Annotated in this window: 108 protein-coding genes, 4 tRNA genes, 1 rRNA gene and 5 pseudogenes (2 of these 118 only partly in view); 67 read left to right on the forward strand and 51 right to left on the reverse strand. The window is 69.2% G+C overall.

The window, feature by feature from the left end; translation table 11 throughout:
- The 3 genes in view from J7656_RS06935 to J7656_RS06945 are tightly spaced (at most 54 nt apart) and all read right to left on the reverse strand, a layout consistent with a single transcriptional unit that may run on beyond the window.
- On the reverse strand, positions 1-585 hold the 5' portion of the coding sequence (locus tag J7656_RS06935) for a helix-turn-helix domain-containing protein (RefSeq protein ID WP_017344567.1). 117 nt of this gene lie to the left of the window's left edge; the window shows 585 of its 702 coding nt (coding positions 1-585); it begins with the start codon at positions 583-585; its stop codon lies beyond the left edge, outside the window.
- Positions 586-639: 54 nt separating this feature from the next.
- The gene (locus J7656_RS06940) at positions 640-2,244 is read right to left on the reverse strand and encodes a class I adenylate-forming enzyme family protein (protein WP_017344568.1); all 1,605 of its coding nucleotides are present in this window, start codon (positions 2,242-2,244) and stop codon (positions 640-642) included.
- A gap of 1 nt (position 2,245) precedes the next feature.
- A complete protein-coding gene (locus J7656_RS06945) occupies positions 2,246-3,052 on the reverse strand; it encodes an alpha/beta fold hydrolase (protein ID WP_249191503.1) in 807 nt (268 codons plus the stop codon).
- A 167-nt stretch (positions 3,053-3,219) separates the two neighbouring features.
- On the opposite strand from J7656_RS06945, the gene J7656_RS06950 reads away from it, so the two are divergent.
- From J7656_RS06950 to J7656_RS06965, 4 genes are all read left to right on the forward strand, one after another.
- Positions 3,220-4,530, forward strand: a complete 1,311-nt coding sequence (locus J7656_RS06950) for a phosphoribosylamine--glycine ligase (protein ID WP_211554477.1) — start codon at positions 3,220-3,222, stop codon at positions 4,528-4,530.
- Positions 4,531-5,063: 533 nt separating this feature from the next.
- Complete coding sequence (locus J7656_RS06955; protein ID WP_211554478.1) at positions 5,064-6,365, forward strand: RNA-guided endonuclease InsQ/TnpB family protein; 1,302 nt, start codon at positions 5,064-5,066, stop codon at positions 6,363-6,365.
- A 50-nt stretch (positions 6,366-6,415) separates the two neighbouring features.
- On the forward strand, positions 6,416-6,979 hold the full coding sequence (locus J7656_RS06960; RefSeq protein WP_017344572.1) for a helix-turn-helix domain-containing protein: 564 nt from the start codon (positions 6,416-6,418) through the stop codon (positions 6,977-6,979).
- Between the two features lie 82 nt (positions 6,980-7,061).
- Positions 7,062-8,264 (forward strand): HD domain-containing protein, encoded by a 1,203-nt coding sequence (locus J7656_RS06965; RefSeq protein ID WP_211554479.1) that lies wholly within the window; start codon positions 7,062-7,064, stop codon positions 8,262-8,264.
- 47 nt (positions 8,265-8,311) lie between these two features.
- Here J7656_RS06965 and J7656_RS06970 read toward each other — a convergent pair whose 3' ends face one another.
- Positions 8,312-8,716 (reverse strand): universal stress protein, encoded by a 405-nt coding sequence (locus J7656_RS06970; RefSeq protein WP_017344574.1) that lies wholly within the window; start codon positions 8,714-8,716, stop codon positions 8,312-8,314.
- A gap of 196 nt (positions 8,717-8,912) precedes the next feature.
- Here J7656_RS06970 and J7656_RS06975 point away from each other — a divergent pair, with 196 nt between their 5' ends.
- From J7656_RS06975 to J7656_RS06995, 5 genes are all read left to right on the forward strand, one after another.
- Positions 8,913-10,193, forward strand: coding sequence for an HD domain-containing protein (locus J7656_RS06975; RefSeq protein WP_211554480.1), 1,281 nt, complete (start codon positions 8,913-8,915; stop codon positions 10,191-10,193).
- A 31-nt stretch (positions 10,194-10,224) separates the two neighbouring features.
- Positions 10,225-11,046: a class I SAM-dependent methyltransferase gene (locus J7656_RS06980; RefSeq protein WP_211554481.1), complete on the forward strand. Its 822-nt coding sequence runs from the start codon at positions 10,225-10,227 to the stop codon at positions 11,044-11,046.
- 59 nt (positions 11,047-11,105) lie between these two features.
- The gene (locus J7656_RS06985; RefSeq protein ID WP_017344577.1) at positions 11,106-12,170 is read left to right on the forward strand and encodes an amidohydrolase family protein; all 1,065 of its coding nucleotides are present in this window, start codon (positions 11,106-11,108) and stop codon (positions 12,168-12,170) included.
- 128 nt (positions 12,171-12,298) lie between these two features.
- Positions 12,299-12,754 carry a hypothetical protein gene (locus tag J7656_RS06990; RefSeq protein WP_017344578.1) on the forward strand — a complete coding sequence of 152 codons (456 nt, stop codon included), beginning with the start codon at positions 12,299-12,301 and terminating at the stop codon, positions 12,752-12,754.
- 101 nt (positions 12,755-12,855) lie between these two features.
- On the forward strand, positions 12,856-13,497 hold the full coding sequence (locus tag J7656_RS06995; protein ID WP_017344579.1) for a thymidine kinase: 642 nt from the start codon (positions 12,856-12,858) through the stop codon (positions 13,495-13,497).
- Positions 13,498-13,535: 38 nt separating this feature from the next.
- Here the strand turns inward: J7656_RS06995 and J7656_RS07000 are convergent, their stop codons facing one another.
- The 4 genes from J7656_RS07000 to J7656_RS07015 all read right to left on the reverse strand — a co-directional run bounded on the left by J7656_RS07000 (position 13,536) and on the right by J7656_RS07015 (position 16,490).
- Entirely contained in the window at positions 13,536-14,717 is a 1,182-nt protein-coding gene (locus tag J7656_RS07000; protein ID WP_017344580.1) for a PAS domain-containing response regulator, read from the reverse strand.
- A 72-nt stretch (positions 14,718-14,789) separates the two neighbouring features.
- On the reverse strand, positions 14,790-15,077 hold the full coding sequence (locus tag J7656_RS07005) for a hypothetical protein (protein ID WP_017344581.1): 288 nt from the start codon (positions 15,075-15,077) through the stop codon (positions 14,790-14,792).
- A 100-nt stretch (positions 15,078-15,177) separates the two neighbouring features.
- Positions 15,178-15,822, reverse strand: coding sequence for a transcriptional regulator FilR1 domain-containing protein (locus J7656_RS07010; protein ID WP_017344582.1), 645 nt, complete (start codon positions 15,820-15,822; stop codon positions 15,178-15,180).
- Positions 15,819-16,490: a class I SAM-dependent methyltransferase gene (locus tag J7656_RS07015; protein WP_211554482.1), complete on the reverse strand. Its 672-nt coding sequence runs from the start codon at positions 16,488-16,490 to the stop codon at positions 15,819-15,821. Before J7656_RS07015 ends, J7656_RS07010 begins: the two co-directional genes overlap by 4 nt.
- A 59-nt stretch (positions 16,491-16,549) precedes the next feature.
- Here J7656_RS07015 and J7656_RS07020 point away from each other — a divergent pair, with 59 nt between their 5' ends.
- Together J7656_RS07020 and J7656_RS07025 are read left to right on the forward strand one after the other, a co-directional pair.
- Positions 16,550-17,062 carry a CinA family protein gene (locus tag J7656_RS07020; protein ID WP_211554483.1) on the forward strand — a complete coding sequence of 171 codons (513 nt, stop codon included), beginning with the start codon at positions 16,550-16,552 and terminating at the stop codon, positions 17,060-17,062.
- A gap of 71 nt (positions 17,063-17,133) precedes the next feature.
- On the forward strand, positions 17,134-17,553 hold the full coding sequence (locus J7656_RS07025; protein WP_017344585.1) for a universal stress protein: 420 nt from the start codon (positions 17,134-17,136) through the stop codon (positions 17,551-17,553).
- A 37-nt stretch (positions 17,554-17,590) separates the two neighbouring features.
- On the opposite strand, the gene J7656_RS07030 is transcribed toward J7656_RS07025, so the two are convergent.
- The 4 genes from J7656_RS07030 to J7656_RS07045 form a co-directional block, all read right to left on the reverse strand.
- Positions 17,591-17,794 (reverse strand): hypothetical protein, encoded by a 204-nt coding sequence (locus J7656_RS07030; protein ID WP_211554485.1) that lies wholly within the window; start codon positions 17,792-17,794, stop codon positions 17,591-17,593.
- Between the two features lie 62 nt (positions 17,795-17,856).
- Positions 17,857-17,930: transfer RNA gene (locus J7656_RS07035), tRNA-Thr, on the reverse strand.
- A gap of 61 nt (positions 17,931-17,991) precedes the next feature.
- Positions 17,992-18,552 carry a GNAT family N-acetyltransferase gene (locus J7656_RS07040; protein ID WP_211554486.1) on the reverse strand — a complete coding sequence of 187 codons (561 nt, stop codon included), beginning with the start codon at positions 18,550-18,552 and terminating at the stop codon, positions 17,992-17,994.
- An 87-nt stretch (positions 18,553-18,639) separates the two neighbouring features.
- A complete protein-coding gene (locus tag J7656_RS07045) occupies positions 18,640-19,371 on the reverse strand; it encodes a CBS domain-containing protein (protein WP_017344598.1) in 732 nt (243 codons plus the stop codon).
- Positions 19,372-19,553: 182 nt separating this feature from the next.
- Here J7656_RS07045 and udk point away from each other — a divergent pair, with 182 nt between their 5' ends.
- Positions 19,554-20,252, forward strand: coding sequence for a uridine kinase (udk, locus tag J7656_RS07050; protein WP_211554488.1), 699 nt, complete (start codon positions 19,554-19,556; stop codon positions 20,250-20,252).
- A gap of 162 nt (positions 20,253-20,414) precedes the next feature.
- Here udk and J7656_RS07055 read toward each other — a convergent pair whose 3' ends face one another.
- Positions 20,415-20,792, reverse strand: coding sequence for a hypothetical protein (locus J7656_RS07055; RefSeq protein WP_211554490.1), 378 nt, complete (start codon positions 20,790-20,792; stop codon positions 20,415-20,417).
- A gap of 544 nt (positions 20,793-21,336) precedes the next feature.
- On the reverse strand, positions 21,337-22,719 hold the full coding sequence (locus tag J7656_RS07060; protein ID WP_017344600.1) for a DEAD/DEAH box helicase family protein: 1,383 nt from the start codon (positions 22,717-22,719) through the stop codon (positions 21,337-21,339).
- A 49-nt stretch (positions 22,720-22,768) separates the two neighbouring features.
- Between J7656_RS07060 and J7656_RS07065 the strand changes: the two genes are divergently transcribed.
- The gene (locus tag J7656_RS07065) at positions 22,769-23,716 is read left to right on the forward strand and encodes an alpha/beta hydrolase (RefSeq protein ID WP_211554492.1); all 948 of its coding nucleotides are present in this window, start codon (positions 22,769-22,771) and stop codon (positions 23,714-23,716) included.
- A 14-nt stretch (positions 23,717-23,730) separates the two neighbouring features.
- Here J7656_RS07065 and J7656_RS07070 read toward each other — a convergent pair whose 3' ends face one another.
- Complete coding sequence (locus tag J7656_RS07070) at positions 23,731-24,180, reverse strand: universal stress protein (protein ID WP_017344602.1); 450 nt, start codon at positions 24,178-24,180, stop codon at positions 23,731-23,733.
- 81 nt (positions 24,181-24,261) lie between these two features.
- On the opposite strand from J7656_RS07070, the gene J7656_RS07075 reads away from it, so the two are divergent.
- Together J7656_RS07075 and J7656_RS07080 are read left to right on the forward strand one after the other, a co-directional pair.
- The gene (locus tag J7656_RS07075; protein WP_211554493.1) at positions 24,262-25,911 is read left to right on the forward strand and encodes an amidohydrolase; all 1,650 of its coding nucleotides are present in this window, start codon (positions 24,262-24,264) and stop codon (positions 25,909-25,911) included.
- Between the two features lie 76 nt (positions 25,912-25,987).
- Complete coding sequence (locus tag J7656_RS07080; RefSeq protein WP_017344604.1) at positions 25,988-26,239, forward strand: SelT/SelW/SelH family protein; 252 nt, start codon at positions 25,988-25,990, stop codon at positions 26,237-26,239.
- Between the two features lie 12 nt (positions 26,240-26,251).
- Here the strand turns inward: J7656_RS07080 and speB are convergent, their stop codons facing one another.
- The 4 genes from speB to J7656_RS07100 all read right to left on the reverse strand — a co-directional run bounded on the left by speB (position 26,252) and on the right by J7656_RS07100 (position 29,041).
- A complete protein-coding gene (gene speB / locus J7656_RS07085) occupies positions 26,252-27,094 on the reverse strand; it encodes an agmatinase (protein WP_017344605.1) in 843 nt (280 codons plus the stop codon).
- Positions 27,095-27,099: 5 nt separating this feature from the next.
- Positions 27,100-27,477 (reverse strand): translation initiation factor IF-5A, encoded by a 378-nt coding sequence (locus J7656_RS07090; protein ID WP_017344606.1) that lies wholly within the window; start codon positions 27,475-27,477, stop codon positions 27,100-27,102.
- Between the two features lie 110 nt (positions 27,478-27,587).
- Positions 27,588-27,872, reverse strand: coding sequence for a hypothetical protein (locus J7656_RS07095; protein WP_017344607.1), 285 nt, complete (start codon positions 27,870-27,872; stop codon positions 27,588-27,590).
- A complete protein-coding gene (locus tag J7656_RS07100; protein ID WP_017344608.1) occupies positions 27,872-29,041 on the reverse strand; it encodes an aminotransferase class I/II-fold pyridoxal phosphate-dependent enzyme in 1,170 nt (389 codons plus the stop codon). The genes J7656_RS07095 and J7656_RS07100 overlap by 1 nt, the downstream gene beginning before the upstream one ends.
- 516 nt (positions 29,042-29,557) lie before the next feature.
- Between J7656_RS07100 and J7656_RS07105 the strand changes: the two genes are divergently transcribed.
- Together J7656_RS07105 and J7656_RS07110 are read left to right on the forward strand one after the other, a co-directional pair.
- Positions 29,558-30,577, forward strand: a complete 1,020-nt coding sequence (locus tag J7656_RS07105) for an AI-2E family transporter (RefSeq protein WP_017344609.1) — start codon at positions 29,558-29,560, stop codon at positions 30,575-30,577.
- 67 nt (positions 30,578-30,644) lie between these two features.
- Positions 30,645-32,285, forward strand: a complete 1,641-nt coding sequence (locus tag J7656_RS07110; RefSeq protein WP_017344610.1) for a succinic semialdehyde dehydrogenase — start codon at positions 30,645-30,647, stop codon at positions 32,283-32,285.
- A 45-nt stretch (positions 32,286-32,330) separates the two neighbouring features.
- Here J7656_RS07110 and J7656_RS07115 read toward each other — a convergent pair whose 3' ends face one another.
- On the reverse strand, positions 32,331-32,921 hold the full coding sequence (locus J7656_RS07115; protein ID WP_017344611.1) for an NAD(P)/FAD-dependent oxidoreductase: 591 nt from the start codon (positions 32,919-32,921) through the stop codon (positions 32,331-32,333).
- A 260-nt stretch (positions 32,922-33,181) separates the two neighbouring features.
- Here J7656_RS07115 and J7656_RS07120 point away from each other — a divergent pair, with 260 nt between their 5' ends.
- Positions 33,182-34,816 carry a S8 family serine peptidase gene (locus J7656_RS07120; RefSeq protein ID WP_211554494.1) on the forward strand — a complete coding sequence of 545 codons (1,635 nt, stop codon included), beginning with the start codon at positions 33,182-33,184 and terminating at the stop codon, positions 34,814-34,816.
- Positions 34,817-34,855: 39 nt separating this feature from the next.
- Here the strand turns inward: J7656_RS07120 and J7656_RS07125 are convergent, their stop codons facing one another.
- Positions 34,856-35,746 (reverse strand): hypothetical protein, encoded by an 891-nt coding sequence (locus J7656_RS07125; protein ID WP_211554495.1) that lies wholly within the window; start codon positions 35,744-35,746, stop codon positions 34,856-34,858.
- A gap of 161 nt (positions 35,747-35,907) precedes the next feature.
- Between J7656_RS07125 and J7656_RS07130 the strand changes: the two genes are divergently transcribed.
- The 3 genes from J7656_RS07130 to J7656_RS07140 all read left to right on the forward strand — a co-directional run bounded on the left by J7656_RS07130 (position 35,908) and on the right by J7656_RS07140 (position 36,765).
- Positions 35,908-35,981 (forward strand) — tRNA-Tyr (locus tag J7656_RS07130).
- Between the two features lie 393 nt (positions 35,982-36,374).
- Complete coding sequence (locus J7656_RS07135) at positions 36,375-36,548, forward strand: hypothetical protein (RefSeq protein WP_017344614.1); 174 nt, start codon at positions 36,375-36,377, stop codon at positions 36,546-36,548.
- Complete coding sequence (locus J7656_RS07140; RefSeq protein ID WP_017344615.1) at positions 36,541-36,765, forward strand: hypothetical protein; 225 nt, start codon at positions 36,541-36,543, stop codon at positions 36,763-36,765. Before J7656_RS07135 ends, J7656_RS07140 begins: the two co-directional genes overlap by 8 nt.
- Positions 36,766-37,021: 256 nt before the next feature.
- Here the strand turns inward: J7656_RS07140 and J7656_RS07145 are convergent, their stop codons facing one another.
- Complete coding sequence (locus tag J7656_RS07145; RefSeq protein WP_155118227.1) at positions 37,022-37,492, reverse strand: hypothetical protein; 471 nt, start codon at positions 37,490-37,492, stop codon at positions 37,022-37,024.
- Positions 37,493-37,708: 216 nt separating this feature from the next.
- Between J7656_RS07145 and J7656_RS07150 the strand changes: the two genes are divergently transcribed.
- From J7656_RS07150 to J7656_RS07185, 8 genes are all read left to right on the forward strand, one after another.
- A complete protein-coding gene (locus J7656_RS07150) occupies positions 37,709-38,314 on the forward strand; it encodes a tyrosine-type recombinase/integrase (RefSeq protein ID WP_017344616.1) in 606 nt (201 codons plus the stop codon).
- A 418-nt stretch (positions 38,315-38,732) separates the two neighbouring features.
- Entirely contained in the window at positions 38,733-39,026 is a 294-nt protein-coding gene (locus tag J7656_RS07155; RefSeq protein ID WP_017344617.1) for a hypothetical protein, read from the forward strand.
- The gene (locus J7656_RS07160) at positions 39,013-39,330 is read left to right on the forward strand and encodes a hypothetical protein (RefSeq protein WP_017344618.1); all 318 of its coding nucleotides are present in this window, start codon (positions 39,013-39,015) and stop codon (positions 39,328-39,330) included. The genes J7656_RS07155 and J7656_RS07160 overlap by 14 nt, the downstream gene beginning before the upstream one ends.
- Positions 39,327-39,491: a hypothetical protein gene (locus J7656_RS07165; protein WP_017344619.1), complete on the forward strand. Its 165-nt coding sequence runs from the start codon at positions 39,327-39,329 to the stop codon at positions 39,489-39,491. The genes J7656_RS07160 and J7656_RS07165 overlap by 4 nt, the downstream gene beginning before the upstream one ends.
- Positions 39,488-40,282, forward strand: a complete 795-nt coding sequence (locus J7656_RS07170; RefSeq protein WP_211554496.1) for a thermonuclease family protein — start codon at positions 39,488-39,490, stop codon at positions 40,280-40,282. Before J7656_RS07165 ends, J7656_RS07170 begins: the two co-directional genes overlap by 4 nt.
- 94 nt (positions 40,283-40,376) lie before the next feature.
- Positions 40,377-41,345 (forward strand): aldo/keto reductase, encoded by a 969-nt coding sequence (locus tag J7656_RS07175; protein WP_211554554.1) that lies wholly within the window; start codon positions 40,377-40,379, stop codon positions 41,343-41,345.
- 86 nt (positions 41,346-41,431) lie between these two features.
- The gene (locus J7656_RS07180) at positions 41,432-42,190 is read left to right on the forward strand and encodes a hypothetical protein (protein ID WP_017344622.1); all 759 of its coding nucleotides are present in this window, start codon (positions 41,432-41,434) and stop codon (positions 42,188-42,190) included.
- Between the two features lie 818 nt (positions 42,191-43,008).
- The gene (locus tag J7656_RS07185; protein WP_026046316.1) at positions 43,009-44,265 is read left to right on the forward strand and encodes an RNA-guided endonuclease InsQ/TnpB family protein; all 1,257 of its coding nucleotides are present in this window, start codon (positions 43,009-43,011) and stop codon (positions 44,263-44,265) included.
- Between the two features lie 103 nt (positions 44,266-44,368).
- Here the strand turns inward: J7656_RS07185 and J7656_RS07190 are convergent, their stop codons facing one another.
- Positions 44,369-44,512, reverse strand: coding sequence for a hypothetical protein (locus tag J7656_RS07190; protein ID WP_017344624.1), 144 nt, complete (start codon positions 44,510-44,512; stop codon positions 44,369-44,371).
- A gap of 112 nt (positions 44,513-44,624) precedes the next feature.
- Here J7656_RS07190 and J7656_RS07195 point away from each other — a divergent pair, with 112 nt between their 5' ends.
- Positions 44,625-46,553, forward strand: a complete 1,929-nt coding sequence (locus J7656_RS07195) for a DEAD/DEAH box helicase (RefSeq protein WP_211554497.1) — start codon at positions 44,625-44,627, stop codon at positions 46,551-46,553.
- A gap of 72 nt (positions 46,554-46,625) precedes the next feature.
- Here the strand turns inward: J7656_RS07195 and J7656_RS07200 are convergent, their stop codons facing one another.
- On the reverse strand, positions 46,626-47,180 hold the full coding sequence (locus tag J7656_RS07200) for an adenylate kinase (protein WP_017344627.1): 555 nt from the start codon (positions 47,178-47,180) through the stop codon (positions 46,626-46,628).
- Positions 47,180-47,464: a DUF5789 family protein gene (locus tag J7656_RS07205; RefSeq protein WP_017344628.1), complete on the reverse strand. Its 285-nt coding sequence runs from the start codon at positions 47,462-47,464 to the stop codon at positions 47,180-47,182. The genes J7656_RS07200 and J7656_RS07205 overlap by 1 nt, the downstream gene beginning before the upstream one ends.
- Positions 47,465-47,626: 162 nt before the next feature.
- On the opposite strand from J7656_RS07205, the gene J7656_RS07210 reads away from it, so the two are divergent.
- The 5 genes from J7656_RS07210 (at position 47,627) to J7656_RS07230 (ending at position 53,046) form a co-directional block, all read left to right on the forward strand.
- Positions 47,627-49,357, forward strand: coding sequence for a thiamine pyrophosphate-binding protein (locus J7656_RS07210; protein ID WP_211554499.1), 1,731 nt, complete (start codon positions 47,627-47,629; stop codon positions 49,355-49,357).
- A 72-nt stretch (positions 49,358-49,429) separates the two neighbouring features.
- The gene (locus tag J7656_RS07215) at positions 49,430-49,921 is read left to right on the forward strand and encodes a hypothetical protein (RefSeq protein WP_017344630.1); all 492 of its coding nucleotides are present in this window, start codon (positions 49,430-49,432) and stop codon (positions 49,919-49,921) included.
- An 84-nt stretch (positions 49,922-50,005) separates the two neighbouring features.
- Positions 50,006-51,070 (forward strand): Gfo/Idh/MocA family protein, encoded by a 1,065-nt coding sequence (locus J7656_RS07220; protein ID WP_017344631.1) that lies wholly within the window; start codon positions 50,006-50,008, stop codon positions 51,068-51,070.
- A 448-nt stretch (positions 51,071-51,518) separates the two neighbouring features.
- Entirely contained in the window at positions 51,519-52,721 is a 1,203-nt protein-coding gene (locus J7656_RS07225; RefSeq protein WP_211554501.1) for a DUF418 domain-containing protein, read from the forward strand.
- Between the two features lie 97 nt (positions 52,722-52,818).
- On the forward strand, positions 52,819-53,046 hold the full coding sequence (locus tag J7656_RS07230) for a DUF7385 family protein (protein WP_211554503.1): 228 nt from the start codon (positions 52,819-52,821) through the stop codon (positions 53,044-53,046).
- A 134-nt stretch (positions 53,047-53,180) separates the two neighbouring features.
- Here the strand turns inward: J7656_RS07230 and J7656_RS07235 are convergent, their stop codons facing one another.
- The 4 genes and pseudogenes from J7656_RS07235 to J7656_RS07250 all read right to left on the reverse strand — a co-directional run bounded on the left by J7656_RS07235 (position 53,181) and on the right by J7656_RS07250 (position 57,312).
- Positions 53,181-53,588 (reverse strand): HVO_A0114 family putative DNA-binding protein, encoded by a 408-nt coding sequence (locus tag J7656_RS07235; RefSeq protein WP_211554505.1) that lies wholly within the window; start codon positions 53,586-53,588, stop codon positions 53,181-53,183.
- A 33-nt stretch (positions 53,589-53,621) separates the two neighbouring features.
- Positions 53,622-53,705, reverse strand: a pseudogene (locus tag J7656_RS15265) (toxin-antitoxin system TumE family protein); the annotation flags it as partial.
- Between the two features lie 875 nt (positions 53,706-54,580).
- On the reverse strand, positions 54,581-56,236 hold the full coding sequence (locus J7656_RS07245; protein WP_211554507.1) for an MATE family efflux transporter: 1,656 nt from the start codon (positions 56,234-56,236) through the stop codon (positions 54,581-54,583).
- A gap of 44 nt (positions 56,237-56,280) precedes the next feature.
- Entirely contained in the window at positions 56,281-57,312 is a 1,032-nt protein-coding gene (locus J7656_RS07250) for a mechanosensitive ion channel family protein (protein WP_211554508.1), read from the reverse strand.
- 139 nt (positions 57,313-57,451) lie between these two features.
- Here J7656_RS07250 and J7656_RS07255 point away from each other — a divergent pair, with 139 nt between their 5' ends.
- From J7656_RS07255 to J7656_RS07270, 4 genes are all read left to right on the forward strand, one after another.
- On the forward strand, positions 57,452-58,201 hold the full coding sequence (locus J7656_RS07255) for a proteasome assembly chaperone family protein (protein ID WP_017344636.1): 750 nt from the start codon (positions 57,452-57,454) through the stop codon (positions 58,199-58,201).
- 96 nt (positions 58,202-58,297) lie between these two features.
- A complete protein-coding gene (trmB, locus tag J7656_RS07260) occupies positions 58,298-59,350 on the forward strand; it encodes an HTH-type sugar sensing transcriptional regulator TrmB (RefSeq protein WP_017344637.1) in 1,053 nt (350 codons plus the stop codon).
- 57 nt (positions 59,351-59,407) lie between these two features.
- The gene (locus J7656_RS07265) at positions 59,408-59,776 is read left to right on the forward strand and encodes a DUF8062 family protein (protein WP_211554510.1); all 369 of its coding nucleotides are present in this window, start codon (positions 59,408-59,410) and stop codon (positions 59,774-59,776) included.
- Between the two features lie 100 nt (positions 59,777-59,876).
- The gene (locus J7656_RS07270; protein ID WP_017344640.1) at positions 59,877-60,353 is read left to right on the forward strand and encodes a universal stress protein; all 477 of its coding nucleotides are present in this window, start codon (positions 59,877-59,879) and stop codon (positions 60,351-60,353) included.
- Positions 60,354-60,369: 16 nt separating this feature from the next.
- On the opposite strand, the gene J7656_RS07275 is transcribed toward J7656_RS07270, so the two are convergent.
- From J7656_RS07275 to J7656_RS07290, 4 genes are all read right to left on the reverse strand, one after another.
- Positions 60,370-61,014, reverse strand: a complete 645-nt coding sequence (locus J7656_RS07275) for a DJ-1/PfpI family protein (RefSeq protein WP_017344641.1) — start codon at positions 61,012-61,014, stop codon at positions 60,370-60,372.
- Between the two features lie 81 nt (positions 61,015-61,095).
- Positions 61,096-61,785: an SCO family protein gene (locus tag J7656_RS07280; RefSeq protein WP_017344642.1), complete on the reverse strand. Its 690-nt coding sequence runs from the start codon at positions 61,783-61,785 to the stop codon at positions 61,096-61,098.
- A gap of 110 nt (positions 61,786-61,895) precedes the next feature.
- Entirely contained in the window at positions 61,896-62,753 is an 858-nt protein-coding gene (locus J7656_RS07285) for a sulfite exporter TauE/SafE family protein (RefSeq protein WP_017344643.1), read from the reverse strand.
- 127 nt (positions 62,754-62,880) lie between these two features.
- Positions 62,881-63,393 (reverse strand): winged helix-turn-helix transcriptional regulator, encoded by a 513-nt coding sequence (locus J7656_RS07290; protein WP_017344644.1) that lies wholly within the window; start codon positions 63,391-63,393, stop codon positions 62,881-62,883.
- Positions 63,394-63,504: 111 nt separating this feature from the next.
- Here J7656_RS07290 and J7656_RS07295 point away from each other — a divergent pair, with 111 nt between their 5' ends.
- A complete protein-coding gene (locus tag J7656_RS07295; RefSeq protein WP_017344645.1) occupies positions 63,505-63,858 on the forward strand; it encodes a DUF7471 family protein in 354 nt (117 codons plus the stop codon).
- 49 nt (positions 63,859-63,907) lie between these two features.
- Here the strand turns inward: J7656_RS07295 and J7656_RS07300 are convergent.
- From J7656_RS07300 to J7656_RS07310, 3 genes and pseudogenes are all read right to left on the reverse strand, one after another.
- Positions 63,908-64,770: pseudogene (locus tag J7656_RS07300) on the reverse strand (ABC transporter permease subunit).
- Positions 64,767-65,528, reverse strand: a complete 762-nt coding sequence (locus J7656_RS07305) for an ABC transporter ATP-binding protein (RefSeq protein ID WP_017344647.1) — start codon at positions 65,526-65,528, stop codon at positions 64,767-64,769. The pseudogene J7656_RS07300 and the gene J7656_RS07305 overlap by 4 nt, the downstream one beginning before the upstream one ends.
- Entirely contained in the window at positions 65,525-67,579 is a 2,055-nt protein-coding gene (locus J7656_RS07310; RefSeq protein WP_211554511.1) for a NosD domain-containing protein, read from the reverse strand. Before J7656_RS07310 ends, J7656_RS07305 begins: the two co-directional genes overlap by 4 nt.
- 104 nt (positions 67,580-67,683) lie before the next feature.
- Here J7656_RS07310 and J7656_RS07315 point away from each other — a divergent pair, with 104 nt between their 5' ends.
- Complete coding sequence (locus tag J7656_RS07315) at positions 67,684-68,277, forward strand: nitrous oxide reductase accessory protein NosL (protein WP_211554512.1); 594 nt, start codon at positions 67,684-67,686, stop codon at positions 68,275-68,277.
- Between the two features lie 72 nt (positions 68,278-68,349).
- Here the strand turns inward: J7656_RS07315 and carB are convergent, their stop codons facing one another.
- A complete protein-coding gene (gene carB, locus J7656_RS07320) occupies positions 68,350-71,574 on the reverse strand; it encodes a carbamoyl-phosphate synthase large subunit (RefSeq protein WP_211554513.1) in 3,225 nt (1,074 codons plus the stop codon).
- A 200-nt stretch (positions 71,575-71,774) separates the two neighbouring features.
- Here carB and J7656_RS07325 point away from each other — a divergent pair, with 200 nt between their 5' ends.
- The gene (locus J7656_RS07325) at positions 71,775-72,785 is read left to right on the forward strand and encodes a hypothetical protein (RefSeq protein ID WP_211554514.1); all 1,011 of its coding nucleotides are present in this window, start codon (positions 71,775-71,777) and stop codon (positions 72,783-72,785) included.
- 78 nt (positions 72,786-72,863) lie between these two features.
- Here J7656_RS07325 and J7656_RS07330 read toward each other — a convergent pair whose 3' ends face one another.
- The gene (locus J7656_RS07330) at positions 72,864-73,088 is read right to left on the reverse strand and encodes a hypothetical protein (protein ID WP_017344652.1); all 225 of its coding nucleotides are present in this window, start codon (positions 73,086-73,088) and stop codon (positions 72,864-72,866) included.
- 292 nt (positions 73,089-73,380) lie between these two features.
- Here J7656_RS07330 and J7656_RS07335 point away from each other — a divergent pair, with 292 nt between their 5' ends.
- Positions 73,381-74,628 carry an RNA-guided endonuclease InsQ/TnpB family protein gene (locus J7656_RS07335; protein ID WP_211554515.1) on the forward strand — a complete coding sequence of 416 codons (1,248 nt, stop codon included), beginning with the start codon at positions 73,381-73,383 and terminating at the stop codon, positions 74,626-74,628.
- A 75-nt stretch (positions 74,629-74,703) separates the two neighbouring features.
- Here J7656_RS07335 and J7656_RS07340 read toward each other — a convergent pair.
- The 3 genes and pseudogenes from J7656_RS07340 to J7656_RS07350 all read right to left on the reverse strand — a co-directional run bounded on the left by J7656_RS07340 (position 74,704) and on the right by J7656_RS07350 (position 77,860).
- Positions 74,704-75,236: pseudogene (locus J7656_RS07340) on the reverse strand (DUF5815 family protein).
- A 75-nt stretch (positions 75,237-75,311) separates the two neighbouring features.
- Positions 75,312-75,545: a hypothetical protein gene (locus J7656_RS07345; RefSeq protein ID WP_017344654.1), complete on the reverse strand. Its 234-nt coding sequence runs from the start codon at positions 75,543-75,545 to the stop codon at positions 75,312-75,314.
- 92 nt (positions 75,546-75,637) lie between these two features.
- Positions 75,638-77,860, reverse strand: a complete 2,223-nt coding sequence (locus tag J7656_RS07350; protein ID WP_211554517.1) for a CDC48 family AAA ATPase — start codon at positions 77,858-77,860, stop codon at positions 75,638-75,640.
- Between the two features lie 229 nt (positions 77,861-78,089).
- Here J7656_RS07350 and J7656_RS07355 point away from each other — a divergent pair, with 229 nt between their 5' ends.
- Positions 78,090-78,272 carry a hypothetical protein gene (locus tag J7656_RS07355; protein ID WP_017344656.1) on the forward strand — a complete coding sequence of 61 codons (183 nt, stop codon included), beginning with the start codon at positions 78,090-78,092 and terminating at the stop codon, positions 78,270-78,272.
- A gap of 488 nt (positions 78,273-78,760) precedes the next feature.
- Positions 78,761-80,152 (forward strand): nickel pincer cofactor biosynthesis protein LarC, encoded by a 1,392-nt coding sequence (gene larC / locus J7656_RS07360; protein ID WP_017344657.1) that lies wholly within the window; start codon positions 78,761-78,763, stop codon positions 80,150-80,152.
- 26 nt (positions 80,153-80,178) lie between these two features.
- On the opposite strand, the gene J7656_RS07365 is transcribed toward larC, so the two are convergent.
- Positions 80,179-80,511, reverse strand: a complete 333-nt coding sequence (locus tag J7656_RS07365; protein ID WP_017344658.1) for a hypothetical protein — start codon at positions 80,509-80,511, stop codon at positions 80,179-80,181.
- A 556-nt stretch (positions 80,512-81,067) separates the two neighbouring features.
- Between J7656_RS07365 and aspS the strand changes: the two genes are divergently transcribed.
- The 3 genes from aspS (at position 81,068) to J7656_RS07380 (ending at position 83,671) form a co-directional block, all read left to right on the forward strand.
- Entirely contained in the window at positions 81,068-82,372 is a 1,305-nt protein-coding gene (aspS, locus tag J7656_RS07370) for an aspartate--tRNA(Asn) ligase (protein WP_017344660.1), read from the forward strand.
- Between the two features lie 257 nt (positions 82,373-82,629).
- A complete protein-coding gene (locus J7656_RS07375; RefSeq protein ID WP_017344661.1) occupies positions 82,630-82,932 on the forward strand; it encodes a hypothetical protein in 303 nt (100 codons plus the stop codon).
- A 1-nt stretch (position 82,933) separates the two neighbouring features.
- Positions 82,934-83,671 (forward strand): DUF4382 domain-containing protein, encoded by a 738-nt coding sequence (locus J7656_RS07380; protein WP_017344662.1) that lies wholly within the window; start codon positions 82,934-82,936, stop codon positions 83,669-83,671.
- A gap of 278 nt (positions 83,672-83,949) precedes the next feature.
- On the opposite strand, the gene J7656_RS07385 is transcribed toward J7656_RS07380, so the two are convergent.
- Positions 83,950-84,642, reverse strand: coding sequence for a VTT domain-containing protein (locus J7656_RS07385; RefSeq protein WP_017344663.1), 693 nt, complete (start codon positions 84,640-84,642; stop codon positions 83,950-83,952).
- 76 nt (positions 84,643-84,718) lie between these two features.
- Positions 84,719-85,546, reverse strand: coding sequence for an NAD(+)/NADH kinase (locus J7656_RS07390; RefSeq protein WP_017344664.1), 828 nt, complete (start codon positions 85,544-85,546; stop codon positions 84,719-84,721).
- A gap of 144 nt (positions 85,547-85,690) precedes the next feature.
- On the opposite strand from J7656_RS07390, the gene J7656_RS07395 reads away from it, so the two are divergent.
- Positions 85,691-87,127, forward strand: a complete 1,437-nt coding sequence (locus tag J7656_RS07395; protein WP_017344665.1) for a KaiC domain-containing protein — start codon at positions 85,691-85,693, stop codon at positions 87,125-87,127.
- Between the two features lie 29 nt (positions 87,128-87,156).
- On the opposite strand, the gene J7656_RS07400 is transcribed toward J7656_RS07395, so the two are convergent.
- A complete protein-coding gene (locus J7656_RS07400) occupies positions 87,157-88,245 on the reverse strand; it encodes a hypothetical protein (RefSeq protein ID WP_017344666.1) in 1,089 nt (362 codons plus the stop codon).
- Positions 88,246-88,557: 312 nt separating this feature from the next.
- Positions 88,558-88,628 (reverse strand) — tRNA-Gly (locus tag J7656_RS07405).
- A 114-nt stretch (positions 88,629-88,742) separates the two neighbouring features.
- On the opposite strand from J7656_RS07405, the gene J7656_RS07410 reads away from it, so the two are divergent.
- Complete coding sequence (locus tag J7656_RS07410) at positions 88,743-90,179, forward strand: M28 family metallopeptidase (RefSeq protein ID WP_017344667.1); 1,437 nt, start codon at positions 88,743-88,745, stop codon at positions 90,177-90,179.
- 48 nt (positions 90,180-90,227) lie between these two features.
- Here the strand turns inward: J7656_RS07410 and nadE are convergent, their stop codons facing one another.
- Entirely contained in the window at positions 90,228-91,160 is a 933-nt protein-coding gene (gene nadE, locus J7656_RS07415) for an NAD(+) synthase (RefSeq protein WP_017344668.1), read from the reverse strand.
- A gap of 430 nt (positions 91,161-91,590) precedes the next feature.
- Between nadE and J7656_RS07420 the strand changes: the two are divergent.
- Positions 91,591-92,112 (forward strand): annotated as a pseudogene (locus J7656_RS07420) (Rrf2 family transcriptional regulator); the annotation flags it as partial.
- A 71-nt stretch (positions 92,113-92,183) separates the two neighbouring features.
- Here J7656_RS07420 and truA read toward each other — a convergent pair.
- Both truA and J7656_RS07430 read right to left on the reverse strand, forming a co-directional pair.
- On the reverse strand, positions 92,184-93,101 hold the full coding sequence (gene truA / locus J7656_RS07425; protein WP_017344670.1) for a tRNA pseudouridine(38-40) synthase TruA: 918 nt from the start codon (positions 93,099-93,101) through the stop codon (positions 92,184-92,186).
- Positions 93,098-93,631: a universal stress protein gene (locus tag J7656_RS07430; RefSeq protein ID WP_017344671.1), complete on the reverse strand. Its 534-nt coding sequence runs from the start codon at positions 93,629-93,631 to the stop codon at positions 93,098-93,100. Before J7656_RS07430 ends, truA begins: the two co-directional genes overlap by 4 nt.
- A 213-nt stretch (positions 93,632-93,844) precedes the next feature.
- On the opposite strand from J7656_RS07430, the gene J7656_RS07435 reads away from it, so the two are divergent.
- From J7656_RS07435 to J7656_RS07485, 11 genes are all read left to right on the forward strand, one after another.
- Entirely contained in the window at positions 93,845-94,411 is a 567-nt protein-coding gene (locus tag J7656_RS07435) for a peptidylprolyl isomerase (RefSeq protein ID WP_017344672.1), read from the forward strand.
- 91 nt (positions 94,412-94,502) lie between these two features.
- Positions 94,503-94,611: transfer RNA gene (locus tag J7656_RS07440), tRNA-Glu, on the forward strand.
- A gap of 107 nt (positions 94,612-94,718) precedes the next feature.
- A complete protein-coding gene (locus J7656_RS07445; protein ID WP_211554519.1) occupies positions 94,719-95,948 on the forward strand; it encodes a cystathionine gamma-synthase in 1,230 nt (409 codons plus the stop codon).
- Between the two features lie 79 nt (positions 95,949-96,027).
- Positions 96,028-96,975: a D-2-hydroxyacid dehydrogenase gene (locus J7656_RS07450; RefSeq protein WP_017344674.1), complete on the forward strand. Its 948-nt coding sequence runs from the start codon at positions 96,028-96,030 to the stop codon at positions 96,973-96,975.
- A 191-nt stretch (positions 96,976-97,166) separates the two neighbouring features.
- Positions 97,167-98,165 carry a phosphate signaling complex PhoU family protein gene (locus tag J7656_RS07455; protein ID WP_211554521.1) on the forward strand — a complete coding sequence of 333 codons (999 nt, stop codon included), beginning with the start codon at positions 97,167-97,169 and terminating at the stop codon, positions 98,163-98,165.
- Positions 98,162-99,034, forward strand: a complete 873-nt coding sequence (locus J7656_RS07460; RefSeq protein WP_017344676.1) for an alpha/beta hydrolase — start codon at positions 98,162-98,164, stop codon at positions 99,032-99,034. The genes J7656_RS07455 and J7656_RS07460 overlap by 4 nt, the downstream gene beginning before the upstream one ends.
- Positions 99,035-99,070: 36 nt before the next feature.
- Positions 99,071-99,454: a DUF7971 family protein gene (locus J7656_RS07465; protein WP_017344677.1), complete on the forward strand. Its 384-nt coding sequence runs from the start codon at positions 99,071-99,073 to the stop codon at positions 99,452-99,454.
- Positions 99,455-99,531: 77 nt separating this feature from the next.
- The gene (locus J7656_RS07470) at positions 99,532-99,813 is read left to right on the forward strand and encodes a ubiquitin-like small modifier protein 1 (RefSeq protein ID WP_017344678.1); all 282 of its coding nucleotides are present in this window, start codon (positions 99,532-99,534) and stop codon (positions 99,811-99,813) included.
- Positions 99,810-100,172 carry a MoaD-like domain-containing protein gene (locus J7656_RS07475; protein WP_017344679.1) on the forward strand — a complete coding sequence of 121 codons (363 nt, stop codon included), beginning with the start codon at positions 99,810-99,812 and terminating at the stop codon, positions 100,170-100,172. The genes J7656_RS07470 and J7656_RS07475 overlap by 4 nt, the downstream gene beginning before the upstream one ends.
- Positions 100,172-100,582 carry a DUF8048 family protein gene (locus J7656_RS07480; protein ID WP_017344680.1) on the forward strand — a complete coding sequence of 137 codons (411 nt, stop codon included), beginning with the start codon at positions 100,172-100,174 and terminating at the stop codon, positions 100,580-100,582. The genes J7656_RS07475 and J7656_RS07480 overlap by 1 nt, the downstream gene beginning before the upstream one ends.
- Before the next feature lie 54 nt (positions 100,583-100,636).
- A complete protein-coding gene (locus J7656_RS07485) occupies positions 100,637-101,368 on the forward strand; it encodes a fumarylacetoacetate hydrolase family protein (protein ID WP_211554522.1) in 732 nt (243 codons plus the stop codon).
- Positions 101,369-101,399: 31 nt separating this feature from the next.
- On the opposite strand, the gene J7656_RS07490 is transcribed toward J7656_RS07485, so the two are convergent.
- Positions 101,400-102,287, reverse strand: coding sequence for a DUF7117 family protein (locus tag J7656_RS07490; protein WP_211554524.1), 888 nt, complete (start codon positions 102,285-102,287; stop codon positions 101,400-101,402).
- Positions 102,288-102,400: 113 nt separating this feature from the next.
- On the opposite strand from J7656_RS07490, the gene J7656_RS07495 reads away from it, so the two are divergent.
- The 4 genes and pseudogenes from J7656_RS07495 (at position 102,401) to J7656_RS07510 (ending at position 108,866) form a co-directional block, all read left to right on the forward strand.
- Positions 102,401-103,537 carry a DUF7544 domain-containing protein gene (locus tag J7656_RS07495; RefSeq protein WP_211554526.1) on the forward strand — a complete coding sequence of 379 codons (1,137 nt, stop codon included), beginning with the start codon at positions 102,401-102,403 and terminating at the stop codon, positions 103,535-103,537.
- Between the two features lie 191 nt (positions 103,538-103,728).
- Positions 103,729-105,981: an NADP-dependent malic enzyme gene (locus J7656_RS07500; RefSeq protein ID WP_017344684.1), complete on the forward strand. Its 2,253-nt coding sequence runs from the start codon at positions 103,729-103,731 to the stop codon at positions 105,979-105,981.
- A gap of 66 nt (positions 105,982-106,047) precedes the next feature.
- Positions 106,048-106,862, forward strand: a pseudogene (locus J7656_RS07505) (DUF7839 domain-containing protein).
- A gap of 798 nt (positions 106,863-107,660) precedes the next feature.
- The gene (locus tag J7656_RS07510; RefSeq protein WP_121598415.1) at positions 107,661-108,866 is read left to right on the forward strand and encodes a Cdc6/Cdc18 family protein; all 1,206 of its coding nucleotides are present in this window, start codon (positions 107,661-107,663) and stop codon (positions 108,864-108,866) included.
- 165 nt (positions 108,867-109,031) lie between these two features.
- Here the strand turns inward: J7656_RS07510 and J7656_RS07515 are convergent, their stop codons facing one another.
- The gene (locus J7656_RS07515; protein ID WP_004046033.1) at positions 109,032-109,592 is read right to left on the reverse strand and encodes a TATA-box-binding protein; all 561 of its coding nucleotides are present in this window, start codon (positions 109,590-109,592) and stop codon (positions 109,032-109,034) included.
- A 670-nt stretch (positions 109,593-110,262) separates the two neighbouring features.
- On the opposite strand from J7656_RS07515, the gene J7656_RS07520 reads away from it, so the two are divergent.
- Positions 110,263-111,002, forward strand: a 16S ribosomal RNA gene (locus tag J7656_RS07520); it runs 729 nt beyond the window's last position.

Below are 111,002 nucleotides of genomic sequence, written 5' to 3' on the forward strand. Positions count from 1 at the left end.
CGTCGCCTCGCGCGGCGACTCGAAGTACCCCGCGTCGGCCGCGGACTCGATGGTCTCGCGCTCGACGTCGGTCAGGTCGCGGCACGCGTCCAGCATCGTCGAGGCCGCGTTCGCGTTCCGCATCGTGTCGAACAGCGCCTCCATCGACAGCTCAGAGCGGTCCTCGACGACGAACTCGTTACCCTTCTCGAGGTCGTGGAGCGCCGCCTCGGTCGTCGCCTCGTCGTCGAACCCGACCTGCCAGCGCTCGGAGCCGTCGGCGATCAGGAAGGGGCCGGTGATGTAGCCGCCGTGGTCCGTGATCGTCGACATCGCGTTCGTCTCCTCGATGACTGTCCGGATGATGGCGGTGCCGTCCTCCTTCGAGAACAGGCTGTACTCGGCCATGTTCTCGTGGTTGCGGAGCGCCGAGAGCCCCTCGCCGAGCTCGTACCGGTCCGGCGACTCGACGAGCAGCCGCGTCTCCAGCTGTTCCGCCGCCGTGTCCAACTGCCAGTGCATCGCGGAGAAGGAGACGTCGTGGTCGGCGGAGGTGTCGATGAACGGGCAGTCGAACTGCTCCATATCCATCGTGACGTCGAGCATGCCCCTCCTTATTGTCCGCATATATAATGGTTGTTCCTGTGGAATCCGCGCCGCCTACTCGCCGAAGCGCTCCTTCAGCGCCGCGCGGTCGATCTTCGAGGGGCCCGAGGTCGGCATCTCGTCGACGAACGCCAGCTCCTTCGGGATCGCGTACCGGGCGACGCGCGAGGCGAGGTGCGACTCCACGTCGGCGAGCGTCAGCGACTCGTCGCCGACGAGGATCGCCTTCCCGACCGTCCCCCACCGCTCGCTCGGCACGCCGATCACGACCGCCTCCTCGATGTCTGGGTGGTCGGTGAGCGCGTCCTCGACGCGGGGCGGGTAGACGTTCTCGCCGCCCGAGACGAACATGTTCTTTTTCCGCCCCTCGATGTGGTAGTAGCCGTCCTCGTCGACGCGCGCGAGGTCGCCGGTCGACACCCAGTCGCCGAACGTCGCCGCCGTCTCCTCGGGCTCGTTCCAGTAGCCGTCGGCCGCGGCCGGCCCCGCGAGTTCCAGCTCGCCGACCGTGCCGTCGGGGACCGGGCCGTCCTCGTCGACGACGCGCGCGTCGACCGCGAGCGCCGGGACCCCGACGCTGGCGGTCTTCTCCGGCGGGAAGTCGTCGGGCATCGCGAAGTTGTTCGGCCCGCACTCGGTGAGCCCGTACCCCTGCGATATCTCGACGCCGCGGTCGCGCCACGCCGCGATGACGCTCTCCCGGCAGGGGCCGCCGCCGCTCTTCACGAACCGGAGCGAGGAGAGGTCGGTCTCGCTCCACTCCTCGTGGCGGGCCATCATCCGCAACACGGCGGGCACCGCGACGAGGGTCGTCGCCGACTCGCGCTCGACGTCGCGCAGGACGCGGCCGGGGTCGACCTCCGGGCTCAGCAGGATGCGCCCGCCCATCTGGAAGAAGGGGACCGTGAGCACGTTCCACCCGCCGGTGTGGAACATCGGGAACACCATCGGCGTCACGTCATCCTCGCGGAGCCCCCACGCCGTGATCGTGTTGAACGCGTTCCAGCGGATCGCACCGTGGCTGATCACCGTCTCCTTCGGGGTTCCGGTCGAGCCCCCGGTGTGCAAGAAGAGGTGCGGGTCCGAGAGCGACACCTCGGCGGTCTCGACCGGCGAGCCGTCCACGGGTAGATCCCGCGTGTACGACCGCCACGCGTCGTCGCCGTCGGTCGGGATCGATCGGACGGCGGGCTCGACGTCGGCCCGCTCTAACGCGTCGATGACGTCGCCCCCGAACGGGGCCTCGACGAGGAGCAGCTCGGGGTCGACGGTGCCTAACACCGCGGCGAGGTCGCGCTCGGCGAGCCGGTGCGAGAGCGGCGCCAGCACCGCCCCCGTCTTCGCGGTCGCGAAGAACAGGTCGACGAGCTCGACGCGGTTCCGCGAGACGACGGCGACGCGGTCGCCCGTCTCGACGCCGGCCTCGCGGAGGAAGCGCGCGGTGCGGTTGGCGCGCTCCTCTAACTCCGCGTACGTGTACTCGGCGTTCGCGGCCGTGTCGGTGACCGCGACGCGGTCCGGCGAGAGCCGCGCGCGGCGGGCGGACAGCGATCCGACCCAGTCGTAGCCGCGGTCGCCGTGCGGGTGCGGTCGCGGGTCGGCGTCGGCGGCGCTTCCGTCCCCGCGGTCGTCCGCCTGGGGATCGTTCTCCGTCGCCATCTCAGGCGACCTCGCCGAGGAAGGTCCGGACCCGGTCGTTGACGCGCTCGCGCTCCTCGATGAAGAAGAGGTGCGGCCCGCCCTCGAACAGCTCGGCCTCGGCGTGCGGGAGCAGCTCCGCCAGCAGGTCGGCGTTCTCGACCGGGAGGACTCGGTCCGCGGTCCCGTGGAGTATCAGCGTCGGCACGGAGAGATCGCCGAGCCGGTCGCTCGCGTCGAACGCCGCCACCGCGGCCGCCTGCGCCTCGCGGCCCGCCGGCGTCGCGTCGCCCGCGAGCCGCCAGTCGACGATCCGGTCAACGAGCTCCGGCTCGCGCTCGTAGAAACCGTCGGAGACCGCCGGCTCCATCAGGTACCGGACCCGCTCGCGGGGGTCGGCGTCCTCGGGCGCCGAGAAGATGTGCTCTTGGACCTCTGGCGGCGTCGGGGCCGCGTCGTCGCCGCCCGGAGACGTACATAGCAGCGTCAGCGAGGCGACGCGGTCGTCGGCGAGTGCTAACTCCTGCGCGATCATGCCGCCCATCGACGCGCCGCAGACGTGGGCCGCGTCGACGCCGCGGTCGTCGAGGACCGCGGCCGCGTCGGCCGCCATCTCGGCGACGGTGTACGGTCCCTCCGGCACGTCGGAGTCTCCGGTGCCGCGGTTGTCCGGGCGGAGGACCTCGTAGTCGTCGACCAACGCCTCCGCGAGCCACCGCCACATCCACCGGCCGTACCCGAGCCCTTCGAGCAGCAGCACGGTCGGTCCGTCGGGGTCCCCGTCGACGGCGTAGTCGATCGTCACGCCGTCGCGTGTCACGCTTGGCATACCGTGATCGACCACGCCACGGCCCATCAACCCGCGTGTTAACGTTTCAACCTCCTCGGAGACGACTGGGGGCGCGGGCGTCTTCACGTGGTTCGCCGCCCGCCCCGCGACCGTTCGGCCCCCAGCCCGGCACCCACACTCAAGTCCGTCCCGCGAGAGAACCCCGCATGGACACCGCGAACTTCCTCTTCGTCTCGGCCGACGCGGCGCTCATCACGGACCTGGCGTGGCAGGTCCGCCGCGAGGGCCACGACGTGAAGTACTACATCGAGGCCGAAAGCGACCGGGAGATCGGCGACGGGTTCGTCCCGAAGACGGACGACTGGCGCGCCGAGGTCGACTGGGCCGACGTGATAATCTTCGACGACATCTGGGTCGGGTCGGATATCGGCACGGGTGAACTCGCGCAGGAACTCCGCGCCGAGGGGAAGGCCGTCGTCGGCGGGACGCCGAACACCGACCGCCTCGAAGAGGACCGCGGCTACGCGATGGAGGTGTTAGAGGACCACGGCGTCAACACGGTCGAACACCACGTGTTCCACGAGTTCGACGCGGGGATCAAACACGTTCAGCAGAACCCCGCCCCGTATGTGATCAAGCCGCTCGGGGAGGTTCAGAACGTCAAGCGCCTGCTGTACGTCGGCAACGAGGACGACGGCAGCGACGTGGTCGACGTGCTTCGGGCGTATAAGAAGGCGTGGGGCCACCGGATGAAGGGGTTCCAGCTCCAGCGGAAGGTTGACGGCGTCGAAATCGCCATCTGTGGCTTCTTTGACGGGAACGAGTTCGTCGACCGAGTGAACTTCAACTTCGAACACAAGAAGCTGTTCCCGGGGAACATCGGGCCGTCGACCGGCGAGATGGGGACGTCGATGTTCTGGGCGGGGAAGAACAGGCTGTTCGAGGAGACGTTCGGCAAGATCGAGGGATGGCTCGCCGACGAGGGGTACGTCGGCAGCATCGACATCAACTGTATCGTCAACGAGACGGGCATCTACCCGCTGGAGTTCACCCCGCGGTTCGGGTATCCGACGATCGCCCTCCAGGAGGAGTCGATCGAGTCGTCCACCGCCGAGTTCTTCTACGACCTCGCGCACGGGAACAAGCCCGAGCCCGAGGTCCACGGCGGCTACCAGATCGCCGTCAGGGTCGTCCTGCCGCCGTTCCCGTTCGACGACGAGAAGACGTACGACGAAAACTCGCGGAACGCCGCGGTCGTCTTCCAGACCGACGACCGCGAGGGAATCCATCTGGAGGACACGAAGCAGGTCGACGGGCAGTGGCGCGTCGCCGGCGAGAGCGGGATGCCGATCGTCGTCACCGGGAAGGGAGAGACGATGGGCGCGGCGCGCGAGCAGGCGTACGGCCGGATCGACGACGTCGTGATGCCGAACATGTACTACCGCGACGACATCGGCGAGCGCTGGGTCGACGGCGACGGCGACCGGCTCCAGGCGTGGGGCTACCTCGGGCCGTGATCGAGATCAGGAGTGGGTAAATTGCTGTGGCGGGGTTGCAGTTTATAAGTGGAGGTTAGATGTCGTCATCGGATTTTTATACTGGATCGGGGATCCTGCGGTGAACACCTCCAAAGCCCCAGCCGCTCGCTTATAAATAGCTCATAACGGATCGGCGGTGAACACCTCCAAAGCCCCAGCCGGGAGGCGGGCGCACGCTCGCTGCGGTCCTCAGTCGCTCGCTCCGCTCGCTCCTTGCGGTCCTTGCGTCGCCTGCGCCCGCCTCCCGGCTGCCCCTTTGAGTCCCACCCCGCACAGCAACCGCATCTCACACCTCCCCAGCCTCGTCGCTCGCTTCGCTCGCGACTCCCTCGCGCGTGCTCCTCGCGGCCTGCGGCCGCTCGTCGGCACGCGCCACCGCAATAGTTTCTCAATTCACAGAGGAACGAGGAGGAATCCGACATTACTCGTCAGAACCAACGGGCGATAGCAACTTGACTCCCCACTACCAGCCGCAGGATTTATGAATAAATAGATTGATATGTGAAATACAGATGGGGGATGTGATTCGCACCGTCAAAGTCAAACTTAACGTGCCCGAGGGGCGGTGCGACGACCTCCATCAGACGAAAGAGCAGTTCCTCCACTGTGCGAACACAACCGCAGCATGGGCGTGGCGACACCCGGACGAGCATTGCGTCACGTCGAAACAACAAGCCGAGAACGCGCTCTACGACCGACTCCGGGACGAGACGGAGTTGACTGCGAACCTCGTCCAGAAGGGGATTCGACGCGCTATCGAAGCCACAAAAAGCGGTGTTGCCCGACTCAAAAAGGGCGAAACCACCAGTCAACCGCAGTTCGACGCGTGGAGCGTCGTCTACGACAAGCGCTCCGCGACGTTCCACCGCGACTACGTCTCTCTGTCCACGGTAAACGGGCGTGTCGAGTGTGAGTATATAATCCCCGATGACCCTGAGGGAACACCGATCGGCGAGTACCTGCTGAACGAGGAGTACGAGTTCCGGATGTCCACGCTCCAGTACGACCGCTCGACCGACTCATTCTACCTCCACGCACGAATGCGCTGTACCACAGACGAATACGAGCAGTCCGCGGCTGCGTCTTCTAACGCCGAGCACAGAACAGTCCTCGGCGTTGATCTGAACGTGGACGGCTCGCTCGCCGTGACTTCAACGGGCGCGTTCATCGGGAACGCCGACGAGATGAACCACCGACGCCGCGAGTTCGAGAAGACGCGCGGATCGATGCAACAGACGGGCACGCGGTCGGCGCACCTGTCGATCCAGTCGATGGATGATCGCGAACACTGCTGGATACAGGACGAACTCCATCGTGCTTCGAACCAGATTCTCGACGAAGCTCGCGATCACGGATGTACGCACGTCGCGTTCGAGAACTTGACCGATATCCGGGATCGGATGACTGGTGCGAAGCGATTCCACGCGTGGGCGTTCCGACGCTTGTACGAGTACGTCGAGTACAAAGCCGAGCTGCTCGATGTCGAGGTCGAGCAGGTGAGCCCGGCGTACACGAGTCAGCGGTGTTCGAAGTGCGGCTTTACACACGAGAGGAATCGGGGGTCGAAACACCAGTTCGCGTGTCAGAAGTGCGAGTACGAGCTGAACGCGGACTACAACGCGAGCAAGAACATCGCTCGGAAACTGATGAAACGACTCCATTCGGGGCAGAAGTCTTCGGATGGAGGCGCACCCTGTCAGTGTGCGCTGACGTCAGGGATGGTGAACCTGAAGGGCGGATTCACCGCCAGCGTCGATTCGACGACAGAAGGGGAGTCCACTGACAAGCCCACGACTTCAGTCGTGGGTTACTGACGGACGCTGCCCTCCACGACTTTTTAACGGTCCGGACCACTACACGGGGTATGCCGAAGTATTCGACGGGCGGCGGCGGCGGCGGCGACGACGGCGACGCGTGCGAGCTCTGCGGTCGCGAGACCACGGACCTCCGGAAGGCGACGGTCGCCGGCGCGAAGCTGCTCGTGTGTTCGAACTGCCGCCCCCACGACGACGCCGGCAACGCGCCGAGCGGCGGCGGCGGGTCGCGCGGCGGGAGTTCCGGCGGCAGCCCCGGCGGCGCCGGCGGCGGCGACTCGGGCTCGGGGGCGACCGAGAGCCGGAACAAGGAGCTCGCCCGCAAGCAGGCGAAGATGTACGACTCCGCCACCGGCGACTCGAAGCGCTGGGAGGAGGAGGGGACGAGCTACGAGGCGGACCGTCTCCCGTACCTCGTTTCCGGCTACGGCGACGTCGTCACCGAGGCGCGACAGGACGCCGGGCTGACCGTCGAGGAAGTCGCCGCCGAGCTCGGAGTCGACGAGGACGACCTCCTCGCGGTCGAGGACGGGCGGGCCGCGACCGCCGACGTGGGCGGGTCCGTCGTGCGAGCGCTCGAAGAGCGGTTCGGGATCGACGTCGTCGACGAGTGACCCGCGCCACCACCCCCGTCGCCGGGTCGAGATCGCGGTCGCGCAACGCGTCGCCGACCGCGCGGGACGCGAGGCGACGGCGATGAAGGCGATCAAGGACAGCGTCCACGGCCACGTCCGGCTCGGCGACGTGGCCGCCGAGCTGGTCGACACGCCGGCGTTCCAGCGGCTGCGACACATCAAACAGCTGTCCACGGTCCGGCTCGTCTATCCCTCCGCGAACCACACCCGGTTCGAGCACAGCCTCGGCGTCTACCACCTCGCGCGCAGCGCGATCGACGGGCTCGGCGTCGACGACGACACGGCCGCGCACGTTCGGGCCGCGGCGATGCTACACGACGTCGGGCACGGGCCGTACGGCCACCAGACCGAGGGGATAATCCGGCGCGCGACCGGGCGCGACCACGACGACGTGCGGTGGCTGCTCACCGACGCGGACCGCGAGGTCTGTCAGGTCCTCGAACGCAACGGGCTCGACCCGAAACGCGTCGCCGCCCTGATCGACGGCGAGAGCGCGCTCGGCCCCCTCGTCTCGGGCGAACTCGACGTCGACCGCATGGACTACCTCGTGCGCGACGCCCACCACACCGGCGTCCCGTACGGCACCGTCGACACCGGTCGGCTCGTCACCGAACTCCGGCTGATCGGCGGCGACGGGAGCGGGGCGTCCGCTGACCTCGTCTTGGCCGAGGGGAACGTCGCCACCGCCGAGAGCCTGCTCGTCGCGCGGTCGCTGATGAACGCCGTCGTCTACCGCCACCACGTCTCCCGGGTCGCGGGCGCGATGCTGGAGCGCGCCTCCGAGCGGTACCTCGACCGCACCGGGACGGACGTCGAGGCGTTCCGCGAGATGGCCGACCACGACCTCCTCGTCGCGCTCCGCGACCGCGTCCCGGCGCTCGGCGAGCGCATCGAGCGGCGCGACCTCTACAAGCGCGCCGTCTGGGCCGGGATCGACGAGGTGCCGGCGGGGACGGTCGACGCCGGCCGCGCGGAGGAGCGGGCCGCGGAGCGCGAGATCGCGGACGCCGTCGGCGTCGACCGCGACGCGGTCCTCGTCGACATCCCCTCGCGACCGGCGCTCAAGGAATCCGGCTCCGCGGTCGTCGTCGACGGCGTCCCCCAGCGGCTGGAGGACGCCTCCGAACTCGTGACCGGGCTCCGGGCGGCCGAGCGCCGCCGCTGGACGCTCGGCGTTTACTGCCCGGCCGAACGCGTCGACGCCGTCGCGGCCGCGGCGCGGGACATTCTGGGGCTGCGCGCGACGGGACGACCCTCTGCCTGAGCGCTGCGGGCGAGGGCGGTGCCCGAGCCCGTCGCTTCTGCGTCGACTCAGTCCTTAGCCGACACCGGGACGGTCAACACGGGTCGGTCCGCGTTCAACACGACCGTCTGCGTGGTGCTGCCGAAGACCGCCTTGCCGGCCGGGCTCCGCTTGCGGCCCGACACGCAGATGAGGTCGACGTCGGCGGCGTCGGCAGCCGCGATGAGCTCCTCGCCCGGATCGCCGCTCGCCTCGTGGTGGACGCAGTTCACGCCGGCGTCTTCCAGGATCTCCCGGGCGCGCCGCACGGCCCCGAGCTGGTGGACCGACGCCCCCTCCGGGTTATCCTGAAAGACGTGACAGAGGTGCGCGGTCACCTCGTCGGAGTCGCCCGGCAGGTCGACGACCGCTTCGGCCTGTGCCGTCGCCCGCGATTCGTCGTCAAGCCCGACGCCGATGAGTACGTCGTACATACGCGATCGTTCGCGCGGCCGGGTGATAAATCGTGCCGCAAATTTGCGGGCGACGGAATCGGTCGGGGGCGGAGTCGGATCGCGAGGAAATCGGGCCGCGGCGGAGTCGGCCCGCGAGGACAGCGGCCCGCAGCGGCGCTCCCCCGACCCGGGCGACACTCCCAGCCTTTTATCGCGTGCCGCCGAAGGCGGACGCATGATCACGGTCAAGGACACCGTCCACGACCACATCGAGATCGACGGTGTCGCCGCGGACCTCGTCGACACGCCCGCCGTCCAGCGGCTCCGGCACGTCAAACAGCTCGGCACGGTCCAGCTCGTCTACCCCTCCGCGAACCACACGCGGTTCGAACACAGCCTCGGCGTCTACCACCTCGCGAGCCGCGCGCTCGACCACCTCGGGATCGAGGGGAAACGGGCCGACCGCATCGAGGCGGCGGCGATGCTCCACGACGTCGGCCACGGACCCTTCAGCCACAACCTCGAATCGCTCACCCACCGGCGGACCGGGAAGTACCACGACGACGTCGACGAGCTGCTCGCGACCGGCGCGGTCGGCGAGGTGTTGCGCGGCCACGACCTCGACCCGGACCGGATCGCCGGTATCGTCGCCGGCGAGGGGGCCTACGCCGGGCTCGTCTCGGGCGAGCTCGACGTCGACCGCATGGACTACCTCGTGCGCGACGCCTACCACACGGGGGTCCCGTACGGCACCATCGACACCGAGCGGTTCGTCCGCGAGTTAACGTTCGTCGAGCGCGGCGCGAGCGCGGACGCCGACGGGCCGGCCAGCGCGGGGGGAGCCGATCGCGACGGCCCGGAGCTCGTCTTGGACGAGGGGAACGTCCAGACCGCCGAGAGCCTCCTGCTCGCCCGCGCGCTGATGAACCCGGTCGTCTACACCCACCACGTCGCGCGCATCTCGAAGGCGATGCTGCGCCGGGCCGCGAGCGAGCTCCTCGACGCGACCGCGACGACGGCCGCCGAGCTGCGCCGGATGGACGACCACGACTTCCTCGCCGCGGTCCGCGACTGCCGGGCGACAGCCGAGTTCGCCCGCCGGTACGACGAGCGCGACCTCTACAAGCTGGCGGTGTGGGCCGAGTACGACGACGTCCCCGACCGCGTCCACGACGCGGACCGCGCGGCCGAGACCGCCCTCGAACGCGAGATCGCTGCGGAGGCCGGCGTCGCCCGCGACCACGTGATCCTCGACGTGCCGCCCGAGCCGAAGATGCGCGAGTCGACCGCGCGCGTCACCGTCAACGGCGAGATACGGCGGCTCGAGCGGCAGTCGCCGCTGGTCTCCGCGCTCCGGACCGCGCAGCGCAACCAGTGGCGCCTCGGCGTGTACGCCCCCGAACCGGCGACCGACCGCGTCGGCCGCGCCGCCGCGGACGTGCTCGGCCTCGACCCCGAGGGGCTCGTGACCGAGGTGCGCGGCGCGATGCCGACGACGCTCGACGAGTTCGAGTGAGGTTTATGCCGACCCCGTTCGACGTGCCGGCGTGACCGACGCGCACCGCGAGAACCGCCGCCTCTGGAACGAGTGGAGCGACGCGTTCCAGGCGCTGTGGAACGCCGACACCGACGAGGGAGGAGCGCCGCCGGCGCCGACCCCGTTCGACCCGGACGGCCACGCGGCCACCGGCGCCGAGTATCCGCCGCCGATCGAAGAGGCGGCGGTCGTCGAACTCGGCTGCGGCGGCGGACAGGGGACCGTGGGCACCGCGCTGGCGGGCGCCGGCCGGGCGGTCGGCGTCGACGTCTCGGAGGAGCAGCTCCGACACGCACGGCGCCTTCGGGACCACTACGGCGTCGAGGCCGAGTTCGTTCAGGGGGACGTGACCGGCGTTCCGCTCGCCGAAGACGCCTTCGACGCGGCGTTCTCGGAGGCGGCGTTCCAGCTCGTGGCGGACCTCGACGCCGCCGTGCGGGAGGCGCGCAGCGTCCTCCGGCCGGGCGGCGCGTTCTACTTGGCGGTGATGCACCCGTTCCGGGAGCTGATCGACCCGGACGGCGGCGCGCCCCGGCGCGGCTACCACGCGCCGCCGCGCCGCGAGGTCGAGATCGACGAGTCGTACGACGCGGATCTCGTGGCGTTCGACCGCACCGTCTCCGAGCTCCACCGCGCCCTCGTGGACGCGGGGTTCGTCGTCGAGCGCGTCGTCGAACCGGAGCCCGAGGGCGGCGAAACGACGAGCGAGGGCGGCGAAACGACGAGCGAGGGCGGCGAAACGACGAGCGAGGGCGACGCCGCCGCGGCCGCCGAGCCGCGAGAGCTCCTCCCCGAGACGCTCGGGTTCTGGGCCCGGCTCGACGGGCGCTGAGGCCGCCGAGCGGGGTCGCTTCCCGTGACGTTTTAACCCCGGGCTGGCGAGCCCTCGGTATGCATCTGGAGGGGACGGTACTGGTCGGTCGCGACTTCGAGCCGGTCGAGGGCCGGGTCGTCGTCGCGGACGGCGAGATCGTCCGGATCGAGGAGGCGTCCGTCGAGAGCGACGCGGTGATCCTTCCGGCGTTCGTCAACGCTCACACCCACATCGGCGACTCGATCGCCAAGGAGGCAGGCGAGGGGCTCTCGCTCGACGAGCTCGTCGCGCCGCCGGACGGCCTGAAACACCGGCTCCTCCGGGACGCGGACCACGAGGAGAAGGTGGCCGCGATGGCGCGCACGCTGCGATACATGGAGGCGACCGGCACGGGCACCTTTCTGGAGTTCCGCGAGGGAGGCATTGAGGGCGTGAACGCGCTCCGCGACGCGCTCGCGGGCGAGGGGGTCCCGTTCGGCGAGCGCGCGATCGAGTCGGTCGTCTTCGGCCGCGACGACCCCGACGTGCTCTCGGTCGCGGACGGGTACGGTGCCTCTGGCGCCCGCGACGCCGACTTCGACGCGGTCCGGGCGGCGACGCGCGAGGCCGGCAAGCCCTTCGGGATCCACGCGGGCGAGCGCGACGCCGACGACGTCAACGCCGCGATGGACCTCGATCCGGACTTCCTCGTCCACATGGTCCACGCCGAGCCGATCCACCTCGAACGGCTCGCCGATCGCGGGACCCCCGTCGTCGTCTGCCCGCGGTCGAACCTCGTGACGAACGTCGGCGTGCCGCCGATCCGCGAGCTGAACAAACGGACGACCGTCGCGCTCGGTACCGACAACGTGATGACGGACTCGCCGTCGATGTTCCGCGAGATGGAGTTCGCGGCGAAGCTCTCCGATCTCCCCGCCCGCGAGATCCTGCGGATGGCGACGGTCAACGGGGCCGCGATCGCCGGACTGAACCGCGGCGTGGTCGAGCCCGGGGCGGACGCCGACCTGCTCGTCCTCGACGGCGACTCGGACAACCTCGCCGGGGCCCGTGACCTGGTCCGCGCGGTGGTCAGACGCGCCGGGCAGGCCGACGTCTCCCGAGTCGTCATCGGCGGCGAGCCGGTCGTCCCGCGCGGCGACTGAGCCGGGGGCGGTCCGGCGACGCCGGGACCGACTTTCCCCGCCGATACCGGGACCGGCTTTCCCCGCCGACGCCGGGACCGATTTCCCCCGCCGACGGAGTGAAGCCGCTCCCGCCCCTGTCCCCTTCCATGACGACGCTTTCGCTGCTCGCCGGCCTCGCCCTCGGGCCGGTCGTCGGACTCGTCGCGACGCTCGCGATGGACCCAGTGATGGCGCGGCTCCCCGAGGGAGAGACGGCGCCGAAGGTCGCGGCGAGCGTGCTCACCGACACCCCGGTCGACGACGCGCCGGCGCGGCTGGCGACGTGGGTCCACTACGTCGCCGGGGGCGGCTCGGGACTGCTGTTCGTCGGGCTCGTGTCGGCGGTACAGGCGACGCTCGGCGTCGGGGTCGGCGTCGCGCTGGTCGTCTCGGGCCACGCGATGTTCGCGCTGATGGTCGGCTTCTTCGCGCTCGTCCCGCTGCCCCGCGCGTCCGGGCTCCCGCGCCAGCGGCTCGGCCCGATCCGGCGCGACTGGGCGCTCTCCGCGGCGGCGTACGTCCTCGTCGCCGCCCTGATCGTCGCGGTCGCGACCGGGGTCTGACCCACCGCTGACGGCGCGGCCGCGGCACCTCCGCGGCACCTCCGCGACGACCGCGAGCCGGGAGAGAAACGGTTTAGTCGCTGGCTCCGGCCCGATCGGGTATGCACGCCATCACTCGATCCGGGTGGATCGAGGTCATTTCGGGGTCGATGTTCTCGGGCAAGACGGAGGAGCTGCTCCGCCGGCTCCGGCGCTCCGAGATCGCCGGGCAGTCGGTCGCCGTCTACACGCCCGCGATCGACGACCGCTACGGCGAGACGACGATCGGCAGCCACGCCGGCCGCCAGTGGGAGGCGACCGTCGTCGACAACGAGGGCGACGGGCCGCGAGACATCCTCGACGACGATCCCGCCGAGGTCGTCGCGATCGACGAGGCGAACTTCTTCTCGGACGCGCTCATCGAGGTCTGTAACACCCTCGCCGACCGCGGCAGCCGCGTGATCGTCTCGGGCACCGACCAGACGTTCCGCGGAGAGCCGTTCGAGCCGCTCCCGCAGCTCATGGCGACCGCCGAGTACGTCGACAAGCTGCAGGCCATCTGCTCGGTCTGCGGCGAGCCCGCCTCTCGGAACCAGCGGCTCATCGAGGGCGAGCCCGCCCACGTCGACGACCCGACGATCCTCGTCGGCGCCGAGGAGTCCTACGAGGCGCGGTGTCGCGACTGTCACGTCCTGTTGACCGGCGACCGGCCCGACGGGGAACGACCGTTCGAGAGCGCCGAGGCCGACTCCGCGAACGACTGAGTCAGTCGGCGCTCGCCTGCGGACCGCTGATCGTCACTTCAGTCGGAGTTACGCGCCCGCCGGTATGCCCACAGGTGCCCGTCGCCGTCCGGCAGGTCGATCGGTCGATACGTGCGAACCAGCGTCGTCCCGTCAGCGAGCGCGAGCCGCTCGTCGTTCACCGGACGCCGAGCGTCGACGATCCGCTCGATCCGCTCGACGAACCCCTCGGGATCGGCGAACCGTCCGCTCAGGTCGGCCGCGAACGCCTCGCAGTCGCGCCCGACTGCGGCCTCCGGGTCCCCGTCGATGTCGAACAGATCGTAGAGCCGCTCGTTCACTCGGATCACCTGTCGGTCCGCGTCTTCGACGAGCATCCCCACCGGGAGCGCGTCGAGGGCGGTGGACAACACGGCGTTCGTCCGTTCTATCTCGCGTTTGCGCGCCGTCGCCTCGGTGACGTCCTCGAACTGCGAGAACACGCCGATCACCTCGCCGTCGGCGTCGGTCACCACCTGGTTGTGCCACGCGCAGCGGATCCGCTCGCCGTCGCTGCGGACGTTCTCGTTGACGCTCTGGTAGCCGCCCTTATCCGAGAGGAGGTCGCGTTCGAGCGCCGCCACGTGTCGGTGCTCCGGTTCGGGAACGAACGGAAGCCACGTGCCGCCGAGCAGTTCGGACTCGTCGTAGCCGAGGATCTCCTCCGCGGCGGGGTTCGCCCGGACGATCCGGAACTCGTCGTCGTACTCGATCGTGCCCAGCGGCGACTGGTCGATGAACCGCGAGAGCCGCTCCTCGCTCTCGGCGAGCGCGACCCGCGACCGGTGCTGGTCGACGGCGTTGCGCACCCGGTTGGCCAACACCTCGTACTGGTCGTTGCCGCCGCGCTTCTGAATGTAGTCCGTCGCGCCCGCCGAGATGGCCTCGCTCGCGATCTCCTCGCTTCCCTTTCCGGTAAACAGCACGAACGGGATCTCGATCCCGCAGTCGCGGACCCGCTGGAGGAGCGTCAGCCCGTCCGTCCCGGGCATGTCGTAGTCGGAGACGACGCAGTCGATCGGCTCCGCGTCCAGCCTCTCGATCGCGTCGTCGACGTCGGTTTCGGAACTGACTTCGAACGCCTCGTCGATCCGCTCGAGGTAGGTCGCCGTCAGGTCGAGGTAGGCCGGATCGTCGTCTACGTGGAGGACGCGAACCGTCGACGCGTCCGTCGCCCCGTGGTCCGCGTGAGGGCCCGACATGCGAATCTGTACCGGGACCCGTCGGATATACGTTCGGGTGGGCCGGGTCGACGCCGCGGGCGGGGTGTCGGCTTACGCCCCGTCTGTGCCGGCCGTCACGTCGCGGTCGCGCCCGTCGGCGGTCGCCTCGTCGCCCGCCGCAGCGTCGTCGTCCGCGGTCGCGAGGCGGAACAGCCCCACGAGCGCGGCGGCGGCGACCAGCGCCCCCTCGGCCTTCGCGGCCGTGTACGTCCACTCGCGCGGCTCGGCCTCGCCGGCGTTCCGGTAGAACGCGCGCGTCCAGAGTGCGACGGCGCGCCGCGGCGCGACGGCTTCGAGCAGTCCGCCGATTCCGGCCACCAACAGCAGTAGCGCTTTCATACGACCCCTTCGACGGCGACCCTCAAAAGCGGAGCGGGGGCGGTCGCGGCCGGTCGGACCCGGTCCCGTTCACCTGCCGGCCGGTTGGATTCGGACCCGCTCACCCCTCGGTCACCCGCTTGGCGTCGTCGAGGTAACGCCGGCAGGTCGCGGCCGCCCACTCGCGGACCGCCGGGTCCCCCGTCCACAGCAGGGCTGCGACCCCGTCCCCGTCGATCACCCCGACGACCGCGCGGTCCTCAGCGAGGACCACCGCGACGGGCGATTCGCCCTCGTGGCGGTACGTGTCGACGCCGCGGTCGGCGAGCGCGCGCCGGACGACCGGTCCAGTCGCTCCGGCGAGGCGGTCGCTGGCGGACCCGGTGAACACCACGCGGACCTCGCGCGGCGCGCTCGACTCGGATTCGGCGTCGTTCTCCGCGGCCGCAGCGTCGTCTCCGGCCGCAACGTCGCCTCCGGCCGCAGCGTCGCTCCCCGAGGCCGCCAGCGACGCGTTCAGTCGCCGGGCGAGGTCGGCGTCGAACCGCGGGACGACGGCGACGACGCTGTCGGCCTCGCCGACGAGTTCCGCGAGCCGTCCCGCGGGAGTCGAGGCGTCGGTGCCGGCCGCGTCGTCGGCATCCGGCTCGTCTCCGCGCTCGACGACCTCGACTCGATCGTCGAGGCTCGCCGGGTCGGCGTCGACCGCGCGCGCCACGAGCGACCGGAGGACCGCCGCGGGCGACGCGGTCTCGTCGTCGCTCACGGGTTCCGCCCGCTCTCCGCTTTTGAGTCGCTCTCGCCTCCCGGCCAGCGGTCCGGCGCCTTTGGGCGTTCCGGGTACGACTGCCGACCGCCGGTCGACTTCTGCGCGAGCAGCCGGGCCGTGGCGCGCCGGCGGTCGCCGGGGCGCTCCGTCGTCGTCTCGTCGTAGTAGCGTACGCTCACCCCGAGCCCGGCGCGGAGCAGCTCGTTCGCCGCGAAGCGGTACCGGTCGTCGCTCGGGCCCGACGGCGACGGTTCCGCTGACCGGAGGTGACCCTCCACGAACAGGTACCCGCCCGGCGCGAGCGACTCGACGAGGTCCGCGAATCGGTCGAGCGCGTGGAAGTAGCTCATCGTCACGAGGTCGTACGCCTCGGTCGGGAACCCGTACGTCGAGATGTCCGCCCGAATCGGCTCGATCCGGTCGCCGATCCCGCGTTCCGCGGCGCGCTCGCGGACGATCCGGAGCCCCTCCGCCGAGGCGTCGAGCGCGTCGACATCGTAGCCGCGGTCCGCGAGGAACACCGCGTTTCGGCCGGTGCCGGTCGCGACGTCGAGCGCGCGGCCGCCCGGCAGCGACGGCTCGTAGGCGCGAAGCACGGGGGACGGCTCCGGCGCGCGCGGGTACTCGCCCGACGCGAAGCGCTCGTCCCAGTCGGTGTCGGTCACGGTCGCCCTTCGAGGTGCCCGGGCGTAAACCTCAGGGGCGCCCGCTCGGAGTGACGGGTATGGAAAACGCGACGGACCCCGCCGAGCGGCTGAACGAACTCCTCGTGGACGGCGACGAGACGCTGGCGACCGCGGAGTCGCTCACCGGCGGCCTCGTCGGGTCGCGGGTGACGGACGTGCCGGGCGCGAGCGCCTACTTCGACCGCGGGTTCGTGACGTACACGTACGACGCCAAGCGCGAACTACTCGGCGTCTCCCGCGAGTCGCTCGACGCCCACGGGGCCGTGAGCGAGCCCGTCGTCCGCGAGATGGCGGCGGGCGCGCGCGACCGAGCGGACGCGGACTGGGCGGTCGCGACCACCGGGATCGCGGGGCCGACCGGCGGCACCGACGAGAAGCCGGTCGGGCTCGTCTGGTTCGGCGTCGCGCACGCCGCGCCGTGGGGCACCGAGGAGTCGTTCGTGCGGGCGGAGCGGGCCGTCCTCGACGGCGACCGCGACGCGGTGAAGCGGGGCGCGGCCGAGTACGCGCTCGACGCGCTCGTCCGGACGATCGGGGACGTCGAGGGCTGAGCAAGCGGAGACCTGGGCGCGCGACCCGATCCACCACGTGCGTTTATCAGGTGACGGCGCGTATTACCGGTATGATAGAGCGCGTACTCGTCGCGATGGACGGCTCAGACCTCTCCGAGCGCGCGCTCCGGTACGCGCTCGACGGCCACCCCGACGCCGAGATCACCGTGTTGAACGTCGTCGGCGGCGCGTCGCCGATGATGGGGCAGGCCGCGGGGATCGCCCTGTCGGACGACGAGGAGGGCGGGATCCGCGAGGCCGCGGAGCCGGTGTTCGAGCGGGCCCGCGAGATCGCTGACGAGTACGACACGGCGATCGAGACGATCGTGGAGGCGGGACGGCCGGCGCGCCAGATCATCGACCACGCCGAGGAGTTCGACGTCGTCGTGTTAGGCACCCACAGCGGGTCGCTCGCGGACAGACTCCTCGTCGGCAACGTGGCCAAGACGGTGTTCCAGCGCTCGCCGGTGCCGGTGACGGTCGTGCGGTGAGTCGGATCCCCGCCCGGCGGCGCGGCCGTCCCGGTCGTTACTCGATGTAGGCGTTTCCGACGACCGCGACGACCAGCGCGGCGATCACGATCCACGTGAGCGGTTCGACCGCGAGGAGCCGGAGCGGCCGCGCGACCGACCCGTCGAAGCCGAAGAGGGCACCGCCGGCGAACCCGACCGCGATCACGAGCGCGCCGACGATTCCGGCGACGCCGAGCAGCGCGCGGTCCGACGAGTCCATACCCGACGTGAGCGTCGGGGTTACTTAAGAAATGTCCGGAGGACGGTCGCAAAACGGTCCGAAGCCAGGGCAGGGATTTGAACCCCGGAAGTCTCGATTACAAGTCGAGTGCATGAACCACCCATGCTCCCCTGGCGCGTGCGGCCGTACTCGGTCCTCCTATGTGTGCGTGTCGCTTTCCGCGAACCCGGCCGGGGTCAGTCGCTTTCGTCGCCCGATCCGTCGTCGCTGCGTCCGTCGCCGTTGACGCCGCTCAACGACTTCGTGAGTTCGACGCGGTGTGAGTCGTAGCCGTGTTCAGCGTAGAACGCTCGGGCGCGGTCGTTGTCGGCGAGCGCCTCCAGCGCCACGCGGTCGGCGCCCGACTCGTCGAGCGCGCGCTCGGCCGCGTCGAGCAGCGCCGCGCCGATCCCCTCCCCGCGCCGCTCCGGGACCACGAACAGGTTGCTGACGGTCCCGCGGACGGCGTCGCGCTCGTAGTCGCCGCGTTCGAGCGAGAAGCCGACGAAGCCGACCGGGTCGGCGTCGCGGTCCCCTCCGCCTTCCGTCTCCGCGTCGGGGGCTGGCTCGCGGGCGACGAGCAGTTCCCCCGTCACGACCGACTGCGCGACGCACTCGCTGACCGCGGTGCGGTTCGCCTCGCCGCGGAGCGTGGCGCCGTGCTCGCGCTGACCGGCGGCGAGCGTCACCCACATGTCGACGACGGCGTCGACGTCGTCGGCGGTCGCCGGCTCGATCCGCGCGTCCGTCTCGCCCATGCGATCGCCTTCGGCTCGGGGCGTGTTGAGGCTGCCGGCCGGCGAATCGCTCGCTTCGAGGCCGACTCGGATTTCGCGGCAGTTCGCTCAGATCTCGCGGCAGTTCGGGCAGACGGCCTGCCCGTTCGCGGTGACGAGGTCGGGAACCAGCGCGCCGCAGTTCTCGCAGACGCCCTGCGTTGAGGCGCCGCTCGGCGCGCCCGCGACGGAGTCGGCGCCGCCGTCGGTACCGGCGGGCTCGTCGCGGGACGCGGCCGCGGCGCGCTCCGCCGCTTCCGGGTCCATCGTCGCCTCGGCGCCCCGCTCCGCGTCGGAGTCCGCGGCGGCTGCAGCCGACAGCACCGTTCCGTCCGATCGGGGGCTGCCGGCCGCGGCCTCCTCGCCGAACCCCTCGGCGCCGGCGCCGGTCCGCGGGGCGCCCGCGGCGAGCGCGTCGCCGTCCGTGACGACGCCGACCGCCTCGCCGTCGTCGACCGCGACGACGCGGTCCGCTCCCTCCGAGACGAGCCGCTCTTCGACCGCCGCCAGTGAGTCGTCAGGGGAAACCGTCGGCAGCGGCGGGCCCATTACGTCGCCGACGGTGCGGTCGGCGGGATCGGGAGTATCGTCCGAGTCGTCGGCGACGCCGGTCGCGGAGAGCAGCGCGTCGAGCGCGTCGCGGGACTCCAGGCGCCCGACCGGCTCGCCGCCGCGCACGACGACCAGGCAGTTCGTCTCCTCGTCGACCAGCAGCGCGGCCGCCTCCGGGAGCGAGTCCGACTCGCTGACGCCGAGGAACTCGCGGTGCATCACGTCACGAACCGTGGTGTCTGTTCGCATACGACTCGGATCCGCTCCAACCGGCTAAAAGCTGCCCCCGGTAGCGTTTTATTCGCGCCGGTCCTACTCGTGAGATCGGTTAGCATGCCGCCCGAAGGAGCGACCCGTCCGCAGCCGGGCCCGACGACCACGCGCGAAGCGCGAAAGGGAGCGTTCAAACCCTCCGACGTTCGAACGTCGATATGGCCATTCCCTCGTTCGTGATCGGGATCGCGGGCGGGACGGGCGCCGGGAAGACGACGGTCTCCCGGCTCGTCACCCGCGACCTCGGCGACAGCGTCACCCGGATCCCGCTGGACAACTACTACGAGGACCTCTCGCACCTCGACTTCGAGGAGCGCCAGGAGGTCAACTACGACCACCCGTCGGCGTTCGAGTGGGAACTCCTCCGGGAACACTTGGAGGCCCTCTTGGAGGGGCAGTCCGTCGAGATGCCCCAGTACGACTTCGAGATCCACAACCGCGAGGACGAGCGCGTCACCGTCGAGCCGACGGACGTAATCGTGTTGGAGGGAATCCTGGCGCTGTACGACGAGGAGATAAACGCCATGATGGACCTCCGGCTGTTCGTCGAGACCGACGCCGACGTGCGTATTCTCCGGCGAATTCGGCGGGACGTGATCGAGCGTGGGCGGGACCTCGAAGGCGTCATCGACCAGTACCTCTCGACGGTGAAGCCGATGCACGAGCAGTTCATCGAGCCCTCGAAGAAGCACGCCGACGTGATCATCCCGGAGGGCGCCAACAGCGTCGCGGTGAACCTCTTAGAGGAGAAGCTTCGGGCAGAGGTCGAAGGAGACGCGGTCCGGAGCTGGGAACGCGGCAGCCTCGAAGCGGAGCTCGGCGAGAAGCGCTCGCTCGACATGGACGGCGACGATTAATCGCGACGAGTGGTCGCAGTTGGTGGCACCGTCAGTAGTTCGACGAGGACCGATCCCGAAGCCCCAGCAGGTCGCTTATAAATAACTGGCATTGTTGAAAATCCCTCTTCAGACGTATCTTTGACCGAACCAGCTGGTCGTTAACACGTGCGAATTGACTACCTATCTCGAATTCTGGACGACGTGAACGAGTGCGCCGGTGGCGGCGGCGGCAATGAAACAACCAATCCCGTATATAACTGCGATCGAGAAGAACGGTCCCAACCCCTGCGCCAGTAGCTCCGGATTCCGGGCGTCGACCGCCGCGCGTACACCGCTACCGAATCCGAAAACGGTCGCGAACACGACGGCAGCGAGTACGCCGGCCTTCGAGCTCTCGATTACCGCTCCCGCGAGATCGGTACTTCTCCTGCCGATGGTCCCGCCCGCCACCGCGCCGCCGAGCGCCCAGCCGTCCGGGCCGATGAGCACCCCTGCGATGATACCGACTGCCGAGCCGACGAGTACGCCCGCGACGACGGTTCTGGTGAAAAATCGCATACTGAGATATCTACTTGTTTTTTTAAATGTATGGGGTTGATCCCGTGACAGGATTGGGGAACTATACTAATTGAGGTGTGTTATGTTTCTTCTGTACCGACTGGAATCGAATCGAAGTGTCTCTCGTTTATAAATAATCGACTGTGGATCGACGACCACCTCCAAATCCCCAGCCGCTCGCTTATAAGCTGCTGCTCACAGGTCGACGGTGAACTCCTCCAAAGCCCCAGTCGCGAGGCGGGCGCACGCTCGCTGCGCGCTTCACTCGGTCGCTCACTTCGTTCGCTCCCTCGTTCCAGTGCTTGCGTCGCCTGCGCCCGCCTCGCGACTGCCCCTTTGAGTCCCACCCGACCGCAACCGCACAGCAGCCTCACACCTCCCCAGCCTCGTCAGTCGCCTCCGCTTCGCTCCGGCGACTGACTCCCTCGCGCGGTGCTGCTCGGCCGCGAGGCGGCCTCGCAGGCACGCGCCACCGCACCGCCATTTATAAGCAATCGTCGCAGCCGCTCATGGATATTTAAATATCGCCTCCGGAAGTTCCGGCCTATCGTCGCCGGCTCGCCACCCGCTCCTCCGCGGTCTCGGCGCTAACGAGTTCGTACAACGTCGCCCTGCCGCCGTCCTCCTTCGGGCGGAGCACGCGGCCGAGCCGCTGGGTGAACTCGCGCTCGCTGCCCGACCCAGAGAGCAGGACCGCGACGTTCGCGTCGGGCACGTCGACCCCCTCGTCTAAGACGTTCGCCGCGACGACCCGGCCGTAGGTGCCGTCGCGGAAGCGTTCGAGGATCTCGCGGCGCTCCTTCGCGCCCGTCTCGGCGGTGATCGCGGGGAGCAGGAAGCGCTCGGAGAGCCGGTAGACGAGGTCGGTGTGGGCAGTGAACACGATCACGCGGTCGTCGCGGTGGCGGTCGAGGATCTCCCCGAGCTGCTCGACCTTGCGGTCGGCGTTCATCATGATCTCGCGGGCGTCCTGCTTCGCGAGGAGCGCCTCTCTGGCCGCTGGGTCGTTTCCCGACCGCTTGACGAGCTCTTGGTAGTCGCTCCCGCTGGAGAACGTGATCCCCGCGTCGCGAACGTACTCGACGAACGTCCCCTGCTTCTCGTCGTAGCGCTCGCGTTCCTCGTCGGTCAGTTCGACTTCGATCCGCCGGATGTCGTAGGGGGCGAGGTGATCGCCCGCGAGGTCGTCCACGTCGAGCGCGTAGACGCGGTCGCCGACCAAGTCGGCGACGACCTCGTGGGCGCCGTCCGGGCGCTCGAAGGTGGCAGTGAGCCCGAGCCGCGCGGGCGCGGCGAGGAGGCGCGCGGCGTCGCGGTACCCCTCCCCGCCGAGGTGGTGGACCTCGTCGAAGACGACGAACTCGAAGGCGTCGCCGACGCCGTCCGCCTTCAGGTACGCCGAGTCGTACGTCGACACCGTGACCGCCTCGCGGCGCTGCTCGCCGCCGCCGAACCGCCCGATCGGGACGTCGAACTCGCGCTCCAACTCCCGCTGCCACTGGTCGAGGAGGTCGACCGTGGGGACGACGACGAGCGTCGGGACGCCCAACTCGACCATCGCGCGGATCGCGATCACGGTCTTGCCGGCGCCGGTCGGGAGCTCGATCACGCCGCGGTCGCCCGCCTCGTGCCACGCGTCGAGCGCCTCGCGCTGGTACTCGCGGAGGTCGTAGTCCGTCGCGAGCGCGTCCGGCAGCCCCGCGTCCTCGGCGGCGCGGTCGCTCGCGTCGAGGACCCGGTCGTCGACCGAGACGCCGGCCACCCGGAGCGCCCGCCGGAGTTCGGCGTAGCGGTGCGCCGGCGCGCGGCCGGTTCCGGTCCGCGGGTCGGTCTCGACGCCGGGCAGCGGCGGGAGCGCGTCCGGGCCGAGGTCGGCGTCCGCGTCGACCCGGATCGTCCCGTCCTCGTAGGTCAGCCGGACGTCCATCGCCCGGAGTTGCCGACCGACTTACAAAGGCCCACCGTCTCGGTCCGCCATGCGCGCGGCCGAACTCGACCCGGACCTCGCGGCGGCGATCGACAAGATCGAATCGCTGGGGCCGCCCGCGTGGAGCGATCTCTCCGTTGAGGCGGCCCGCGACCTCGAAGACGATCTGTTCTCCGGGCCGCCCGAGCCGCCCGTGGCCGACGTGCGCGACCTCGCCTTCGACGGCCCGCACGGCGAGGTGCCGGTCCGGGTGTATCGGCCCGAGAGCGCCGTCGATGACTCGGCAGAATCTCGCGCCCTCGTCCACTGCCACGGCGGCGGGTGGACGCTCGGCACGCTCGACTCCGTCGACGGGATCTGCCGCGAGCTCGCGACCCGCGCCGACGCGGTCGTCGTCTCCGTCGACTACCGGCTCGCGCCGGAACACCCGTTCCCGGTCGCGGTCGACGAGGCCGCCGCCGCGGTCGCGTGGGTCGCGGAGACGGCCGACTCGCTTGGCGTCGACTCCGACCGGATCGGCGTCTCGGGGACCAGCGCCGGCGGCGCGCTCGCCGTCGCGGCGTCGCTCCGCGCCCGGGAGTTCGGCGACCTCCCCGAGCCCGCCGGCCAGTTCCTCCTTTATCCGATCGCCGGCTACGACTTCGAGACGGACTCCTACCGAGAGAACGCGGACGGCCCGCTCCTGACGCGCGCGGACATGAAGTGGTTCTACGAGCGGTACCTCCGCAGTCCGGTCGACGCCGCGAACCCCTACGCGGTGCCGCTCCGGGCGCCGGATCTGGGCGACCTCCCGCCCGCGACGGTCGTCACGGCCGGGTTCGACCCCCTGCGCGACGACGGTGTCGCGCTCGCGGAGCGCTTCGAGAGTGACGGAACGCCGGTCGAACACCGCCACTACCCGGCGATGGCGCACGGGTTCTGTAGCCTCGCGGACCGGGTGGACGTCGCGGAGGCGGCGCTGTCGGCGGTCGCGGCGGACGTGCGGGAGCGCTTATAAAATGGCCGCGGCGCTCAGGCCTCCACCGTGGTCTTCACGATGCTCACCGGCGCGGGCGACTGCCGGGAGACGCGCTCGGTGACGGAGCCGAGCATGCGGCGGTAGTCGCCCGAGCGCGTCTTCGATCCCATCACCGTGAGGTCGACGTCCTCCTCGTCGGCGTACCGGAGGATCTCCTCGTGTGGGACGCCGTACCGCAGCGCGGTGACCGCATCCACGCCGGCGTCACGGGCGTGCTCGGCGACGGCGTCGAGCGCCTCGCGGCCGGTCTCTTCGAGCGTCTCCTCGGCGCCCTCGGCGCCGTCGACGAACTCGTCGCCGGAGTAAGCGTTCACCACGTCGCTGTCGACGACGTAGAGGACGTGGAGCGTCGCGTCGTAGCGGTCGGCGGCGTCGATCGCGTGGTCGATCGCGCGGTCGACGCCGACGCTTCCGTCGGTGGGCAGGAGGACGTTGTCGTACATACGCGGCGATTCGTCGGGCGTCCGAATAAATCGGTCGCCGTTTCCCGAACGGTTAACACGCTGTGTGCCCCCCGAATTTCCATGACCGAGGCCGCGGACCGGATCTTCGTGAACGGAGAGGTACACACGCTCGCGGACCCGGAGGACGGCGGCGACGCAGACGACGGCGGCGACGCGGTTCACGAGGCCGTCGCCGTTCGCGACGGCAAAATCATCCGGACCGGGCGGACCCACGACGTGGAACTGCTCGCCGGCGTCGACACCGACGTGGTCGACCTCGACGGTCGCGTTCTCCTCCCCGGATTCGTCGACGCGCACACCCACCTCACCACCGTCGGCCGCTACCTCGTCCACGCGGACCTCTCCGCGGCGGACTCCCCGGACGCGGCCGTTGACCTGCTCGTCGAGCGCGCGGCGGAAGTGGAATCCGAGCCGAGCGGCGGCGAGACGCCGGACGGCGACGGGGAAGCGGAGGACTGGGTGCTGGGATACGGCTACGACGAGTCGACGTGGGACGAGTCGCGCTACCTGACCCGCGCGGACCTCGACCGCGTCTCGACCGAGCGCCCGGTCGCGGCGTTCCGCGAGGACATGCACGTCGCCGCGGTCAACGGCGTCGCGCTCGACCGCTTCGCGGACGACCTCGCCGACGCCCCCGACGAGACGGTGCCGACCGGCGGCGACGGCGAGGTGATCGGCGGCGACGGCGAGCCGACCGGCGTTCTGCTCGAAGCCGCCATCGACCCGATCTACCGGGCGGTCGAGCCGGACCGCGAGGAGACGCGCGAGATCGTCGAGGCCGCGCTGGAGCACTGCGCCGCCCGCGGGATCACCGGCTTCCACGACATGGTCCGGGACTCGCACGCGCCGCGAGTCTACCGCGACCTCGACGCGGCCGGCGAGCTCACCGCCCGCGTCCGGATCAACTACTGGAGCGACCACCTCGACGCGGCCCGCGAGGTCGGCCTCGCGACGAACGCCGGAAGCGAGATGGTCGAGACCGGCGCGATCAAGTCGTACACGGACGGGAGCCTCGGCGGCCGGACGGCCCGGCTCTCGGAGCCGTACGCGGACGCGCCCGACGAGACCGGCCAGTGGGTCGTCGACCCCGAGGAACTGAACGAGACGGTGGCGGAAGCGACCGAGGCTGGCTTCCAGTTCACCGCCCACGCCATCGGCGACGAGGCGGTCGACGCCGTGCTCGACGCCTACGAGGACGCCTCGCGGATTGACGCGGGCGAGGCGCGCCACCGGATCGAACACGTCGAGCTGGCCGACGACGAAGCCATCGAGCGGCTCGCCGAGACGGGCGTCGTCGCGAGCGTCCAGCCGAACTTCCTGAAGTGGGCGCGGGAGGACGGCCTCTACGAGGCGCGACTGGGGCCCGAGCGCACCGCCGAGACGAACCGCTACCGCGACATGCTCGACGCGGGCGTCGAACTCGCGTTCGGCTCCGACGGGATGCCGATGGACCCGCTGTTCGGCGTTCACCACGCAGTCAACGCCCCCGCCGAGTTCCAGCGGCTCACCGTCACCGAGGCGCTGCGTGCGTACACGAGCGGCGCCGCCTACGCCGGCTTCGACGAGGACCGACTCGGGACGGTCGAGCCGGGGAAGCGGGCCGACCTCGTCGCGCTCGACGCGTCGCCGTGGGAGGCCGACAACGCGATCGACGATATCGACGTCGCGCTGACCGTCGTCGACGGCGAGGTCGTGTTCGACGGCCGATAGGAGACGGAGCGACCGGGAAGCCGCAATCGCTGCCAGAAAACAGCAGTTATTAATCGTGTAGTTCTAAACTGGGCGTATGGCAGAGATAGCCATCGAGTACGCCGAGGGCAACCGCCTCCGCTCGGAGGCGGAGACCGCCCGACGGCTCATCGACGCGTACCTCGGCGACCGCCCCGACGTCGACCGCGTCACGCTGTCGCCCTCCGGCGAGTCGGTCTTCTGTGTTAGCGTCGAGGGGGACCGCATCTGGTGTACCGACCCCCGCGAGTGGATCGACGCGATGGAGGCGGTGACCGCCGCACGGCGGCGGCTCTCCGAGGTCTCGTAACGCTCTCGTCCGTCACTCGCCCGGCCCGTTTTCGCCGGCCGCGTGCGCGTAGACGAACTCCCGCAGCAGTTTGCCCGCGAGCGCCGCCGCCTGCCCGTCGTCGCGGTCGTTCACTTCGACGACGTCGAACCCGTCGGCATAGGGGGCGACCGCGCGGACGAAGTCGCGGACCTCGCGGGGCTCCAGTCCGAACGGCTCCATCGTCCCGGTTCCGGGCGCGTAGGCGGGATCGAGGGCGTCGACGTCGACGGAGCAGTAGACGGAGTCGTCTCCGAACGCGTCCTCGCCGTCGAGCGCGTCGAGCCACTCGCGAGCGTCCTCGGGCGGGATGACCTCGACGTCGGCGTCGGCCGCCCGCTCCCACTCCGCCTCGGACCCGGTCCGCGCGCCGACGATCACCGCGCGGTCGACACCGAGGTCGTCGAGGCAGCGGCGCGTGACGCAGGCGTGGTTCCACGGGTTCCCGTCGTACGCCTCGCGGAGGTCGAGATGCGCGTCGGCGACGACTAAGACGTCGGGGTCGACGGCGTCGACGCCCGCGTACGTGACCGTGTGTTCGCCGCCGAGGAGGAGGGGGGTCGCGTCGTCGTAGACGACGCTCCGCAGCTCGGCGGCGAGGTGGTCGAGGTACGCCTCGACGTCGTCCCACGGACGCACGTCGCCGGCGTCGTGGACGCCGAGCGCGGAGAAGCGGCTGTCGGTGCGGCGGTCGTAGTCGTCGTACGTCTCGGCGAATTTCCGGACCCGGTCCGGTCCGAACCGGGTGCCCGGCTGAAAAGTGGTCGTGGCGTCGAGCGGAGCGCCGACGACCACGTAGGAAGCAGCTTCGCGGTCGGTCGTCGCCCCGGGGAACATGCCGACTACCCGATGATCTTCCGTTGGCCCTCGTAGTCGAGGTACTCGATGTTGTCGTCCGAGGTGAAGTCCTCGCCCTCGGGGATCCGCATCGTGAACGTGTCGTAGGTGTCTAAGTCCATCACCTGGACCTCGTCGCCGCTGACGTTGACGACCTGTCCCTGCTTGCGCTCGATGATCGGGACCCACACCTTCGCGTCGACCGGCTGCGAGAGCGAGCGCTTCTTGTCGTCGAAGACGCCCTTCCCCTCGACGCGGGCCTTCGCGCTGCCGTGTTTACCGGGTTTGGCGGTGCTGTAATGGTTGATCTTACAGGGCGCGTCGTCCATCATCACGTAGCTGCCCTCCTGGAGTTCGCGAACCTGCTTCTGCTCTCGCGGCATGAGCGTCAATTCCCGCGTCGCGTGTATAAACTGTTTGGAACGCTGTCGAGCGGGCGTTCGCCGGGTGGCGTCCCCGCCCGTGGTGAGTTCGCCGGACTCGGCTGTGGCGGTCAGGGGTCGAGTTCGTCGACGTACTCCTCTACCCCTTCGTCGTCGTCGACGTTCCCGTCCGGCGGGACGAACTGTCCCGTGTACAGGTAGCTGACGAGGAACATGACGATGAAGCCGACGCCGACGGCGGCCGTCGTCCGCACGACGAACGGGAAGTCGACGAAGTAGAGCGCGCGGTCAGCGATCGCGATGGCGACCGCCGCCGTCACCAGTATCTTCTGCTCGTCGGTCGGGTCGCGGACGAACTCGACCACGTCCTCTTTGAGCTCGCCGAACAGCCCCATCAGGCGTCACCTCCGGTCGTTGCGGCCGAGTCGGAGGGCGCTGCGTGGTCCTCGATCACGCGGCTCACGCGGTCGAGCCCCTCCTCCAGCTCTTCGGTCGGGAGGCCGAACCCGATCCGGAAGCGGTCCGGGAAGCCGAACAGGTTTCCGGGCGCGAGGACGACGCTCGCCTCCTCGACGACCGTCCGGCAGAACGCCTCCGCGTCGTCGAAGCCGTCAGGGACAGTGACGAACGCGTTGACGCCGACCGGGTCGAGCCAGTCGAGGTCGTGCTGGTCGACCCACTCTGCGACCGTCTCGCGGTGATCGGCCGCAAGCTCGCGGTTCTCGGCGAGGATCCGGTCCTCGCGCCGGCCGAGCGCCTGCTTCGCGACGTGCTGGCCGAAGAGGCTCGGCGAGATGGTCGTGTAGTCCTTCCACTGCCACGCGCGCTCGACGACCGGCTCCGGGCCGGCTATCCAGCCGAACCGCAGTCCGGCGAGCCCGTACGCCTTCGTGAGGCTGGTGGTGGAGATACCGTGCGCGCCGTAGCTCGCGACCGGCGGCTGCGGCTCGTCGGCGAGCAGGCGGTACACCTCGTCGCAGAGCAGGTAGGCGTCGCGCTCGACGGCGACGTCGTAGACGGCCCGCATCGCGGCCTCGTCGTGGTACTGCCCGGTCGGGTTGTTCGGATTGTTGACGACGATCACGGCCGTGTCGTCGCGGGCCGCGTCGGCGATCGCGTCGGGATCCAGTTCCCACTCCGGCGGCTCCAGTTCGACGCGGGTGACGTCCCCGAAGGCGTCGGGGACGGCGTGGAGCGCCTGATAGGTGGGGGTGACGACGACGGCGTGGGTGCCGGAGCCGACGCCCGCCGCGTCGGCGTCCGAGGCGTCGCCCTCCCCGTCGACGGCGCCCTCGTCGCCGAGCAGCGAGAGGAACGTTAGGAAGTTCGCCTCTTGCGTGCCGCAGGTGAAGAGGACTTCGTCGGCGGAGCGGTCGTAGCGGTCGCCGACGGACGCCCGGAACTCGGGGTCGCCGTTGGTCGGGATGACGTAGCCGAGCTTCCCGGGGTCGAGGTCGAACCGACTCGCGTCGAGCGACCGGATGCCGCTTTCGGCCAGCATGATGTCGGCCTCGTGTTCGTGCTCCGCGAACCAGCGTTCGAGGCCGAACGGGTCGATGCGCATGGGCGTCCTCGGGCCGGCGCGAGGTTAGGTGCTGTGGTTGCTCACGGCGACCGCGGGGCGGATTGACGTGTTCGTGGTGCCCCTTCGATACGTCGACGAGAAATGCGTCCAAATCTCGGTGGATTGTTTATAAATCGCTGATCGCCGATCGGCGGTGAACTCCTCCAAAGCCCCAGCCGCGAGGCGGCCGCACGCTCGCTGCGCGCTTCGGTCGCTCGCGCTGCTCGCTCCCTCCAGTGCTTGCGTCGCCTGCGGCCGCCTCGCGGCTGCCCCTTTGAGTCCCACCCGACCGCGACCGCACCTCACGCCTCCCCAGCCTCGTCAGTCGCCTCCGCTTCGCTCCGGCGACTGACTCCCTCGCGCGCGCTCCTCACGCCCAAAGGGCGCTCGGAGGCACGCGCCGACCGCATTGTTCTTTATAAGCCATCGTCGCCACCAGTCGCGGGCTTTTAAAAATAGGCTCGCGGTCGCCGCGGCCACCGCAACGACTTTCCTCGCCGATCGTGACTCGCACACATGGTTCTCACCCGGCAACGGCTGCTGGCGGTGCTGCTCGTCGCGCTGGCGACGCTCGCGGCGGCCGTGCTGGCAGAGGTGCTGCGGACGGTCGTGTTCGCGGTCACCGTGGCGTACGTCCTCTACCCCCTCCGCCAGCGGCTCGTCGGCCGCGGCCTCTCGCGGCGGATCGCGTGCGCCGTCGCCACCGCCGTTGCGTTCGTCGGCGCCACGCTCCTCGTGGCGCCGCTGCTGTACGCGCTGTACCGGCGCCGGTCGGAGCTGATCGCGATCCTCGAGGGGATCCCGGACGTCGTCCCGATCAGCGTCGGCGGGTTCGAGACGGTCGTCGAGATCGCGCCCTTCGTCGCGGCCGCCGAGGCGTGGCTCCGGGAGGTCGCGCTGGCGGTCGCGGCCGCCGCGCCGGTGCTCGTCCTGGAGCTCGTCGTGTTCACCTTCCTCGTCTACGGGATCCTCTACCGACCGAACGCGGTCGGAACGGCCGTCTTCGGCGTCGTCCCGGCCGAGTACCACGACATCCCGGCTCGGCTCCACGAGCGGACGCGGCGGACGCTGTACTCGATCTACGTGCTTCAGGCCGCGACCGCGGCCGGGACCTTCGTCCTCGCGCTCGCGGTGTTCCGGCTCCTCGGCTACGGCTCGCCGGTCCTGTTGGCCGTCATCGCGGGGGTCCTCCAGTTCGTCCCCGTCGTCGGCCCGAGCGTGCTGATCGTCGCGCTCGGGGTCGGCGACCTGCTCGTGGGTGAGACCGGGCGAGCGGTCGCCGTGCTGGTGGTCGGCCTCGTCGTCGTCGCCTTCGTCCCGGACGCGGTGATCCGGACCCAGCTCGCCGACTGGACCGGGAAGATCTCTCCCGGGCTGTATTTCGTCGGCTTCGTCGGCGGCATTCTCACGCTCGGCGCAGTCGGGGTCATCGTCGGCCCCCTCGTCGTGTCGCTGCTCCTCGAAACCGTCGACATGCTCTCCGAGACCGGCGCCTCGGCCGACGCCACCGCCGAGCGCCGCGATTCGACGGACTGACCGGCTCCCGCACTTGCCCCCGTCGCCGGTACGGCTTTCCCTCCGCCGCCCGTCGACACGGTATCCGATGTCCTCGACGGACCCCCCGACCGCGGTCGGCAACGCCCCGACGCTCGCGGCGCGACGGCTCGACGGACTCGCCGACCGCGTGGCGCGCTCGCGGCCGGCGGACGACGACGCGAGCGACCACGGCGACCGCATCGACGTGTTCGCCCCGGCGACCGACGAGCGGATCGGGAGCGTGCCGGCCTGCGACGCCGACGACGTCGAGGCCGCGGTCGAGCGCGCCCGGGACGCGCAGGAGCGGTGGGCTGAGAAGCCCGCGGAGGAGCGCGCCCGCGTCGTCGAGCGGTTCGGCGAGCTCGTCGCGGACCACCGGGAAGAGCTGCTCGACCTCCTCCAACTGGAGACCGGGAAGTCCCGCCGCACCGCGGTCGAGGAGCTGTTCGACGTGCCGACCGGCTGCGCGTACGTCGCGAGCGAGGCGCCCGACGCGCTCGCCGACGAGCGGCGGCGGGGCGTCGCGCCCGGGATCACGACCGCGACGGTCACGCGCGAGCCGGTCGGCGTCGTCGGCGTGATCTCGCCGTGGAACTACCCGCTCACGCTGTCGATGGCCGACGCGATCCCCGCGCTGGCCGCGGGCAACGCGGTCGTCCTCAAACCGGACGAGAAGACGCCGTACGGGGCCCTGTTGCTCTCAGAGCTGCTGGAGCTCGCCGGCCTCCCGGACGACCTCTTCCAGGTCGTCACGGGCGAGGGGCCCGAGATCGGCCCGCCGCTGATCGACGCGGTCGACTACGTCGCGTTCACCGGAAGCACGGCGACGGGCCGGACGATCGCCGAGCGCGCTGGCCGGAACCTGATCGGCTGCTCGCTGGAGCTCGGCGGCAACAACCCGCTCGTCGTACTCGGGGACGCCGACGTCGAGGAGGTCGCCCGCGGCGCGGTTCAGGCCTGCTTCTCGAACGCGGGCCAGCTCTGCCTCTCCGCCGAGCGGATCTACGTCGTCGAGTCCGCGTATCAGGACTTCCTCGACGCGTTCGTCCGCGAGACGGAGGCGCTGACGCTCGGGACCGGCTACGACTACGGCGCCGACCTCGGCTCGCTCGTCGACGCCGACCAGCTGGCCCGCGTCGAGTCGCACGTCTCGGACGCCCGCGAGCGCGGCGCGACCGTCGAGACCGGCGGCCGCGCCCGGCCAGACGTGGCGCCGTACTGCTACGAGCCGACGATACTGACCGGCGTCGACCCGGACGCGACGGTCGCGTGCGAGGAGACGTTCGGCCCAGTGGTCGCGGTGACGCTGGTCCCCGATGCGGCGGCCGCGGTCGACGCCGCCAACGACTCCCCGTACGGACTCAACGCGAGCGTCTGGACCGCGGACCGCGAGCGCGGCGCCGAGATCGCCCGCGAGATCGACTGCGGCACGGTGAACGTCAACGACGCCTTCCTCGCGACGTGGGGCGCGAACGACGCACCGATGGGCGGGTTCGGCGACTCCGGGCTCGGCCGCCGGCACGGCAGGGAGGGGATTCAGCGGTACACGGAGGCCCGAACGGTCGGCGTCTCGCGGGTCGGCCCGCTGACGTTCCCCGAGCGGATCCCGACGGACTGGTTCGTCCGCGGCGCGTTCGCCGCGATGCGGGTCGGGTCGGGGATCCGACGCAGCGTCGACGCGGTACGGCGGCGCCTGTCGCGTCGCTGAAGGGACGGATAACGGATCGGCGCGGAAGGGCGCGCCGAAAAGGGGTTACTCCTCGTCGTCGATCAGGTCGCCGAACACCGACGCCGCGGTGTCGGGGACGTCGAAGTCGTGGTAGTGCTCGCCCTTCTCGTTCGAGAGGATGTTGAGCGCGGCGGCGGCGCCGTCGCCCGCGGAGATGACCGCCTGCCACTCCTCGGCGCGGGCCATCGCGCCGGTCGCGTAGGCGCCCTCGACGCTGGTCTCCATCGAGACGCCGACGCTGACGGTGTCGTCGTCGTCGAACTCGCAGCCAAGCTCCTCCGCGAGGTCGCGGTTTGCGCCCGTCGCGAGGACGACGTAGTCGGCGTCGTACTCGCCGTCCTCGGTCGAGACCGTGAAGCCGTCTCCGGTCGCCTCGACGCCGGTGACCTCCTCGCCCTGGTGACGGTCGACGCCGAAGTCGTCCACCTGCTGGCGCGCGGTCGCCATGAACTCGCTGCCGCCGACGGAGCCCACGCCGAGGTAGTTGAACAGGTGCGCCTTGTGCATCCACGTCCCGTCCGTGTCGAACAGGGTGGTGTCGAGGCCGTTCTTGCTCGCGAACAGTCCTGCGCTCAGGCCGGCGGGTCCGCCGCCGACGATTACGACGTTCGTCATGTGCGCGTCTACGCCGGCCGGCGCATAAGGGTTGGCGGAAGCGGGGATCGGTAAGCGCCGAGCGCGTCTCGCTGTCGGCCTGCCCCGGCCGACGCGCGACCGGTTGGCCCCACCTCGACCGAGCAGAAGGTATTTGCGCCGACCCTCGAAGGGTGGCGTGTAATGAACGGCCGGTCGCGGAACGGGTCGACGCGGGGGTCGCTCGGGAGGGACGGGCTCGGTCTCGCGATCCGCGCGTCCGCGTCGCAGTCGCGCTCGCGATGGCGGCCGGCGTCGTCCTCGTCGCGGTCGCGGCCGGGGCCGCCGGCGTCGCGGCCGCCGACCCCGCCGCGGGGTCGGTCCACGACGGATCTCCCTCGACGACCGATCGGAGCGGGTCACCGCTGGACGGGGAGAACGGAACGGTCGAACTCGTGGTGCGGTTCGACTCGGTCGAGGACCCCGCGGCGCTCGGCGCGACGGAGGGCGTTCCCGCGACGGGCGCGAACGCGAGCGCGACCGTCGCCGACCTGCGCGACCACGCCGCCGCCGAGCAGGCGGCCTTCGAGTCGTTCGCGGCCTCGCGGCCCGGCGTCACGGTGGAACGTGAGTTCTGGCTGGCGAACGCGCTGCTCGTCACCGTCGACGCGGGGCGCGTGACGGCGGCCGATCTGCGCGCGGTCGAGAACGTCGCCCGGATCCACGAGAACGTCGTTATCGAGCCGATCGAGGCCGACGCCGAGTCGGGGGGCGATGCGACTGCGAACCCACAGCTCGGCGCCGACCCGAGCGGTCGGGCCGTGGCCGGTGTGCGGCGGATCGGCGCGCCGACCGCGTGGAGTGAGTTCGACACGCGGGGCGCGGGTGCGACCGTCGCGGTCGTCGACACTGGGGTCGACCCGGACCACCGAGACATCGACCTCGCGGGGTGGGCGTCGTTCGACGAGAACGGGACGCTCGTGAGCGACGACGTCGCGGACGCGAGCGACCCGGACGGCCACGGGACCCACGTCGCGGGGACGGCGACGGGCGGGAACGCCTCCGGGACGTACATCGGCGTCGCGCCCGAGGCGAGCCTCTACGGGCTCGACGCGTTCGACGAGAACGGGACGGCGACGTTCGCGGCGGTCGTCGCGTCGATGGAACACGCGACGACCGCGGCCGACGCCGACGTGCTCCAGCTGAGCCTCGGCGCGAACGGCACGTTCCGCGGGTTCGTCGGGCCGGTCAGGAACGCCCGCGCGACGGGGACGGTCGTCGTCGCCGCCGTCGGCAACGAGGGCCCGAACGCCTCCTCGTCGCCCGCCAACGCGTACGACGCGGTCGCCGTCGGCGCGGTCGACGAGGAGCGACGGGTCCCGCCGTTCTCGGGCGGCCAGCGGATAAACGCAAGCGACGCCTTCGGCGAGCATCCGGCAGACTGGCCGGCGACGTACGTCGTCCCCGACGTGACCGCACCGGGTGTCCGGATCGCCAGCGCCGCCGCCGGCACGCGTGAGAGCTACGTATTCCGACAGGGGACGAGCATGGCCGCACCGCACGTGAGCGGGGTCGCGGCGCTCGCGGTGGCAGCGACCGACGGTCGCGTCGCGGCCCCCGCGATCGAGTCGGCGCTCGTCGACACCGCGGTCCACCCCGAGAACGCGACGGCGCCCGACGCCCGGTACGGCCACGGGGTCGTCGACGCGCCGGCCGCCGTGGGGGCCGCCGTCGAGGCGGCGCCGCCGGAGTCGGTCGCGAGCGACGCGAACGGGACCGAGACGAACGAGACCGAACCGAACGACTCCGAGACGGAGGAGACCGACAGATCGAGCGACGGCACCGACGACGGGGCGCCCGGATTCGGCGCCGTCGCCGCGGTCGTCGCCGTCGCGTTCGCGAGCCTGACCGCGGTCGCTCGCGCCGGGAGAGAGTGAGGCCGAGGTCGTCGACGGCCTCGACGAACTCGGGAGCGGTCACTCCGCGAAGTCGCTGAGCGAACCGCTCCCGTCGTCGTCGCCGTCGTCGCCCGTGTCCTCGTCGTCGCCGTCGCTCGCGCTCGTTCCGGTGGCGTCCTTCTCGCTCGGACCCTCGCCGTCCGACTCCGACTCACCCCACGGGTCGTCTGGGTCGACCGGTTCGACAGCGCGGTCGAGCTCGTCGGCGTCGTACTCGGTCTCCTCGTCGAGTATCATCGCGAGGCGCTGCCAGCGCGCGCTCTGCTCGTCTTCGCCCTCCGGTCCGACGCGGGCCCCGTGCGTCTTGAAGAATCGGGTGCCGCGCCCGCGCTTCGACCCCTCACCGGTGTGGCCGTCAAAGACGGCGTCGAACTTTCCGTCCGGTTCGAGGTCGCCGACGGGGAAGTCGTGTGCCGGCTCCTCGCCGCGCTCGCGGGCCTCGGCCCGGATTTCGGCCACCGCGGAGAAGTAGGCGTCCGCGTTCGACGCCTCGCGGGTCGAGCGGGCGCGGGCGGCCGCGAGCGCGGCGTGGATCGCGCAGAGGCGGCCCTTCCATTCGGCCGGCTCCCAGCGCTCGGTGGCGAGCTCCTCGTAGCGCTCGATCAGGAGCGCGACCTCGTCGCCCGCGCGGAGGTCCTCGACGACGTAGAGGTTGAGCCGGTCCCAGAGGTTCCAGGCGTACCCGGAGCGGGCCAGCTCCCACGCAGCCCACGCCGCGACCTCCTCGTCGGAGCGCCGGACCGCCTTCTGGAGGAGGCTGGAGACGACGTAGCGGCTGTACCCGCCGTCGGTCTCGTTGGCCTCCTTCTCCTCGCCAAAGTCGTTCTCGCCCGTCGCGTCCGGCGTCGTCTCGGTCTCGAGGCTCCCGTCCGACCCGAACGTCGCCTGTCTGTCGTCGCCGTCGGCCATGTCCCCGCTCCCGCCGCGAGCGACTTAACTGCCGCGCGGCGAGGCGGTCCGGTCGCGACGCGAGCGGCGTTCGAGTCCGGCGATCGGGGCCGCGGTACGGCGGATCACACCGGTTCTGAAAGGGAACCCTTAAGTCGAATCCGGCGGCTATGTTTTGGTAACCGCCCTTAGCTCAGCTTGGTAGAGCAGTCGACTGTAGATCGACTTGTCCCCCGTTCAATTCGGGGAGGGCGGACTGAACCTCAGCAACCGTGAGCGACAGCGAGCGGTTGCTGACCGAGAGGGACGACCGACCCGAATTGAGCAGACGAGTCACAGCCCGGAACGGCGAGCGAAGCGAGCCGCACGCCCGGACTGTCTCGGCGAGTTCAATTCGGGGAGGGCAGATGGCAGCTTCTTGCCGATTCCGGGTAGAACCCAGAACCGGCTATTTCAGTCCGTAGAAGATGTGAGCCGTTAGGCCACGTTTTCAGAAGATGCCCCGAAAAATCGGAGTTCAACAAGGTTCGTAACGCCCCCGACGCGGTCGTGCGAATTTCGAAGTGGACGGGGTGAATCATGAGCACTCGTCGCGACAGCGACGAGACGGTCGACATCGAGATCGACGTCGAAGCCGCGGAGAGCAGAGGTGACCGCGATACGTGACCTCCGCTGCCGGCTGTTCGGCCACGACTGGGTCCGGACGCTCGTCGAGACGACCGACGACGTTCAGCGGAGGCGGACCACGACCTGCCCGCGGTGCGGGACTGCGACCGCGTTCGTCGACGGCGACCGCGACGGCGACGGGGTGGCCGATGCGTAACGACGCGACGGTCCAGGGCGCGGCGCCGAACGTCGACCTCCGCGGGAAGCGCGACGTCGAGGACGCGGCTGACCGCCGTCGACACCGCATCTATGAGGTGACGTGCCTGTCGTGCGACCATAGCGAGCGGATCCACGTCGAGCCGGGCGAGACGCGGTTCGTCGGCCATGACGAGCAGAACGCGGCACACGTCGTCGAGTACGTGAGGAAAGAATGAACCAGTCTGTTATTTATTTACGAGACTATTCGCTTGAGGAGAGGAGAACCAACGTAGAGCAAATAGCCAAAGAAGAATGCAGACAGCCCGACCGATGCGATCTGTGCGGCCGGATGGCTAATTGCTGTAGAGAAGACTACCGACCCCAAGGCGATCACAAGGAAAAGGAAAAGCCGCCGAAGACGGGAAGCAGTATTCCGAATCTCGGACCGGCTCATTCCAGTGGTTGTCATTGGTGTAGGGGAACGGCTCTGTATCAGTTCTCTGTGTCGGGCTCAACCGTCTGTACCTCATCGTCATTTTCCTGTGAACCTAAATCTTGCCCAGAGTCTCTGTCTGTTTCATCTTGTGTGTTACCCGATTGTGATTCTGCGTGGTCCTCAAGCTCAGTCTGTTCCTCGTCGTCGAAATCCAATGAGTCGAACATAACTAATGCTGGAATAGCTGTTGCTGAGATCACGAGTCCGCCGATCCCACTCGCTAGGAAAAACAGAGTGATTAGTTCAAAAATACTGGTGAGGGATCTAGATGCGACAGCTGTTGCCCCGAATATCGCTCCAATAAGGAGTAGCCCAGTGATGAACAAACCGGTAGAAAGCTCAAGAATCCAGTTATCGGGTATAGCAGAACGTAGCTCCTCATTCCTCACTATCTGGATGATGAGAATTGCTACCAGCGGAGCTATGAGTCCAATAATCTCGAAGACAGAGAGAGCAAAACCATACATTTTGAATATTATATCAGTTTAAATATTGTAATACGAACTTGTCACCTCAATGTACAAGCACCATTGACAAAAAGGTTAACTTTGGTATCGTCTCTGACCTCACTGACATTTGGTGTGCGTACCCATCAGACCAGTTTGGGATTCTCTATACAGAAACCCAAACTCGCACCTCCCCTGAACCGTTTATAAACCAGCTACCTCGAAACACCCCGAACAATGGAAACCCAAACTCAGGACAAAGCGACCGTCTGGCTCAAGCCGGAGCAGGTTGACCAGATGCGTTCCGCGACCGTCGAAGCGAGCGCGCCGTACCTCGCCGCTCGCAACGACGCGCTGATCGCGACGCTCTACGACTCCGGGCTCCGCGTCGCGGAGGCCGTCGCGCTCGACGTGGCCGACCACATCGACCTCGACGACGGCGTTCTCGCGCTCCCGGCAGACATCCAGAAGGACTACCCGACCGACCGCACGCCGAACTACACCGAAATTGAGCTGGCCGACGAGACCGTCCGGACGCTTCGGACGTATCTCGCCGGTCGCTGGAAGGAGGCTGCGGCTATGTGGCCGTCACGGCAGTCTGATCGGATGACGACCGAGTCGGTCCGCAACGTCGTCCGGGAGGCCGCCGTCGGCGCCGACGTGCGACCGATGACGGTCACTGGGCGAGGTGACCCGAAGGACGTGACGCCGCACACGCTCCGCCACAGCATCGCCTACCGGATGCTCAACGTTGAGGAGGGTCACAACGACGTGCGGAACCGGCTCAGGCATGCGACGATCCAGACCACCGAGAGAGTCTACGACCACATCGATCGGGTGTAGTTACTAATCGGCACGGAAGCCGCGTTCTATTTGAAAAACAGTTCAGCCCGCCTGAACCAATAAAACACTATCCTAAGATTGTGTTACAAGAGGGACAGACGCGAAGTGATGTTGTTGAACTACTCGTCATACCCCCATTATAGCCCTCCGTGTTAGACGATCCAGTTCCCATCAATATATCTATATTTTCACCCTCGATTGTTGAACCACAGTGAGGACACTTCGCACCAGCGACTATATTAGCCATATTGGGAACTGATTATCGTTTCATATAAATCTAATTCAAGCATGTATCCAACTGATGATACCTGTAATTCTGTGTCTCAGCAAATCAACGAAGTGATCGTCTCCCTTTCACAATTTATTCAGTTATCAATTAATCAATAATAACTATACTGCGGGCGTGTGACGTGTCGGTATGGTCACCACTGACCTACCGACGACCGAGGAGTTTGAGGACGCAAAAGAAGCGATCGAAAACGACGAGCCGGAGCTGGCGCCGCACTTCGCCTACTGGCACCACGTCGACGAGTTCGGCGAGTACAGCACCTTCATGGCCTACGTCGCGGCGAATAAAGCGAGCCGGAGCGCGCAATCGGCCTCCGCCGCTGAGTCGGCGTTCGACGGCTACGAGCGCGCGGCGAAGGGGCTGCTGCTCGGTATCGGTGCCGCGGCCCTCATCGAGGCGGTGATCGGTGATGCGCGCCTCTGAAGCTGGCGCCGCCCTCGCGCTCCAGCCGGAGAACGAGGGCGAGCGAACCGCGCTGTCACGGCTCCGCGAGATCTACCGTCGGGCGACCGCGTACCGTCTCCCCTGTCCGTTCTGGGACGACGAGCCGGGCCGGTACTGCGACCTCAACCCGACCGGCGCGGACGCCCTGGTGCTTCGTGACGAGATGGGCTCCGACGCCGTCGACGGCGAGGCCGCCGAAGGGGCGCGCGTCGACGATGGGGAACCCTGCCCGGCGCTCGCGTTCGACCCGACCGGCGCGGACATCGCGGAGAACTGTGTGTGACGGGGATCGTCGAATTCGGCACGCGAGCCGACGCCAACGTGGTGCGCAACGACTACGCCGACCACCTCACTGGCCGGTTCGACCGACGGTTCACAAAGTTCAATTTCGCCGACACCGCCACCACCCGACTTTTCACCACTCCGGCCGACGAGCGGGTATGAGCGTTCTCTGGCGGTCGATCGCCGTCGTCCTCCTCGTCGTGCTGGCCGGCTGCGCCGGCGCGCCGGTCCCGGACGTCGGCTCCGACTCGCCGCCTGCCGACCTCGACTCGCCCCCGGCCGACCCGGACGGCGTCGACCCGAACGATCCGGACGACACCGCCTGGACCGGCACCGTCGTGCGCGTCGTCGACGGCGACACGATGGAGGTCGAGTTCCCGAACGGCGAGGTCGACACCGTCAGGCTCCTCGGCGTCGACACGCCCGAGACGAGCGTCGGGTCGACGTCGCCCGGCGAGTTCGAGGGGATCCCCGAGACGGACGCCGGCCGGGCGCACCTCCGGGCGTGGGGCGACGAGGCGTCGGCGTTCGCGGAGTCGGCGCTCGCCGGCGAGGAGGTCACGGTCGTCACGGGCGGCGACCGCCGCGGGGGCTACGGGCGCCTCCTCGCGGTGCTGTACGTCGACGGCGAGGATTTCAACGAACGCCTGCTGACGGAGGGGTACGCGCGGCTGTACGACACCGAGTTCGCGCTGCGCGACGCGTACGCGGCGGCCGAGGCGGACGCGATGGAGCGCGGGGTGGGGCTCTGGAACTTCGACGAGTCCGACTACCCGACCGACGCGAGCGAGGTCGACGACGCCGACCTCCCGCCGCTGCCGCCCGACGGCGACTACGACTGCGACGACTTCGACACGCGGGCGGAGGCGAACGCGGTCCTCGACCGATCGTCGGGCGACCCGCACGATCTCGACGCGGACGGCGACGGCGAGGCCTGCGAGTCGCTCCCGTGACGACCCTCCGGCCGGCGATTCGCCGGACCGGCCGGTCCCGAAGGCGACTGCCGGGGCGCGACGTTTTATGGCCCCCGCGGCCGGCGGCTTCCACATGGAGTACACGACGCTGGGCGGCACGGGAGCGACCGTGAGCGGACTCGCGCTCGGGTGTATGAGCTTCGGGAGCGGGCACGACTGGATGCTCGACGAAGAGGAGGGCCGCGAGCTGGTCGAGCGCGCGATCGAGCTTGGGATCACGTTCTTCGACACCGCGAACGTCTACTCGAACGGCGAGAGCGAGGAGATCCTCGGCGACGTCCTCGGCGAGTACGACCGCGACGAGTTCGTCGTCGCCACGAAGGTGTACGGCGAGATGGACGAGTCGAACCCGAACTCGAGCGGCCTTTCGCGCAAGGCGATCGAGCAGGAGCTCGAGAACTCGCTCGACCGGCTCGGGATGGACACGGTCGACCTGTATCAGATCCACCGCTGGGATTACGACACGCCGATCGAGGAGACGCTCGCGACGCTCGACGACGCGGTGCGGCGCGGCGACGTGCGGTACCTCGGCGCCTCCTCGATGTGGGCCCACCAGTTCGCCGAGTCGCTCCGCGTCAGCGAACGGCGAGGGTACGAGCGGTTCGTCACGATGCAGAACCTCTACAACCTCGCGTATCGCGAGGAGGAGCGCGAGATGGCCCCGCTGTGCGAGAAGAAGGACGTGGGGATGATCCCGTGGAGCCCCGTCGGCGCGGGGTACCTCGCACGGCCGTACGAACAGGACGACGCGACGACCCGGGGGGAACACGAGACCGATCTCGGCAGGCCCTACCGCGAGGGCGGCGGCGAGGAGATCAACCGTCGCGTCGAGGAGCTCGCCGAGGAGAAGGGCGTGAAGATGGCGCAGATCGCGCTCCGGTGGGTGGCCGGCAAGGATGTCGTCGACGCGCCCATCGTCGGCACTTCCAGCGTCGAACACCTCGAAGACGCCGTCGAGGCGCTGGACGTCGACCTCTCCGACTCCGACGTCGAGTGGCTCGAAGAGCCGTACGAGCCGGTCCGCGTCTCCGGTCACGAGTAGGACCCCGAGCCGCCGGGCGCGGACCGGACGGTCGAGTCCCTGTGTCGCCGTAACACACTTAAGAGCGCGCTCGATACGGTGTCGTAGTGGCATCCCGACAGGGCGGGTCGGGGGACGCGGAGCCCCTCGGGCCCGGATCGACGGAGCGTCGGACCGCTTCCACGACCGCCGCCGCGAGCCGAGAGGACGACGTACGGCCTCGGTCGCCGCCGGAGTCGCCCGCGCGGCGCCGCGCTCGCGCCGGCCGAACCGACCGGACCGGCCGAAACCGGGAGTATCGGTCGGTCGACTCGCCGCACGGCGGGGAGGCGACCGCCCGGACGCCGGAGGATCCGCCCGTGCGCGACCCGTCCCTGTACGCGCTCACCGACCACTTCCGCGAGCGGCTCGAACAGCCCGGTCGGTACGTCTCGACGCGCACCGTGAGCGACGCGATCCGTGAGGGGCAGCTCCGGTGGAACAACACCGACGGCTGGCGGTTCGCGCTGGTCGAGGGTGGCGTCCGCTTCGTCGTGGTCGTGAGCGACACGGAGACGAACTCCCCGGTCGTCGTCACCGGCTGGACCGAGGTCGCGGACCGCGACGCCGCTCTCGAAGCCTCGCGGTGGGACGGCGTCGACGTCGACACCATCGCCGTGCGAGCCGCGCTGAGCGAGTCCGCGTCGACGGCGATCCCGGACCAGATCCGCCCCAGAACGGTTACCCGCCCGTTCGAGGTGGGCGAGCACCGCCTCGAAACCGAGCCGGGCGAGCCGTTCGTGCGCTGTACCGACTGCGGCTGCCGGTTCCGCTCGAAGGAGGGGATCACCTCGCGGCGGTGTCGGCAGCGGTCACCGGGTCGGTAGCCGGCGACGCGATTTATAAACGACTCCCGAGTAGTCACGCTCTTTGCCAGTGGCTACGCGGTGCGGTGGCGCGTGCCTGCGAGCGGCCGCTAGGCCGCGAGCCAGCACGCGCGAGGGAGTCGCTGGCGGCGCCAGCCGCCAGCGACGAGGCTGGGGAGGTGTGAGGCTGCGGTGCGGGGTGGTCGGGTGGGACTCAAAGGGGCAGCCGCGAGGGCGAAGGCGCGCGACGCAAGGACCGCAGGAGTGAGCGAAGCGAACGACGAGGACCGCAGCGAGCGCACCGAGCCCTCGCGGCTGGGGCTTTGGGGTCGTTCACCGTCGCTCCGTCAGTAGCTATTTATAAGCGAGCGGCTGGGGCTTTGGGGTCGTTCACCGTCGCTCCGTCAGTAGCTATTTATAAGCGAGCGGCTGGGGCTTTGGGGTCGTTCACCGTCGCTCCGTCAGTAGCCATTTATAAGCGAGCGGCTGGGGCTTTGGGGTCGTTCACCGTCGCTCCGTCAGTAGCCATTTATAAGCGAGCGGCTGGGGCTTTGGAGTGCTCTCCGCGGCGAGAGCGGCTACTTATAAACAGCAACTGAACTATCGGAGTCGATCCCGCCAGATCGGTGACGACGCGGCTACTCGGGCCGCTGTCGGACGAGCGAACCCGCGCTGTCCCAGCTGCTTATAAAGAACAAGGAGAATACCCGCGCCTTTAGCCGCGGGATGAATCCGACACTCTGACCGACACCCCACTGAAGCCACCCCAATCGGATATTCAACGTCCGGTCATTAATTTTAATATACACTCTCTCATAATGTATTATGAGGACAGTTCGATGCTGGAGACAACCCGCACCTACGTCGCACGCATCACGAACCACAGTCAGGTTCGTGACGACCTCGACCAGTGCGGGTTCTCTGCATCCAAACTGTGGAATGTCGGACGCTACTACATCCAAGAACGGTGGGACGAAGGCGGTGAGATACCCGACGAAGCCGAACTCAAATCGGAGTTGAAAGACCACGAACGCTACAGTGATCTCCATTCTCAGTCAAGTCAGCGAGTTCTCGAAGAACTTGCTGAAGCGTTCACCGGCTGGTACAACTCCGACGACGGCAACAACCCACCGGGCTACCGGAAACGTGGCGACATCCATCCGCGATCCACCGTGACGTGGAAGAAGCGAGCGATCAAGCACGACGACAAGCACGGCCAGCTCCGCCTCTCGAAAGGCTTCAATCTGAAAGAGTCACGGTCTGACTTCATCCTCGTGGAGTACGAAACTCGCCCCGACGTAGAAGTCGAGAACATCCAGCAAGTGCGTGCCGTCTGGAACGGCGACGAGTGGGAACTCCACCTCGTCTGTAAGAAAGAAATCCCAGTCGAAGACGCACCGGGTGACAACACGGCGGGGATCGACCTCGGTATCAGCAACTATCTCGCCATCGACTACGAGGACGGCGAGAGTGAACTGTATCCGGGGAACACGCTGAAAGAAGACAAGCATTACTTCACCCGTGAGGAGTACCAGACCGAAGGCGAGAACGGGCCGTCAAAGCGTGCGCGGAAGGCTCGCCGGAAACTCTCCCGGCGCAAAGACCATTTCCTCCACACGCTCTCGAAACACATTGTTGAGCGGTGTATCGAAGAAAGTGTGGAGATGATCTCGGTTGGCGACCTCAGTGACATCCGCGAGGATGAGAACGGCGACTCGCGGAATTGGGGTCAGTCGGGGAACAAGAAACTCCACGGATGGGAGTTCGACAGATTTGTTCGCCTGCTCGAATACAAGGCCGAGGAACACGGCATCCTCGTTGACCGAGTGGACGAGGAGAACACCTCAAAGACGTGTTCGTGTTGCGGACAGATTCGTGGCTCGAATCGTGTGGAGCGCGGTCTGTACGTCTGTGAGTCGTGCGAGACGACGATGAACGCAGACGTGAACGGTGCGGTGAACATTCGCAGAAAGATAACTCAGAGTCCCCCGACGGGGGATATGAATAACGGCTGGTTGGCACAGCCCGGAGTCTTCCTGTTCGACCGCGAGAGCGGACGGTTCACACCGAGAGAACAGGGAGTCTGCAAACCCTAATATCCCAACGCTCGGGATTCCTCCGCCTTCAGGCGGAGGAGGATGTCAAAAATGATTCACCTCACTGCCCTCTCGGAGGCGGCGCCAACTCGGCCGGGCCCGTCTACAACCCGATGATGTCGTCGAGTTCGACGTCGCTCACGCGGCCGCCGCACACCGCGCACTCCGATACGTCACGGGGACCGGCCCCGCCTTCCATGTGAAGGTTGCCGCACTCGGTACACACTTCGAATTCAGCGTCGAGCATGGGGCCGGACGTTTTTCGAATTCGCCGTATATGTTTTGTGCCGAGTACCGGCCGACCGGACCGCCCACCCGGTGACGCTACCCCTTTCCGCGTCGCGGTCGAAGCGTCGGTGATGACCGACGACACCGGCGATGACGCCGGCGAAGACTCCGGAGGCGACGCTCCCGACGACGACGCGACTCCCGACCCCGACAGCTCTGACGCCGACAATATCTCCGTAGATCGCTTCCACGAGGCGCTCGAAGCCGAGGAGCGCCCGGTCGCGACCGCGAGCGAGGTGGCCCGCCGACTCGGCACCACGCAGGCCGCGGCCCGCGACGCCCTCGCAGCGCTCGTCGACCGCGGCGACGTGGACCGGCTCGACGTTGAGGCCGATCCCGTCGTCTTCTACCCGCGCGACTGGGGCGCGTTGGCGAGCCGCGAGCGCGTCGTCGCCTTCCCGAAGCGCCGCGAGATTGTCGTCGACCGCCCCACCCAGTACACCCGGGCGCGGCTCTCGCAGTTCGCGAACCTCGTCGACACGACCGGCACCGAGCCGGGGACCCGCGGCTACCTCTATCGGATCCGGCAGGAGGACGTGTGGGCCGCGCCGTTCGACGACGCCGACGCGCTCGTGGGCGCGCTCCGCTCCGTCCTCCCGCGCCGCTTCGAGCACCTCGAAGACTGGGTCCGCGACCAGTGGCGCCGCGCGCACCGCTTCCGGCTCTCGACCCACGAGGACGGCTACGTGGTCCTGACGGCCGCCTCGGAGAGCCTGATGGGGAACGTCGCGGATCAGCACCTCGACGACGACCACCTCCGCGCGCCGATCTCCGACACGGAGGCGTGGGTGAACGAGGGCGCGGTCGCCGAGATCAAGCGCGCGCTCTACGACGCGGGCTATCCGGTCGAGGACGACCGCGACCTCGAAACCGGCGACCCCGTCGATATCGAGCTCACGACGGACCTCCGCGACTACCAAGAGACGTGGGTGGAGACGTTCCTCGACCGCAAGTCGGGCGTGTACGTCGGGCCGCCCGGCTCCGGCAAGACCGTCGCCGCGATCGCGACGATCGCGGCCGTGGGCGGCGAGACCCTCATCCTCGTCCCCTCGCGCGAGCTCGCCGACCAGTGGCGCGAGGAGCTGCTCGACCACTCGACGGTCGACCCGGGCGATATCGGGCTGTACCACGGGGGAACCAAGGACATCAGCCCCGTCACGATCGCCACCTACCAGATCGCGGGGATGGACCGCCACCGAAGCCTCTTCGACTCCCGGAAGTGGGGGCTGATCTGCTTCGACGAGGTGCATCACGTTACCGCCCCCGTGTACTCCCGAACCGCGGAGTTCCAGAGCAAACACCGGCTCGGGCTCTCGGCGACGCCCGTCAGCGAGACCGGCAGCGAGGAGGATATCTACACCCTGATCGGGCAACCCATCGGCGCCGACTGGGACGCGCTGTTCGAGGCTGGCTTCGTCCAAGAGCCCGAAGTCGAGATCCGCTACGTGCCGTGGCGCGACGAGCTGGCCCAGAGCGAGTATGCCGCCGCGGACGGCCGCGAGCGCAGACGGCTCGCGGCCGAGAACCCCGCGAAGGTCGAGGAGATCCGCTACCTGCTCGCGGCCCACCGCGACAAGAAGGCGCTCGTCTTCGTCGAGTACCTCGACCACGGGCGGGAAATCGCCGACGCGCTCGGCGCCCCGTTCATCAGCGGCGAGACGCCGCACCACGAGCGCGCGGAGCTGTTCCGGCGGTTCCGAGCGGCGGACAGCAACGCTGAAGACACCGAAAGCGACGACCTCGACGTCCTCGTCGTCTCGCGGGTCGGCGACGAGGGGATCGACCTCCCGAACGCCGAGCTCGCGGTCGTCGCGAGCGGCCTCGGCGGCTCCCGGCGACAGGGGTCACAGCGCGCCGGCCGGACGATGCGCCCGACCGGCTCCGCGCTGGTCTACGTCCTCGCGACGCGCGGGTCGAGCGAAGAGGAGTTCGCCCAGCGGCAGATGCGCCACCTCGGCCGGAAGGGCGTCCGCGTCCGCGAGACGAACGTCGCGGAGTGACGCGCGACGCGACCCCTCAGCCCGCGACGCGACCCCCTCGGCCCGCGGTGTGGGCCGACCCGATTCGGCCGGTCAGAGCGAGTCTGCTAGGCGCTCGGCCGCCGTTTCGATCTCCCCCTCGTTCTCGACGAACCGAACAGGCGCGTTCTGGTCTCTCGCGTACTGGAGCGCCGCGGAGCGGTTGAGGTCCTGCTCGAAGTCGATCTGGCGTTCGGTGATCCCGTCGAGGTCGCGGTCGCTCTCCCGCCTTCGTTCGAGGATCGTCGCCGGCTCCGCCTCCACGAGGACGAACGCGTCCGGCGAGACGTCCCGAAGGACTTCGACCGGGAGCCCCTGGACGTAGCCGGTCTGCGTTTCGACCGCGAGGTGCGTCGAGAGGATCACGTTCGTCGTCGCCGCCTCCTCGGCGACGAACTCGCCCGCGCGGCGCTGGAGGCGACGCGTCTCTGTCTGCGAGAGCGTACCGAGCTGGGCCCGCTCGGTCGTGATGCCCATCGCCGCCGCCTGTTCGAGCATCACGTCGCCGAAGTTGATCAGCTTGTACCCGTCTCCGAGTCCCCGTCGGACCGCTTGACAGACGCTGGAGAGGCCGACGCCGTTGACCCCCGACACGAGCGTGACGGACATCAGAAGCTCACCTCGTTCTCCTCGTCGCCCGGCATTCCGCCGCGGTCGTCGTAGTACCGGCGCCCGATGAACTGGGCGCCGACGAGCATCATCAGCGTGTCGTAGAGGTCGTCCGCCGAGTCGAACGTCTCGATGTCCGACCGATCGACGACCGCCCGGATCGTCGTGGACTCCCCGTCCGGCGGCGACAGCTCCGTGTCACCGACCGTCTCAAGCACCTCGCTTCGGGGTGCCGGAAACTCTAGCTTTCTCGCGAACAGGTCCCGTGTCTCTGGTAAGCGCATTCATACCATATGACAACGCACGTGAGTATAAGTGTGTATGTACCGCGGGGGGTCGTCGCGTCTCCCGGCCGTTCCCTTCGTGCGCCCGCGTCGACGCCACGAACCCGACCGCGGACCGTCGTCGGGCGAAGCTTTCAACACACACTCCGGTGACTTCGCGACATGGACGCTGACGAGCCCTCGCCCGCGGCCGATCCGGCCGCGACCGACGACCTGCCCCCGACCGTCGCCGAGGCGGTCGTCGACGCCATGCTCGACCGCGGCGTCGAGACCGTCTTCGGCATCCCCGGGAAGCAGACTCTCCCGCTGAACCGGGCGCTCGCGGACCGCGACGCGCGGTTCGTCGTCGCCCGCCACGAGACCGCCGTCTCCCATCAGGCGTGGGGGTACGCCGAGACGAGCGAGCCGGGCGAAATGGCCGCCACCTGCGTCGTCCCCGGCCCGGGCGACACGAACGCGATGAACGGGCTGAAGAACGCGCTGAACGACTGCGTCCCGCTCCTCCACCTCGCCGTCGAGACGGAGCGGTCGGTCCGCGGCGGCGACGGCATCCACGAGACGCCGCCCGAGACGTACGACACCGTCGTCAAGGAGAACGTCCTCGTGGACTCGCCCGCGGGCGCGGTCCCCGCGGTGGTCGAGGCGATCCGTATCGCGCGTGAACACCCGCAGGGCCCGGTCCGCGTCGGGATCCCGAAAGACGTTCTCGCGGGCCGGACGCCCCAGCCGGCGGTCGGCGAACGCGAACCCTCACTGCCGCCGGCGCCGCCCGCGGAGGCGGTCGCAGAGGCCGCCGAACTGCTCGCCGACGCGACGGCGCCCGTCGTCCTCGCCGGTGGCGGCGTCAGGCGCTCGGGCGCGAGCGACGCGCTCCGCTCGGTCGCGGAGGGGCTGGACGCGCCGGTCGTAACGACTTATAAAGGAAAAGGGACGCTTCCCGAGTCGCACCCGCTGTCGGCCGGCGTCCTCTGCGGCGGCGCGAGCGCGGAGCTCCGCGGCCTCCTCGCGGACGCGGACGTCGGCCTCATTGTCGGCTCCGACCTCGACGCGGTCGCGACCGCCTCGTGGTCCGTCTCGATGCCGGAGACGCTGGTCCACGTCACGCTCGACGGCGACGACGTGGGGTTCGGCTACGAGACCGACCTCGGCGTCGTCGCCGACGCCGACCGCTTCCTCCGCGCGCTCGACGACTGCACGGAGGACGGGCGGGCGGCGTCTCGTGACCGCTCCGGCGCCGAGCGCGCCGAAGCCGTCCGCGCGGCTGACCGCGAGCGGTTCGAAGCGCTCTCCGAGGACCGCGCCCCCGACGACCCGCTCCGCTCCGTCGAGGTCCTCTCGGCGGTGCGCGACGCGGTCCCCGATGAGGCGGTCGTGACCGCCGACGCGGGCGGGTTCCGGCTGTGGACGCTCGTCTCGTTCCCCGCGTCCGGGCCGCGGTCGTACGTCAACCCCGGCTCGTGGGCGACGATGGGCACCGGCCTCCCCTCGGCGATCGGCGCCAAGCTGGCGAACCCCGAGCGCGACGTGGTCGCACTCACCGGCGACGGCGGGCTCATGATGTGCGTCCACGAGCTTCACACGCTGGCGAGCGAGGGGATAGATGTCACGGTCGTCGCGCTCAACAACGACGACTACGCGATCATCAGCGAGGAGGCGGAGCGCTCGTACGAGTTCCCCGAGGGCGCCTACGGCTGGGCGGAGACCGGCCTCGACCTCGTCGCGGTCGCGTCGGGGATGGGTCTGCCCGCGGAGCGCGTCCGCGAGCGCGACGCCGTCGGCGACGCCGTCGAGCGCGCTCGCAGCCGGGACGGCCCCGCGCTCGTCGAGGTCGTCACCGACCCGGCCGAACCGCAGGCGAGCGAGTGGATGACCGGGGCGCGACCGGGCGAGTAGCCACTCGGTTTCACGCCGGGTGTTTCCGAGATCTGAAGCGATCTATATGGGCGCCGGCTCCCGAGGTCTCGTATGCGAAACCCGTGGGTCCACGACGACGTCCCGGACGACGCCGGGAAGGGCTACGACGGCCCGGTCCGCCTGCTGGCGGCGTTCATGTGGGGCTCGCTGGCGCTCCTCGTGGGCGGGTTCGTCCTGCTCTCCGGGGCGGGCGTCGTCGACCTCGCCGACGGCGGATCCCTCGGTGAGGTCGTCACCGGGGTGGTCGCCGCGCTCGCGCTGGCACTCGCGCTCCCGATCCTGTTGAAGTTGCTCGCGATCTCGCGAGCGCTCGCCCTCCTCGCGTTTCTCGGGACCGGCGCGTCCGTCGGTCGGTTCGTGATCGCCCGCGAACCGGAGCGGTTCCGGGCGCTGCTCGACGCGCGCGACGGACTCGTCGAGAACGCGGACTCGCTCGGCGAGCTCTTCGAGTTCGCCGACTCGATGTCGCCCGCGGTGGTCGACGGCGCGTCGGTGGTGATCGACGCCGCGACGGCGACGGCCGTCGGCCTCCCTGTCGCCTGACCGCAGCCCGTCGCCCGACGCGTCGCGTTCCTCGCGCGCCCGGCAGGACGTGAAACTTAACAACACACGTTGTGAATTCCGCCCATGACGCATCCGAACGACGTCGCCGTGGGGATCGTCGGTCTCGGCGGCATCGGCACTCACCACGCGACGAAGCTGGCCGAGCGCGGCGCGAACCTCGTCGGCGGGATGGACATCGACGCGGACACCCGCGCGCGGTTCCACGAGGAGTTCGACCTCCCCGCATACGAGGACGAGGCGGCCCTCTACGACGCCTGCGACGCCGTGTTGATCACCACGCCGAACCGCTTCCACGAGGAGTACGCGACCTCCGCGCTGGAAGCGGGCCTCGACGTCCTCTTGGAGAAGCCGCTGGCGCACACGCTCGAGAGCGCGGAGCGCATCGCCGAGGCCGCCCGCGACGCCGAGGGGTTCTGTATGGTCGGGTTCAACAACCGGTTCGCGGAGCCCGTTCGGGTGATCAAACACTATCAGGACGAGGGGCGGTTCGGCGAGACGACCCACGTCGAGGCGAACTACGTGCGCCGACGGGGTGTTCCCGGCCGCGGGTCGTGGTTCACGTCCAGCGAGGTCGCCGGCGGCGGCGCGCTCATCGACATCGGCGTCCACGCGATCGATCTCGCCCTCTACTTCCTCGATCACCCCGAGGTCGTGGAGGTCTCGGGGGAGACGCGTTCGGAGTTCGGCGGTCGCGACGACTACGCGTACGTCCACATGTGGGGCGACGACGCCGGGCCCGAGGGGTTCGACGTCGACGACTCCGCGTCGGCGTTCATCCGCGGCGCCGACGGCTCCACGGTGTCGCTGGAGGTCGCGTGGGCGACGAACCGGCCGGCGACGGACGAGTTCGTCGTTCGCGGCACCGAGGCGGGCGCGACGTTTGACCGCGGCAGCGACGACCTCACGATCCACGAGGCGGGCGTCGGCGGCGGCCACCACCTCACGGACGCGACCGTCGAGACGCGCGAGGGCGACGCCCACGCCGCCGAGCAGGCGACGTTCCTCGAAGCGGTTGCCGCGGGCGAGGCGCCAACACTCAACACCGTTGAGGAGGGACTGCGCGTTCAGCGCGTCATCGACGCCATCTACCGGTCCTCCGAGACCGGCGCGGCGGTTCGGCTGGACTGAGCCGGAAAGATTCCAACTCGGCGACGATGTTTTATAAGATAGTGCGGTGGCGCGTGCCTGCGAGCGGCCGCCCCCGGCGGCCGCGAGACAGCACGCGCGAGGGAGTCGCTGGCGGCGCCAGCCGCCAGCGACGAGGCTGGGGAGGTATGAGGTGCGGTGTGGGGCGGGGTGGGACTCGAAGGGGCAGTCGCGAGGACGCCGCAGGCGACGGTAGGACCGCAAGGAACGAGCGAAGCGAGTGACTGAGGACCGCCCCGAGCGTGCGGCGTCCTCGCGACTGGGGCTTCGGTGGTGTTCGTGCCGATCCGCGATTTATAGGCAACTGTGTACAGCCGAGCGCCTGAGGGCACGACGGCCTCAGTTACCGAATCCCTCCCGCCGAAAGCGCTCACGTATCGTCCGCGATGGGAACCTATTCGGTGCTGGGGGCCGTCCTCGCGGACAACTCGTGACCCGCGATCCCGGCCCCACGCCGCCCTCCGAACGGATCACAAGCCTCGACGCGCTCCGGGGGTTCGCGCTGCTCGGCATCCTCGTCATCAACGTCCGCGTCTTCTCGATGCCGGAGCAGACCCTGCTCAACCCCAACGTGTACGGCGACTTCACGGGGCTCAACTACTGGACGTGGTTCCTCGGCCACGTGTTCGCGCAGTCGAAGTTCATCACGATCTTCTCGGCGCTGTTCGGCGCGGGCGTCCTCATGTTCATCGAGAGCAAAGAAGAGAAGGGGCAAGACGCCGTCCGCCTCCACCTCCGGCGGACCGCGGTGCTGATCGCGGTCGGACTCCTCCACGCGTACCTGCTTTGGTACGGTGACATCCTCGTCGCGTACGGGTTCACCGGGATCTTCCTGCTGTTCGTCCGCGACCTCGACGCGCGCCGGCTCGCCGGGCTCGCCGGGATCTTCCTGCTATTCATCCCCGCGATCGAGCTGTTCGCCGCGGTCTCGATCGGGGGCGAGGCGCTCGCCGGGCAGTGGCTGCCCTCGGAGGCCGCGATCCGACAGGAGCTGGCCGCCTACCGCGGCGGCTGGCTCGACCAGATGAGCCACCGCGTCGACTCCTCGTTCCAGCGGCAGACGTCCGGCTTCATCGGATCGAGCTTCTGGCGCGTCGGCGGCGTCATGCTGCTCGGTATGGCGCTGTACAAGCGCGGCGTGCTGACCGGGGAGCGGTCGACGGCGTTCTACCGTCGGCTCGTCGCGGGCGGCGCCGTCGGCGTCGGGATCGTTGTCGCGGGCGTGGCCTACATCGAGGCGAACGACTGGAGCGCGGGCGCCGCGCTGTACTGGCGGCAGTTCAACTACGTCGGGAGCCTCCTCGTCGCCGGCGGCTACGTCGGACTGGTCACCCTGTTCGTCCGCTGGCGCGGCGAGGGCGTCGTGACGCGCGCGCTCGCCGCGGTCGGCCGGACCGCGTTCACGAACTACCTGCTCCAGACGGTCATCGCGACGACGATCTTCTACGGGCACGGCTTCGGGCTGTTCGGCTACGTCAGCCGGGTTGAGGCGATGGGGATCGTCGTCGGGATCTGGGCGGTCCAGATCGTCCTCTCGGTGGTCTGGCTCCGGTACTTCCGGTTCGGTCCCGTCGAGTGGGTGTGGCGGACGCTCACCTACGGGGAGGCGCAGCCGATGCGGCTCGGGAACTGACCGACGCCGCCCGCGCCGGCGGCGGTCCCGCCGCGCCCGTTCTCCGAACTGAGACTCGCGAGGACACGTTCAACACTCTTCCGCCGAACCCCCGCGTATGACCGGCTTTGACGTCCACGACCACCGCCACGAGCTGAAACAGCTCCGCGATTCGGGCGCGACGAGCCTCTGGGAAAACCGCGAGGGGATGGCGTGTCCCGTCTGCGACGACGTCTTCTCGCGGCTGTTCGTCACCCGACAGGCGGGGACGACGTTCCCCGAGAACGACGGCGCGCGGTTCTGCCTGCTCCGCGACGGCGACGCGGTCTATCTGTTCAGGCACTGAGCGCACAGGGATCGGTTATACGGAGCGGCGGCTCCGTTGAAATTCTTTCTTCAGACACATGTTCGCCTGAAACGACTGGTCGCTGAAGAGTGTGAATCGATCGCTGAGAATCCTCCCAGCTCGAGACGAACCGACTACGCACTCGCGGGGGCGCTGTCGGCATCGCCGTCATCGATGAGCGGGTAGTCGATGTGGACTTCGATGCGGTCGAACGGGACGACTGGTTGTATCGCGCCGCCGGGGCCGCCCTCTTCGAGCGTAAGGATACCGAGTACTTCCAGCTGCTTCAGGTCAGAGTGGACGTCGGATACGTCTCTCTCGACGAGCCGCGCCGCTTCGCGCATGCTTTCGGGAGTTTCCTCGGCGATCGCTCGGATGAGATTCAGGCGGAGCGGGGTGAGACTGTCGACGAAGTCGTCGTAGGTTCCGAACTGGAGCGTCGCCTTTCCGTCCTGGTCGTCGTCCTCGACGTCCTGGACGAACTGGAGTGCGTTTTCCCGGAGCTGTTCTCGGTCGCCGACGGTGATGTGGAGTGTGGTCATGGGTGGGGTGGCGGTGTGTCAGGTGGTGTTCGATCAGTGCGGTCGGGGTGGGTCGCCGCCGACGGCGTCCCAGTACTCATCCGCACTCGCCCAGAACTCGACAAGGCTGGCTTCGACGTGCGTGTACAGGAAGAACGGCTCTGCGGGCATCCTGTACGTGTTGGGACACCACTCAACTGCATAAGCGTTGGACAGAAATCCAACACCGAACGGGAACAATGCGAGCGCGGTGGACAGTTCCGAAGTCCAAGCAGCGAGGTTGTACAATGCTGTCATTACTTATAAACCGACGATCGTCACGAACCCCACCGAAGCTCCAGTCGCTCATTTATAAGACGTTGAGGACAGGTCGGCGACGAACACCACCGAAGCCCCAGTCGCTCATTTATAAGACGTTGAGGACAGGTCGGCGACGAACCCCACCGAAGCTCCAGTCGCTCATTTATAAGACGTTGAGGCAGGCCAGCGAGGAACACCACCGAAGCCCCAGTCGCTCATTTATAAGACGTTGAGGACAGGTCGGCGACGAACCCCACCGAAGCTCCAGTCGCTCATTTATAAGACGTTGAGGCAGGCCAGCGAGGAACACCACCGAAGCCCCAGTCGCTCATTTATAAGACGTTGAGGACAGGTCGGCGACGAACACCACCGAAGCCCCAGCCGCGAGGCGGGCGCACGCTCGCTGCGCTCCTCACTCGTTCGCTTCGCTCCCTCGCTGCGGTGCTTGCGTCGCCTGCGCCCGCCTCGCGGCTGCCCCTTCGAGTCCCGCCCCGCACTGCTCCGCACAGCGCCTCACGCCTCCCCAGCCTCGTCGGTCGCCTCCGCGTTGCTCCGGCGACCGACTCCCTCGCACGCGCTCCTCGCGGCCGCCTTCGGCGGCCACTCGGAGGCGCGCGCCACCGCACCGCAGATCGGTCCTTGCTCTCCCTGTATTGAGCGCGATTGGGCCGGAATATCTCACTTATTACGGATCTCAGCGGATCCAGGGCGGCTCAGTCGTCGCCCACGGGGTCGACGCCGGGGTCGGGGTCGTCAATGTAGCGCTCGGTCCACGTGCCGCGGGAGAACCACGCGACGCCGACGACCGCGCCGAGGACGTTGCCGAGCGCCATCCCGACCCAGACGCCGGTCTCGCCCCAGCCGGCGACGAACACGAGGTACGCCACGCTCGCGACCCGGCCCACCCAGAGGGTGAGGATGGAGATGACCATCGCGGTCTTCGTGTTGCCGGCGCCGCGGAACGCGCCTAAGATCACCTGCGAGACGCCGATGAAGGCGAACTCGACCGACCGGATACGGACGTACTCGACCGCGTACGAGATCGTCGCCGGCGCGTCCGGCACGTCGCCGAGGAACGCCCCCACGATCGGCTCGGTGAACGCGACGGCGACGACCGCGACGAGGAACATCACGCCCGCGCCGGTCGTGGCGGCGAACTTCACCGCCTTGGCGGCGCGGTCGGCGCGGTCGGCGCCGAGGTTCTGCCCGACCATCGTGTCGATAGCGCGGCCGAGCCCCATCGCGGGGAGGAAGACGAGCGAGATGAGGCGGTTGCCGAGGCCGTACGCCGCGACGACGGGCGGCGAGAAGGTGACGATCATCGCGGTGAGGGTGATCATCGCGAGCGCGCTCGTCGTCTGCTCGACGCTGGAGGGGAGCCCGAGCCGGAAGATGTCCCGGATAAAATCGAGGTCCGGGACGAGGTGGCCGAAGGTCACGTCGGGACCGTAGCCGGTCCCGAACAGGATCCAGAGCCCGATAGCGGTCGCGACGCCGCGCGAGAGGATCGTCGCGAGCGCGGCGCCCTGAATGCCGATCCCGGTGATCCCCGTCGCCGAGAGCAGGGTCGCCTCCAGCGCGACCGGGTCGAGCGCGGCGACGCCGGGCACCGCGGCGAGCCACCCGAACAGGGGGTTCCCCTCGAACCCGAAGATGAAGAACGGGTCGAGCAGGACGTTCAGGAGGACGGAAATGAACATGACCGCCATCGGCGTCCGCGTGTCGCCGTAGCCGCGCATCAGCGCCGAGAAGACGAAGAAGCCGAACATCAGGGGGATCCCGGCGAAGATGACCTCCATGTAGTCGGCCGCGAGCGGGATCACCGTCGCCGCGGTGTCCGCGTCGCTCGGCAGGATCTCGAGCGCCGGACGGGTGTAGAAGTAGCCGCCGATCCCGATGAACACGGACAGCACCGAGACGGTGAAGATGGTCTGTCCCGCCACGAGCCCGGCGGACCCCTCGCCGTCCGCGCCGGTGTACTGCGCGACGAGGATCGCGCCCGCGGTCGTGAACCCGCCGGCGACCGCGATCAGCAGGAAGATGAGGGGGAACGCGAGGCTGATCGCGCCGACGGCCTCCGCCGAGAGCCGGCCGAGGTAGAGGGTGTCGACGATGTTGTACGTCACCTGCAGCAGCTGGATGACGACGATCGGCCACGCGAGGCGGAACAGCGGCCGGAGGAGGCTCCCCTCGGTGATCGACTCGTCGTCGAGCGGGCCGTCGTCGTCGCCGGGGCCACCGGACGGACCGGCGACGGGGCCGTCCGGCGGGTTGCCGGATGGGCCGTCGGGCGAACCGTCGTCGGATGGGCCGTCGGGCGAACCGTCGTCGGAGGGGCCGTCCGGATCGGCAGCGGGCTCGTCGCTCACTGCCGTACAAACGCCGGGGGCGCTCTATCAGGCTTCCGATCCGGTCACTGTCCCGCCCCGCCGCCGCTCAAGTCGTCGCGGTCGCTCTCGGCGTCGTCGCTGAGGTCCGGGGTGGCGGCAGCGGGCGCGTCGGGGCCGACGCCCTTCGGCGTCCCGGATCCGGCGTCGACGCGGGCGACCCCGGAGGTGTCGTCGAAGACGAGGTGCCGGTGCGGGTACGCCATCGTGACGTTCGCGTCCGGGTCCCCGAGCCGCTGGCGGATCTTCGTGTTCACGTCTGACTGGACCTTCGCCAGCTTGTACGGCTTCTTCACCCAGTAGCGGAGCCGCAGGAGGATCCCGTTGTCGCCGAACTCGTGGAGCCGGCAGTCGGGGCCCGCCATGTACCGCGCCACGCCGATGCGGATGTCGGGCCCGCCGTCGATGACGGCGTCGCAGTCGCGCGCCGCGCGCTCGATGCGGCGGCGCGCCTCCGGGACGTCGCTCTCGTAGGTGACGAGGACGTCGATCGACCGCCGGGTGCGCTCGTCCTCCGCCGAGAGGTTCGTGACGTCGCGCTCGCGCATCGTTCCGTTCGGCACCACGAGGAAGGTGTTATCGAGGGTGAATATCTTCGTGTACCGGATCGTGATGTCCTCGACGAACCCCGTCGTCCCGTCCTCCAACTCGATCATGTCGCCGATCTCGAACGGCTGGTCGGCGAGGACGAACACGCCGTTGATGAAGTTCCCCACCAGCGGGGCGAGGACGATACCGATGACGGCCGAGAACACCGCCGTCCCGAGGAGGAGGTCCGAGAACTGGAATCCGGCCGCGCCGAGCCCGACGAGCAGCGCGGCGCCGATCGTCCCCACCCGGACGCCGCGAACGATCGTCTGCGCGACGCTCTGTCGCGACACGCGGCGCGCGACCGGTCGGCCGATCAGTCGGACGAGGAAGTTGGCGACGACGACGCCGACCGCGACCGACGCGAGGACCGTCAGCACGCTTGCTCCCGGTAGATCCGCGAGCCGAGAGCCGAGGCCGGCGAGCCGCGAGACGGCCCCCGCGATCGGCGTCCCCTCCGGGAAGACCATGGGAATCCGCGGTCGGCCATCCGAAAAAGCGTTTCTCCCCGTGGCGATCGGGGGGCGAAAGTGCGGGCACAGCGATCGACGGCCCCCCGAACGCGAGCCTCGGGGCAACCACTATGGCCCGGCTGAGCGAAGGGGAAGTATGTCTCGACCGCCCGCGGACCCGACGACACCGAGGTTCAGCGTCGAACACGACACCGAGCCGGGCGAAACCCTGATAGCCGGCTTCTCCTCGTTCGGGCTCGCCGGCCTGACCGCCGTCGACTACCTCGTCGACGACCTCGACTTCGAGGAGACCGGCCACGTCCGGATCGACGGCGCCCCGTCGATCACGCCGTTCACGAGGGGGACGCCGCGGCACCCGATCCGGCTGTACACCGACGCGGACCGCGAGATCACGGTCCTGGTCGCCGAGCAGTTCGTCCCGCCGTTCCTCGGCGAACTGCTCGCGGACGCCCTCCTCGACTGGTCGGAGGCGAACGGGATCGGAGAGATCGCGGTGTTGGCGGGCGTTCCCGTGGCGCACGGTCCCGACGCCCACCGCACCTTCCACGTCGCCACCGAGGACTACCGCGCCGCCCGCCTCGGAGACGGAGTCGACGTGCCCGCGATGGAGTCCGGATTCCTCGACGGGGCCAACGCCGGCCTGCTCGAACGCGGCCTCGACTCGCCGCTCGGCGTCGGGGTGTTCGTCACGCCGGTCCACGCGCAGGCGCCCGACGTCGACGCCGCGGTGCGGCTCGTCGACACGGCGAACGCGATCTACGAGCTCGGCGTCGACGCGGCCCCGCTGGAGGCGTTCGCCGAGGAGATCCGGCGCCGCTACGAGGAGCTCGCCGAGCGGATCGAAGAGCGGGAGCCCGAGGGGAGCTACGACCGGATGTACATGTAGCCGGTCGGCGGCCGCCGAGCGAGGACCACGCTCCGAAAACGCGTACAACTCGACTCATAGTAAAAAGCTATAATCCCCGCCCTCGTTCGTCCGACCATGACAGACGATCTCCGGGACACCCTCGACCGCGTCGGGGACCGGTTCAACCTCGGCGAGTACGAGATCGACGCGTACCTCGCGGTGCTGGAACACGGAGAACTGACGGCGAGCGACATCGCCGACCGGACCGACATCCCGCAGCCGCGGGTGTACGACACCGTCCGGAGCCTCTCCGACCGCGGGCTCGTCGAGCTCCGCGAGTCGCGCCCGATGAAGATCGTCGCGGTCGACCCCGACGACGCGTTCGGCGACCTGCGCTCGTCGTTCGCGGAGATGGTCGACGAGCTGGAGGCGCGCTACACCGCGCCGACCCGCGAGACCGAGGCGGTGTCGCTCGTGAAGTCGCGCTCGACGATCCTCCGGTACCTCGAAGAGGTGATCGAGAACGCGGAGTACGAGCTCGCGCTGTCGCTCACCCCCGGCCTCCTCCGGCGCTTCCGCGACGAGCTCGCCGCGAAGGTGGCCGAGGGGGTCAGCGTCGAACTGCTCGTCACGCCCGCGTCGAACGCGCCCGACCCGGCGGAGTTCGACTACCTGGAGGTCGCGACCATCGCGCGCGCCCGCCGGGGGATCACCACGCCGGTCCTCGCGGTCGGCGACGGCGAGTACTCCGTCTACGCCACGCAGGACGCACTGCGCGACGACCGCGAGCGCTACGGCGTCATCTTCAACCGCTCCGCGCTCGGCTTCCTCGTCTCCGGCTTCTTCGGGACGGTCCTGTGGACGACCGCCGAGACGCTCGCCGCCGACGGCGAGGAGCGGCCCTTCCCGCGCCGCTACGCCTCCATCCGCCGCGCCGTGAAGGACGTCCGCGAGTTCGACGGCGAGGAGTTCTACGCGACCGTCGAGGGGCGCGACATCGAGACCGGCGAGGAGGTGACGGTCCGCGGGAAGGTGGTCGACGTCGCGTTCGTCGACACGGAGGAGGTGGCCTCGCTCGTCGTCGAGACCGAGAGCGGCCGCGTCGAGATCGGCGGCCGCGTCGCCGCCTTAGAGGACGTCGAGGGCCAGGAGATAGTCATCGGCCGCGACGAGCCGCCGGCGCTTTGAGGCGAGTTCCGGACCACCGGGGTCGGCGTTGAAGTACGCGCGGCCCGAAGCGACCCCGTGACCGACGACCCGTTTTCCGACGACCCGTTCTCCGACGACGACCGCGAGGTACCGACCGTCTCGTGTGAGCGGTGCGGCCGGGAGTGGGAACTCGACCGCGAGGTCGACGACCTCGACCCGGGGAGCCACGCGATCGAGCAGTTCGCGCTCGACCACGAGCGCCACACCGGTCACTACCCGGACGGGGTGACCCCGTGGATCGCCCGGTGCGAGCGCTGTCCCGACGGCGAGCGGTTCCTCGCGGAGCGACCCGCGCGGCGCTGGGCGCGGACCCACGCGCGACACACGCGCCACCCCGTTCGGATCGAAGCCCCGAGAGGCGACGACGAGGTCGTCGCACCCGGAGACGGGGAAGACGGGTCGTAGGAACCGGGCTCCGTCCCCGAATCGCCCGCCGTGCGTGTCGCGCTCACGATGGCCCGCCACACCGACAGCGTATTTACGCCGGGGGTCCCACCGGTCTGACATGACGCTCGTCGTGGTTCCGGTCCGATTTCCTCCCTCGTCGCACTCGGCGGCGACGCTCCGAGAAGCGGCTCGCATCGCCGAGGAGCGCGGCGCCGACCTCACGATCCTCCACGTCGACTTATACCAGCGCTCGGGAGGCGTCTCGCGCAGCGACCTCAAGCGCGCGGTCGAAGAGCGGATCGGCCGGGTCGACCGCGCGCGCTACGTCGTCCGCCGCGGCTTCCTCGTCGAGGAGACGATCTTAGAAGAGATCGTCGCCGAGGGGGCCGACGTCGTCGTCATCGGCTCGAAGCAGGCCGGCCGGTGGCGGCGGATGGTCCAGAAGCTGCTCTCCGACCCGGACATCGACTCGTTCCTCCGGGGCGAGCTCGACTGCACCGTGATCACCGTCGGCGCCGACGGCGAGACCACGGGCGAGGAGGCGGACGGCGGCGACGAGGGCGACGTTCCCCTCCCGAACGACGGCGACGACTGAGCGCGTCCCGCTCGGATCACTCCGCGACCTCGTACCGCCGCTCGTACTCGATGACGGTCGCCACCCGGCCGGCGACCCCCTCGCCGAACTCGCGCTCGACGAGATACAACGCGAGGTCGATCCCGGAGGTGACCCCGCCCGCGGAGAGGAGGTCGCCGTCGTCGACGACGCGCGCGTCGACGACCTCGGCGCCCGACTCACGGAGCTCCTCGATCGCCGAGGCGTGCGTGACCGCCCGGCGGCCGTCGGTGATCCCCGCCTCCGCGAGCAGCATCGACCCGGTGCACACCGAGGCGATCCGCGTGCCGGCCTCGTGGTGCGCCGCGAGCGCGCGCGGCACGTCCCCCTTCCGCGCCTCGGCCCACGCGCTCGCGTCCTCGTCGCGCGCGCTCCAGCCGCCGCCGGGGACGACCAGCAGGTCGGGCGCGTCGTCAGCGTTCGGATCGGGAAGGGTCCCGTCCACGCCCACGCGAGTCCCGTGGCTCGCGGTCACCCGATCGCGTTCGTCGAGCGTGACGTACCGGACGCGCCCCGCCCTCGTCGACTCTCCCTGGCCGTCGTCCCGCTCGGCCGCGTAGCCGAACGCGTAGTCGAACACCTCGTACGGGCCGATACCGTCGAGCTCGTCGAACCCGTCGTACAGCAGCACGTCGACGTTCATACCGCTCGGGAGGGTGGCGGACGGCTTGTGCGTTCCCCTCCCGCCGACCCCGCGCCGTCGCGCGGCCGACGCCGCGCCCAGTCACTCGTCGTCGAAGGCGGCCGCGACTCGCTCGATGTCGCTCGCGACCCGCTCCGGGTCGAGCCGCTCGCCGCGGTACGCGCGCTCGACGACCCCGTCAGGGTTGACGAGCATGGTCACGACGATGTGGGTGAAGTCGTATCCGGGGAGCCGGTCGCTGTCGGTCGTCCGCTCGAACCCGATCCCCAGTTTGTCCTCGACCACGGCCTTCGCGCGCTCGGGCGTCTCTGGACGGAGGTAGAGCCAGTTGCCGGCGTCGAGGTCGGCGCCGATCGACTCGGCGTTGTCGCGCAGCGCGGCCGCGTCGTCGCGCTCCGGATCGAACGTTATCGGGATGAAGTACACGTCGTCTGTCAGTCCCGCGTCGGCGACGCGGCGCTGGACCGTCACCCACTGCCGCAGCAGGATCGAACACTCCGCGGGACAGAAGGTGAACACGCCGGTCACGAGGGCGGTCCGGTCGAGTTCATCGCTGTCGAACGTCTCGTCCGCGAGGGGGGCCGGGAGTTCGAACGACGGGAGCGATTGCCCGTACGCGGGGTACGCGAGGTCCTCGCTGTCCGCGATCTGGTCCTCCTGCGGATCGAGCGTGACGCCGTCCGGACTCCCGCCGAACAGCCGAGAGGTACAGCCCGCGACCGAGCCGGCGGCGGCCGTTCCGACGCCGGCGAGCATCGTTCGGCGCTTCATGCTCGACCGATGGAGCGAGCGGCGCATAACGCGTCTGGTGCGATCGGCGAACGGACGCGACGCGGCCCGCGAGGCCGAGCGAGCGGCGACCCGGCCCGGCGGCTCGCCCCTCAAAGCGGCGCGTAGTACGGGATCGGCGGATGCGGCAGCGGGACGCCGAGCGTCGCGAGCCCGTGCTGGAGGGGGACGTACCCGAGCGCGACGAACGCGACCCCGAGGACGCGGTGGAACCGGAGCCGCGTTTCGAGGCGCATCGACTGGAAGGCCGTCCCGAACAGTAGCATCGCCGGCACCGTCCCGAGGCCGAGGACGCCGAGCGAAACGGCGCCCCCGAGCGCGCTCCCCTGAACGAACGCGTACAGGAACGCGGGATACAAGAGCGGACACGGGAGGAATCCGTGGGCCGCACCTAGCCCGAGGATGCGCCAGTCGCCGACCCACGCGTCGACGCGGGCGACGATCCGCTCGCTCACCGCGGCCGCGACCCGGTCGAACCCCGGGATCGGGACGGACTCGAACTCGAGTCGGAGCGCGTAACGAACGCCGACGGCGACGATCATCCCGCCGACGGCGATTCCGGTGAGCGCGTGGACGTCGTCGGCGACGGTCGTCATCGTCCGTCCCGTGACGAACGCGACGCTCCCGGCGAGCCCGAAGAGGCCCCCGAGGACCGCGTAGCTCGTCGCCCGGCCGAGGTTGAACAGCGCGTGCTGGCGGACCTGCCGCACGGTGAGGTCGTCGCCCCGCCCGCGCCCGCCGGCGGCCTCCCCGGACCGCATCCGGTCGGCGTAGGTGGTGACGAGCGGCCCGCACATGCCGAGACAGTGGGCGCCGCCGAGCAGCCCGACAAGGAGGAAGACGCCGAGGCCCAGCGAGTCGGTCGCGTAGAGGGAGCCGCTCGGCTCGCAGGTCGCCGGGTCGGCGGCGGCGAGGAACGGACGGAGCGCCGCAGCGCTGACAGCGTACATATCGGCGAAACGGCCCGGAGGCCGCTAATCGATCTGGTGCGATCGGCGAACGGACGAGACCGACCCGGGGCGGGGCCAGCCCGTGAAGGAGCCGAGACGGTCCGCCCCCTGAACGGCGTCGACGCCGTCACTCCTCGGCGTCGAAGAGCGAGTCGACCGTGCGGACGAAGCGGTCGACGAGCCGGTCGGGCAGCGACGGCGACACCTCGTCGAGGAGCGCGGCCGTCCGCTCCGGACGGGCCAGCGAGACGGTCATCGGTCTGTCGGGCGACTTCTCGACGATCCCGTGGTCGGCGAGCGTCGAGACGTGCCACGACACCGTGCTCTTCGCGAGGCCGAGGTCGTCCGCGAGCGCCGCCGGGCGAGTCGGGCCGTCCGCGTGGAGGCGGACGACGATCTCGCGCGCCGTCTCGCGCCTGAGGAACGCGAGGGTCCGGCGGTCCCGCGCGTCGACGTCCGGATCGAAGTAGTGGGCGCGCCCGCCGATCCGCTCGACCGCCAGCTCGCCGTCGCGGACGAGTCGCCGGAGGTGGTACTGCGCCTGCCCGGTCGCGATGTCGAGGTCGCGGCCGATCCGGTTGAAGTGGACGCCGGGAGTCTCGCGGACGTGGCGTCGGATCCGGGATCTGGTGTCCGACATTCGTGGCTGTCCGTCCTACCCTCGCGCGGGATAAAAGGCGCCCGCGCGGTCTCCCCGTCTGGGAACGTCGCGGGGGAACGGCTTCTTATCGGTCGCGTCCCAAGGACCGCCGTGGCGCAGTCGCTCTCGGGGTCGGTACCGGCGCTCGCCGGGTGGTCCGTAGAGGGGTCGCTCCCCATCTTGGCGGTCGTGATCGCCGCCGGGCTCGGAACGACTCTCCTCTTCGCCGTCAGCCTCGCCGCGTACCGTCGGCGGCGGCGGGCGCAGTACCGGCTGATCGCCCTCGCGGTCGGCGCGCTCCTCGCCCGGTCGGTCGTGGGCGCCGGCACGGTCCTCGGCGTCGTGCCGATGCCGGTCCACCACCTCGTCGCGCACAGTCTGGACTTCCTGATCGCCGCGCTCGTCCTCTACGCCGTGTACGCCCACGCGCCCGGGGCCGTCGGCGACGACGCCGCCTCGGACTGAGTCGGGCGTCGCCTCGGACCGAGCGACCGCCACCGTCGCCGCGACGCGCCTATCGGTCGAGCCTCCCGCGGAGGCGCTCGACTGCGACGTCGACGCGCGGACCGAAGGCGACCGCCGCGACCGCCGCGACGACCCCGAGGACGCTCCAGCCGACGAGCGAGGCGGCCGCGAGACCGGTGTCCACGAAGCCGCCCTCCGGCGCGAAGGCGACCCCGATCACGTGTTCGAAGACGAGCCCCCTGAACGCCCCGTTGGGGGTGAACGCGATGGATTCCGCGACGCCCCCGCCGGCGCCCCGGCCGACAGCGACCGGAGCACCGCGAGGTCGCCGCCGAGGACCCCGGCGAGCAGCGCGAGCACGCCGAGCGCGACCGCGCTCCGCCGGCTCGTCGCGATCGTGGACACCGCCGCCGACAGCGAGAGGTACGCCGCGCCGAACGGGACGACGAGCGCGACGAAGCGGACGAAGAGAACCGGCGAGTCGACGCCGGCGTGCGTCGCGAAGATTCCCGTGTCCGGGGCGGCGGTGAGCCAGACGTACGCGCCGACGAGCGCGAACGGTCCGCCGACGAGCACGACGAGCGCGACCGTCCGCGCCAGCAGCACGCCGAGGACGTACGCGGCCGCGCTCACGGGATAGGTCCGGATCACGGCGAGTTCGCCGCTCGCGGCGTCGGCGAACAGCGCGCGGTACCCCAGCACGACCGCGAGCAGCGGGACCAACACCTCGGTCGGTAAGAGCAGGTCGACGACCGCGGGCACGAACCCGGTCGCGCCGCCGCCGCCGACCGCGACGAGCCCGCCGAGGACGACGAGCAGCCCGAGCGCGAGGACGGCGTAGCCGGGAGTCCGCCGCACCGTGACCAGCTCGCGACGGAACACGAGCCAGACGCCGTCGAACGGGGTGCTCATCGGTCGGACACCCCCGCGACGTGGACCGCCTCGCCGCCGTTGTCTCCCCGTGCGATGGCGTCGGCGTCGCCGGCGACGGCGCGGTACAGTCCGTCCACATCGTCGACCTCGTGCTCGTCGAGGAGCCGTTCGCGGGGCCCCGCCGCGGCGATCCGTCCGCGGCGGAGGACCACGACGGCGTCCGCGTGCGCGTCGACGAGGTCGAGGTCGTGCGAGCTGACGACGACCGCTGCGTCGTCGCTCGCGCGGGCCGCGGCGCGGAAGGCCCGCTCGCGCATCTCCGGATCGAGCCCGCTGGTCGGCTCGTCGAGGACGACGACGGCCGGGTCGCCGAGCGTCGCCTGCGCGATCCCGAGCAGCCGCCGCATCCCGCCGGAGAGCGCCTCGACGCGCTTGTCGGCGGCGTCGGCGAGCCCGACCGCCGCCAGCGCGGCGTCCGGGTCCCCGTCGACGAGCGCCGCGTAGAACCCGAGCGTCTCGCGCGCGGTGAACCCGTCGCGGAACGGGACCCGCTGCGGGAGGTAGCCGACGCGCTTCTCGGAGCCGGAGCGCGGGCCGCCCTCGGGGTACCGGACGGCCCCGTCGGTGGGCTCGACCGCGCCCGCGAGCACCCCGAGGAGCGTGGACTTGCCAGAGCCGTTGGGGCCGACCACGGCGGTGACGCCCGCCTCGACCGACAGCGAGACGCCTTCGAGGACCGGGACGCCGCCGTAGGCCCGCGTGACGCCGTCGACCGCGGCGAGCGCGCGCTCGCTCATTCCGCCCCCTCCGCGGTCGCCGTCGGTCGTACCGAAGGCGTCACGCTCGCGTTTCCGGCGCCCCCGTGCGCGGACCGCCAGTCGCCCCGAACCGGCCCGTCGTCGGCGTTCGCCCCCGTAACCGCGTCGATCCGGTCGGGGTGGTACGGCTCTGCCGCGGGGACGGGGTCCATGATGCTCCCGGAGCGCGCGCCGGGGACGGTCCCGCGGAGCCGGTCGAGCAGCCGCGCCGCGGGCGACTCGCGGACCGCGACCGCGCTCGGATGCCGGTGGAGCGCGCCGTCGACGGGCGAGGTCGGTCGGTACGCCCGGTCGCCGGCCGCGCGCGGGCCGACGTTCGCGCCCTCCCAGTAGTTCCCGCGGTCCCCGTCGGCCCACACGCGCAGGGCGCCGGCCCCGGCGTCGGCGTGGTCGTCGTTCCCGACGAAGTCGTTCGCGACGACCCGGCTCGACGGCACGACGGTCGTCGCGCGCGCCCCGAGTTCGTTGTCGACGACGACGTTGTGTTCGTACAGCGACCCGCGGGCGCTCGTGGAGAAGCCGAGCTCGTTCCCGACCAGCGTGTTGTAGCCGATATAGGTCCGCGTGCCCGACGCCTGGATTCCAGCGCTGGAGTTGCGGACGTCGTTGCCGACGATCGCGTTCCCGGCCGGCCGCGTCATCACGGTGACGCCGGCGAACAGCTCGTTCCGGAAGGCGTTGTCCGCGACCAGCGCGTCGCCGGTGTACATGAGATGCGTCCCGTACCGGTTGTCGACGAACGTCGAGTTGCGGACGACGGAGCCGTCCGCGCGGTGGAGGTAGATCCCGTCCCGACCGCCCTCGAACCGGCTGTCGGTGACGGTGACGCGCGACTCCATCCCGGTGACGCCCATGAATCCGTCCTGCCACTCGTCGGTCCCGTCGACGAGGAGCCCGGTCGCGGTCGCGTGCGAGCCCTCCCGGAGCAGGAGGCCGCTCGCGTCCGTGTCGACGGCGACGTCGTCGACGACGAGCCCCGGCGCGCCGACCGCCTTGACCCCGGCGTCACCGTGGCCGTAGCCGAGCTGGATGTTCGTGTCCCACGTTCCGCCCTCCGGGTCGCGGGACTCGCGGGCTGCGTCCGGGTCGCGGGTGCGGTTCCCCGTGCCCGCGATTCGCATCCCCGTGAGCGCCACGTCGGGCGCGCGGACGGTGATCACCGACCCGGTCCCGTTGCCGACGACGCGGGTCGCGCCGGCGTCGCCCCGCTCGCCGCCGGCGCCCGCGCCGGCGATCGTCACGGACCGATTCACCGTCACGGTCTCCTCGTAGGTCCCGGGCGGCACGCGGACCGTCGTGTTCGGCGGCGCGGCCGCGACCGCGGCGTCGATGGTGGGGGCGTCCTCGCCGACGACGACGGAGACCGGTCGGTCCGCGCGCCGCTCCGCCGCCGCGAGCCGCTCGGTCGCCGTCCGCCAGCGCTCCGGCGCGAGCGACCGCACGGTCGCCGCGGAGTCGACGTCGAACGACCGGGTCCGGACCGCCTCCCAGCCGACGACCGACCCGCCGTGGTCGGCCGCGAACGCCGCCGCCGCCTCGCGGTCCCGGAAGGGAACGACGACCTCGCCGGAGGGGCCCTGGGCGTCGCTCCCGACGACGTACCGGGCGTCACCGACCGGCGTCCACCCGCCCGCGCCGGTCGCTGAGAACAGCCCGGACTCGGTCGTGCCCGGGTCCCTGTGGTCGAACGTCTCGACGTACGCGACGAGCGGGTAGCCGAACTGCCGCTCCGTCCGGCCGTCCCGCCGCGAGTCGACGAACGAGACGACCCCGTTGTAGCCGACGACGTACTGGAGCTGCGAGTAGAACACCTGGACCCGCGGGAGGGTCGCGTCCCCGGCCATCAGCGCGTCCGTCTCCGAGGAGAGCCCCAGCTGGACCGCGTCGTCGAACCGCACCGGCTCGGGGACCGACTCGCTCGGGTCCGCGGCGAACGCGCCGGCGGTCGCGACCGCGGCGAGCGCGACGAGCGCGACGACCGCGAGGCGGAGGCGACGCGACCGGGCGGTAGCGGGGTCGAAAACTGCCACGCGAACGCTTCGATCGGCGGCGACTTAGGGCGTTTGGTTCGTTCCTCGAACGCGCCTTTGAACGCGTCCAGAGGGGCTAAGAGGCCAGTAATCCAAATTCGACTATGACGAGAGACGACCCTTCGATGCCCGCGCGCCCTCGTTCGGAGAGCGTCCCGCGGCGACGCCTGCTCGCCGGAATCGCCGCCGCCGGGATCGGTTCCGTCGCCGGCTGTGCCGGCGGCGGGTCGAACTCGATCGCCCCCGTCACCATCGCCGACGATCAGGCCTGCGACCAGTGCGGGATGATCGTCGCCGACCACCCCGGGACGGTCGGGCAGGTCCACTTCGAGGACGACGAGCCGGAGGGCGGTCGCCCGGCGCAGTTCTGTAGCGCGACCTGCACGTACACCTACCGGTTCGACGCCGAAGGCGAGGGACGGACGCCGCTGGCGACGTTCCTCACCGACTACTCGGCGGTCGAACAGGAGATCTTCGAGCAGGGCGGCGACACGATGTTCTCCTCGCACGTCGAGAGCGAGGCGTTCGCCCGAGAGTCGGCCCTCACGGTCGTCGCGCGCAGCGAGGTGATCGGCGCGATGGGGCCGGACCTGATCCCGTTCAGCGACGACGGAGACGTCGACGAGTTCGTCGCGGAGTACGGCGGCGAGGCGATGCCCGCGACCGAGGTGGAGCGGTCGACGCTCGAAGCTTTATAAACAAGTCGGCGACCGGCGACGGGGGTATTTAAACAGACGGCTCGGTCCGACCGTCTTCGCGACGCGAGCGGATTACTCTGCGCCCCACTGCTCGACGCGCTTCGGGCGGTCGGACACCGCCATCACGTCGAGGTCGTCGCCCGCGTGGTCGAGGGCTTCGAGCGCCGCCTTCGCGGAGGCGTGCGTCGAGAAGTAGGTGATCTCCTCCTCGACGGCGACCTCCAGCAGGTCGCGCTGGCGCGAGACGATGAGGTCGAGCTCGCCGCGCCTCGCCGCCTCGATGAGGTCCGTCGCCTCGCTCAGCTCGAAGTGCGCCGCGTACCCGTCGACGAGCGCCTCGCCGGCCTCGGTGCCCGGGTCCGGGAACTCCTCGGCCGAGAGGTCGACGACGGCGGTGCCGGACTCCGGGATCGGCTTCCCGGTGGAGTCCTGCGCCTTGTCGTACGCCTTGCCGAAGGAGGTCGCGGTGCCCATCACCTCGCCGGTGGACTTCATCTCCGGGCCGAGCCGCGGGTCCGAGCCCGGCAGGCGGTCGAACGGCAGGACGACCTCCTTCACGGAGCGGTGTTCGGGGATCTGCTCGTCGGCGTCGAGGTCGGCGAGCGTCAGGTCGTCGGTCATCACCTTCGCCGCCAGCTTGGCGATGGGGACGCCCGTCGCCTTCGAGACGAACGGGACCGTCCGCGAGGAGCGCGGGTTCGCCTCCAACACGTACACTTCGCTCTCCGCCTCGCTCTCGACGCCAGTCACCGCGAGCTGGACGTTGAGCAGGCCGACCGTGTCGAGCGCGCGGGCGATGTCCTCGGTGACCTCGCGGACCCGGCCGAGCGTCTCGTCGCCGAGCGAGCGCGGCGGGATCATGCACGCGGAGTCGCCCGAGTGGACGCCCGCGCTCTCGACGTGCTCCATCACGCCGCCGAGCAGCACGTCCTCGCCGTCCGCGACGGCGTCGACGTCCAGCTCGACCGCGTCGTCGAGGAACTGGTCGACGAGGATGGGCTTGTCGGGCGAGACGCGGACCGCCTCCTCGATGTACTCCTCGAGCTCCGCGTCGTCCTCGACGACCCGCATCGCGCGGCCGCCCAGCACGTAGGAGGGACGCACGAGGACGGGGTAGCCGATCTCGTGGGCCAGCTCCAGCGCCTCGGCCTCGCTCGTCGCGGTGCCGCCCTCGGGCTGCGCGATTCCCATCTCGTCCATCAGGACGTTGAACCGGTCGCGGTCCTCGGCGAGGTCCATCGCCTCGACGCTCGTGCCCAGAATCTCGCAGTCCAGCCCGCGGCGCTCGATCTCCGCCTGGAGCGGTTCGCCCACGTTGACGGATGTCTGCCCGCCGAACTGGACCATCACGCCGTCGGCGCCGGTGGTCTCGATCACGTCGGCGACCTCCTCGGCGGAGATGGGCTCGAAGAAGAGTCCGTCTGAGGTGTCGTAGTCCGTCGACACCGTCTCGGGGTTGTTGTTGATCACGTGCGCGTCGATGCCGAGCTCGCGGAGCGCGCGCACCGCGTGGACCGCGCAGTAGTCGAACTCGACGCCCTGCCCGATGCGAATCGGGCCGCCGCCGACGACCACGACGCTCTCGACGTCGGGGTCGACGCGGACCTCGTTCGCCGCGCCGGCGGTGTCGGCGCCCCGGAGGAACTCCGGGAGGCGCGCGGAGTAGTAGTACGGCGTCGAGGCCTCGAACTCGCCCGCGCAGGTGTCGACCTGTTTATAAGTGCGGTCCGGAACCTCGCTCTCAACCTGCCCCACGTCGGCGTCGACGCCGCCGGCGGTCGCGGTCGCCGCGATCTCGGCGTCGGTGCGGCCGACCATCGCCGCCTCGGTGAAGTCGCCCTCGGCGGCCGCGGCGGTGCCGTCGGCGATCTTCTCGAAGCGCTCGACGTACCAGCGGTGGATGCCGGTGAGGTCGATCACGTCGTCGACGGCGTAGCCGCGGTCGAACGCCTCGAACATCGCGTACGGGCGGTCGGGGGTCGGGCGTTCGAGATACTCGGATTCGAGCTCCGCGTCGTCGACCTCGTCGAAGTCGACCGCGGGGTCGTACTCCGAGGAGCGTAACGCCTTCACCATGCTCTCCTCGAACGTCCGGCCGATCGACATCGCCTCGCCGGTGGACTTCATCGCGGTGCCCAGCTCGAAGTCCACGTCGTCGAACTTGTCGATGGGCCAGCGCGGCACCTTCGTCACCACGTAGTCGATGGCGGGCTCGAAGGCGGCGGTCGTCTCGCCGGTGATCTCGTTGTCGATCTCGTGGAGGCGCTTGCCGAGCGCGACCTTCGCGGTGACGCGGGCGATCGGGTAGCCGGTCGCCTTCGACGCGAGCGCGGAGGAGCGCGAGACGCGCGGGTTCACCTCGACGACGCGGTACTCGCCGCCGGGCGTCCCGTCGTCGTGCCACGCAAACTGGATGTTACAGCCGCCCTGGATGCCGAGGTCGCGGATCACTTCGAGCGCCGCGTCGCGCATCTCCTGGTGGCCGTCGTCGGGGATCACCTGCGAAGGGGTGACGACCGTCGACTCGCCGGTGTGGATCCCCATCGGGTCGATGTTCTCCATGTTACAGATGATGATACAGGAGTCGTCGGCGTCCCGCATCACCTCGTACTCCAGCTCGACCCAGCCGGAGATGGACTCCGTGATCAGCACCTCGCTGTTGCGCGAGAGGCGGAGCCCCTTGCGGACGCGTTCGACGAGCTCCTCGAAGTCGTCGACGACGCCCGAGCCGGAGCCACCGAGGGTGTAGGTCGTCCGCGCGATGACCGGGAGCCCGCCGACCGCGTCGACCGCGTCCTGAACGCGCTCGCGGAAGTACTCCTCGTCGAAGTCGGTGACCGACTCGTCGTCGTCCAAGGAGATGGTGGTCGACTTCGGCACCGGTTGGCCGAGGTCCTCCATCCGCTGGCGGAAGAGGTCGCGGTCCTCGGTCGCGTAGATGGTGTCGAGCGGCGTCCCCATCACCTCGACGTCGTGCTCCTCCAAGATTCCCTCCTCGGCGAGTTCGGCGGTGACGTTGAGTCCGGTCTGGCCGCCGAGACCGGCGATGACGCCGTCCGGCTCCTCAATGCGGATGACCTCCGCGATGGCCTCGGGCGTGATCGGCTCGATGTACACCCGGTCGGCCGTCTCGGGGTCGGTCATGATCGTCGCGGGGTTCGAGTTCACTAAGACGACGCGAGCGCCCTCCTCTTGGAGGGCGCGACACGCCTGCGCGCCGGAGTAGTCGAACTCGGCCGCCTGTCCGATCTGAATCGGTCCGCTGCCGATAAGTAGAATCGTCCGGTCCTCGCTCATTACGCGGACGGAATACGCTCATCGTAATAAGGCCGGCGGTAGAGTACGAATCTCGCAGCGAGTTTGCGATTTTCGCAAGACACGACGTGCCACGGTGGTCGGTACGACACCACATGATTTTCCCGCCGCCTCTCCGTATCGGTGAGCTGAGAGGCCCACCACAAGGGATTTACCGAGATGTCAGAAAATCGGGGACTGATATGCCCTGTTCCCGCCGCCGCGCCCTCCAACTGCTCGGCGTCGCCGGCGCGACCGCCGCGACGGCCGGCTGTCTCAGCCCCGCCGACCTCGACGCGTACGCGCTCATCGCCGACGAACTGGACCTGTCGTCGATCGGACCCCCCTACCTGTGGCCCGACCCAACGGTCATCGACGCCACCACCCGCGTCGACTTCACGACCGAGGCCAAGACTGCGTTCCTCTCCGAGCTGTTCGAAACCGGGACGGTAACCGTCAGACAGTGGCCGCTCGTCGGCCGCGACCAGTGGGGGACCGAGACGCGACCGCGGCCGACGTTCCTCGAACGCGACGGGACCTTCTACGAGGTCCGGATCACCGACGAGCGCGTCCTCGAACGCGAGCGCTGGCACTTCGCGGTCGACCGGGTCGACGAGACGCCGCCCGACGGCGCGGCGGTCGCGGAACCGCCCTTCGACCTCTCCGAGCAGGACGAGCGCGTGCTCGACGCGGCGCTTGACGCCGTGTACGCGGGCAACGACGGCTTCCTCGGAGACCCGGAGTTCGACGAGCTCCAGACCGTCGAGTTCCACCACGGGCTCGACGCCGACGCCAGCGCGCTCGTCCCGTCGCCGCCGTTCGAGTTCGTGGAGTACAGCGACGAATTCTTCCGAGCCGTCACGGAGCGGCGGACCGTCGACGTTCCGGAGTGGACGTACGCAATCGACGAGATCGCCGCCTCGCCGGGCGGATTCACCGAGTACGCGCGAGACGCGATCGTCGAGCGCGACCTCGACGCCGTCGGGCTCTCGGACGGCGCTCGCGGGGTGTTGGACGACGCGATCGCCGAGGACCCGCGCCGCTACGAGGAGGGCGCGCCGCCGTCGGCCAACCTCGACGAGGCCCTCGACGCGCTCGGCATCGCCGAGGACCTCGAACCGATCGAGAGCTACGACGACCGCGTCGACTTCCGGAACGTCGTCGTCGAGTACCGAGACGGAGTCTATCGGTTCGACCTGATCGTCACGCCGTAGAAATCTCGCGGACCGTCGCCGGCCGACCGCACACCGCCCCCTCGACACGGACGGAGGCCTCCCGGACGCCGGCCGCCCTCAGGTTTCGATCCGGTACCGGTACGGCTGGCCCGAAATGACCTCGACCTCGCCGCGCTCGGCCCGCCGCCCCAACACGGTGGCGACTCGGTGCGGGCTGTCGATCTCCTCGCAGTCGTCACACTCCTCGACCAGGGCGAGGATCTCCCGCGCCGTCAGCGGCTCGTCGGCCTCGGCGAGCACGCCGCGGATCCGGTCGAACCGGTCGTATTCGCCGGCGCTCATACGTCTTACGTAGGGTCTCCGAACATATAGGGTTCAGTGAGACAGGAGTCGGACGGTTGTCTGACACGATTTCTCTCGCGGTTGTTTTCGGCCGTTTGAGCCGTTTGCCGAGACGCGACGGGAACGGAGCCGGGTTTCGCTCAGCGTAATTCAAGGTGGAGCCTCCGGCCTCAAGGAGCGAACGAAGTGAGCGAGTAGGCCGGAGAGGAAACCGACATGGTACGACACAACCGGCATACTGCGACCGACCGGCTCCCATATATTCAAGTACCGTCGAATACTCTCTGAAGTCATGGAGGTGCGTCGAACTGCCGTCGTGAAACTCGACCTTTCCGACGAGCAACGCGACGCACTCCACCGAACCGCCGACCAATACCTGTACTGCGCGAACCGAACCGCCGACTACTGTTGGTCCGACACCTCCTACACCAAGTGCAAGACCAACAAGCGAGAGGTTCGTGACGCGCTCTACTCCGAACTTCGAGAGGAGACGGACCTACAGGCACAGCTCGTCCAAGCCGCCATCAAACGCGCCGTCGAAGCCGTCAAAGCGTGTGTCGAACGGTGGAAGAAGGGACAGCGTGTCTCTTGCCCGACGTTCACCGCCGAGACAATGGACTACGACGCGCGGAGCGCGACCTTCTACCGCAACAAGGTGTCGCTGGCAACTGTTGAGGGCCGGGTCGAACCGTCGTTCGTTCTCCCGGCGGACAGCCCGACGCCTTACGAACGGTACGTTCTCTCCGACGACTACGAGTTCCGCGAGAGTACGGTTCGATACGACGCAGTGGACGACGAGTTCTACATCCAACTCTCGACTCGGCGGATAGACGGTGACGCAGCGGTTTCGGCAGATACCGGGCACCCCGACCAAACGGTCCTCGGTATCGACCTCGGCGTCAACAGTCTCGCGGTCTCTTCGACCGGCACGTTCTGGCAAGGCGACGATTACGACCATTGGACTCGGGAGTTCGAGAAGCGACGTGGTGAGATGCAACAGCGCGGGACACAAGCCGCGCACGACGCCCTGCTTCGCCTCGGGAAGCGTGAGGAAGCATGGCGGAAACAGTACATCCACACCGTCGCCAACGAACTTGTCGCGGAAGCCGTCGAACACGACTGCGACGTTGTTGTGTTCGAGGAGTTAACCGACATTCGAGAGCGGCTCCCACAGGCGAAGTGGCACCACGTGTGGGCGTTCCGTCGCCTCTACGAGTACGTCTCCTACAAAGCGCCCGAGCAGGGCGTTTCCGTGGAGCAAGTCGCGCCGAACCACACGTCCCAACGCTGTTCTCGAACGGACTGTGGGTTCACGCACGAGGACAACCGCCACGGGGAACACTTCGAGTGCCAGAAGTGCGGCTACGAGGTGAACGCGGACTACAACGGTGCGAAGAACATCGGGCTACGATACGCTCGAAAGCGGATACACAGACTCCGTTCCTCGCCCAAGTCGGGGAGCGGAGACGCAGAAGTAGACCTGCGTATAAATGGTGGGACGTTGAACGGCGAGAGTCACCGGCCTACTGCCGGTGACTGATTGCCGGGAGTCCACATCAAAGCCCCACCCTCAAGGACCGAGGCGCGGAGCGCCGAGGGAGTAGGGTGGGGTAGTTTACGCGTACGGGTCTTCGGCTTCGAGGTCGCGCTCCGCCCGGTACTGCTCGACGAACTCGCTCACGTCGAACTCGACCATCTCCTGTTCGAACGCCGACAGCGCCTCGTCGTCGTCGGCGTGGCTGACGGCGTGTTCCATCAGCTCGACGACGAGCTCGACGACGATCTCGTGGAGCCGGCGGGAGTCGAACTCGGTCACCCAGACCATCGCGTACCCCACGTCGGCGTTCTCGCTGGCGTCGTGGGAAACGACCGCCTCGGGGAACTCCTCTAAGACGACGCCCAGCAGGTGCGGCGTGTCGAACTCCGGCATCTCCTCGCTCGTGGTCTCGATCGCCTCGCGGAGGACCTCGACGAGGAAGTCCGGGAGGAACCGCTCGGGGGATGGACGTCCATCACGACCGCGTGGGTCTCGCCGCAGTCGCACTCGTACTCGCGCATCCCGAGGTCCAGGTCGCCGGCGCCGATCGTCTCCCCGCAGGGTAGCTCCAGCGCGTTCTCGTCGCCGCCGGGGACGCGGGGCTGAGACATAGCTCCGCTTGGTCGCTGTCGAGGTTAAAAGGAGCGGAACGGGTCGGTGCGGGGGAGCGGGAACGGCGAGGTTCGCTACTCGAGATCCTCGTAGCCGCTTTCGTCGTCGTCGGCTTCGGGCGCGTTCTCGTCGTCTTCACCCTCGTCGCTCTCGCCGCCGTGCGTCTCCACTTCGGCCTCGACCTCGATCTCGATCCCGTTCGCCTCGTAGGTCGCTTCGACCACCTCGGCGTCCTCGCGTTCGATCTCCAGTTCGTCCCGGTCGACCTCCACCTCGACCTCCACGTCGACGGTCACGTCGTCGGACATACCGGTCGCTCCTTCGAGGCGGGAACGCAAAAGCGGTCGGTCGCGGCGGGTCTGAGCGGCGCGGGGCGATCCGCGGCCCGAAACTCAGGCGCTCACTGGAAGCCGATCCGACCGCCGGTGTCGCGGAGCGACTCGCCGCCGCCGCCCTTGAACTGCTCTTTGACGTCCTCGTAGTACGCGAGGATGTCGTCGTTGATCGTCGGGCGCACCGACTCCATCGCGCGCCGGAAGTGCTTCATCTCGACCTCCTCGGCGTCGTCGTCGTCGCGCAGCGCCTCGATGGCGGCCTCGCGGGCGATCCCCTCGAGGTCGGAGCCGACGTAGCCGTCGGTGATCTCGGCGACCTCGCGGAGGCTCACGTCGGGCGCGAGCGGCGTGTCCCGGGTGTGGATGTCGAGGATCTGCTCGCGGCCCTCCTGGTCGGGCTGGCCGATCATCACGAGACGGTCGAACCGCCCCGAGCGCAGCAGCGCCGGGTCGATCATGTCCGGGCGGTTGGTGGCGCCGATCACCATCACGTCGCCCATGTCCTCGAGGCCGTCCAGTTCGGTGAGGAGCTGGTTGACGACGCGCTCCGAGACGTTGTTCCCCATCTCCTGCCCGCGCGAGGGCGCGAGGCTGTCGAGCTCGTCGAAGAAGATGATCGTCGGGCTCACCTGCCGGGCCTTCCGGAAGGTCTGCCGGATCGCCTTCTCCGACTCCCCGACCCACTTCGAGAGCAGCTGCGGCCCCCTGACCGAGATGAAGTTCGCGTTCGTCTCGTTGGCGACCGCCTTCGCCATCAGCGTCTTCCCGGTGCCGGGCGGGCCGTACAGCAGCACGCCCTTCGGCGCGTCGACGCCCATCCGGTCGAACTTCTCCGGCGAGGTGAGCGGCCACTCCACCGACTCCTGGACCTGCTGTTTGGCGTCCTCGAGCCCGCCGACGTTGTCCCACGAGATCTTCGGCAGCTCGACGAGCACCTCGCGCATCGCCGACGGCTCGACCTCGTTGAGGGCGCCCGAGAAGTCGTCGCGCTTGACTATCATCCGGTCGATGAGGCTCGGGGGTACCTCCTCCTCGTCGAGATCGATCTCGGGGAGGTAGCGCCGGAGCGCCTTCATCGCCGCCTCCTTGGTGAGGCTCTCGATGTCGGCGCCGACGAACCCGTGCGTCTCGTCCGCGAGGTGATCGAGGCTCACGTCGTCGGAGAGCGGCATCCCGCGGGTGTGGATCTGGAGGATCTCCTTGCGGCCCACCTCGTCGGGGACGCCGATCTCGATCTCGCGGTCGAAGCGACCCGGCCGGCGGAGCGCGGGGTCGACGCTGTCGACGCGGTTCGTCGCCCCGATGACGATCACCTGTCCGCGGGTCTCTAACCCGTCCATCATCGTCAGCAGCTGGGCGACGACGCGGCGCTCGACCTCGCCAGTCACGTCCTCGCGCTTCGGCGCGATCGAGTCGAGCTCGTCGATGAAGATGATCGAGGGCGACTCCTCTTTGGCATCCTCGAAGATCTCCCGGAGCTGCTGTTCGGACTCGCCGTAGTACTTCGAGATGATCTCCGGGCCGGCGATCGAGAAGAACGACGCCGAGGTCTCGTTGGCGACGGCCTTCGCGAGCAGCGTCTTCCCGGTGCCCGGCGGGCCGTGGAGCAGGACGCCCTGCGGCGGCTCGATGCCGAGCTTCGAGAAGATCTGCGGGTGTTTCATCGGCAGCTCGACCATCTCGCGGACGCGCTGGATCTCCGACTGGAGCCCGCCGATGTCCTCGTACGTAATTCCGCCGCCGGTCTTCTCGAACCCGGAGATCGGCTCCTCGCGAAGCTCGACCTCGGTGTCCTCGGTGATGAGACAGACGCCGTCCGGCTCCGTTTCGACCGCGATCAGCGGGATCGCCTGCCCGGGCGACCGCATGAACGGGTGGTTCGTCGACGACATCACGGGGACGATGTCGCGCTCGACGACCGGGCGCTTGAGGATCTGGCGTTTCACCATGCCGGCGGCGTCGGAGCCGAACTGGACCGACGCCTCCTCGGGTGGGGCCAGCACGAGCTTGTCGGCCTTCTCCGCCTCCGCCTTCCGGATGGTGACGCGCTCGCCGATGCCGACGTCCGCGTTCTGTCGGGTGAACCCGTCCACGCGGACGGTGTCGGTGTTCCAGTCCTGGCGGTCGGCGCGCCAGACCTTCGCGGCGGTCGTCTCCGCGCCCTCGATCTCGATGATGTCGCCGGGCGAGAGCTTCAGGTGCAGCAGGGTGTCGGGGTCGAGTCGGGCGATGCCGCGCCCCGAGTCGTTCGGGTACGCCTTCGCCACTTCGAGTTGGACTTCGTTCATGGTTCCTCGCGGGGGATGGTCGTATCTGGACCCGGTCCGGGAATAAGCCTGTTGCCCGTCCCGGCGCCGCCGCTTCGCACCGAGCGACTAGCGCCCGCGGAATGTTGTGTTATCATATAGCACGATACGAAGCCCGCTCTTAAAACCTCGTCGTAAGCGTGCCTTTTCGCCGTCGACTCGCGCGTTGTCGCGACGGGCGCCTTTTGTCCCTGCGAGGCGACTATCAGACGTGTTCGAGTCCCTCTCCGACCCGATGCGGTCGCTGCTCTCCCGGCTTGCCTTCCTCGTGGCCGGTGCGCTCGTCGGCGCCGCGCTGTACGCCCTCGATATCGGTGGCTTCCTCGCCGTTCCGCTCGCGGTCGTCGCGTTCATCGTCGTCGGCGAGCTGTACCTGTTCGCGACCGGCGAGTAGCGTTTATAAATAGCAACGACAATTTGCGGTGGCGCGTGCCTGCGAGCGGCCGCCACCGGTGGCCGCGAGTCAGCACGCGCGAGGGACGCCGCGAGCGATGTGGGCGACCGAAGGGAGCCCCGAGCGAGCGGCGAGGCTGGGGAGGCGTGAGGTGCGGTTGCGGTGCCGTGCGGGGTGGGAATCAAAGGGGCAGCCGCGAGGGCGAAGCACGACGACGCAAGCACCGCAGGGAAGGAGCGGTAGCGACTGACTGAGGAGCGCAGCGAGTCGCGCGAGCCCTCGCGGCTGGGGCTTTGGAGATGTTCTCCGTCGATTCGTAATCATCGGTTGATAAATGAGCGACCGAGGCCTCGGTGGTGTTTAGCGCAGCGGCGTTATTCATTTATAAATGATAAACAGCTACTGGCCGGACAGTTATAAACGAATATCCGACTGATTCGGCGGCGTCAATCCCGAGGTATTTGTCCGCCAGTCGCCTCGGGAGCACCATGCGAACGCTCGTCTTCGACGGTCGGACCGGCGCCGCCGGCGACATGATCTGCGCCGCGCTGATCGCGGCCGGCGCCGACCCCGACGTCCTCGCCCCCGTCAGCGACGCCCTCCCGATACGATACGAGGTCGGAGAGACGGAGAAGAACGGGATTCGGGCGACCACGGTCGACGTCCTCGTCGACGGCGAGGACGACGGAGCGGTCGAGACAGGCGCGGACGACAGCCACGGTCACGATCACGGCCACGATCACACGCATGACCACGACCACGGTCACAACCACGACCACAGTCACGGCCACGACCACGAGACGGAGGCCGCCCAAGACGACACCCACGCCGAGGGCGCCGGCGTCCACCGCTCCTACCGCGAGGTGATCGATCTCGTCGAGTCGATGGGGCTCCCCGACGCGGTCGAGTCGACCGCGCTCGACGCCTTCGAACTGCTCGGCCGCGCCGAGGCGTCGGTCCACGGCACCGACCTCGACGACACGCACTTCCACGAGGTGGGCGCGGACGACGCGATCGCCGACGTGGTCGGCGCCGCGCTGCTGCTCGCGGACCTCGATCCCGACCGCGTTCTCACCACGCCGGTCGCTGCCGGGGGCGGCACGGTCGAGATGAGCCACGGGACGTACCCGGTTCCGGCCCCGGCGACGACCGAGATCGCGAGCCGCGCCGACTTCCGGATCGTCGGCGGGCCGATCGACCGCGAACTGCTCACCCCCACGGGCGCCGCGATCCTCGGAGCGGTCGCCGACGACGTCGACGCGGTCCCGGATCTGGCGGTCGAGCGCGCTGGCTACGGCGCGGGCGACGCCGAGTTCGAGCGCCACCCGAACGTCCTCCGCGCGCTCGTCGGCGACGGGGGACCGTCAGCGAGCGAGACCGCGCGGGAACGAACCGCAGGCGGCAGCCTCGTCCGCGACGACATCGCCGTCCTGGAGACGAACCTCGACGACGCCGCGCCGGAGGTCCTCGGCGGGCTTCAGGAGACCCTCTCGCGTGCCGGCGCGCGAGACGTGACGATCGTTCCGACGACGATGAAGAAATCCCGCCCGGGCCACCTCGTGAAGGTCATCTGTAAGCCGGCGGACGCCGAGGCGGTCGCCGAGCGGCTCGCCCGGGAGACCGGGACGCTCGGGGTGCGCCAGTCGGGCGCGACCCACCGCTGGATCGCCGAGCGCGAGTTCGAGACGGCGACGCTCCGGGTCGACGGCGTCGACCACAAGGTGGCCGTGAAGGTCGCCTCGACGACGGATGGGGAGGTGTACGACGTCAGCGCGGAGTACGACGACGCGGCCGCGGTCGCCGAGGCGACGGGCCTCCCGATCCGGGAGGTGCTCCGGCGCGCCGAGGCCGACGTGCGGGAGCGGCTCGACGACGGTTAGGTTCGGAAGACCGAGCCCCCGCCCCGTCAGTCGGGCGGGTCGACTCGCTCGACGCGCTCGGGGTCGACGCCGAACCCGTCGGCGAGGCGCTCCCGGACGCGGTCAGCGACGACCGCCTCGTCCGCGCCGAGCTCGGCCGCCCGAACCGCCTCCTCGTCGACCGCGAGGGTGGCGACCGCCTCGACCGTGGTGTCGTTGAGGCCGGGCCGGAGGCCGGCGATTTCAAGCTCCTCGACGCTGAGGCCGTCGATTCGCTCGATCTGTGCTCTGGCGCCGGCGACGAGGTCGCCGGCGGCCGCCTGCGAGACGCGGACGGTCACCGTGGCCTCGACCGACGGCGTGTGGATGGCTGCCGCCATACGCCCTCGCCGCGAGTCGAACGCGGGGCGGCCGGTCGGCGTCCCGGGCCGACCCCGGGAGGCGACCGATCCGCGTCCTCGAACGCCGCGCCGGCGACGACGGGGGTCGCCGACGGCGACGCTCGCGAGGGTGACGGTCGTCTCACTCGACGCGCATGACGGACAGCGGCGGCTGGAGAGAACGGGAGATGGTCCGTCCCGCGGGGAAAGCTCCCCAGCCGACGCGCGTCACGCGGTCGGGCGGACGGACCGTGGGTTCGGAGCCGAATACCCGATCCCGATCCACCCGAGGAACGCGACGCTCGCGGACCGGCCGAGCGTCGAGGTGGTGGAACGGGTCATGGTCGGGATCCGCGGCGCGGGAAGCGCCGTTATCAGCCTCCTGTATCGGTTTCGTATTAAAATTATGTTAGTTATGCGACCACATGCCACGGTGAATTCGGCCCGGAAGTCCCCGAGAATCCGCCGGAGCGGCCGCGGGCGAGCCGTTCCGTCGACGCCGAGACGACAGGCCTATGCCGAACGCCCGACCAGTTGCGCGTAAGCAGCCACCGTCATGATCGAGCGAATTCACACGTCGGACGTCGAACCGGACGCGGACGAGGTCGCCATCGCCGGCCACGTCCACGAGATCCGCGACCTGGGAGGCCTCGTCTTCCTCATCGTGCGCGACCGCGAGGGGCTCATCCAGATCGTTTTCAAGGAGGAGCGCGAGCCCGAGCTGTTCGAGGCCGTCCAGGACGTGGGCGCCGAGGACGTGGTCCGCGTCGTCGGCGAGCCGCTGGAGAGCGACCAGGCGCCCGGCGGCGTCGAGATCGCGCCCACCGAGTACGAGGTCATCGACGAGGCCGACTCCCCGCTCCCCCTCGAAATCTCGAAGGACATCGAGGTCGACCTCTCGACCCGGCTCGACAACCGCGCGCTCGACCTCCGCAAGCCGGAGACGCTCGCGGTGTTCACCCTGCGCTCGGAGCTCATCACCGCGATGGAGGAGTGGTTCGAAGACGAGGGGTACGTCGACATCAAGACGCCCCTGATCTCGAAGGGCGGCGCCGAGGGCGGCGCCGAGCTGTTCCCGATCCTCTACTACAACCAGGACGCGTTCCTCTCGCAGAGCCCCCAGCTGTACAAGCAGATGCTGATGGCGTCGGGGTACGAGGCCGTCTACGAGACGGGCACCGCGTTCCGCGCCGAGGACTTCGCCACTTCTCGCCACGTCTCCGAGATCGCGATGTTCGACGTGGAGCTGGCGTACATCGACGACGAGGACGACGTGATGGACGTCCAAGAGGAGTCGCTGCGCTACGCGCTCAGCGAGGTCGCGGAGAACGCCGAGCGCGAGCTCGACCTGCTCGACGTCGACCTTGACGTGCCCGAAGAGGACTTCCCGCGGATCACCTTCGACGAGGCGCTCGACATCCTCGAAACCGAGTACGGCCACTTCCCGGACGACCCGACCGACCTCGACACGAAAGGGGAGAAGCTGCTCGGCGAGCACTTCGAGGAGCAGGGACACCCGGCGTTCTTCGTCGTCGGCTACCCCGACGAGAAGTTCTACTACATGCAGGACGTGCCCGACGACGAGATCGCCTCCCGGAAGTTCGACCTGATATATAAAGGACAGGAGCTCTCCTCGGGCGGCCAGCGCGAGCACGACGTCGAGCGCATGGTCGAGGTCATGGAGGAGGAGGGCGTCGAGACCGCGAACTTCGAGTTCTACATCGAGGCGCTGAGCTACGGCACGCCCCCGCACGGCGGCTACGGGCTCGGCATCGACCGCCTCGTCCAGAAGGTCGCCGACCTCGACAACATCAAGGAGGCGATCATGTTCCCGCGCGACCCGAACCGGCTGGAGCCGTAGCGGGACCGAACCGATCCGGACCGTCGAGGCTCGTTCCGTCCGCTCCCCGATGCGCGGCTGCGCGGTCGGGATCCAATTCCGTCGCGCGAGCGACAATCGAACCGCTCGGCGTTCGCCGTCTTTTATAAGATGCCTGCCGATCTGACGAGATTCGGGTTTCAAAGTCTCTCACGCCCGTTAAACCGAATTAAATTGGGCGTAATTCGGCTGAACGGCTTGCGTCATTAAAGGGAGTCGGGCCCCGAGGGGAAGTTGCTATGAACGCACTCCGAACGACGCTGCTCGTGGCGCTGGCCACGGTGGTACTGATCGGGACCGGCGCGGCCGCCGGTGCCGTCGCGGCGACGCCCGGCCCGGACAACGCCTCGGGCGACGCGGGCCCACCGAGCGACCTCCCGGACCAGGTGCCGGACTTCGTCGGCGGGGTCCTCGATAGCGTGAACGAGTTCCTCGACGGCGGCGTCGACGACCTCGGCGAGACCGTGAGCGAGGTCGCCGGGAACGGCGCCGGCGAGGGCGACGCAGACGACGGAACCGACACCGACGAGGAGGGGGCGTAACGTGACGGACCGCACGTCCGACCGCCTCGCGCTCGACCGCCGAACGTACCTCCGTGCGACCGGCGCCGCCGCGCTCGGCGCGGCCGGCCTGGCCGGCTGCGTCGGCCGGGCGAGCGGGACGCTCGCGACGCGGGTCACCGACCAGCCGGCCGACATCGGCGACTTCGAGTCGCTCGTCGTCACCGTCGAGGGGTTCTGGCTCGGGCCGGAGGGCGCCGAGCCGGACAGCGAGGACGCCGACGGCAACGAGACCGACACGGACGATGGCGGCGACGACGCTGGCGACAACGAGACTGCCGACGGCAACGAGACGGACGCGGGCGACGAGGCCGACGACGAGGAGGACGCCGGCCGCGAGTACTTCGAGTTCGACGAGGCCCAAGAGGCCGACCTCGTCGAACTCCAGAACGGCGAGACGCAGCTGATCGACGAGCGCGAGCTCCAGACGGGGGAGTACCCGTACCTCCAGATCGACGTGTCGTCGGCGGACGGGACGCTCACCGACGGGAGCGACGCGACCGTCGACCTCCCGGGCAACGCGCCGCTGAAGTTCAACGAAGCGTTCGAGATCCGGGAGAACACGCGGACGACGTTCACCGCGGACTTCGCGCCGGTGCTGCGCGGGAACGGCCGCTACCTCCTCCGACCGGTACCGAGTGGCATCGAGGTGGAGTACGAGGAGTCGTCGGACTCGGACGACGACGGATCGAGCGGCGACAACGAGACCGACGACTCGTAGCGACGCCGCAGTCCCCCGGTCCCCCGTTGGAGTCGCGGCCGCACCCGTCGCTCGCGCGGAGCGAGCGCGGCCCGCGCCGCGGCTTCGGGGTCAGGGCTGGGTCGGTTCCCGGGATTCGGGGACCGGGGGAATGCGCGCGCCGTTGCGGTCGGTCCCCGATCCGAGGCAGACGCCGTCAGAGGCACACGACCCGCACGATCGCCCGTACGACGACGCGTTCGGGCGGTCTCCGCTTTCTCCGATCCGTTCGCCTTTCGGCCTTTTCATACCGCGAGGAGTCAGGCGGTCGCCGCGTCCGGCCGCACGAACGTCCGATAGAGCGGTCCGGCGAGGACCAGCGCGCCGACCGCGGCCATCCCGAGGATCACGGTCGGGTCGACGAGCGACCCGCCGCTCGCCGCGAGTCGGTCGAGCGAGACGCCGACCGCGACCCCGGCGAGGACCCACGGCAACTCGCCCAGCGCCGTGCCGACCAGGAACGGCCGGACCCCGACGCCGGCGGCCGCGGCCCCGGCCGTCACAGCGTCGGAGGGGAGCGGCAGCAGGCGGGTCCCGGCCACGGCGCGCACGCTGCCGGACTCCGCCGCGAAGCGCTCGCCGGCCCGGCAGAACCGGTCTGCGATGCCCGGCTCCTCGCCCGTCTCGGAACCGTCGCGAATTCGGAGCCGCCCCGCCCGAGCGAGCGCGTACGGCGGGAGGGCGGTGCCGACGACGAGCGCGAGCGCGAACGGCGCCCCGACCCAGCCGTACCCGAAGCCGACGGCGACGGCGAGGAGGGTCGTCGGCCACGCGAGCAGGGGCCGCACGGCGGCGAGCGCGACGACGGCGACCCCGAACCGGAGCGGATCGGTCGCGAGCCAGCGGAGCCGCGAGAGCGCCCCCTCGGGGGAGACCGCGAGCGCGAGCGCCGCCAGCGCGGCGACGACGGCGCCCGCGACCGCGTACCGCCCGAGCGTCGACCGGCGATTCACGCTCGCCGGTCCGCGGGCGCCCGGTAAACGCTTTGTGGGTGCGTTCGAGCGGGAGCCGAAGGTCTGCGCGTCCGGCTCACGACAGCTTTCCGAGCGCCTCGAAGAAGTCCGAGGGCGGGCCGGCAATGCGTATCGGCGGCGCGGCGCGCTCGACTGTCACCTCAACCGGCCCGTCGAGGGTCTCGGTGTCGCGGCCGTCGCTGACGACCGTCGCGCCCGCGTCGTCCGCGACCGAGACGGTGACCGTCGCGTCGGCGTCCACCACGAGCGGCGGCATCCCCTCCTCGGCGACCATCTCGTTGACGACTAACCCCCCGACCTCGGGGTGGACGAGGGGCCCGCGCTCGGAGAGGTTGTACGCGGTCGACCCGGTCGGCGTGGCCACGAGGACCCCGTCGGCGTGGCCGCCAGCGTACCGGGACCCGTCGACGCGCACCTCGTAGTCGATCCCGCCACCCGGGCCGCGCCGGTCGCCTTGGACGACCACCTCGTTCGCGGCCGGCGTCGAGGTCCAGTCGCCGGTGCTCGCGGTGAGCCGCGGCGCCTCGCGGACGTCTAAGCCGCCGTTGCGGAACGCCCGGATCTCGGCGCGGAGCGCGGTCGCGGCGTCCGCCGGCGGGACGGCGTTGAGAAAGCCCACCTCGCCGAGGTTCACCCCGACGATCGGGGTGTCGCCCGCGTTGCGCGCGACGAACAGGAACGTCCCGTCGCCGCCGACCGCGACGACGAGGTCGCAGTCGCCGAACGCGTCGACCGGTCGGGCGTCGTCGCCGGCGTCGAGCGCGGCAGCGGTCTCCTCGTCCAGCCAAACGCTCTCGCCCGCGTCGACGACGACGTCTCGGAGGGTCGCCGCGAGCGACGCCGCCCGCTCGCTTCCCTTTCGCGCCACGATGCCCACTTCCATGCGGAATCCATCCCGAGCCCCGGATAAAAGCGTGCGGACATCGGGCGGCACCGGGTTCCCGAGACCTGAAACCTCGCCGGAAAGTTTCAAGCCGCTCGGCCGCGTTGCTCGGTCCATGTCGACCCCCCACGGGCGGCGGAAACGATGAGCGAGGAGGACGACTGGTTCGAGCGCGCGCTGCGCGAGACCGACGAGGAGTCCGACGAGCCGCCGGTGGGCGGTGCAGAGGGCGGGTCCGATGGCGTGGAGGGCGGTTCAGACGGTGCGGAAGACGGGTCCGCCGATCCGGATGGCGACGCGGACGACTCGGAAGCCAGTGCGGACGACCCTGCGGGGGAAACGGAGGCCGCGAGCGACGACGCCGAACCGGCCGACCCGTTCGGCGGTGCCGGCGACGAGACGGGCGCCGAGGCGGGCGACGGAGACCCCTTCGCCGGCGACGCCGGGGAGGGCGACGAGTCCGACGGAGGCGAGTTCGGCGACGGTGAATTCGGCGGCGACGACGCGGCGAGCGGTGGCATTCCGGCGGACGCGTTCGGCGACGTCGACGCCGACTCCGGGTTCGACTCCTTCGGCGAAGACGACCCCTTCGGCGGCGATGAAGCGGGTACCGACGACCTCGACGCTGGCGGCGACGGCGGCGCGACGGACCCGTTCGGCGCGGACGACCCCTTCGGCGGGAGTCGGAGTGGTGGCGGGTCCGACGGCCGGTCAAGCGGCGCCGGTGACGGTGGAGCGGCGGGCGGTGGCGGCGATCCGTTCGGCGGCTACCGCGGGAGTACGGGCGGAGACGACGACGACTTCGGATTCGGTGAGTTCGGCGGCGACGCGGACGCCGGCGGGACGACCGACTTCGACGTCGACCCCGACGAGTTCGAGTCCGAAATCGAGCGGACCGACATCGGGATCGAGGGGCTCGACGACATGATCCTCGGCGGCGTCCCCAGCCGGTCGCTGCTGTCGGTCATCGGCGGGGCCGGCACCGGGAAGACGACGTTCGCGCTCCAGTTTCTCAACCACGCGCTCGAATCGGGCGAGAAGGGGATCTACATCACGCTTGAACAGACCCGCGAGTCGATTCTCGACACGGCGACCGAGAAGGGGTGGTCGTTCCGCGAGCACGCGGCGGAGGACCGCCTCGCGGTCGTCGCCATCGACCCCATCGAGATGGCCAACTCGCTGTCGTCGATCCGAAACGACCTCGTCCGGCTCATCGCTGAGTTCGACGCGGACCGGCTGGTGCTCGACTCCGTCTCCCTCTTGGAGATGATGTACGACCACCCCGCGAAGCGACGCTCTGAGGTGTTCGGGTTCACGCGCTCGCTGAAGGAGTCGGGCGTCACGACGCTGCTCACCTCCGAGGCGAGCGAGGAGACGCCGTACGCCTCCCGGCACGGCATCGTCGAGTACCTCACCGACGCCGTCTTCGTCCTCCAGTACGTCCGCGGGTCGGACTTCCGCGAGACCCGCCTCGCCGTCGAGATCCAGAAGATCCGCGACGCGAACCACTCCCGCGAGACGAAGCCGTACGACATCACCGACACCGGGATCTCCGTGTACGATCAGGCGAACATCTTCTGAGCCCTCGCGGGCCGCGGGCGGCTCCGAACCTATCCGGGGAGCTGAACGACCAAGTTCAACGCCTGCGGAAGTAGGACGCTGACGAATATCTGCGACCACATGGCGAACGTCGTCGGATACGTTCCGGTGCTTTCGACGTGCGCGAGCGTCTCCTGTGCGTTCTCGTACTGCTCCCTGTTCTCAATATCCGTGAGCGTGGCGTCGAACGGGTCGCTCACCGACCGCTTAAGCTCCCGTTCCAGCGATCGGATCTTCGCTCGCTTTTTGCTCTTCATGATTGCGTGGACCCTGTACATCGAGTACCCGATCGTCAGCACGCCGACGAACCAGACGGCCGAGAGAACCGCTTGGAAACCCGGCCCGGGAGCCGGATACGGCGACGAGAGGTACTGCGAGAGGATGACCGGGATGTGGGTCTGGAGAAACCACAACAGCAGGACCCCCGTATAGATGTAATACGAGCGTTTGAGGAGCTCTCCGACCGGTTCGAACCCGCCGAGGTTCCGGGGGTCGTAGTAGAAGAGTCCGAAGTCCGCCTTGGCGAGCCGGCGTGGGACAGCGAGGTGAACGGCGACGTAGGACACCCCGAGCTCAACCAAGATCGGGATCGTGATGAGCGGGAACGAGACCGCCTGTGCGTACAAGACGAGGCCGATCCCGTCCGTTTCGATGAGACGCGGGAATCCGAGCACGAACGCCCCGAAGGCGTAGAAGGCGACGAGGGCGACGACGTAGGCCGCCGTCCGCGTCCGGAGGGAGACGAGCCCCTCGAACTGCCGCCGCATCGACGCGTCGATGTCGACGTGTTCGTCGTCGATACCGAGCGCGATCATCGCGTCGGCGTAGCTCTCGTGGATGTACCGGAGCCCGAACACGCCGAGGACCGTCATCGCGGGGATGGCGAGCGAGTTCGGCTGTACGAAAAAGGAGCTTTTCCCCGACACGAGGAAGTTGTACACGTCGAACAGCCCGTACTCGACGAACAGTCCGACCGCGACGAGCAGATACGGCGGATAGACGTCTCCGCCGGTGAGCGTGTCCGATAGCCGCCCGAAACCGAGCTTCTCGGCGATGATTTCGATCAGCAGTCGGTCCCGATATCGCTGTACGTCTGCCATAGCGTCCGGTCACCATCCAGACAGTATAAGAGTGGGTCCTCTGTCTTCGGCGAGCGCCGGCGCTTGCGAGCTGATCGTCGCAGAAATACACCGTCCGGGAGTCCCGTGAGCGGCGAGGGACCTACGGTCCCTCTGGAAGCCGGCGCAAAGCGCCGGCGACGGAGCGAACGGGACAACGGACGGGGCACGACCGAAGGAAGTGCACCGTCCGGGAATTGAACCGAAATCAGACGTGCTCGCTCGTTTCACTCGCTGCGCGCGACTGATAGGGTTCAATTCCGTCCGGTGATTTCTCTCACTGCGTTCGAGAAATGCACCGTCCGGGAATTGAACCCGGGCTATTAGCTTGGGAAGCTAATGTCCTACCACTGGACCAACGGTGCTCGATTCGAGGTACCCGACCGTCCCACTTGAACGTAGCGTTTCGGCGGACCCCGACCACCGACGCCGAGTGCCGCGAGCCACACGATTAAGCGGCCGCCGACGAAGGCACGGCCATGACCGACGACGCAGCGGACGCAACGCGAACGGACGCCGCAGACACGGTCGATCGCGTGCGAGAGCGCGCGGCCGACCTCGCGCCCGCGCTCGGCGCGACCTGGACCGACGACGAGCCGTGGCGCTTCCTCACCGACCTCACGGCGATCGGGAGTCGCATGGCCGGCAGCGAGGGTGAGCGCCGGGCCGCCAGCCTCGTCGCCGACGCCTTCGAGCGGGCGGGGCTCGCGGACGTGCGCACGGAGCCGTTCGACCTGCCCGCGTGGGAGCGCGGGTCGGCGTCGCTCGACGTGACCGTCTCGGGGCGGGACGGCGAGCCGGCGACGCGCTCGTTCGAGGCGCTGGCGCTCCCGTACTCGCCGTCAGGAAGCGTCGCGGGCGAGCTCGTCGACGTGGGGTACGGCACCCCGAGAGAGATCGACGAGCGCGACGTGGAGGGGCGGATCGCGGTCGCCTCGACCACCACCCCCGAGGGCGGGCGGTTCGTCCACCGCATGGAGAAGTTCGGCTACGCGATCGACGCCGGCGCCGTCGGCTTCGTGTTCGTCAACCACCTCGACGGGCAGCTGCCGCCCACCGGATCGCTCACGTTCGGCGAGGAGGCCGAGGCGGTCGCGGTCGGCGTCTCGAAGGAGACCGGCGCGTGGCTCCGCGAGTACGCGGTCGGGGGCGATTCAGCCAGCCCGGACTCCGAACCGGTCGCACAGGCTGAACTGTCGGTCGAAGCGTCGACGACGCCGGGCGAGAGCCGCAACGTGATCGGGAGAGCAGGCCCCGACACCGACGAGCGAGTCCTCCTGCTCGCCCACTACGACGCCCACGACATCGCGGAGGGCGCGCTCGACAACGGCTGCGGGATCGCGACGGTCGCGACCGCGGCCGAGATCCTCGCCGACGCGGACCTCCCCCTCGGCGTCGACGTCGTCGCAGTCGGTGCGGAGGAGGTGGGACTACTCGGCGCGGAGCACCTCGCGGACCGCCTCGACCTCAATCGCGTGAAGGGCGTGGTCAACGTCGACGGCGCGGGACGGTTCCGCGACCTGGTCGCGCTCGCGCACGCCTCCACGGCGGCCGCGTCGGTCGCAGAGGCAGTGTCGACCGCGACGCGCCAGCCGATCGCGGTCGACGCGCAGCCGCACCCGTTCTCCGACCAGTGGCCGTTCGTGCGCCGCGGCGTGCCGGCGCTCCAGCTCCACAGCGACTCGGGCGACCGCGGGCGAGGGTGGGGCCACACCCACGCGGACACCCGTGACAAGGTCGACGACCGGAACGTCCGCGAACACGCGATGCTGATCGCGCTGCTCGTCGCCGAGTTCGCGGCGCCCGAGCGCGACCTTCCGCGGCTGGACCGCGACGAGCTCGCGGCCGCGTTCCGCGAGGCCGACTTCGAGACCGGGATGCGCGCGGCCGACCTCTGGCCGGCCGACTGGGACTGAGCGGGGCGGTCGCGGAGCGGCCGCAGGGCGGAGCGACCGCCCGCCCGGTCACTCCACGTCCGCGTCCGGCGTCGGCGGCGGAAGCCGCTTGTGGGCCGTCGCGCGGTGGCGTCCGAGCAGGTCCGCGACGAGTTCGCGGTCGACATCGAGGTCGGCGTCGGCTCCCTCGATCCGCTCGACGACCGCCTCCGGGTCCAGCCCGCGGTCAACGCCGAGGTGGAGGACCGGGTCGATGACCTCGTAGGGGGCGCCGAGGTCGTCCGCGTCGCGCTGCCCCGGCAGGAACCCCGCGGTCGGCGCCTTCTCGACGACGAACTCCGGCACGTCAAGCTCGGCCGCGAGCCCCCGGACGTCCGTCTTGTAGAGGTGGCCCAGCGGGAACAGGTCTGCCGCGCCGTCGCCGTGTTTCGTCAGGTAGCCCAGGAGGAGCTCGCTCCGGTTCGCGGTGCCGCAGACGAGGCGGTTCGTCGCGTTGGCAGCGAGGTAGGCGACGGCCATCCGGAGCCGCGCGACGGCGTTGCCGGACCGGACCGGCTCGTCATGGAGGTCGAAGCGGTCCGGGGCGACGGCGCCGAACTGCGCGAACAGCGGCTGAAGGTGGACCGTGTCGTGGTCGATACCCAGCGCCTCCGCGAGCGCCTCGGCGTCGCGGGCGTGCGGCGCGCCGATCTTGTTACACGGAAGTATCAGCCCGTACACGCGGTCAGCGCCGAGCGCTTCGACCGCGAGCGCCGCCGTCACCGTCGAGTCGAGCCCGCCACTCATGTTCACGACCACGCCGTCGGCGCCCGCGGCGGCGACCCGGTCGGCGACGAACGACCGGACTCGGTCGCGTTCGACCGCGGGATCCCGGTCCGGGAGCAGCGAGGCGGGAAGGGAGTGAGAACTGGCGGCGTCTCGCTCGTGGTTCGACACCGCCCCTCCCGCCGAACGCTCGGCGGCGGCCCCGTCCGAATCGAACGCCGACTCCGGGTCAGCCATCTCCTCCTCCGGCGCGGGCCGTCCGCCCCGTCCGAATCGTCCGCCGACGGGCCTGTCCGCCGACGGCTCGTGAGGGAGCGCGGGTGCGTCTCTGCGGGCGTTCGCGAGCGTCGCGTTGGATCGTCATCAGTCGGCCGCCGCTTCCGTTTGCGCTGGTAAATACTTGCGGTGTGGATCGTATAAGGAATTGGTACAGTTACGGCTGAGTGGAGTAGAGTTACTCGTGAAGCACGATGTACGTGCGATTAGAATCGGAATAATCTAATATACTTGAACTTCGATGCCGCTGAACGAAGGAATAACTCGTCTCCCAAAATAACACGCCCAATTTGAGTACGTTTGAATAGAAATTAGTCACAGAATAATCGTTCTAAGCATATAATGTGATTATATACGAACATTTATTAGTTAGATAGAGTTCGATTTGTCCATGTCACGCATCCAGCTGAGTTCGAGTCAGGAACGCGTGCTCACCGCGCTCGTGAACCTCTCCGAGGGCCGGGAGGCGCCGGTACAGGGCCGCGAGATCGCCGACGCGATCGACCGCAATCCGGGAACGGTGCGGAACCGCATGGGGAGCCTCAGCACGCTCGGGCTCGTCAAGGGCGTTGCCGGGCCCGACGGCGGCTACATCCCGACCGACGAGGCGTACGACACGCTCGGCATCGAGCGCTTAGAGGACGCCGCGACGACGCCGGTCGAGCGCGAGGGCGACCCCGTCGAGGACGTCACCGTCGCGGAGATAGACCTGTCGAGCGTCGCAAATCCGGAGCTGTGTCGCGCCGAACTCGTGATCCGCGGCCCGGTCGGCCCCTTCGACGCGGGCGATCACGTGACCGTCGGGCCGACGCCCGCCACCGGGCTGCGGCTCTCCGGCGTCGTCGACGCGACGAACGTCGACGGCAACAGCCTCCTGGTCCGCGTCGACGGCATGGAGACGCCGGCGGGGGGTCGGCCGCCTGAGTGGGATCCTGAACGGGGGCCTGAGCGGGGACCAGAGCCGCGGCCGTCCGGAAGCCCGATTCACTCCTCGTCGACCGCGGAGAACAGCCTGTCGCGGACCGCATCGGTCGCGGCCGCGGCGTGACGCGCGTCCCGGTGTCGCTCGCCGAAGGCGACGCGCGCGCTCTCCGCCGCCTCGCGGTCGACGGTGAACTCCGCGTCGGGGTAGGTCACGTCCCACAACACGAGCGGTTCCGGGGGCGCGGGACCGACGCCGCGGTCTCCCGGGATCGGCTCGGCGGCGAGCAGCCGGTCGATCCACGCGAGGTCGGCGGTTCCGCGACCGACGGCGCGAGCGGCGGCGACGACCCGCCGGACGAGCGCGCGCGGGAACCCGTCCGCCGAGAGTTCGACGACGAGCGCGTCGCCCTCGCGGGTCGCCCGCGCGTCGAGGTCGCGGACCGTCCCCGTCTCGTCGGTCGTCAGGTTGTGGAAGTCGTGCTCGCCGTCGAAGCGCGCGAGCGCGGCCCGGAACCGGTCGTCGTCGACCGCGTGTTCCGGGTCTCGGCGCGCGCGGTCCGAGCCGGATTCGGAACTCGATTCGGGCGCGTAGAGGTGGTACCGGTAGGTCCGCCGGACCGCGTCGTGCGTCGCGTGAAAGCCGTCTGCGACGTCGGCGGCGGCCCACACGCGGACCGATCCCGGCAGGTGGCCGTTGAACGCGCGCGGCGTGAGCCACGGCGGCGCCTCGAAGGCGACGGTCTGGGCAACCGCTGAGACGCCGGCGTCGGTCCGGCCCGCCGCGGCGTAGCCGGGCGGCGTGGCGTGGGTCGACCCGTCGCCGCGATCGACCACGCCGTGTTCCGCGAGCGCTTCGAGGAGCGCGTCCGCGACCGTGCGGGCGTGCGGCTGGCGCTGGAAGCCGGCGTACTCTCGGCCGTCGTACGCGACCCGGAAGGCGCGGGTAACCGTCCCGTGACCGTTCGACGCGGCCGTCACTGATCGTCGGACGCGTCGCCGCCGTCCGTCGCGTCGCCGCCGCCCGTCGCGTTGCCCGCGCCTTCGTCGGTATCGGTCGACTCCGTCTCTCCGTCCGCCCCGTCGGGATCGGCCATCGGGACGGTCACTACCGGCACCGACGCGACGCGGACGACCTTCTCGGTGACGCTCCCGAGGAGCAGCCGGCGGATCCCGCGGCGGGTGTGACTCGGCATGACGACGATGTCAGCGCCGTCGTCGATCGCGTTCTCGATGACGTCCAGCGGGTCGCCGCGGACGACGCTTCCGACTGCCTCGACGCCGGCCGCTTCCAGTTCTGCGGTCACCGCCTCGACGCGTTCCTCGGCCGCCTCCGCGAGCCGGTCGGAGAACACGCCGGTCCGCGGGCCGGCGAGCGTGTCGACTGCGGTATCGGCGGCCGAGAGGACGTGGACCGTCGCGTCGTATCGCTCGGCGAGGCTGGCGGCGTGCGGGATGGCGTCGTTCGCCTCCCCGCCGGGCGCGACGGGCAGGAGGATGTCGTCGTACATACGCGGTACTGCTCGCGCCCGGCGGAAAACGATACCGGCCGTTGAAGCGGTTGGACTGAGGTCCGGTACGGTCGGATCGCAGCGACGGACAGAACGAAGTGCGGGCCTGTGTCGACGCGTCCGCGGCGCTTATTTATAAGTGCGATGCTCGCTCCCGGTGCGCTGCTCGCACGGATGGGCAGGGTTTTCCGACGCGCGTCCCTCCTCGCGGACATGGCACGAGAGGTTTCCGACCCCGACAACCCGCAGGTGACGCTCCAGACCAACCACGGCGACATCGTCGTCGAGCTGTTCGCCGACCGCGCGCCGAAGACGGTCGAGAACTTCCTCGGGCTGGCCCGCCACGACCCCGCCGCCGACGCGGAGCCCGCGCGCGACACAAACACCTGGGAGGACCCGAAAAGCGGCGAGGTCCGCGGCGACTCGCTGTACGAGGGCATCGTCTTCCACCGCGTCATCGACGACTTCATGATCCAGGGCGGCGACCCGATGGAGAACGGTCGCGGCGGCCCCGGCTACCAGTTCGACGACGAGTTCCACGACGACCTCACCCACGACGGGCCCGGGATCCTCTCGATGGCGAACTCCGGCCCGAACACGAACGGTTCGCAGTTCTTCATCACGCTCGACGCGACCCCGCACCTCGACGGCAAACACGCCGTCTTCGGGCAGGTCATCGACGGGATGGATGTCGTCGAGGAGATCGGCGGCGTGCCGACCGGGCGCAACGACGACCCCCGAGAGGCCGTCGAGATCGAGAAGGTCGACGTCGACGAGTAGTCGGTCCGGGTTCCCCCGTCCCGTGTTCGACCCTCCCACGTCGGGGGGAGTTAAGAAGATATAAATCATCCCCGCCGTAAGCGATAATCGCGCTCGGTTGGTGTAGTCCGGCCAATCATGTTGGCCTTTCGGCGGACGCGGCGCCTCGGCGCCGGTTCGGAAGTCAGCCGACGACCAGGGTTCAAATCCCTGACCGAGCATCCACTCTCACACCGCGAGCGACGCGTCTCGTTCTCCGGTCGTCCGTTCCGTTCTCCGGTCAGTCCGAAGGGGAAGAATCACGGCCGTCGGTGGCGGAGCATCGGGTATGAGCGACCGATCCGACGGCGGCGACGGTGACGGAGGCGACGGCCGCGGCGGCGACGGGGGTTACGGCGGCGCCGACGACCGCCGCTTCGAGACCCGCGCGATCCACGCCGGCCAAGAGCCGGACCCGGAGACGGGCGCGTTGATGACGCCGATTCACGCGAACTCGACGTACGAGCAGGACGGGCCGGGTGACCACCGCGGCTACGAGTACAGCCGCACGGGGAACCCGACGCGCAGTGACCTCGAAGCGAACCTCGCCTCGCTGGAGTCGGGCAGCCACGCGCGCTGTTTCTCCTCCGGCATGGGCGCGATCAACACCGTCCTCAACCTCCTCTCGGCGGGCGACCACGTCGTCGCGGGCGACGACGTGTACGGCGGGACGCACCGCATCCTGACGCAGGTGTACGACGAGTACGACATCGAGACCAGCTTCGTCGACACGACGGACCACGACGCGGTCCGGGACGCGATGCGCGAGGAGACCGAGTTAGTGTGGGTCGAGACGCCGACGAACCCCCTGATGAACGTCAACGACATCGGTGCGCTCGCCGACATCGCCCACGAGGGCGACGCGCTCTGCGCGGTCGACAACACGTTCGCGACCCCGTACCTCCAGCGCCCGCTCGAACACGGCGCGGACGTCGTCTGCCAGTCGCTGACGAAGTACCTCGGCGGCCACTCGGACACCATCGGCGGCGCCCTCATCGTCGACGACGAGGAGTTGGACGAGCGGCTCGGCTTCTACCAGAACTCCGTCGGCGCAACGCCCGGCCCGTTCGACGCGTTCCTCGTCCTCCGCGGGACGAAGACGCTCCCGGTGCGGATGGACCGCCACTGCGAGAACGCGATGGCGCTCGCCGAATGGCTGGAGGACCACGACGCGGTCGAGCGCGTCTACTACCCCGGGCTGGAGTCGCATCCCGATCACGAGCTGGCCGCCGAGCAGATGGACGACTTCGGCGGCATGCTCTCCTTCGAGCTGGACGGCACCCTCGAAGAGGCGTCGACGGTCGTGAGCGAGACGGAGGTGTTCACGCTCGCGGAGTCGCTCGGCGGCGTCGAGAGCCTCATCGAGCAGCCCGCCGCGATGACCCACGCCGCGATCCCGCGCGAGGAGCGGCTCGCGGCCGGGCTCACCGACGGCCTCATCCGGGTGTCCGTGGGGATCGAACACGTCGACGACATGAAGGCTGACCTCCAAGCGGCGTTCGACGCGGCGCTGTCGTAGCGGGCTCTCCGGAACGGGAGGTCGCGTCCGGCGCCGGCCGACTGACACCATTTTTATCGGTTCCGCCGAGACTGCCCACATGAGCGATCCAGACGTTCTGGTGCTTCGACAGACGATCCACGGGCTGGGCCCCGACGAACTGGTGGCGGCGATCCGCGATCGACTCCCCGACGCGGAGGTCACGCGGGCGCGGACTCCCGCTGAGGAGCGCGACCTGATCCGGACCGCGCGGGTCGCCGTCGGGCTCACCATCGACGAGGAGCTGCTCGCGGCCGCCGAGGAGTTAGAGCTGTTCGCCTGCGTGTTCGCGGGGACGGGGCACCTGCCGCGCGACCTGCTCGACGACCACGGGGTCGCCGTGACGAACGCGTCGGGCGTCCACGGTTCGAACATCGCCGAGCACGTCATTGGCTCGATGATCGCGCACGCGCGGCAGTTCCACCGGGCGTACCGCCAGCAGTCCCGCCGCGAGTGGCGCACCTACGAGACGACGGAGGTGTACGGCTCGACCGTCGCCGTGGTGGGGCTCGGCGCCATCGGGCAGGCCGTCGTCGATCGGCTGGAGTCGTTCGATGTCGACACGGTCGGCGTGCGCTACTCCCCGGAGAAGGGCGGTCCGACCGACGATGTGTACGGGTTCGACGAGTTCCACGAGGCCGTCACGGACGCCGAGTACGTCGTGCTGGCGTGTCCGCTCACGGAGACGACGCGGGGGCTCGTCGACGCCGACGCGCTCCGGACGATGCGGCCCGACGCCGTCCTCGTCAACATCGCGCGCGGGCCGATCGTCGACACCGACGCCTTGGTGACGGAGCTCCGGAACAACCGCATCCGCGGCGCGGCGCTGGACGTCACGGACCCGGAGCCCCTCCCGGAGGACCACCCGCTGTGGGGCCTGTCGAACGCGACGATCACGCCGCACAACGCCGGTCACACGCCCGAATACTACGAGCGCGTCGCGGACATCTTGGCTGACAACGTCGCGCGGCTTGACGCCGGCGACGAGCTTCGGAACCGGGTCGTCTGAGGCGAGACCAGAGAGGTTCGCGACCGGTGTGAAATATATAGAAGTATATAGCGCTAATATTATCCTAATAGAGGGCCTGATACGGTTCAAAAGCAGCGACCGGGGTGGCAGACATCGGATGAATCCTCACATGTACGTCGAAGTATATATTTTTGATCAAGATTAAGGTGTTCCGCTCCGGAGGGCGAACCATGGAAACGCGGAAGGTCCAGGTCACCGGCGGTTCGACGTACACGGTCTCGATCCCGAAGACGTGGGCGACCGACAACGACGTCGAGGCGGGGACGGAGATCGAGTTCCACCCGGACGGCGACTCGCTGGTCCTCACCCCGCGGTCCGACGAAGAGCGGACGCGGGGGACGCTAGACATCGCCGACCTGACGGGGCAGGCGCTCCAGCGCGCGGTGACGACGATGTACGTCAGCGGCTTCGACGTCATCGAGCTGGAGGCCGCGGAGATCAGCACCGAGCAGCGGTCGACGATCCGCGACGCGGTCCAGAGCCTCGTCGGCTTGGAGGTGTTAGAGGAGACGCGCGACAGGGTCGTCGTTCAGGACCTCCTCGACTCCTCGGAGCTTTCGATCCACAACGCGGTCACGCGGATGCGGCTGATCTCGCTGTCGATGCTCGAAGACGCGATCACCGCGCTCGCGGAGCGCGACCACGACCTCGCGCGCGACGTGATCGGCCGCGACGACGACCTCGACCGGCTGTGGCTCGTCGTCTCGCGGATCTTCCGCGCCACGCTGCGGACGCCGAAGGCAGCCGAAGAGCTCGGGCTCCCGCGCGAGGAGTGTTTCGACTACCACTCCAGCGCTCGTCAGTTAGAGCGGATCGGCGACCACGCGACGAAGATCGCGCACCTGACGCTGAACATCGACGAGCCCCTTCCCGACGAGGTCGTCGAGGCGGTGAGTGACCTCCACGGCGACGCGGTCGAGGTGATCGACACCGCGATGGACGCGCTGTTCGACGACGACACCGATGAGGCGACCCGACGGGCCAACGAGGCGCGGACGATGGTCAGGGCGATCGACGAGCGGGTGCGCGCCATCGACGAGCTTCTACGTGATCTTGATCCGACGCGCGCGCAATTGCTGGGGCTCGTCGTCGACTCCGTGCTTCGCTCGGCCGACTACGGCGGCAACATCGCCGAGACCGCGCTCCAGAAGGCCGCGCCGACGCCGTGAGGGGCGTCCTCGACGCGATAGCGCGTCGACTGCCCGAGCGCCGGACGCTCGCGTTCGCCGGGGGTGCGGTCGTCCTCCTCGTCGGGCTCGTCGTCGCCGGCGGCGCCGCGTACTTCGCCGCCGGCCTGGGGCCGGACGCGGACGCGGTCGCGGCCGTCGAGGCCGACCCGAACGTCTCCGTGGACCGGATGGCGGTCGGGACCGCGGTCCGCGACGGGCCGGTGACGTCGTCGACCGTCGGGCTCGTCTACTATCCGGGCGGGCGGGTGGATCACGAGAGCTACGTTCCCACCGCCGCCGAGATCGTGGCGGCGTCCGATCGCGCCGCGCTCGTCGTCGTGGTGGACATGCCGCTCAACCTGGCCGTCCTCGCGCCGGACCGCGCCGAGCGCGTCCGCGAACGCTACCCCGAGGTGGACGCGTGGGCGGTCGGCGGCCACTCGCTCGGCGGCGCCATGGCCTGCCGACACGCGGCCGGAAACGCCGAGGCGTACGACGCGCTCGTCCTCCACGCCGCGTACTGCGACCGCGACGTCTCCGAGAGCGGCCTCGACGCGCTCTCGGTCTTGGGCGGCGCCGACGGGGTGATCGACGCCGAGCGCGAGCGCGCGTCTCGGTCGAACCTGCCGGCGGACGCTCGGATCGTCGAACTCGACGGCGTCAACCACGCCGGATTCGGCGCGTACGGACCACAGCCCGGCGACGATCCCGCGTCGCTGTCGCCGGACGCCAGCCGGCGAGCGGTCGGGAACGCGACCGGAACGTGGCTCTCGGAGCGGGGAGCGGCGAACCGGGACATCCGGTCGCGATCGGTGTCGACCGCCGGCTCGGAGAGTGTCCGCTCCGCCGCGCTCGACGTTGCCGGGTGAGCGGGTTTTTTGAGCGCGCTCCCCCGAGGGGATCGCATGCCAGAGATCGAACTCGGCGTCCCGAAGGGCGTCGTCGAGTCGCTCCCGGAGGAGGAGGGGACCGCCGAACGAGACATGCGACGTGCCATCACCGGCATCCAGTCGCGGTTGAACGACGCGCTCGACGAGGCGGATCCGGACGAGGCGGCCGAGGTCGTCGCGGACGCGGTCGAGCGCATGGAGTCGCAGGCGAGCACGTACCACGAGTTCGTCCCGGAGCTGCGCGCGTGGGGGCAGTCGCCCATCTACGCGATCGCGTGGCGGAACCTCTACCTCGAGCTGATCGGCCAGCTGTACGACCACGAGTGGCTCGCCGACGACCTCGACCGCGAGCGCAACTTCCGGCTGGTCGAAGACGGGATCCGCCTCTCCGACCTGTAGTCGGCGACGCGTCGACTTCTCGACCGTCGCCTTCCGCGGCCGGCCGCTTTTAAGCCGCCGCGACACGACGTACGGGTATGGAACTGGAACTGCGGTTCTTCGCGACGTTTCGCGAGGCCGCCGGCGGGAAGACGGTGAACGCGGAGTTCGCCGACGGCTCCACGGTCGGCGACGTGCTGCGCGACCTGGAGTCGGAGTACGAGGGGATGGAGGGCCGACTGATCGTCGACGGCGACCTCGCCCCGCAGATCAACGTCCTGAAGAACGGCCGCGAGGTGCTCCACCTCGACGGGCTCGACACGCAGATGGCGGACGGCGACCGGCTCTCCGTGTTCCCGCCGGTCGCGGGGGGTTCATGAGCGACGACGGGTCGACGACGGCGGAGGAGGCCGGGGACGACGCGAGCTCCGGTTCTCCCGATCTTCCGCCCGCGGAGGAGGGGTGGGAGCGCGAGACGGTGGCGTACCGCGGCATCTCCCGGCGGCTTGCGGCCCACTACCTCCGGAATCTGGGCGGGAAGCTCGTGGGGACTGACGACCCCGCGGCGGCGACCCGCGTGGACGGCGACGGCTGGCGGGTGACCCTCAGCGCCGAGAAGGTGACCGCCGCGGCCGCGATCAAACTCACGGAGGTGACCGCCGAGTTCGCGGGCGACCCCGAAGTCCTCGCCGAATTGCTCCCCAAGTACCGGCAGAAGGCGATGCGCGCAGGCGGGTGATGTCCGGCGACGCCGACGACGGTGAGGGAGAGACGGGGCCGTATCCGATCGAGGGCACCGCGCTGGTGAAGACGGCCGCGCTCGCGAGCGTGCCTGCGGCCCGCGTGCCCGCCCTGCTCACGCGCGTCCAAGCCGATCTCGGGCCCAGAATCGACGCGTACCGCCGGCGCTACGAGCGAATCGCGGCCGAGCCGGGCCGGGAGACGTTCCTCGTCGAGCCGGACCACTGGGAGGCGGTGGCCGACCGCGTCGGGCTCACCGAGCGCGAGCGCGACGCCGTGGTCCGCGCTCACGAGGCCGCGGTCGAGCGGATCGGCTCCGGGAGCGGTCGCCGGGAGGAGTTCGACACGGCGCTGGAGATCCGGTCCGGGGTCGTCATCGGCGTGAATGCGGACGAAGAAGGCGACTGATCCGAGTCCTGCCGTCATCGACGCCTTTTCGGACCGCAGCGCGGACGTTCCCGCATGCGACTCGCTCGACTGCTCACGCCGGACGGACCCGTCGCCGGCCGCTACGTCGACGGCGCGGTCGTCGCCGACGACGGCCGCTACGAGGTCGGTCGCGACGGGCGACTGCTCCCGCCCTGTGACCCCACCGCGCTCTACTGCGTCGGTCGGAACTACGCCGAGACGCTCGACCAGATGGAGTACGAGCGCCCCGAGGAGCCGGACTTCTTCGTCAAGCCGCCGGCGAGCCTGCTCGCGCACGGCGAGCCGATCCGCTATCCGGAGTGGACCGACGAGCTGACGTACGCCGGCGAACTGGTCGCGGTGATCGACGAGCGGTGCCGCGACCTCGACCCCGAGGAGGTCCCGGACGCCGTGCGCGGCTACACGGTCATGAACGACGTCGACGCGCTCGACCAACAGGGGCGGACCGCGCGCAAGGCGTTCGACGGCTCGGCGCCGCTCGGGCCGTGGATCGAGACCGACGTGGACCCGACGGGACTCGACATCGAGACGACCGTGGGCGGCGAGAGGAGACAGGACGCCAACACGGAGCTGATGTTGTTCGGACCGTACGAAATCGTCTCGTACCTCTCGAAGCGGTTCACCTTCGAGCCCGGCGACTGTATCGCGTTCGGTAGCCCCGCGAATCCCGGTCTCGTCGAGCCCGGCGAGCGCGTCGAGATCACCTACGAGGGGGTCGGCACGCTCTCGAACGCGGTGGTCGCGCCCGGCGATGATCGGGCGTAGGCCTGCGACGCGCGCCGACGCTCGACCCCTCTCAGCCGTCCGTCGGATCGAGGTCGTCGACGCTCGCGTCGTCGATCAGGTCGTCGGCGTTCGTTAGCGCCGTCTCGTCGCCGGTCCGGACGTACGCTCCGAGCGCGTCGGCCGCCTCGACGAGGGCGTCCGCGGCCGCGGGCGGCACGTCGCCACCGAGGGCGTCGACGCGCGTGACGCGGTCGCGGAGGCGTTCGAACGCGTCGCGGGCGGGGCCGATCCTCGCTTCCGGATTCTCTCCGTCGACGGTGACCGTCGGGGCGTCTTCGTCGCTCTCTGTCTGGTCGATTTCGGCGTCGTTGCTTTCGGTATCGCCGCTTTCGGCGTTGTCTCGGTCGGCGTCGTTTCGGTCGGTGCCGGCTTCGAGTTCGTCGAGGAAGTCGAGCGCGTCGCTCCGGTACGCTTCGACCGCGCGCACGGCCGCCATCCCGCGGGCCTCGCGGAGCGCTGTCGGGACCTCGTCCGCCGGCGGTCGGTCGCCGTCGTCGGCGCCGGCGAGCAGCGCGAGGAGGTACTCGCGGTCGGCGTCGGTCGGGTCGCGCAGTCGCTCGAAGCAGTCGACGGCCTCCAGCAGTTCGCGGGCCGCGAGGTACGTCTCGTCGAGCGGGGCGAGCCGGCCGCCGTCGATGAACCCGCGCTTCCGGCAGTACTCCCGGAGGTCGGACTGGAGATCGTCGGTCCCCGACCGGGGGAGGGTCTCGGGCGCGTCGCCGAACCGCTCGCGGTGGGCGGCGAGGTCGAGCGAGGCGGAGGTGTCGGTGTGGGCGGTGCGGGCGTCGACGCCGACGCTGCGGAGGTCGCCGCAGCTTGGACACGCGACGGAGCCCGTCTCGTAGTACGACCACCGCGTGCCGCAGGACTGACACTCGCGTTCGCCGCGGACCTTCATACGAGGTCGTTCGTCGCGTCCGCCCTAAACGACTGCGGGTCGACGGTCAGTTCGCGAAGCGAGCGACGGTGTCCGTGGCCAGCCTATTTGACGCTCTCCGGCGAACGGTCGGTATGACTTGGCACGCCGTCGACGCGCTCGACCGCGCCGTTGACGCGACGCGGCGGCTCCTCTTTCCCTTCGAGGCGGTGCGGTGGGTGAAGCTCGCGTTCCTCGCGCTCTTCATGGTCGGCGGTGGCGCCGGCATGTCGGGCGGGGCGACGTCCGCTTTCAGCGCCCCCGCCAGCGGCGTCGGCGCTCTCGGCGCCCCCGCTGGCGGCGTCGGCGCTTGGAACGACGTCTCCCCGGACTCCGGCGAGGCGGTGCCCTCGGGCTTCGAAGGCACCGTGAGCGCGGGTTTCGAGCGTCTCGCCGAGCTCGACCCCGGGCTGCTGGCCGGGGTCGCCGTCGGTCTCCTGTTCGTGGGGACCGTCCTGTTCGCGTGTTCCATCGCCTTCCGGCTCGCCTTCTACGACGCGCTCGCGACGACCGAGGTCGCGATCTGGCGGCCGTTCCGCGACCGGTTCGGACAGGCGCTGGGGCTCCTCGGCTTCTCGGTGGTGACCGCGGCCGTCACCGTGCTTCCCGCGGCCGCGCTCGCGGTGGCGCTCGACCCCGACGCGCTGCGAGTCCTCGGCGTCTCCGTCGGCGCGCTCTCCGGGCGATCGCCGGCGGCCACCTCCGCGTTCGCAGTGTTGGGCGCGCTTGCGGCCGCCGTCGCGCTCGCCGGGACCGTCGTTTCACGGCTCACGTTCGAGTTCGTCGCGCCGGCGATGGTCGCCCGAGACGTCGGCGTCGTCGACGGGTGGCGGGCGGTCTGGGCGTCGTTCCGCGGATCGTGGGCAGAGGTGGTCGTCTACGTCGCGGTTCACTTCGTCCTCGCGGCCGGTGTCGGGATCGTTCAGGCCGTCGCCGTCGCGTTCGTCGGCGGCGGCGTCGCGGTGGCGGGTCTCGTCGCGCTCCTCCTCGCGGCGGTTTCCCTCGGCGGCGTCGAGGCGCTGATCGGGACGACCGCGGGGGTGATCGTTCTCGCGACCGTTCTGGGTTGCGCGGTCGTCGCCGTCGTGGTCCTGACGCTCCCGGTCACCTTGCTCGTGAGGACGTACCTGACCGCGTACGAGGTCTCGACGCTTGCCGGGGTCGATCCCGACTTGGCCCCCTTGTCGACGGCGCTCATCGCGCGCGACGAATCGGCATCAGTGGGGGAGTGATTCGGTGGTGATGGCGGGCTGCTGAGGGTGATTCTGTGGTGATGGCGCATCGCTGGGGGGAATTTATCGATGGTCGCGCGTCGTCAGGGTTCTCGGCATCGTATAGCGAACGTCGAATGATCGTCGAACGTCGAATCGTATATTCGACACCATAGGATACCTTTTTACTCCGTTCACGAATGGAGAGAGACATGGGATTAGACGACGACGCGCGGGAGTACCACCGACAGGAGCCGCCCGGAAAGATAGCGATCGAGACCACGAAGCCCACGAACACGCAGCGAGACCTCTCGCTGGCGTACTCGCCGGGGGTCGCGGCGCCGTGTCGCGACATCGCGGCCGACCCAGAGTCCGTCTTCGAGTACACGGCGAAGGGGAACCTCGTCGCCGTCGTCTCGAACGGCTCGGCCGTCCTCGGGCTCGGCGACATCGGCGCCGCCGCCTCGAAGCCCGTCATGGAAGGGAAGGGCGTGCTGTTCAAGCGGTTCGCCGACATCGACGTGTTCGACATCGAGCTCGACATCGACTCCGTCGATCCGTTCTGCGAGGCGGTGAAGGCGATGGAGCCGACGTTCGGCGGGATCAACCTCGAGGACATCAAGGCGCCCGAGTGCTTCAAAATCGAGGAGCGGCTCCGCGAGGAGATGGACGTTCCGGTGTTCCACGACGACCAGCACGGCACCGCGATCATCTCCGGCGCGGCGCTGATGAACGCGGTCGACATCTCGGATAAGGACCTCTCGGAGCTCGAGATCGTCTTCTCCGGCGCCGGTGCGTCGGCCATCGCGACGGCCCGGTTCTACGTCTCACTGGGCGCGCGCAAGGAGAACATCACGATGTGCGACTCCTCGGGGATCATCACCGAGAAGCGCGTCGAGGCCGGCGAGGTCAACGAGTACAAGAGCCAGTTCGCCACGCCCGTCGAGGACGGCGACCTCGCGGACGCGATGGCGGGCGCGGACGTGTTCGTCGGGCTCTCCGTCGGCGGGATCGTCTCCCAAGAGATGGTCCGCTCGATGGGCGACGACCCGATCATCTTCGCGATGGCGAACCCCGACCCGGAGATCACCTACGAGGACGCGAAAGAGGCGCGCGACGACACGGTGATCATGGCGACTGGCCGGTCCGACTACCCGAACATGGTGAACAACGTGCTCGGGTTCCCCTTCCTGTTCCGCGGGGCGCTCGACGTGCGCGCGACGGAGATCAACGAGGAGATGAAGGCGGCCGCCGCGGAGGCGCTCGCCGACCTCGCGCGCAAGGACGTCCCGGACGCGGTCGTGAAGGCGTACGGCGACGAGCCCCTTCAGTTCGGCCCCGACTATGTCATCCCGAAGCCGCTCGACCCCCGCGTGCTGTTCGAGGTGGCGCCGCGGGTCGCGGAGGCGGCGATGGAATCCGGATCCGCGCGGACCGAGATCGACTTAGAAAAGTACCGGGAGCGGCTCGAAGCGCGGCTCGGGAAGTCCCGCGAGATGATGCGGGTCGTGTTGAACAAGGCGAAGAGCGACCCGAAGCGGATCGCGCTCGCGGAGGGCACCGACGAGAAGATGATCCGCGCCGCCTACCAGCTCTCCGAGCAGGGGATCGCGGAGCCGGTGCTGCTCGGCGACGCCGACACCATCTCGCAGACCGCGGCCGAACTCGGCCTCTCGTTCCGGCCCGAAGTGGTCGACCCCGACGACCGCGACGTCTCCGGGTACGGCGACCGGCTGTACGAGCTCCGGAAGCGCAAGGGAATCACGAAGCGCGAAGCTGACGACTTGGTGAAGCGGGACACGAACTACCTCGGAAGCGTGATGGTCGAGACCGGCGACGTCGACGCGATGCTCACCGGGCTCACCCACCACTACCCGTCCGCGCTCCGGCCGCCGCTCCAGATAGTCGGGTCCGCGGCCGACACCGACACCGTCGCCGGCGTGTACATGCTCACGTTCAAGAACCGGGTCATCTTCTGTGCGGACACGACCGTCAATCAGGACCCGGACGCGGAGACGCTGGCGGAGGTCACGCGACACACTGCCGACCTCGCGCGCCGGTTCAACGTCGAACCGCGCGCGGCGATGCTGTCGTACTCCAACTTCGGGAGCGTCGACAACGAGGGGACCCGGAAGCCGCGCGACGCGGTCGACATCCTCCAGTCCGACGACGCGGTCGACTTCCCGGTCGACGGCGAGATGCAGGCCGACACCGCGGTCGTCGACGACATCCTCAACGGGACCTACGAGTTCTCCCAGCTCGACGAGGCCGCCAACGTCCTCGTGTTCCCGAACCTCGAAGCCGGGAACATCGGGTACAAGCTGCTCCAGCGCCTCGGCGGCGCCGAAGCCATCGGGCCGATGCTCGTCGGCATGGACGAGCCGGTCCACGTCCTCCAGCGGGGCGACGAGGTGAAAGACATCGTCAACCTCGCCAGCGTCGCGGTCGTGGACGCGCAGGAGTAGTTCATCGGTCGCAGCCCGGCGCTCGGCACACCAATTTTACTTGTTTCCGACTACGACAGTATTGGTATGGGACCGAGCGAGGATCCGGACGAACCGACCGGGCCGCGAGTGCTCGACAACAGGCGCGACGCGACTCGGTACCGGGTTCTCGTCGAGATCGCCGCGCGACAGCCGGCGGTGAGCCAGGAGGAGATCGCCGACGTCATCGGCGTGACGTCGCAGGCGGTCAGCGACTACGTCCGCGATCTGGTCGACGGCGGGTTCGTGGAGAAGCGCGGTCGCGGTCGGTACGAGGTGACGAAGGAGGGCGTCGACTGGATCATCACGCGGACCGACGCCCTCTCGGAGTTCGTCTCCCGGGTGTCCGACGACGTCTTGGGAAGCGTCGACGTCGACGCCGCGGTGGCGACCGACGCGCTCGCGGAGGGGGACGACGTCGGACTGGAGATGCGCGACGGCGTGTTACACGCCGTCCCCGAGGGCGGCGCGGCGGCGACGGCGGTCGTCGTCACGGGCGGCGAGGCGGGAGAGGCGGTCGGCGTCACCGACTTCGAAGGCGTCGTCGAGTACGACCCGGGCGTGGTGACGGTCGTTCCCGTCCCCGCCGTGACTGAGGGGGAGCCTCCTTCTCCAGACGTGATCAGGGACCGTGCCACCGGGCAGACCTCGTCGCGGTCGGCGGAACCGAGGCCTACGCCCTCGCGACCCGTACCGGACTGCGGCCCGACGTGCGGTTCGGGTCGGCGACGGGCGTCTCTCAGGCCGCCCTTCGCGGCCTGGACGTGCTCTTGCTCGTGTCGACCGACGAACTCTCTCGGCACACGACTCGGCTCCGCGAAGACGGCGTGCGGTACGAGGTTCGCGACTCCCTCGACCGCTGAGTCCGTCACTGAGCGCGAGTGCGAGCGGGACGCCGTGCGGGTCACGCGCGGGGCGACTCACAGGTAGGTGCGAATGGTGAGTGATATGAGCGGAGAGACACACCGTGTTTCCGGTGAAATCGGGGTGTGGCTGGGTGCGGTCGGTGCGTGGGCGGGACATGTCGTCTGAGAAACCGCAGTTTCTGACCGTATTAAAACAACAGGTTTTATTACCCGTCTCAGAGTAAAGCTCGCCAAGCCAAGTTGGCGAGTGCTCGCCGAGCCATGACGGGCGTTTCACCGGAAACGTGGTCTCTCCCGTGATGGTGTCGACCCTCAGCTCGTCGAACACCGTGTTTCCGGTGAAACCGGCCGACGATCGTCCCCGTTGTTAACCTCGTTCACTCAGTTTCGGGCCGCCTTTCCCTCCGGTGTTGTCTGCTGACACCGCCTCCACGTGCTCTCGTCGTACTCTCGTTAACTCGCATCCGCTCTCGTTAACTCGCACCTGCTCTCGTCGTCCGTTCACCCCATCAGTCCTCTCTCGACCTGTCTCCCTGGATCTCTCCCAACCCACCCTTCCTCAGGCCTTTCCCAGCTCATCCCTCCTCAGACCTTTCCCAGCTCATCCCTCCTCAGACCTTTCCCAGCTCATCCCTCCTCAGACCTTTCCCAACCCTCCCCTCCCCAGCCCCCGTTTTCACCGGAAACACGGTGTGTGTCTCGACGGACCAACCCGTCCCCCGACCGCCCCGCGCCCGCGCCCCACACGCGGCCGCGAAACAGAACTCATTTCACCGGAAACCCGGTGTCTCTCTCATGGACGCAGCGGACGACCTCTTCACGAGGGAGGACCCCATCTTCGCGAACAAGGAGCTCCTCGAGATCAGTCACCTGCCGGGCGAGGGCCGAATCGTCGGCCGAGACGACGAGATCGCCGACTTGGCGACGGCGGTCAATCCGGCCATCTTCGGGCAGAGCCCGAGCAACGTCCTCATCTACGGGAAGACTGGTACGGGGAAGTCGCTGTGTGCGAAGTACGTCTCCAAGCGACTCGTCTCGACCGCGAGCGAGGAGGGCGTCACGGCGACGTTCGCCTACGTCGACTGCGCGCAGGACACCACGGAGACGCAGGCGGTCCAGACGATCGCCGAGGGCGTCAACGACCCCGAGGAGACCGGAATCAACGTCCCAGACAAGGGGCTCTCCACCTCCACGTACTACAAGCGGCTCTGGCGGATACTCGACCAGCGGTACGACGTCGTCCTGATCCTGCTCGACGAGATCGACAAGCTCGACGACGACGCCATCCTGATGCAGCTGTCCCGCGCGGGCGAGGCCGGAAAGATCACCGACTGTAAGCTGGGCGTCGTCGGGATCAGCAACAAGATCCAGTACAAAGACCGGATGGACGAGCGCGTCAAGTCGAGCCTCTGTGAGCGCGAGTTCGTCTTCCCGCCGTACGACGCGAACCAGCTACGGGAGATCATGCAGGCGCGCGCGGACGCGTTCCACGACGACGTTCTCGATCCGTCCACTATCCCGCGCGCTGCGGCGCTCGCGGCACGTGAGCACGGGGATGCGCGGAAGGCAATCGACATCCTCAGATACGCGGGCGAGATCGCACAGGGGAACGACGAGCCCACCGTCCGCGAGGAGTTCGTCACGCAGGCGCGCGAGCGCGCCGAGACCGACCGCTTCCGCGAACTCATCCGCGGCTCCACGCCGCACTCGCGGTACGTGCTCCAGGCGCTCGCGCTGCTATCGCTTTCGAACGGTCGACAAGACGGATTCCGGACGAGCCGCGTGTACGAAATCTACGAGAACATCTGTCGACAGGAGGGCTCCGACAGCCTCTCGCTGCGACGCGTCCGCGACCTCCTGAAGGAACACGCCTTCCTCGACATCATCGAACAGTCGAAACACAGCGGCGGTAGCGCCGAGGGAAGCTACACCAAACACCAGCTTCTCGAGGACCCGAGCGTCGTCAAAGAGGTCCTCACCGAGGACGACGCCGAAGCGTAACCGAACCGCACCCGGCCGCTCGACACTGACTGACGGCCGCTCGGCACTGATTGACGGCCGCTCGACACTGACTGACGGCCGCTCGGCACTGATTGACGGCCGCTCGACACCGACCACCACCTCATGTCGAGGCGGTGGGAACCGAACAGACCGATCGATTCAACTTCAGCCGAGCAGGCCGAGCCCTTCGATGCGCTCGACGATCTCCTCGACCGCTTCCTCGGCGTCGTCGGTCCGCTTGCCGCCGGTGATAACGATCTTTCCGCTCCCGAAGAGCAGAATGACGACTTCGGGTTCGTCCATCCGGTAGACGAGCCCGGGGAACTGCTCCGGTTCGTACTCGACGTCCTCGAGGCCGAGCCCGATCGCGAGGGCGTTGAGGTTGAGGTTGTGCCCGAGGTCCGCGCTCGACACGATGTTCTGAACGGTGATCTCCGGGTCGTCTTCGACGGGGATCTGGAGGCCGCGCAGCTTCTCGAAGATGATCCCGAGCGCCTCGTGGACGTCGTCGATACTCTTCGCGCCCGTACAGACGATCTTCCCCGAGCGGAAGATGAGCGCGGCCGCCTTCGGCTCCTGGGTCCGGTACACGAGGCCGGGGAAGTTGTCCGGGTTGAAATCCGCGCCCGGGAGGTCTTCCGCGAGCGCCTCCAAATCGAGCTCCTGACCGATACCCGTCGATGCAACAACGTTCTGAATCTCGATCGAGTCTGCAGGGTTCGTCATCGTTCGCTTTTATATGTGTCCCCCTCCCTTATAAACGCCCGTGGTATAAACGACCAGCTCGCCCCGAAACGAAATACCTCTTCTCCCGCGTACGCGTGTGACCCCGACATGGCGTGAGATACTATGAACTCATTCTGATATATTTCCCGATCACGAGTTCTGCTCCAACGACTCGATGGCACCGCCCGTCTCCGAGTACGGCTAGTCGTTGACGGATCAACTCGTTGTAAACTGCTCCGTGAAACCGCATGACGTGGCGTAGTTAGTTCGACGGGGTTAAGTACAACCCGGGCATTCGATGAGATGCGAGGCGCCCCCGCCGAGGGGGCACCGACCGGCCGTTTGCGCGGCCGGTCGAAGCGTTCCGACGTGCTTAAGTGTACAAGCCCGTTCGGTTGATACGCGAAGAACGCACCGCGGACTCGGGCCGTTCAACTCGGCCCGGTTTCGCAGAGTCGGCTCGTCCGACTCATCCGATGAGGATCACGCCCCCTGCGCTCCGGCGTAAGCGGTGATCTGATGTGAGCCGTGGTCGTTCGGTGTCATCCAAGCCGTTGGATGGCCCGGACACCACACAGACCAATGCAATGGTGTGTCAACCCTCGTCTTCGACGAGATTGACACCCGCCAACACCCCCTTCGAGCCGGGAATCAGGCTCGAAGGATATTCATTCCGGTTGATCCTGCCGGAGGCCATTGCTATTGGGATCCGATTTAGCCATGCTAGTCGCACGAGTTCAGACTCGTGGCGAATAGCTCAGTAACACGTGGCCAAACTACCCTTCGGAACACAATACCCTCGGGAAACTGAGGCTAATAGTGTATACCACATCACCACTGGAATGAGTGATGTGCCAAACGCTCCGGCGCCGAAGGATGTGGCTGCGGCCGATTAGGTAGACGGTGGGGTAACGGCCCACCGTGCCAATAATCGGTACGGGTCATGAGAGTGAGAACCCGGAGACGGAATCTGAGACAAGATTCCGGGCCCTACGGGGCGCAGCAGGCGCGAAACCTTTACACTGCACGACAGTGCGATAGGGGATCCCAAGTGCACAGGCATAGCGCCTGTGCTTTTCGGTACCGTAAGGTGGTACCAGAATAAGGGCTGGGCAAGACCGGTGCCAGCCGCCGCGGTAATACCGGCAGCCCAAGTGATGGCCGATCTTATTGGGCCTAAAGCGTCCGTAGCTGGCCGCGCAAGTCCATCGGGAAATCCACCTGCTCAACAGGTGGGCGCCCGGTAGAAACTGCGTGGCTTGGGACCGGAAGGCGCGACGGGTACGTCCGGGGTAGGAGTGAAATCCCGTAATCCTGGACGGACCGCCGATGGCGAAAGCACGTCGCGAGGACGGATCCGACAGTGAGGGACGAAAGCCAGGGTCTCGAACCGGATTAGATACCCGGGTA

The sequence above is a fragment of the Halorubrum ruber genome, from assembly GCF_018228765.1.
Taxonomy (GTDB): domain Archaea; phylum Halobacteriota; class Halobacteria; order Halobacteriales; family Haloferacaceae; genus Halorubrum; species Halorubrum ruber.

What these genes read in the sequence shown, in the direction of transcription:
- J7656_RS07230 (WP_211554503.1), top strand. Translation starts at nt 52,819, where the DNA reads ATGACCGGCTTTGACGTCCACGACCACCGCCACGAGCTGAAACAGCTC.
- carB (WP_211554513.1), bottom strand. Translation starts at nt 71,574, where the DNA reads ATGAGCGAGGACCGGACGATTCTACTTATCGGCAGCGGACCGATTCAG.
- J7656_RS07220 (WP_017344631.1), top strand. Translation starts at nt 50,006, where the DNA reads ATGACGCATCCGAACGACGTCGCCGTGGGGATCGTCGGTCTCGGCGGC.
- J7656_RS07170 (WP_211554496.1), top strand. Translation starts at nt 39,488, where the DNA reads ATGAGCGTTCTCTGGCGGTCGATCGCCGTCGTCCTCCTCGTCGTGCTG.
- J7656_RS07080 (WP_017344604.1), top strand. Translation starts at nt 25,988, where the DNA reads ATGGCAGAGATAGCCATCGAGTACGCCGAGGGCAACCGCCTCCGCTCG.
- J7656_RS07270 (WP_017344640.1), top strand. Translation starts at nt 59,877, where the DNA reads ATGACGCTCGTCGTGGTTCCGGTCCGATTTCCTCCCTCGTCGCACTCG.
- J7656_RS07215 (WP_017344630.1), top strand. Translation starts at nt 49,430, where the DNA reads ATGCGAAACCCGTGGGTCCACGACGACGTCCCGGACGACGCCGGGAAG.
- J7656_RS07515 (WP_004046033.1), bottom strand. Translation starts at nt 109,592, where the DNA reads ATGACGAACCCTGCAGACTCGATCGAGATTCAGAACGTTGTTGCATCG.
- J7656_RS07070 (WP_017344602.1), bottom strand. Translation starts at nt 24,180, where the DNA reads ATGTACGACAACGTCCTCCTGCCCACCGACGGAAGCGTCGGCGTCGAC.
- J7656_RS07275 (WP_017344641.1), bottom strand. Translation starts at nt 61,014, where the DNA reads ATGAACGTCGACGTGCTGCTGTACGACGGGTTCGACGAGCTCGACGGT.
- J7656_RS07190 (WP_017344624.1), bottom strand. Translation starts at nt 44,512, where the DNA reads ATGCTCGACGCTGAATTCGAAGTGTGTACCGAGTGCGGCAACCTTCAC.
- J7656_RS07235 (WP_211554505.1), bottom strand. Translation starts at nt 53,588, where the DNA reads ATGACCACACTCCACATCACCGTCGGCGACCGAGAACAGCTCCGGGAA.
- J7656_RS06990 (WP_017344578.1), top strand. Translation starts at nt 12,299, where the DNA reads ATGACGACGCTTTCGCTGCTCGCCGGCCTCGCCCTCGGGCCGGTCGTC.
- J7656_RS07160 (WP_017344618.1), top strand. Translation starts at nt 39,013, where the DNA reads ATGCGCGCCTCTGAAGCTGGCGCCGCCCTCGCGCTCCAGCCGGAGAAC.
- J7656_RS07115 (WP_017344611.1), bottom strand. Translation starts at nt 32,921, where the DNA reads ATGACGAACGTCGTAATCGTCGGCGGCGGACCCGCCGGCCTGAGCGCA.
- J7656_RS07315 (WP_211554512.1), top strand. Translation starts at nt 67,684, where the DNA reads ATGACGAGAGACGACCCTTCGATGCCCGCGCGCCCTCGTTCGGAGAGC.
- J7656_RS07350 (WP_211554517.1), bottom strand. Translation starts at nt 77,860, where the DNA reads ATGAACGAAGTCCAACTCGAAGTGGCGAAGGCGTACCCGAACGACTCG.
- J7656_RS07435 (WP_017344672.1), top strand. Translation starts at nt 93,845, where the DNA reads ATGGCACGAGAGGTTTCCGACCCCGACAACCCGCAGGTGACGCTCCAG.
- J7656_RS07305 (WP_017344647.1), bottom strand. Translation starts at nt 65,528, where the DNA reads ATGAGCGAGCGCGCGCTCGCCGCGGTCGACGGCGTCACGCGGGCCTAC.
- J7656_RS07280 (WP_017344642.1), bottom strand. Translation starts at nt 61,785, where the DNA reads ATGAAGCGCCGAACGATGCTCGCCGGCGTCGGAACGGCCGCCGCCGGC.
- J7656_RS07110 (WP_017344610.1), top strand. Translation starts at nt 30,645, where the DNA reads ATGTCCTCGACGGACCCCCCGACCGCGGTCGGCAACGCCCCGACGCTC.
- J7656_RS07250 (WP_211554508.1), bottom strand. Translation starts at nt 57,312, where the DNA reads ATGGTCTTCCCGGAGGGGACGCCGATCGCGGGGGCCGTCTCGCGGCTC.
- J7656_RS07195 (WP_211554497.1), top strand. Translation starts at nt 44,625, where the DNA reads ATGACCGACGACACCGGCGATGACGCCGGCGAAGACTCCGGAGGCGAC.
- J7656_RS07465 (WP_017344677.1), top strand. Translation starts at nt 99,071, where the DNA reads ATGCCAGAGATCGAACTCGGCGTCCCGAAGGGCGTCGTCGAGTCGCTC.
- J7656_RS06995 (WP_017344579.1), top strand. Translation starts at nt 12,856, where the DNA reads ATGCACGCCATCACTCGATCCGGGTGGATCGAGGTCATTTCGGGGTCG.
- aspS (WP_017344660.1), top strand. Translation starts at nt 81,068, where the DNA reads ATGATCGAGCGAATTCACACGTCGGACGTCGAACCGGACGCGGACGAG.
- J7656_RS06950 (WP_211554477.1), top strand. Translation starts at nt 3,220, where the DNA reads ATGGACACCGCGAACTTCCTCTTCGTCTCGGCCGACGCGGCGCTCATC.
- J7656_RS07030 (WP_211554485.1), bottom strand. Translation starts at nt 17,794, where the DNA reads ATGGACTCGTCGGACCGCGCGCTGCTCGGCGTCGCCGGAATCGTCGGC.
- J7656_RS07495 (WP_211554526.1), top strand. Translation starts at nt 102,401, where the DNA reads ATGACTTGGCACGCCGTCGACGCGCTCGACCGCGCCGTTGACGCGACG.
- J7656_RS07480 (WP_017344680.1), top strand. Translation starts at nt 100,172, where the DNA reads ATGTCCGGCGACGCCGACGACGGTGAGGGAGAGACGGGGCCGTATCCG.
- J7656_RS06960 (WP_017344572.1), top strand. Translation starts at nt 6,416, where the DNA reads ATGCCGAAGTATTCGACGGGCGGCGGCGGCGGCGGCGACGACGGCGAC.
- larC (WP_017344657.1), top strand. Translation starts at nt 78,761, where the DNA reads ATGCGAACGCTCGTCTTCGACGGTCGGACCGGCGCCGCCGGCGACATG.
- trmB (WP_017344637.1), top strand. Translation starts at nt 58,298, where the DNA reads ATGACAGACGATCTCCGGGACACCCTCGACCGCGTCGGGGACCGGTTC.
- J7656_RS07330 (WP_017344652.1), bottom strand. Translation starts at nt 73,088, where the DNA reads ATGAGCGCCGGCGAATACGACCGGTTCGACCGGATCCGCGGCGTGCTC.
- J7656_RS07395 (WP_017344665.1), top strand. Translation starts at nt 85,691, where the DNA reads ATGAGCGAGGAGGACGACTGGTTCGAGCGCGCGCTGCGCGAGACCGAC.
- J7656_RS06940 (WP_017344568.1), bottom strand. Translation starts at nt 2,244, where the DNA reads ATGGCGACGGAGAACGATCCCCAGGCGGACGACCGCGGGGACGGAAGC.
- J7656_RS07410 (WP_017344667.1), top strand. Translation starts at nt 88,743, where the DNA reads ATGACCGACGACGCAGCGGACGCAACGCGAACGGACGCCGCAGACACG.
- J7656_RS07390 (WP_017344664.1), bottom strand. Translation starts at nt 85,546, where the DNA reads ATGGAAGTGGGCATCGTGGCGCGAAAGGGAAGCGAGCGGGCGGCGTCG.
- J7656_RS07255 (WP_017344636.1), top strand. Translation starts at nt 57,452, where the DNA reads ATGTCTCGACCGCCCGCGGACCCGACGACACCGAGGTTCAGCGTCGAA.
- J7656_RS07045 (WP_017344598.1), bottom strand. Translation starts at nt 19,371, where the DNA reads ATGCGAACAGACACCACGGTTCGTGACGTGATGCACCGCGAGTTCCTC.
- J7656_RS07325 (WP_211554514.1), top strand. Translation starts at nt 71,775, where the DNA reads ATGCCCTGTTCCCGCCGCCGCGCCCTCCAACTGCTCGGCGTCGCCGGC.
- J7656_RS07400 (WP_017344666.1), bottom strand. Translation starts at nt 88,245, where the DNA reads ATGGCAGACGTACAGCGATATCGGGACCGACTGCTGATCGAAATCATC.
- J7656_RS07145 (WP_155118227.1), bottom strand. Translation starts at nt 37,492, where the DNA reads ATGTATGGTTTTGCTCTCTCTGTCTTCGAGATTATTGGACTCATAGCT.
- J7656_RS07055 (WP_211554490.1), bottom strand. Translation starts at nt 20,792, where the DNA reads ATGCGATTTTTCACCAGAACCGTCGTCGCGGGCGTACTCGTCGGCTCG.
- udk (WP_211554488.1), top strand. Translation starts at nt 19,554, where the DNA reads ATGGCCATTCCCTCGTTCGTGATCGGGATCGCGGGCGGGACGGGCGCC.
- J7656_RS07185 (WP_026046316.1), top strand. Translation starts at nt 43,009, where the DNA reads ATGCTGGAGACAACCCGCACCTACGTCGCACGCATCACGAACCACAGT.
- J7656_RS07335 (WP_211554515.1), top strand. Translation starts at nt 73,381, where the DNA reads ATGGAGGTGCGTCGAACTGCCGTCGTGAAACTCGACCTTTCCGACGAG.
- J7656_RS07095 (WP_017344607.1), bottom strand. Translation starts at nt 27,872, where the DNA reads ATGGGGCTGTTCGGCGAGCTCAAAGAGGACGTGGTCGAGTTCGTCCGC.
- J7656_RS07120 (WP_211554494.1), top strand. Translation starts at nt 33,182, where the DNA reads ATGGCGGCCGGCGTCGTCCTCGTCGCGGTCGCGGCCGGGGCCGCCGGC.
- J7656_RS07040 (WP_211554486.1), bottom strand. Translation starts at nt 18,552, where the DNA reads ATGGGCGAGACGGACGCGCGGATCGAGCCGGCGACCGCCGACGACGTC.
- J7656_RS07445 (WP_211554519.1), top strand. Translation starts at nt 94,719, where the DNA reads ATGAGCGACCGATCCGACGGCGGCGACGGTGACGGAGGCGACGGCCGC.
- J7656_RS07365 (WP_017344658.1), bottom strand. Translation starts at nt 80,511, where the DNA reads ATGGCGGCAGCCATCCACACGCCGTCGGTCGAGGCCACGGTGACCGTC.
- J7656_RS07470 (WP_017344678.1), top strand. Translation starts at nt 99,532, where the DNA reads ATGGAACTGGAACTGCGGTTCTTCGCGACGTTTCGCGAGGCCGCCGGC.
- J7656_RS07430 (WP_017344671.1), bottom strand. Translation starts at nt 93,631, where the DNA reads ATGTACGACGACATCCTCCTGCCCGTCGCGCCCGGCGGGGAGGCGAAC.
- J7656_RS07175 (WP_211554554.1), top strand. Translation starts at nt 40,377, where the DNA reads ATGGAGTACACGACGCTGGGCGGCACGGGAGCGACCGTGAGCGGACTC.
- J7656_RS07285 (WP_017344643.1), bottom strand. Translation starts at nt 62,753, where the DNA reads ATGTACGCTGTCAGCGCTGCGGCGCTCCGTCCGTTCCTCGCCGCCGCC.
- J7656_RS07485 (WP_211554522.1), top strand. Translation starts at nt 100,637, where the DNA reads ATGCGACTCGCTCGACTGCTCACGCCGGACGGACCCGTCGCCGGCCGC.
- J7656_RS07090 (WP_017344606.1), bottom strand. Translation starts at nt 27,477, where the DNA reads ATGCCGCGAGAGCAGAAGCAGGTTCGCGAACTCCAGGAGGGCAGCTAC.
- J7656_RS07140 (WP_017344615.1), top strand. Translation starts at nt 36,541, where the DNA reads ATGCGTAACGACGCGACGGTCCAGGGCGCGGCGCCGAACGTCGACCTC.
- J7656_RS07075 (WP_211554493.1), top strand. Translation starts at nt 24,262, where the DNA reads ATGACCGAGGCCGCGGACCGGATCTTCGTGAACGGAGAGGTACACACG.
- J7656_RS07065 (WP_211554492.1), top strand. Translation starts at nt 22,769, where the DNA reads ATGCGCGCGGCCGAACTCGACCCGGACCTCGCGGCGGCGATCGACAAG.
- J7656_RS07005 (WP_017344581.1), bottom strand. Translation starts at nt 15,077, where the DNA reads ATGAAAGCGCTACTGCTGTTGGTGGCCGGAATCGGCGGACTGCTCGAA.
- J7656_RS07500 (WP_017344684.1), top strand. Translation starts at nt 103,729, where the DNA reads ATGGGATTAGACGACGACGCGCGGGAGTACCACCGACAGGAGCCGCCC.
- J7656_RS07490 (WP_211554524.1), bottom strand. Translation starts at nt 102,287, where the DNA reads ATGAAGGTCCGCGGCGAACGCGAGTGTCAGTCCTGCGGCACGCGGTGG.
- J7656_RS07100 (WP_017344608.1), bottom strand. Translation starts at nt 29,041, where the DNA reads ATGCGCATCGACCCGTTCGGCCTCGAACGCTGGTTCGCGGAGCACGAA.
- J7656_RS07475 (WP_017344679.1), top strand. Translation starts at nt 99,810, where the DNA reads ATGAGCGACGACGGGTCGACGACGGCGGAGGAGGCCGGGGACGACGCG.
- J7656_RS07455 (WP_211554521.1), top strand. Translation starts at nt 97,167, where the DNA reads ATGGAAACGCGGAAGGTCCAGGTCACCGGCGGTTCGACGTACACGGTC.
- J7656_RS07105 (WP_017344609.1), top strand. Translation starts at nt 29,558, where the DNA reads ATGGTTCTCACCCGGCAACGGCTGCTGGCGGTGCTGCTCGTCGCGCTG.
- J7656_RS07375 (WP_017344661.1), top strand. Translation starts at nt 82,630, where the DNA reads ATGAACGCACTCCGAACGACGCTGCTCGTGGCGCTGGCCACGGTGGTA.
- J7656_RS07200 (WP_017344627.1), bottom strand. Translation starts at nt 47,180, where the DNA reads ATGTCCGTCACGCTCGTGTCGGGGGTCAACGGCGTCGGCCTCTCCAGC.
- J7656_RS07210 (WP_211554499.1), top strand. Translation starts at nt 47,627, where the DNA reads ATGGACGCTGACGAGCCCTCGCCCGCGGCCGATCCGGCCGCGACCGAC.
- nadE (WP_017344668.1), bottom strand. Translation starts at nt 91,160, where the DNA reads ATGGCTGACCCGGAGTCGGCGTTCGATTCGGACGGGGCCGCCGCCGAG.
- J7656_RS07150 (WP_017344616.1), top strand. Translation starts at nt 37,709, where the DNA reads ATGGAAACCCAAACTCAGGACAAAGCGACCGTCTGGCTCAAGCCGGAG.
- J7656_RS06965 (WP_211554479.1), top strand. Translation starts at nt 7,062, where the DNA reads ATGAAGGCGATCAAGGACAGCGTCCACGGCCACGTCCGGCTCGGCGAC.
- J7656_RS07345 (WP_017344654.1), bottom strand. Translation starts at nt 75,545, where the DNA reads ATGTCCGACGACGTGACCGTCGACGTGGAGGTCGAGGTGGAGGTCGAC.
- J7656_RS07060 (WP_017344600.1), bottom strand. Translation starts at nt 22,719, where the DNA reads ATGGACGTCCGGCTGACCTACGAGGACGGGACGATCCGGGTCGACGCG.
- J7656_RS07125 (WP_211554495.1), bottom strand. Translation starts at nt 35,746, where the DNA reads ATGGCCGACGGCGACGACAGACAGGCGACGTTCGGGTCGGACGGGAGC.
- J7656_RS07450 (WP_017344674.1), top strand. Translation starts at nt 96,028, where the DNA reads ATGAGCGATCCAGACGTTCTGGTGCTTCGACAGACGATCCACGGGCTG.
- J7656_RS07205 (WP_017344628.1), bottom strand. Translation starts at nt 47,464, where the DNA reads ATGCGCTTACCAGAGACACGGGACCTGTTCGCGAGAAAGCTAGAGTTT.
- speB (WP_017344605.1), bottom strand. Translation starts at nt 27,094, where the DNA reads ATGTTCCCCGGGGCGACGACCGACCGCGAAGCTGCTTCCTACGTGGTC.
- J7656_RS07155 (WP_017344617.1), top strand. Translation starts at nt 38,733, where the DNA reads ATGGTCACCACTGACCTACCGACGACCGAGGAGTTTGAGGACGCAAAA.
- J7656_RS07020 (WP_211554483.1), top strand. Translation starts at nt 16,550, where the DNA reads ATGGAAAACGCGACGGACCCCGCCGAGCGGCTGAACGAACTCCTCGTG.
- J7656_RS06975 (WP_211554480.1), top strand. Translation starts at nt 8,913, where the DNA reads ATGATCACGGTCAAGGACACCGTCCACGACCACATCGAGATCGACGGT.
- J7656_RS06955 (WP_211554478.1), top strand. Translation starts at nt 5,064, where the DNA reads ATGGGGGATGTGATTCGCACCGTCAAAGTCAAACTTAACGTGCCCGAG.
- J7656_RS07510 (WP_121598415.1), top strand. Translation starts at nt 107,661, where the DNA reads ATGGACGCAGCGGACGACCTCTTCACGAGGGAGGACCCCATCTTCGCG.
- J7656_RS06970 (WP_017344574.1), bottom strand. Translation starts at nt 8,716, where the DNA reads ATGTACGACGTACTCATCGGCGTCGGGCTTGACGACGAATCGCGGGCG.
- J7656_RS07000 (WP_017344580.1), bottom strand. Translation starts at nt 14,717, where the DNA reads ATGTCGGGCCCTCACGCGGACCACGGGGCGACGGACGCGTCGACGGTT.
- J7656_RS06985 (WP_017344577.1), top strand. Translation starts at nt 11,106, where the DNA reads ATGCATCTGGAGGGGACGGTACTGGTCGGTCGCGACTTCGAGCCGGTC.
- J7656_RS07025 (WP_017344585.1), top strand. Translation starts at nt 17,134, where the DNA reads ATGATAGAGCGCGTACTCGTCGCGATGGACGGCTCAGACCTCTCCGAG.
- J7656_RS07290 (WP_017344644.1), bottom strand. Translation starts at nt 63,393, where the DNA reads ATGTCGGACACCAGATCCCGGATCCGACGCCACGTCCGCGAGACTCCC.
- J7656_RS06945 (WP_249191503.1), bottom strand. Translation starts at nt 3,052, where the DNA reads ATGCCAAGCGTGACACGCGACGGCGTGACGATCGACTACGCCGTCGAC.